99 protein-coding genes (1 of these 99 only partly in view) are annotated in these 115,343 nt (G+C 68.1%); 40 read left to right on the top strand and 59 right to left on the bottom strand.

The window, feature by feature from the left end:
• Together OG474_RS32260 and OG474_RS32255 are read left to right on the top strand one after the other, a co-directional pair.
• Positions 1-622 carry the 3' portion of an aldo/keto reductase gene (locus OG474_RS32260; RefSeq protein WP_405057378.1) on the top strand. 368 nt of this gene lie to the left of the window's left edge, so 622 of the gene's 990 nt are visible here — the last part of the coding sequence; the start codon falls outside the window, past its left edge; its stop codon occupies positions 620-622.
• 78 nt (positions 623-700) lie between these two features.
• Positions 701-1,195 (top strand): GNAT family N-acetyltransferase, encoded by a 495-nt coding sequence (locus tag OG474_RS32255; protein ID WP_405057377.1) that lies wholly within the window; start codon positions 701-703, stop codon positions 1,193-1,195.
• On the opposite strand, the gene OG474_RS32250 is transcribed toward OG474_RS32255, so the two are convergent.
• On the bottom strand, positions 1,192-2,286 hold the full coding sequence (locus OG474_RS32250) for an S-(hydroxymethyl)mycothiol dehydrogenase (protein ID WP_405057376.1): 1,095 nt from the start codon (positions 2,284-2,286) through the stop codon (positions 1,192-1,194). The two genes, OG474_RS32255 and OG474_RS32250, sit on opposite strands and share 4 nt — an antisense overlap.
• A gap of 184 nt (positions 2,287-2,470) precedes the next feature.
• Here OG474_RS32250 and OG474_RS32245 point away from each other — a divergent pair, with 184 nt between their 5' ends.
• Genes OG474_RS32245 through OG474_RS32230 form a run of 4 tightly spaced genes read left to right on the top strand, consistent with a single transcriptional unit; the run spans position 2,471 to position 6,118 of the window.
• Positions 2,471-3,352, top strand: a complete 882-nt coding sequence (locus tag OG474_RS32245) for an ABC transporter ATP-binding protein (RefSeq protein WP_405057375.1) — start codon at positions 2,471-2,473, stop codon at positions 3,350-3,352.
• Positions 3,349-4,164 carry an ABC transporter permease gene (locus OG474_RS32240; protein ID WP_405057374.1) on the top strand — a complete coding sequence of 272 codons (816 nt, stop codon included), beginning with the start codon at positions 3,349-3,351 and terminating at the stop codon, positions 4,162-4,164. Before OG474_RS32245 ends, OG474_RS32240 begins: the two co-directional genes overlap by 4 nt.
• The gene (locus tag OG474_RS32235; RefSeq protein ID WP_405057373.1) at positions 4,164-5,477 is read left to right on the top strand and encodes a sensor histidine kinase; all 1,314 of its coding nucleotides are present in this window, start codon (positions 4,164-4,166) and stop codon (positions 5,475-5,477) included. The genes OG474_RS32240 and OG474_RS32235 overlap by 1 nt, the downstream gene beginning before the upstream one ends.
• On the top strand, positions 5,474-6,118 hold the full coding sequence (locus OG474_RS32230) for a response regulator (RefSeq protein WP_405057372.1): 645 nt from the start codon (positions 5,474-5,476) through the stop codon (positions 6,116-6,118). Before OG474_RS32235 ends, OG474_RS32230 begins: the two co-directional genes overlap by 4 nt.
• Here OG474_RS32230 and OG474_RS32225 read toward each other — a convergent pair whose 3' ends face one another.
• Positions 6,119-6,949: an isoprenyl transferase gene (locus OG474_RS32225; RefSeq protein WP_405057371.1), complete on the bottom strand. Its 831-nt coding sequence runs from the start codon at positions 6,947-6,949 to the stop codon at positions 6,119-6,121. It abuts the gene before it with no gap.
• Positions 6,950-7,033: 84 nt separating this feature from the next.
• On the opposite strand from OG474_RS32225, the gene OG474_RS32220 reads away from it, so the two are divergent.
• The gene (locus OG474_RS32220; RefSeq protein WP_405057370.1) at positions 7,034-7,576 is read left to right on the top strand and encodes a hypothetical protein; all 543 of its coding nucleotides are present in this window, start codon (positions 7,034-7,036) and stop codon (positions 7,574-7,576) included.
• 18 nt (positions 7,577-7,594) lie between these two features.
• Here the strand turns inward: OG474_RS32220 and recO are convergent, their stop codons facing one another.
• Genes recO through OG474_RS32205 form a run of 3 tightly spaced genes read right to left on the bottom strand, consistent with a single transcriptional unit; the run spans position 7,595 to position 10,158 of the window.
• Positions 7,595-8,332 (bottom strand): DNA repair protein RecO, encoded by a 738-nt coding sequence (recO, locus tag OG474_RS32215; RefSeq protein WP_405057369.1) that lies wholly within the window; start codon positions 8,330-8,332, stop codon positions 7,595-7,597.
• Between the two features lie 12 nt (positions 8,333-8,344).
• Positions 8,345-9,172: an NAD(P)H-binding protein gene (locus tag OG474_RS32210; protein WP_405057368.1), complete on the bottom strand. Its 828-nt coding sequence runs from the start codon at positions 9,170-9,172 to the stop codon at positions 8,345-8,347.
• Positions 9,169-10,158 carry an aldo/keto reductase gene (locus OG474_RS32205; RefSeq protein ID WP_405057367.1) on the bottom strand — a complete coding sequence of 330 codons (990 nt, stop codon included), beginning with the start codon at positions 10,156-10,158 and terminating at the stop codon, positions 9,169-9,171. Before OG474_RS32205 ends, OG474_RS32210 begins: the two co-directional genes overlap by 4 nt.
• A 144-nt stretch (positions 10,159-10,302) precedes the next feature.
• Between OG474_RS32205 and OG474_RS32200 the strand changes: the two genes are divergently transcribed.
• Genes OG474_RS32200 through OG474_RS32190 form a run of 3 tightly spaced genes read left to right on the top strand, consistent with a single transcriptional unit; the run spans position 10,303 to position 14,875 of the window.
• On the top strand, positions 10,303-13,398 hold the full coding sequence (locus OG474_RS32200) for an FtsX-like permease family protein (RefSeq protein ID WP_405057366.1): 3,096 nt from the start codon (positions 10,303-10,305) through the stop codon (positions 13,396-13,398).
• Positions 13,395-14,231 carry an ABC transporter ATP-binding protein gene (locus OG474_RS32195; RefSeq protein WP_405057365.1) on the top strand — a complete coding sequence of 279 codons (837 nt, stop codon included), beginning with the start codon at positions 13,395-13,397 and terminating at the stop codon, positions 14,229-14,231. Before OG474_RS32200 ends, OG474_RS32195 begins: the two co-directional genes overlap by 4 nt.
• Positions 14,228-14,875 (top strand): ABC transporter ATP-binding protein, encoded by a 648-nt coding sequence (locus tag OG474_RS32190; protein WP_405057364.1) that lies wholly within the window; start codon positions 14,228-14,230, stop codon positions 14,873-14,875. The genes OG474_RS32195 and OG474_RS32190 overlap by 4 nt, the downstream gene beginning before the upstream one ends.
• Before the next feature lie 119 nt (positions 14,876-14,994).
• On the opposite strand, the gene OG474_RS32185 is transcribed toward OG474_RS32190, so the two are convergent.
• The 11 genes from OG474_RS32185 to OG474_RS32135 all read right to left on the bottom strand — a co-directional run bounded on the left by OG474_RS32185 (position 14,995) and on the right by OG474_RS32135 (position 27,107).
• Positions 14,995-15,270: an SAV_915 family protein gene (locus tag OG474_RS32185; protein ID WP_405057363.1), complete on the bottom strand. Its 276-nt coding sequence runs from the start codon at positions 15,268-15,270 to the stop codon at positions 14,995-14,997.
• A gap of 64 nt (positions 15,271-15,334) precedes the next feature.
• A complete protein-coding gene (locus OG474_RS32180) occupies positions 15,335-16,792 on the bottom strand; it encodes a GNAT family N-acetyltransferase (RefSeq protein WP_405057362.1) in 1,458 nt (485 codons plus the stop codon).
• Between the two features lie 40 nt (positions 16,793-16,832).
• Complete coding sequence (locus tag OG474_RS32175) at positions 16,833-18,671, bottom strand: ABC transporter substrate-binding protein (RefSeq protein ID WP_405057361.1); 1,839 nt, start codon at positions 18,669-18,671, stop codon at positions 16,833-16,835.
• Between the two features lie 31 nt (positions 18,672-18,702).
• A complete protein-coding gene (locus OG474_RS32170; RefSeq protein WP_396377254.1) occupies positions 18,703-18,909 on the bottom strand; it encodes a hypothetical protein in 207 nt (68 codons plus the stop codon).
• A complete protein-coding gene (locus OG474_RS32165) occupies positions 18,909-19,949 on the bottom strand; it encodes an ABC transporter ATP-binding protein (RefSeq protein WP_405057360.1) in 1,041 nt (346 codons plus the stop codon). The genes OG474_RS32170 and OG474_RS32165 overlap by 1 nt, the downstream gene beginning before the upstream one ends.
• Entirely contained in the window at positions 19,946-21,010 is a 1,065-nt protein-coding gene (locus tag OG474_RS32160; RefSeq protein WP_405057359.1) for an ABC transporter ATP-binding protein, read from the bottom strand. The genes OG474_RS32165 and OG474_RS32160 overlap by 4 nt, the downstream gene beginning before the upstream one ends.
• A gap of 5 nt (positions 21,011-21,015) precedes the next feature.
• A complete protein-coding gene (locus tag OG474_RS32155; protein WP_405057358.1) occupies positions 21,016-21,921 on the bottom strand; it encodes an ABC transporter permease in 906 nt (301 codons plus the stop codon).
• A 4-nt stretch (positions 21,922-21,925) separates the two neighbouring features.
• On the bottom strand, positions 21,926-23,026 hold the full coding sequence (locus tag OG474_RS32150) for an ABC transporter permease (RefSeq protein ID WP_405057357.1): 1,101 nt from the start codon (positions 23,024-23,026) through the stop codon (positions 21,926-21,928).
• A 297-nt stretch (positions 23,027-23,323) separates the two neighbouring features.
• Positions 23,324-23,899, bottom strand: coding sequence for a hypothetical protein (locus OG474_RS32145; RefSeq protein ID WP_405057356.1), 576 nt, complete (start codon positions 23,897-23,899; stop codon positions 23,324-23,326).
• A gap of 30 nt (positions 23,900-23,929) precedes the next feature.
• Entirely contained in the window at positions 23,930-25,603 is a 1,674-nt protein-coding gene (gene leuA, locus OG474_RS32140; protein ID WP_405057355.1) for a 2-isopropylmalate synthase, read from the bottom strand.
• Positions 25,604-25,847: 244 nt separating this feature from the next.
• Positions 25,848-27,107, bottom strand: a complete 1,260-nt coding sequence (locus OG474_RS32135; RefSeq protein WP_405057354.1) for a hypothetical protein — start codon at positions 27,105-27,107, stop codon at positions 25,848-25,850.
• A gap of 128 nt (positions 27,108-27,235) precedes the next feature.
• On the opposite strand from OG474_RS32135, the gene OG474_RS32130 reads away from it, so the two are divergent.
• Positions 27,236-27,652: a PPOX class F420-dependent oxidoreductase gene (locus OG474_RS32130; RefSeq protein ID WP_405057353.1), complete on the top strand. Its 417-nt coding sequence runs from the start codon at positions 27,236-27,238 to the stop codon at positions 27,650-27,652.
• On the opposite strand, the gene OG474_RS32125 is transcribed toward OG474_RS32130, so the two are convergent.
• Positions 27,641-28,597, bottom strand: a complete 957-nt coding sequence (locus OG474_RS32125) for a cupin domain-containing protein (RefSeq protein WP_405057352.1) — start codon at positions 28,595-28,597, stop codon at positions 27,641-27,643. The two genes, OG474_RS32130 and OG474_RS32125, sit on opposite strands and share 12 nt — an antisense overlap.
• A gap of 40 nt (positions 28,598-28,637) precedes the next feature.
• Here OG474_RS32125 and OG474_RS32120 point away from each other — a divergent pair, with 40 nt between their 5' ends.
• Positions 28,638-29,624 (top strand): SDR family NAD(P)-dependent oxidoreductase, encoded by a 987-nt coding sequence (locus OG474_RS32120; RefSeq protein WP_405057351.1) that lies wholly within the window; start codon positions 28,638-28,640, stop codon positions 29,622-29,624.
• 73 nt (positions 29,625-29,697) lie between these two features.
• Positions 29,698-30,687 (top strand): GNAT family N-acetyltransferase, encoded by a 990-nt coding sequence (locus OG474_RS32115; RefSeq protein ID WP_405057350.1) that lies wholly within the window; start codon positions 29,698-29,700, stop codon positions 30,685-30,687.
• On the opposite strand, the gene OG474_RS32110 is transcribed toward OG474_RS32115, so the two are convergent.
• The 6 genes from OG474_RS32110 to OG474_RS32085 all read right to left on the bottom strand — a co-directional run bounded on the left by OG474_RS32110 (position 30,684) and on the right by OG474_RS32085 (position 35,549).
• Entirely contained in the window at positions 30,684-31,352 is a 669-nt protein-coding gene (locus tag OG474_RS32110) for a GNAT family N-acetyltransferase (protein ID WP_405057349.1), read from the bottom strand. The two genes, OG474_RS32115 and OG474_RS32110, sit on opposite strands and share 4 nt — an antisense overlap.
• Positions 31,352-32,338, bottom strand: coding sequence for a GTPase Era (gene era / locus OG474_RS32105; RefSeq protein WP_405057348.1), 987 nt, complete (start codon positions 32,336-32,338; stop codon positions 31,352-31,354). The genes OG474_RS32110 and era overlap by 1 nt, the downstream gene beginning before the upstream one ends.
• Positions 32,322-32,654, bottom strand: coding sequence for a cytidine deaminase (locus OG474_RS32100; protein WP_405057347.1), 333 nt, complete (start codon positions 32,652-32,654; stop codon positions 32,322-32,324). The genes era and OG474_RS32100 overlap by 17 nt, the downstream gene beginning before the upstream one ends.
• A gap of 174 nt (positions 32,655-32,828) precedes the next feature.
• On the bottom strand, positions 32,829-34,133 hold the full coding sequence (locus OG474_RS32095; protein ID WP_405057346.1) for a hemolysin family protein: 1,305 nt from the start codon (positions 34,131-34,133) through the stop codon (positions 32,829-32,831).
• Positions 34,134-34,140: 7 nt separating this feature from the next.
• Positions 34,141-34,620, bottom strand: coding sequence for an rRNA maturation RNase YbeY (gene ybeY / locus OG474_RS32090; protein ID WP_132169733.1), 480 nt, complete (start codon positions 34,618-34,620; stop codon positions 34,141-34,143).
• Positions 34,617-35,549, bottom strand: a complete 933-nt coding sequence (locus tag OG474_RS32085) for a PhoH family protein (RefSeq protein ID WP_405064636.1) — start codon at positions 35,547-35,549, stop codon at positions 34,617-34,619. Before OG474_RS32085 ends, ybeY begins: the two co-directional genes overlap by 4 nt.
• Before the next feature lie 347 nt (positions 35,550-35,896).
• On the opposite strand from OG474_RS32085, the gene OG474_RS32080 reads away from it, so the two are divergent.
• Together OG474_RS32080 and OG474_RS32075 are read left to right on the top strand one after the other, a co-directional pair.
• Positions 35,897-36,406: a SigE family RNA polymerase sigma factor gene (locus tag OG474_RS32080; protein WP_405057345.1), complete on the top strand. Its 510-nt coding sequence runs from the start codon at positions 35,897-35,899 to the stop codon at positions 36,404-36,406.
• Complete coding sequence (locus OG474_RS32075; protein WP_405057344.1) at positions 36,403-37,554, top strand: Gmad2 immunoglobulin-like domain-containing protein; 1,152 nt, start codon at positions 36,403-36,405, stop codon at positions 37,552-37,554. Before OG474_RS32080 ends, OG474_RS32075 begins: the two co-directional genes overlap by 4 nt.
• Positions 37,555-38,087: 533 nt before the next feature.
• On the opposite strand, the gene OG474_RS32070 is transcribed toward OG474_RS32075, so the two are convergent.
• Genes OG474_RS32070 through OG474_RS32050 form a run of 5 tightly spaced genes read right to left on the bottom strand, consistent with a single transcriptional unit; the run spans position 38,088 to position 42,797 of the window.
• Positions 38,088-38,804 (bottom strand): 16S rRNA (uracil(1498)-N(3))-methyltransferase, encoded by a 717-nt coding sequence (locus OG474_RS32070; RefSeq protein WP_405057343.1) that lies wholly within the window; start codon positions 38,802-38,804, stop codon positions 38,088-38,090.
• Between the two features lie 2 nt (positions 38,805-38,806).
• Positions 38,807-39,952 carry a molecular chaperone DnaJ gene (gene dnaJ / locus OG474_RS32065; protein WP_405057342.1) on the bottom strand — a complete coding sequence of 382 codons (1,146 nt, stop codon included), beginning with the start codon at positions 39,950-39,952 and terminating at the stop codon, positions 38,807-38,809.
• A 37-nt stretch (positions 39,953-39,989) separates the two neighbouring features.
• Positions 39,990-41,012, bottom strand: coding sequence for a heat-inducible transcriptional repressor HrcA (hrcA, locus tag OG474_RS32060; protein ID WP_405057341.1), 1,023 nt, complete (start codon positions 41,010-41,012; stop codon positions 39,990-39,992).
• A gap of 49 nt (positions 41,013-41,061) precedes the next feature.
• A complete protein-coding gene (locus OG474_RS32055) occupies positions 41,062-42,147 on the bottom strand; it encodes a Gfo/Idh/MocA family protein (RefSeq protein WP_405057340.1) in 1,086 nt (361 codons plus the stop codon).
• An 8-nt stretch (positions 42,148-42,155) separates the two neighbouring features.
• Positions 42,156-42,797 (bottom strand): ThuA domain-containing protein, encoded by a 642-nt coding sequence (locus OG474_RS32050; RefSeq protein WP_405057339.1) that lies wholly within the window; start codon positions 42,795-42,797, stop codon positions 42,156-42,158.
• A 90-nt stretch (positions 42,798-42,887) separates the two neighbouring features.
• Here OG474_RS32050 and OG474_RS32045 point away from each other — a divergent pair, with 90 nt between their 5' ends.
• The 5 genes from OG474_RS32045 to OG474_RS32025 all read left to right on the top strand — a co-directional run bounded on the left by OG474_RS32045 (position 42,888) and on the right by OG474_RS32025 (position 47,224).
• Positions 42,888-43,208 (top strand): hypothetical protein, encoded by a 321-nt coding sequence (locus OG474_RS32045; RefSeq protein WP_405057338.1) that lies wholly within the window; start codon positions 42,888-42,890, stop codon positions 43,206-43,208.
• Between the two features lie 10 nt (positions 43,209-43,218).
• Positions 43,219-43,989: an MBL fold metallo-hydrolase gene (locus OG474_RS32040; RefSeq protein ID WP_405057337.1), complete on the top strand. Its 771-nt coding sequence runs from the start codon at positions 43,219-43,221 to the stop codon at positions 43,987-43,989.
• Between the two features lie 78 nt (positions 43,990-44,067).
• The gene (locus tag OG474_RS32035) at positions 44,068-44,514 is read left to right on the top strand and encodes a DUF4870 domain-containing protein (RefSeq protein ID WP_405057336.1); all 447 of its coding nucleotides are present in this window, start codon (positions 44,068-44,070) and stop codon (positions 44,512-44,514) included.
• Positions 44,515-44,577: 63 nt separating this feature from the next.
• On the top strand, positions 44,578-46,101 hold the full coding sequence (locus OG474_RS32030; protein ID WP_405057335.1) for an NCS1 family nucleobase:cation symporter-1: 1,524 nt from the start codon (positions 44,578-44,580) through the stop codon (positions 46,099-46,101).
• 298 nt (positions 46,102-46,399) lie between these two features.
• Positions 46,400-47,224, top strand: a complete 825-nt coding sequence (locus OG474_RS32025; RefSeq protein WP_405057334.1) for a DUF3097 domain-containing protein — start codon at positions 46,400-46,402, stop codon at positions 47,222-47,224.
• Here the strand turns inward: OG474_RS32025 and OG474_RS32020 are convergent.
• Positions 47,199-49,775, bottom strand: a complete 2,577-nt coding sequence (locus OG474_RS32020) for a DUF3376 domain-containing protein (protein WP_405057333.1) — start codon at positions 49,773-49,775, stop codon at positions 47,199-47,201. The genes OG474_RS32025 and OG474_RS32020 overlap by 26 nt on opposite strands.
• Before the next feature lie 167 nt (positions 49,776-49,942).
• Here OG474_RS32020 and OG474_RS32015 point away from each other — a divergent pair, with 167 nt between their 5' ends.
• Positions 49,943-50,614, top strand: a complete 672-nt coding sequence (locus tag OG474_RS32015; protein WP_405057332.1) for a hypothetical protein — start codon at positions 49,943-49,945, stop codon at positions 50,612-50,614.
• Between the two features lie 2 nt (positions 50,615-50,616).
• The gene (locus OG474_RS32010; RefSeq protein ID WP_405057331.1) at positions 50,617-51,453 is read left to right on the top strand and encodes a hypothetical protein; all 837 of its coding nucleotides are present in this window, start codon (positions 50,617-50,619) and stop codon (positions 51,451-51,453) included.
• Positions 51,454-51,466: 13 nt separating this feature from the next.
• Here the strand turns inward: OG474_RS32010 and OG474_RS32005 are convergent, their stop codons facing one another.
• From OG474_RS32005 to hemW, 4 genes are all read right to left on the bottom strand, one after another.
• Complete coding sequence (locus tag OG474_RS32005; RefSeq protein WP_405057330.1) at positions 51,467-52,474, bottom strand: LacI family DNA-binding transcriptional regulator; 1,008 nt, start codon at positions 52,472-52,474, stop codon at positions 51,467-51,469.
• A gap of 65 nt (positions 52,475-52,539) precedes the next feature.
• Positions 52,540-53,844: an extracellular solute-binding protein gene (locus OG474_RS32000; protein WP_405057329.1), complete on the bottom strand. Its 1,305-nt coding sequence runs from the start codon at positions 53,842-53,844 to the stop codon at positions 52,540-52,542.
• A 210-nt stretch (positions 53,845-54,054) separates the two neighbouring features.
• A complete protein-coding gene (locus tag OG474_RS31995; protein WP_405057328.1) occupies positions 54,055-56,223 on the bottom strand; it encodes a polysaccharide lyase 8 family protein in 2,169 nt (722 codons plus the stop codon).
• Between the two features lie 1,626 nt (positions 56,224-57,849).
• Positions 57,850-59,061, bottom strand: a complete 1,212-nt coding sequence (gene hemW, locus OG474_RS31990; RefSeq protein ID WP_405057327.1) for a radical SAM family heme chaperone HemW — start codon at positions 59,059-59,061, stop codon at positions 57,850-57,852.
• A gap of 202 nt (positions 59,062-59,263) precedes the next feature.
• Here hemW and OG474_RS31985 point away from each other — a divergent pair, with 202 nt between their 5' ends.
• Entirely contained in the window at positions 59,264-61,276 is a 2,013-nt protein-coding gene (locus tag OG474_RS31985; RefSeq protein ID WP_405057326.1) for a DHA2 family efflux MFS transporter permease subunit, read from the top strand.
• Positions 61,277-61,288: 12 nt separating this feature from the next.
• On the opposite strand, the gene OG474_RS31980 is transcribed toward OG474_RS31985, so the two are convergent.
• The 4 genes from OG474_RS31980 to OG474_RS31965 are packed head-to-tail and all read right to left on the bottom strand — an operon-like array spanning position 61,289 to position 64,672.
• Complete coding sequence (locus tag OG474_RS31980) at positions 61,289-61,858, bottom strand: hypothetical protein (protein ID WP_405057325.1); 570 nt, start codon at positions 61,856-61,858, stop codon at positions 61,289-61,291.
• A 58-nt stretch (positions 61,859-61,916) separates the two neighbouring features.
• A complete protein-coding gene (locus OG474_RS31975) occupies positions 61,917-62,384 on the bottom strand; it encodes a hypothetical protein (protein WP_405057324.1) in 468 nt (155 codons plus the stop codon).
• Positions 62,385-62,420: 36 nt separating this feature from the next.
• Positions 62,421-63,395 carry a hypothetical protein gene (locus OG474_RS31970; protein ID WP_405057323.1) on the bottom strand — a complete coding sequence of 325 codons (975 nt, stop codon included), beginning with the start codon at positions 63,393-63,395 and terminating at the stop codon, positions 62,421-62,423.
• A 44-nt stretch (positions 63,396-63,439) separates the two neighbouring features.
• Entirely contained in the window at positions 63,440-64,672 is a 1,233-nt protein-coding gene (locus OG474_RS31965) for an MFS transporter (protein ID WP_405057322.1), read from the bottom strand.
• Positions 64,673-64,869: 197 nt separating this feature from the next.
• Here OG474_RS31965 and OG474_RS31960 point away from each other — a divergent pair, with 197 nt between their 5' ends.
• From OG474_RS31960 to OG474_RS31950, 3 genes are all read left to right on the top strand, one after another.
• Positions 64,870-65,775: a DUF929 family protein gene (locus OG474_RS31960; RefSeq protein ID WP_405057321.1), complete on the top strand. Its 906-nt coding sequence runs from the start codon at positions 64,870-64,872 to the stop codon at positions 65,773-65,775.
• Positions 65,776-66,240 carry a vitamin K epoxide reductase family protein gene (locus OG474_RS31955; protein ID WP_405057320.1) on the top strand — a complete coding sequence of 155 codons (465 nt, stop codon included), beginning with the start codon at positions 65,776-65,778 and terminating at the stop codon, positions 66,238-66,240.
• A gap of 63 nt (positions 66,241-66,303) precedes the next feature.
• Entirely contained in the window at positions 66,304-67,314 is a 1,011-nt protein-coding gene (locus OG474_RS31950) for a hypothetical protein (protein ID WP_405057319.1), read from the top strand.
• On the opposite strand, the gene OG474_RS31945 is transcribed toward OG474_RS31950, so the two are convergent.
• Complete coding sequence (locus OG474_RS31945; RefSeq protein WP_405057318.1) at positions 67,315-69,117, bottom strand: AMP-dependent synthetase/ligase; 1,803 nt, start codon at positions 69,115-69,117, stop codon at positions 67,315-67,317.
• A 108-nt stretch (positions 69,118-69,225) separates the two neighbouring features.
• On the opposite strand from OG474_RS31945, the gene OG474_RS31940 reads away from it, so the two are divergent.
• Positions 69,226-70,806: a peptide-N4-asparagine amidase gene (locus OG474_RS31940; RefSeq protein WP_405057317.1), complete on the top strand. Its 1,581-nt coding sequence runs from the start codon at positions 69,226-69,228 to the stop codon at positions 70,804-70,806.
• A 2,015-nt stretch (positions 70,807-72,821) separates the two neighbouring features.
• On the opposite strand, the gene OG474_RS31935 is transcribed toward OG474_RS31940, so the two are convergent.
• The 3 genes from OG474_RS31935 to OG474_RS31925 form a co-directional block, all read right to left on the bottom strand.
• Complete coding sequence (locus OG474_RS31935; protein ID WP_405057316.1) at positions 72,822-73,847, bottom strand: aspartate-semialdehyde dehydrogenase; 1,026 nt, start codon at positions 73,845-73,847, stop codon at positions 72,822-72,824.
• A gap of 181 nt (positions 73,848-74,028) precedes the next feature.
• Positions 74,029-74,214, bottom strand: coding sequence for a tautomerase family protein (locus OG474_RS31930; RefSeq protein ID WP_145808799.1), 186 nt, complete (start codon positions 74,212-74,214; stop codon positions 74,029-74,031).
• 24 nt (positions 74,215-74,238) lie between these two features.
• Entirely contained in the window at positions 74,239-75,750 is a 1,512-nt protein-coding gene (locus tag OG474_RS31925) for a sodium:solute symporter family protein (protein ID WP_405057315.1), read from the bottom strand.
• A gap of 160 nt (positions 75,751-75,910) precedes the next feature.
• Here OG474_RS31925 and kduI point away from each other — a divergent pair, with 160 nt between their 5' ends.
• The 5 genes from kduI (at position 75,911) to OG474_RS31900 (ending at position 83,773) form a co-directional block, all read left to right on the top strand.
• Entirely contained in the window at positions 75,911-76,747 is an 837-nt protein-coding gene (gene kduI, locus OG474_RS31920; protein WP_405057314.1) for a 5-dehydro-4-deoxy-D-glucuronate isomerase, read from the top strand.
• Positions 76,744-77,505, top strand: coding sequence for an SDR family oxidoreductase (locus OG474_RS31915; protein WP_405057313.1), 762 nt, complete (start codon positions 76,744-76,746; stop codon positions 77,503-77,505). Before kduI ends, OG474_RS31915 begins: the two co-directional genes overlap by 4 nt.
• A gap of 20 nt (positions 77,506-77,525) precedes the next feature.
• On the top strand, positions 77,526-78,275 hold the full coding sequence (locus OG474_RS31910) for an IclR family transcriptional regulator (RefSeq protein WP_396377203.1): 750 nt from the start codon (positions 77,526-77,528) through the stop codon (positions 78,273-78,275).
• 53 nt (positions 78,276-78,328) lie between these two features.
• Positions 78,329-81,343: a glycosyl hydrolase 2 galactose-binding domain-containing protein gene (locus OG474_RS31905; RefSeq protein ID WP_405057312.1), complete on the top strand. Its 3,015-nt coding sequence runs from the start codon at positions 78,329-78,331 to the stop codon at positions 81,341-81,343.
• Positions 81,344-81,409: 66 nt separating this feature from the next.
• A complete protein-coding gene (locus OG474_RS31900) occupies positions 81,410-83,773 on the top strand; it encodes a BTAD domain-containing putative transcriptional regulator (protein WP_405057311.1) in 2,364 nt (787 codons plus the stop codon).
• 4 nt (positions 83,774-83,777) lie between these two features.
• Here OG474_RS31900 and OG474_RS31895 read toward each other — a convergent pair whose 3' ends face one another.
• The 5 genes from OG474_RS31895 to lepA form a co-directional block, all read right to left on the bottom strand.
• Entirely contained in the window at positions 83,778-84,404 is a 627-nt protein-coding gene (locus OG474_RS31895) for an MOSC domain-containing protein (RefSeq protein ID WP_405057310.1), read from the bottom strand.
• 40 nt (positions 84,405-84,444) lie between these two features.
• The gene (locus OG474_RS31890; RefSeq protein ID WP_405057309.1) at positions 84,445-85,821 is read right to left on the bottom strand and encodes an MFS transporter; all 1,377 of its coding nucleotides are present in this window, start codon (positions 85,819-85,821) and stop codon (positions 84,445-84,447) included.
• The gene (locus OG474_RS31885; RefSeq protein ID WP_405057308.1) at positions 85,818-86,399 is read right to left on the bottom strand and encodes a TetR/AcrR family transcriptional regulator; all 582 of its coding nucleotides are present in this window, start codon (positions 86,397-86,399) and stop codon (positions 85,818-85,820) included. The genes OG474_RS31890 and OG474_RS31885 overlap by 4 nt, the downstream gene beginning before the upstream one ends.
• A 61-nt stretch (positions 86,400-86,460) precedes the next feature.
• Complete coding sequence (locus tag OG474_RS31880; protein WP_405057307.1) at positions 86,461-87,369, bottom strand: aminoglycoside phosphotransferase family protein; 909 nt, start codon at positions 87,367-87,369, stop codon at positions 86,461-86,463.
• Positions 87,369-89,255 (bottom strand): translation elongation factor 4, encoded by a 1,887-nt coding sequence (gene lepA / locus OG474_RS31875; RefSeq protein WP_405057306.1) that lies wholly within the window; start codon positions 89,253-89,255, stop codon positions 87,369-87,371. The genes OG474_RS31880 and lepA overlap by 1 nt, the downstream gene beginning before the upstream one ends.
• 159 nt (positions 89,256-89,414) lie before the next feature.
• Between lepA and OG474_RS31870 the strand changes: the two genes are divergently transcribed.
• The 3 genes from OG474_RS31870 to OG474_RS31860 are packed head-to-tail and all read left to right on the top strand — an operon-like array spanning position 89,415 to position 92,002.
• Positions 89,415-90,278 (top strand): hypothetical protein, encoded by an 864-nt coding sequence (locus OG474_RS31870; protein ID WP_405057305.1) that lies wholly within the window; start codon positions 89,415-89,417, stop codon positions 90,276-90,278.
• A 45-nt stretch (positions 90,279-90,323) separates the two neighbouring features.
• Positions 90,324-90,851: an RNA polymerase sigma factor gene (locus OG474_RS31865; protein WP_405057304.1), complete on the top strand. Its 528-nt coding sequence runs from the start codon at positions 90,324-90,326 to the stop codon at positions 90,849-90,851.
• On the top strand, positions 90,848-92,002 hold the full coding sequence (locus tag OG474_RS31860; protein ID WP_405057303.1) for a hypothetical protein: 1,155 nt from the start codon (positions 90,848-90,850) through the stop codon (positions 92,000-92,002). Before OG474_RS31865 ends, OG474_RS31860 begins: the two co-directional genes overlap by 4 nt.
• A 55-nt stretch (positions 92,003-92,057) precedes the next feature.
• Here OG474_RS31860 and OG474_RS31855 read toward each other — a convergent pair whose 3' ends face one another.
• Positions 92,058-95,042 (bottom strand): S8 family peptidase, encoded by a 2,985-nt coding sequence (locus tag OG474_RS31855; RefSeq protein WP_405057302.1) that lies wholly within the window; start codon positions 95,040-95,042, stop codon positions 92,058-92,060.
• A 148-nt stretch (positions 95,043-95,190) separates the two neighbouring features.
• On the opposite strand from OG474_RS31855, the gene OG474_RS31850 reads away from it, so the two are divergent.
• A complete protein-coding gene (locus OG474_RS31850; RefSeq protein ID WP_405057301.1) occupies positions 95,191-95,640 on the top strand; it encodes an SRPBCC family protein in 450 nt (149 codons plus the stop codon).
• 149 nt (positions 95,641-95,789) lie between these two features.
• On the top strand, positions 95,790-96,050 hold the full coding sequence (gene rpsT / locus OG474_RS31845; protein WP_405057300.1) for a 30S ribosomal protein S20: 261 nt from the start codon (positions 95,790-95,792) through the stop codon (positions 96,048-96,050).
• A 102-nt stretch (positions 96,051-96,152) separates the two neighbouring features.
• Here the strand turns inward: rpsT and holA are convergent, their stop codons facing one another.
• Positions 96,153-97,136: a DNA polymerase III subunit delta gene (holA, locus tag OG474_RS31840; protein ID WP_405057299.1), complete on the bottom strand. Its 984-nt coding sequence runs from the start codon at positions 97,134-97,136 to the stop codon at positions 96,153-96,155.
• 44 nt (positions 97,137-97,180) lie between these two features.
• Here holA and OG474_RS31835 point away from each other — a divergent pair, with 44 nt between their 5' ends.
• Entirely contained in the window at positions 97,181-97,738 is a 558-nt protein-coding gene (locus tag OG474_RS31835; protein WP_405057298.1) for an isochorismatase family protein, read from the top strand.
• Here the strand turns inward: OG474_RS31835 and OG474_RS31830 are convergent.
• The 5 genes from OG474_RS31830 to OG474_RS31810 all read right to left on the bottom strand — a co-directional run bounded on the left by OG474_RS31830 (position 97,735) and on the right by OG474_RS31810 (position 105,804).
• On the bottom strand, positions 97,735-100,695 hold the full coding sequence (locus OG474_RS31830; protein WP_405057297.1) for an AfsR/SARP family transcriptional regulator: 2,961 nt from the start codon (positions 100,693-100,695) through the stop codon (positions 97,735-97,737). The two genes, OG474_RS31835 and OG474_RS31830, sit on opposite strands and share 4 nt — an antisense overlap.
• Positions 100,696-100,837: 142 nt before the next feature.
• The gene (locus OG474_RS31825) at positions 100,838-101,026 is read right to left on the bottom strand and encodes a hypothetical protein (RefSeq protein WP_405057296.1); all 189 of its coding nucleotides are present in this window, start codon (positions 101,024-101,026) and stop codon (positions 100,838-100,840) included.
• A 291-nt stretch (positions 101,027-101,317) separates the two neighbouring features.
• Positions 101,318-103,708, bottom strand: coding sequence for a ComEC/Rec2 family competence protein (locus OG474_RS31820; protein WP_405057295.1), 2,391 nt, complete (start codon positions 103,706-103,708; stop codon positions 101,318-101,320).
• Entirely contained in the window at positions 103,695-104,360 is a 666-nt protein-coding gene (locus OG474_RS31815) for a helix-hairpin-helix domain-containing protein (protein WP_405057294.1), read from the bottom strand. Before OG474_RS31815 ends, OG474_RS31820 begins: the two co-directional genes overlap by 14 nt.
• Before the next feature lie 601 nt (positions 104,361-104,961).
• Entirely contained in the window at positions 104,962-105,804 is an 843-nt protein-coding gene (locus OG474_RS31810) for a DegV family protein (protein WP_405057293.1), read from the bottom strand.
• A gap of 53 nt (positions 105,805-105,857) precedes the next feature.
• On the opposite strand from OG474_RS31810, the gene OG474_RS31805 reads away from it, so the two are divergent.
• On the top strand, positions 105,858-106,373 hold the full coding sequence (locus OG474_RS31805) for a pyridoxamine 5'-phosphate oxidase family protein (RefSeq protein ID WP_405057292.1): 516 nt from the start codon (positions 105,858-105,860) through the stop codon (positions 106,371-106,373).
• A 581-nt stretch (positions 106,374-106,954) separates the two neighbouring features.
• Here the strand turns inward: OG474_RS31805 and OG474_RS31800 are convergent.
• From OG474_RS31800 to leuS, 4 genes are all read right to left on the bottom strand, one after another.
• Entirely contained in the window at positions 106,955-109,510 is a 2,556-nt protein-coding gene (locus tag OG474_RS31800; RefSeq protein ID WP_405057291.1) for an ATP-binding protein, read from the bottom strand.
• Positions 109,511-109,649: 139 nt separating this feature from the next.
• Positions 109,650-109,838: a hypothetical protein gene (locus tag OG474_RS31795; RefSeq protein WP_405057290.1), complete on the bottom strand. Its 189-nt coding sequence runs from the start codon at positions 109,836-109,838 to the stop codon at positions 109,650-109,652.
• 72 nt (positions 109,839-109,910) lie between these two features.
• Complete coding sequence (locus OG474_RS31790; RefSeq protein ID WP_405057289.1) at positions 109,911-110,315, bottom strand: secondary thiamine-phosphate synthase enzyme YjbQ; 405 nt, start codon at positions 110,313-110,315, stop codon at positions 109,911-109,913.
• Positions 110,315-112,783, bottom strand: a complete 2,469-nt coding sequence (gene leuS / locus OG474_RS31785) for a leucine--tRNA ligase (RefSeq protein ID WP_405064635.1) — start codon at positions 112,781-112,783, stop codon at positions 110,315-110,317. The genes OG474_RS31790 and leuS overlap by 1 nt, the downstream gene beginning before the upstream one ends.
• A 296-nt stretch (positions 112,784-113,079) precedes the next feature.
• Here leuS and OG474_RS31780 point away from each other — a divergent pair, with 296 nt between their 5' ends.
• A complete protein-coding gene (locus tag OG474_RS31780; RefSeq protein WP_405057288.1) occupies positions 113,080-113,523 on the top strand; it encodes a DUF3574 domain-containing protein in 444 nt (147 codons plus the stop codon).
• Positions 113,524-113,580: 57 nt separating this feature from the next.
• On the opposite strand, the gene OG474_RS31775 is transcribed toward OG474_RS31780, so the two are convergent.
• Positions 113,581-114,471: a helix-turn-helix domain-containing protein gene (locus OG474_RS31775; protein ID WP_405057287.1), complete on the bottom strand. Its 891-nt coding sequence runs from the start codon at positions 114,469-114,471 to the stop codon at positions 113,581-113,583.
• Complete coding sequence (locus tag OG474_RS31770) at positions 114,468-115,235, bottom strand: phytanoyl-CoA dioxygenase family protein (protein ID WP_405057286.1); 768 nt, start codon at positions 115,233-115,235, stop codon at positions 114,468-114,470. The genes OG474_RS31775 and OG474_RS31770 overlap by 4 nt, the downstream gene beginning before the upstream one ends.
• Positions 115,236-115,343 lie beyond the last annotated feature (108 nt).

The following is a 115,343-nucleotide window of genomic DNA, read 5'->3' as shown; positions in this document are numbered from 1 at the left end:
GTACTACCAGCACCGCGCCGATCCCGCCGTGCCGATCGAGGAGACCGTCGGGGTGATGGCCGAGCTGGTCGAGGCCGGGAAGGTGCGGTATCTCGGGCTGTCGGAGGCGTCGGCGGACACCATTCGGCGGGCCCATGCGGTGCACCCGATCACCGCCGTCCAGAGCGAATGGTCGTTGTTCAGCCGGGACATCGAGGAGTCGGTGCTGCCGACCTGCCGGGAGCTCGGGATCGGGATCGTGCCGTACTCGCCGCTTGGGCGCGGCATGCTGACCGGGGCACTCCCGGAGCAGCTGGCCGCGGACGACTTCCGGCGGACGCTCCCCCGCTTCACCGGCACGAACCTCGACACGAACCTGACGCTGGTCGACCGGGTCCGCGCGATCGCCGCCGGCATCGGCGCGACACCCGGGCAGGTCGCGCTCGCCTGGGTCCTTGCGCAGGGCAACGATGTGGCGCCGATCCCGGGGACCAAGCGCCGGAAGTATCTTGAGGAGAACGCCGGAGCCCTGCAGCTGGAGCTGAGCCCGGAGACACTCGCCGCGCTCTCCGAGCTCACCCCGGCCGGGGCCCGCTACCCGCAGATGAGCTGGGTCGATCGGAGTACTGCACCGCTGGGTTGATAGGCTGAAGGCAGTAAGCCTTCCGTACCGGACGATTCCGGCGGGAGGCTTTCTGCGTTCCGAGCGGAGGAGACGGTGATGAGCGACCTGGCGGTACGGCGGTTCGACGAGGGCGATCGGGTGGTGATGGAGCGGCTGTACCTGATGTTTCGGCATGACCTGTCCGAGTTCCAGGGGCAGTTGCCGAAGGCAGACGGGAGTTATCGGAGCGACTGGCTGGAGTCGGCGCTGACCGGGGATCCGGAGTGGGCGGGGTACCTCTTCCACATCGGCGAGCACCCGGTGGGGTACTGCCTGATGCGGGCACTGCAGCAGCCGGTGCATGTGTTGAACAGCTTCTTCATCGTGCGGCCGATCCGCCGCGGCGGGCACGGGCTGCGCGCGGTCCAGGAGGTGCTTTCGCACCACCCTGGGCCGTGTGAGGTCGCGTTTCAGGACAACAACGAGACCGCGGTGCGCTTCTGGCGACGGGTCGGGGAGGCGATGTCGGGCGACGCGTGGACCGAAGAGCACCGACCCGTCAAGGGCCGGCCCGACGCGCCGCCGGACACCTGGATCTCTTTCACTGTCTAGAAAAGGACAACCGACCTCAGCACGTCGCCGCCGTGCATCTTGGTGAACGCTGACTCCACGTCCTCCAGGGCAATCGTCTCGGAGACGAAGCGGTCGAGCGGCAGCCGGCCCTGCAGGTGGAGGTCGATCAGCAGCGGGAAATCACGGCTCGGCAGACAGTCGCCGTACCAGCTGGACTTGAGGGAACCGCCGCGGCCGAAGAAGTCCAGCAGCGGCATGTCGAGGCGCATCTCCGGCGTCGGTACGCCGACCAGCACGACGGTGCCGGCCAGGTCGCGACCGTAGAAGGCCTGCTTCCAGGTCTCGGGGCGGCCGACCGCATCGATCACCACATCGGCGCCGAACCCGCCGGTCAGCTCCTGGATCGCCTCGACCACACCGTCGTGGTCGAGGTCCTTCGAGTTGATCGTGTGGGTCGCGCCGAGCTCCTGGGCGGTGCTCAGTTTGCGGTCGTCGAGGTCGATCGCGATCACCTTCGCGGCCCCGGCCAACCGCGCGCCGACGACTGCCGCCGTACCGACTCCGCCGGAACCGATCACGGCGACGGTGTCACCGCGGCCGACGTTCCCGGTGTTGATGGCGGCGCCGAGGCCGGCCATCACGCCGCAGCCGAGCAACCCGGCGACCTCGGCCTTGGCGGCCGGGTCGACCTTGGTGCACTGGCCGGCCGCGACCAGCGTCTTCTCGGCGAAGGCACCGATACCGAGCGCCGGGCTGAGCTCGGTGCCGTCCTTGAGCGTCATCTTCTGCTTGGCGTTGTGCGTGTTGAAGCAGTACCAGGGGCGGCCACGCTGGCAGGCGCGGCAGGTGCCGCAGACCGCACGCCAGTTCAGTACGACGAAGTCGCCCGGCTGCACGTCGGTGACGCCGTCGCCGACGCTCTCCACGATCCCTGCCGCCTCGTGGCCGAGCAGGAACGGGAAGTCGTCGTTGATGCCGCCCTCGCGATAGTGCAGGTCGGTATGGCAGACCCCGCACGCCTGGATCTGCACCACCGCCTCCCCCGGACCGGGATCCGGGATGTTGATCTCTTCGATCGTCACCGGCGCACCCTTGGCCGCCGCCACCACACCACGCACCGTCTGTCCCATGCCCCGACGCTAACCGCCGCACCCCGCATCCGTCAGCACCTGTGGCGTGGCGAGTTTCCTCCGCCGTTCCGCCGGATGTGGCACTACTGCATGTCCTTGCCGACCGGCTGTCCACCGGTCGGGGGACAGGGAGTCCGCCGGGTGACGCTCCCTGGGGAAGGGCTCCGGACGGGAAGGTTGAGGCATGGAGACAGAGAAGGCTGTGAGGGTTCGGGGGCTGGTGAAGCGGTACCCGGACAAGCTGGCGGTAGCGGGTGTGGATCTGGACATCCATCGCGGTGAGGTGTTCGCGCTGTTGGGGCCCAACGGGGCCGGCAAGACGACGACCGTGGAGATCCTGGAGGGGTATCGCCACGCCGACGAGGGCGAGGTCGACGTACTGGGCAGTGACCCGGCCAAGGCGGACCGGCACTGGCGGGCGCGGATCGGGATCGTGGCGCAGTCGTCGCGCGACGAGGCCGAGCTGACCGTGGCCGAGCTGATCCACCACTTCGCCGGGTACTACCCGGCGCCGCGCGATCCCGAAGAGGTGATCGCCGCGGTCGGGCTGGAGGAGAAGCGCAAGACGCGGACCCGGAAGCTGTCCGGCGGGCAGCGCCGCCGGCTCGACGTCGCGCTCGGCGTGATCGGGAACCCGGAGCTGCTGTTCCTGGACGAGCCGACCACCGGCTTCGACCCCGAGGCGCGCCGGCAGTTCTGGACGCTGATCAAGAACCTGCGCACCGGGGGCACCACGATCGTCCTCACCACGCACTACCTGGACGAGGCCGAGGAGCTGGCCGACCGGGTCGGTGTCATCGCTGACGGCAAGATGATCGAGATCGCGACGCCGGAGACCCTCGGCGGCCGCGGCGCCCGGACCGCCCGCGTCTCCTGGCTGGCACCGGACGGTCTGCGCGAGGTCCGCACCGACACCCCGACCGCCGAGGTGACCCGGCTGCTGGCCGAGTTCGGCGGCGAAGTACCGGAGCTGCAGGTCCGGCGGCCCAGCCTGGAAGACGTCTACCTCGAACTGATCGGCAAGGCCGGAGCGGCCACCGCCGAGCTGGAAGGAGCGGTCCGATGAGCACGTCCACCGTCCTGCCGTCGACCCTCAAGGTCGGGCTGTCCCGGACCAAGCTCGAGGTCAAGGAGTTCTTCCGCGAGCGCGAGGCGCTGATCTTCACCTTCTTCTTCCCGATCATCTTCCTCGGCATCTTCTCCGCCGTCTTCGGCGGCTCGAGCTTCGGCGGCGGCGTCACCGCGGCCACCTACTTCACCCCCGGAATGATTGCCTCCGGCATCTTCTTGAGCAGCTTCCAGTCGCTCTCGATCTCGATCGCGATCGAGCGCGACCAGGACCTGCTGAAGCGGCTCCGCGGGACGCCGATGTCCCCGCAGTCGTACTTCGCCGGCAAGATCGGGCTGGTCCTGACCACCTCGATCCTGCAGTTCGCGCTGCTGCTGCTGATCGCCGGTCTGCTGCTCGACGTCGCCATCCCGACCGAGCCGGAGAAGTGGCTGCGGTTCATCTGGATCTTCGTCCTCGGTACGGCGTCCGGTTCGGTGCTCGGGATCGCCTTCTCCGTCGTGCCGAAGTCCGGCAAGGCCGCATCCGCCGTCGTCACGCCGGTCGTCCTGCTGCTGCAGTTCATGTCCGGGGTCTACTTCGTCTACAGCGACCTGCCGGGCTGGATGCGTTCGATCGCCTCGGTCTTCCCGCTGAAGTGGCTGGCCCAGGGCATGCGCTCGGTCTTCCTGCCGGACAACTTCGTGACCACCGAGCCGGGCGGCTCCTGGCAGCTCGGCACCGGGGCGATCGTGCTCAGCGTCTGGCTGGTCGTGGGCCTCGTGATCGCCCAGCGCGTGTTCCGCTGGACCCGCCGGGACGCGGGCTGATGGACATGCACTCCGGTACGGCGCCGGCCACCGCGGCCGAGCGCCGTACCGGCTCGGGGGAACCCGCCACGCGGGCCTGGGTCCTGGTGTGGAGGAAGATGGTCGTCATGGAGGCGACAGGTACGCGCGCGGACCGAGTGGTCGGGGACCGGACCCTGCTCGGATGGAACATCGTCTTCTGGGTCATCCTGGCGATGTCACTGGCGGTGTCGTTCACCGCGCCGCTGAGCACCCTGCAGCGCGGGATCGCGATCGGTGCGGCGGTGGCGCTCGGGGCGAGCTACCAGTTCATCGGACGGCCGGCGATCCAGTCCCGGAGCCAGGTTCAGTCGTTCGTGTTCCGGGTGATCCTGATCGGATGCCTGATGGTGCTCGTCGGGCTGAGCCCGGCATCGGTGTTCATGATGTTCATCGCCTCGGCCCAGGTCTGGCTGCTGTCGGCGAGTGTGCGGGACGGGATCGCGTTCAGCCTGGCGCTGGTGATCGGGTGTGGGACCGCGCAGCTGTGGGGCGCCGGCTGGGGCTGGCAGCCGTTCTGGATGATCCTCCCGTGGATGCTGGTCAGCCTGATCGTCAGCCTGCTGTTCGGGATCTGGATCGAGCGCGTGATCGCGCAGAGTCAGCAACGCGCCGAACTGATCGAGGAGCTGCACGCGGCTCGCGACGAGCTGGCCGAGGCGCATCACAGCGCCGGTGTGATGGCTGAGCGGGAGCGGATGGCGCGCGAGATCCACGACACGCTTGCGCAGGGGATGACGAGCATCGTGATGCTGTCGCAGACCGGCGCGGCGGAGTTGGCTCACGGCAGTGACACCGTGGGGGCTCGGCTCGCGCAGATCGAGGCGACGGCGCGGGAGAATCTCGCCGAGGCGCGCGCGTTGGTCGCCGCGTTCACCCCGGTTGCGTTGTCAGAGGCGACCCTGACCGAGGTGCTGCGGCGGCAGGGTGAGCGGTTCGCGGCCGAGACCGGCGTTGACGTCCAGGTGTTGCTGGACCTGGACGAGTCGGAGGTCGTCGAGCTTCCTCAGTCGCAGCAGGTAGTTCTGCTCCGGGCGGCGCAGGAGGCGTTGGCGAATGTGCGTAAGCATGCCCGCGCCACGTCCGTGCTGATCACGCTCGGCCTGCGCGCCGGCCGCGTCTGTATCGAGATCCGCGACGACGGATCCGGATTTCTGCCGGCCGAGCCATCGACCGGTTTCGGGCTCGCGGCCATGCGCGGCCGGGTCGAAGAATCCGGCGGAACCGTGCAGGTCAACAGCTCCCCGGGCCAGGGCACCGTAGTCCAGGTCCTCATTCCTGTGGAGGACGCGTGATTCGCGTACTGGTCGTCGACGACCATCCCGTGGTGCGCTCCGGGCTGATCGGCATGCTGTCCGTCACCGACGACATCACCGTGGTCGGCGAGGCCGGCGACGGATCCGAGGCCTTGGCGCTGGTCGAGTCGACGCGGCCCGACGTCGTACTGATGGATCTGCGGATGCCGCGGACCGATGGGGTGACCGCGACGGGTGCGATCGCGTCCGGATACCCAGCCACCAAGGTGCTGGTGCTCACGACGTACGACACGGACACCGACATCCTGCACGCCGTCGAAGCGGGCGCGACCGGGTATCTGCTCAAGGACACTCCACATGCCGAGCTGCTGGACGGCATCCGCGCTGCGGCTCGGGGCGAGACCGTCCTCGCGCCGCCGGTCGCCGCTCGGTTGATGTCTCGGCTGCGTACGCCGGCGGTGTCGCCGGCCGGACAACCTTCGCCGCGCGAACTCCAGGTGCTCGCGGCTGTTGCGCGGGGCTTGAGTAACGCCGAGATCGGTCGCGAGCTGTACATCGGCGAGGCCACGGTGAAGACGCATCTCCAGCGCCTGTTCACCAAACTCGACGTCGACGACCGCACCCGCGCGGTGACGGTCGCCATGGAGCTCGGCCTCCTCCCGCACCCGCGATCGGGCTAGCTACGGTTTGACCTCGTTCGGTACGGCGCCGCCGTACCGACGGTCGCGCTGGGCGTAGATCTCGATCGCGCGCCACAGGTCGCGGCGGTCGAAGTCCGGCCAGAGGGTGTCGAGGAAGACCATCTCGGCGTACGCGAGCTGCCAGACCAGGAAGTTCGACGTGCGCTGCTCCCCCGACGACCGCACGAACAGGTCCACCGGCGGCACCTCCGGGTGGTACAGGTGCCGCGCGATCGTCTTCTCGCTGATCCGCTCCGGGCTGAGCTTGCCCGCGGCAACCTCCCGGGCGATCGACTTCATCGCGTCCGCGATCTCCGCCTGCCCGCCGTAGTTCACACAGAACTGCAGGGTGATCGTGTCGTTGTCCTTCGTCCGCTCCTGCGCGTACTCCAGCTCGTCGATCACGCTCTTCCACAACCGCGGCCGGCGCCCCGACCACACCACCCGCACCCCCATCGCGTCCAGCTCGTCGCGGCGCCGATGGATCACGTCCCGGTTGAACCCCATCAGGAACCGCACCTCCTCCGGCGACCGCGCCCAGTTCTCCGTCGAGAACGCGTATGCCGAGATGTGCTTCACCCCGATCTCGATCCCGCCCTTGATCACATCCAGCAAGCTCGCCTCGCCCGCCTTGTGCCCCTCGGTCCGCGCCAGCCCCCGCTGCTTGGCCCACCGCCCGTTCCCGTCCATCACGATCGCCACGTGCTCAGGCACCAGCTCCCGCGGCAACACCGGCGGCCGAGCCCCACTCGGATGCCGATCCGGCGCCACCACCACCTTCTCCCCCACCCGCTCCGACCCACGACCCCGGCGACGACCCAATGGCGACATACCCAAATCCTCTCCCATCCCCCATCCCCACCCATCACTCCCCTACTCTCGCAGCGCTACAGACCACGACCTCCCGGAGTCCCGATGCCCGTCCGACGCCTACTGCCCGTCGCCCTCTTGGCTCTCACCGTCACCGCCTGCACCTCCGCTCCCACCCAGAGCCGGCCAACACCAACCCCCACAGGCCGCACCTGGACCCCTGCGGAACAATCCGCCACGGCCGAGGCCACCGCGCAGTACAAAGAGTCCCGCGCCGCCTACGACGCCGCCCTCAATAACCCCATCAAGGCGACCCGAGCCACCCTCGAGTCCGCCGGTATGTCCGGCGTGTGGCTCGACGACGCCGTCGCCAAGGCAAACGACTTCCGAGCCCGGAACACGCGCCGCGTCGGTGCCGTCAAGATCCTTTCCACCGAACCTATTTGGGTAGATCTCACCGCCCCGACTCCCGCAGTCGTCCTCAAAACCTGTCTCGACTACTCCTCAGTCGCCGACCATGACCCCGGCACCGTGCGCCGTCTCGTCGACGCCCGCCTCCTCCGCCTCCCCACAGGCTGGTCCCTGACCGCTGAATCCGAGAGCCCCGACACCGCGCAGGCCCCCACTCCCGGCAAACCCCTCTGCTAAGGCGCCTGGGCGGGGCGGCTAGCTCTGAGTGAAGTCGAGGTGGGGTAGGGAGCGGAGTTGCTGGTCTTGGTGGTAGGTGAAGAAGGCTGCTATCAGGCCGGTGGCTTCGCGGCGGGTTCTGGGGTCGGCGCGGAGGGCGGTGGGCCAGTCGCCGGTGAGGAGGGCGGCCAGGTGGGCGACTGTGGTGGGGGCGGGCATGGCTGAGGCTGGGGGGCGGCAGGAGGCGCAGACTACGCCGCCGGCGGCTGGGTTGAAGGCTCGGTGGGGACCTTCTTCGCCGCAGCGGGCGCAGTCGCCGAAGGAGGGGGCGTAGCCGGAGATGGCCAGGGCTCTGAGGAGGAAGGAGTCCAGGACCAGGGCTGGTTCGCGTTCGCCGGTGGAGAGGACTCGGAGGGCGCCGGCCAGGAGGAGGTGGTGCTGGGTGGCGGGCTCTTTTTCCTCCACCACCAGGCGGTCGGTGGTCTCCAGGAGCACGGTGCCGGTGGTGTAGCGGGCGTAGTCGTTGACGATGCCTTCGCCGTACGCCGAGATGGAGACGGCCTGGGTGACGACGTCGAGGGTGCGGCCGGTGGCGAGCTGGAGGTCCACGTGGCTGAAGGGCTCCAGGCGGGCGCCGAAGCGGGACGACGTCCGGCGGACGCCCTTGACGACTGCGCGGACCTTGCCGTTGGCTCGGGTCAGGAGCGTGGCGATGCGGTCTGCTTCACCCAGTTTGTGGGTGCGCAGAACGATCGCCTCATCCCGGTAGAGCGGCACCCGAACAGTCTCTCACCCGGCGCCGACAACCTGCTCAAGGCTCACAGCCGGCCGCCCGGTGAGGTCAGCGACGGCGGACGACACGGAGCTGAGCTCACCGGACGCGATGGCGGCGTACGAGGTGACCCAGCCGGCTACCTCCCAGGCAGGAGCGCCATAGGACTCCCGCGAGCGGTAGGCCTCGTCGAGCGTCTCCGGCTCGTAGCGGACCGGACGATCCCAAGCAGCCGACAGTACGGCGGCCGCCTCGGCCAGCGTGAAGGCGGCGGGGCCGGTGAGGTCGTACGTCGCCCCCGAATGCCCGTCACCAACCAGAACCGCAGCGGCCGCCGCGGCAACGTCATCGCGGGCCACCGCAGCTACCCGGCCGTCGCCCGCCGGACCGCGGATGGCGCCGTCCTCGCCGACGAAGCCGGGGATGAAGTCGAGGTACAGGTTGTCGCGGAGGAAGGTGAAGTCGACGCCCGTACCGCGGATGTGCTGCTCGGTGTGCCAGTGGTCCCGGGCGAAGGTGAAGGTCGCGTCGGGGGCAGCGCCGGCGAAGGAGGTATACACGATCCGCTGTACGCCGGCCGCGACCGCCGCATCGACCGTTGCCTTGTGCAAGGAAACCCGGTCGGCCGATTCAGTTGCACTCAGCAACATCAAGGTCTCGACCCCGTCCAGCGCGTCGAGCAGGGCGGAGTGTTCGCCGTACGCGGCGACCGCGACCGTGGCCCCCGGCAACGAGGGCGCCCGGGAGGCGTCGCGGACCAGCAGCCGCTGCGGTACGCCGGCGTCCGCCAGCAACTGTCCGATCCGCGAACCGAGCTGCCCGGTCGAGCCCGTGAGAGCGATCACTTGCCCACCAGGTCCATGCCACCGGGCGTGTAGCGCTCCCCGGCCACGTCCAGGTCGGCGGGGAACGCCCCGTCCAGCGCCTCGAGCTCGGCGGCGGTCAGCGTGATGTCGAGCGCGCCCAGGTTCTCCGCCAGGTACTTGCGGCGTTTGGTGCCGGGGATCGGGACGATGTCGTTGCCCTGGGCCAACAACCAGGCGAGCGCCAACTGCCCCGCGGTGACGCCGCGTTCGGCTGCCAGCTGCTCGACCTTGGCGACCAGGTCGAGATTGCGCTGGAAGTTCTCGCCGGTGAAGCGGGGCAGCCCGCGCCGCGCGTCGTCCGGCTCGAAGTCGTCCGGCGACTTCAGCTGACCGGTGAGGAAGCCGCGTCCCAGCGGGCTGAACGGCACGAAGCCGATCCCGAGCTCGCGCAGGGTCGGCAGCACGACGGTCTCCGGGTCGCGCGTCCACAACGACCACTCACTCTGTACGGCGGTGATCGGGTGCACCGCGTGCGCCGCCCGCACCGTCTCCCCGTTCACCTCGGACAGCCCGAGGTACCGGACCTTGCCGGCCTCGACCTGGGAAGCCATCGCCCCGACGGTCTCCTCGATCGGCACCTTCGGATCGCGCCGGTGCAGGTACCACAGGTCGACGTGGTCGACCCCGAGCCGCCGCAACGACGCGTCCAGCGCCTCCACGGCGTACGCCGGGCTCCCGTCGACCAGATTCGGCATCGCGGAGCCGGTCTGCGGCCGGAAGCCGAACTTCGTCGCCAGCACCACCTCGTCGCGGCGGCCGGCCAGCGCGCGGCCGAGCAGCGACTCGTTGGCACCGTTGCCGTAGATGTCGGCGGTGTCGAGGAAGGTACAGCCCGCGTCGATCGCCGCGTGCACGGTCGCGATCGACTCGGTCTCGTCCGAGGTCACGCCGTACGACTGGGACATCCCCATGCAGCCGAGGCCGAGGCGGGAGACGGTCAGGTCACCAAGCTGGGATTCAGACATGCCCCGAACCTACCGCTGTCACTCTCCGTATCCCACAACGCCCGAAAATGTCACCAGGCAACGACTCCGTGACATTTTTCCCTGTTCCACCACCGCGGCCGTGACTTTCCGTATGTTCACCCTCAAGACGCTGGGGGGTGGCTGATGTTCCTGCGCAGAGCGCTGCGCTATCGCTGGGCCCAGGCCTTGGTTCTGGCCGGGATCAGCTTGCTGATCGGGACGTGTGCGGTGTTCGCACCGTGGTTCTCACGTGCCGTCGAACAAACGGTGGTGACCGAAACACTGACCAACCAGTGGCTGCCGGCCGCCTGGAAGCTGCAGACGCGGGTCGGGATCGACAACATCGGCGCCGATCGGGACAGCGACCCGAAGACGCTCGACGACCTGGTCCCCGCCGATCTCAGGCCGCTGTTCACGCCGCCGGTGCACGGGATGCACAGCCCCATCGGCTGGCGGACGCCTGGGATGCTCGAGGACGACCCGGCCACCGTCGGCGAACTCGTCTGGCGCGACGGCTACTGCGCGCAACTCGTCGTCGTCGAAGGCCGCTGTCCGCAACGGGCCGGCGAGGTGATCGCATCAGTCGTGGACAAGACAGCCTGGGATTTCAAGGTCGGAATGTCGATGCAGGCCCGGTCGGGGATCAGCGCCGGCGGCAAGCTGACAGTGGTCGGCTTCTACCGGCCGCAACAGACCCGCGGCGAGTTCTGGTTCGGGCAGTACCCGACCGGGCACTCCCACCCGCCGGTCGACCCGGACCCCGGCGCGTCGGACTTCTTCTACACCGACCGGTCGACGTTCACCGGTAACGCCTGGGCTCCCAAGATCACCTCGGACACCCGCGTGCTCCCGGGCGTCGCGCGGATCAAGGACCTGGCCCGGCTCCAGGAAGCGACGAACACGGTGAACGGGAACGCCGTCGGGGCGGGGATCAACGCCGAGAACACGTCGTCGCTGGCCACGGTCATCGATCAGATCCAGAACCAGCGCTCGCAGGGCCGCACGATCATCCCGCTGGTGATGGTCCAGGTCGCCCTGTTCGGCATCGTGGTCCTGGCGCTCGCACTCGGTGCGGTGGTCGATCAGCGTCGCCCGGAGATCGCTCTCTCACGACTCCGCGGTTCATCGGCCCGCCGTACGGCGCGCAGCCTGATCCTCGAGCTGGGACTCCCGGTGCTGATCGGGACACTGACCGGTCTGGTGACTGGATTCGGGCTGCTGCTGATCGCACGCGCGACCTGGCTACGGCACGGCGCTCCGCTCGAACTGACGTGGACCGTACCGGCGGCGCTGGCCCTGGCGGTCGTGGTCGCCCTGCTGGTCGTGGTGTTCCAGGTCCGCGGCGGTGTGAAACAAACGATCTCCAGCCTGCTACGCCGGGTCCCCGCACGCGGTCGCGGCTGGACTGTCGGCATCGTCGACCTCTGCATCATCGTCTTCGCGGTCGCGGGGCTCGCCGCCGCGGTGACCGGTGACGGACGCGGACCACTCCCGGTGCTCACCCCGGCGCTGCTCTCCCTCGCCGTCGGCCTGTCCTTCGCACACCTGCTCCTTCCGACCGCCGGGCTGATCAGCCGCCGGGCCGCCCGCAGCGGCCGCTTGGGACTGGCACTCGGGGCACTGCAGATCTCCCGCCGGCCCGCCGTCACCCGGGTCGTCGCCGCGGTCGCGGTGGCGGGCGGTCTGCTCGCGTTCGCCGGTCAGGCCGCATCGGTCGGCGGCCACAACCGCGACACCCGCGCCGGCTACGAGGTCGGTGCGCAGGCGGTGCTGAAGATGAACTCGCTCTCGCTCGGAGACTTCACCCAGGCGATCGACAAGATCGACCCGCAGCGGCAGTGGTTCACCCCGGTGGTGATGTCGCGGCCGCCGGCCCCGGACTCGCTCAAGACAATGATGATCGAGCCGGAGAGCTTCCGGCGGAACGCCTACCGCGGCGACCAGTTGACCGATGCGGCCGGCTGGCAGGCGCTCACCGCGTCGAAGGTCAAGCCGATCGAGTTCCGCAGCTCGAAGTTGACCATGATCGCGACCCTCGGCAGCGCCGCGCACCTGGAGAATCCGATCCCGGGTGGTGAGGAGTACCCGCCCGGCCGGTCGCTCGTCCTGCGGGCGTCCGTGGTCAGCCTCCGCAACGGCGGCCGCTACCTGGTCTCGTTCCCACCGTTGCCTCTGACAACGAAGACGCCGGTGGCGCTGACCGCTCCGGTCGACTGCCTCGGCGGCTGCCGGCTGCTGCAGCTCGGCTTCGGCCGCCAGGTGCTCGACCAGGGTGGCGTCGACGCGGACGTTGCCATCAGCAAGGTGTCCACCGATGACCAGCCGTCGATCACCCTCGGTACGGCGGACGAGTGGAAGGGCGTCGAGCACCTCGGCGGCGATCCGGGCACGATCACGGCCGAGCCCGGCGGTCTGCTGACCTTGGCGGTGAAGAGCTACAGCGACGACCAGTACCTGCAGTACGCGACGGTGCCGACGACGGTACCGGCGGTCGTGACATCCGAGTTCCGCTTCGCCGACGGAACGACGACCAGCCCGGCGAGCGACGGCACGCCGATGTTCATCGGCAAGATCGGCGGCGCGACCGGCCCGGTCAACCGCTACCCCGATCGGACGGCGGTCGTCGATGTGGAGACGGTACGGCGATTGGGCGGCGGACTGGACGAGTTCGGCACGGACTTCGAGTTGTGGCTGAACGACGCCGGGGTGGCCCATCTCGACGAAATCACGGCTGCTCTCACGAAGGCCGGGTACAACGCGGATCTGGCCGATGTGCGGTCCGAGCGGATCGCGTCGTACGGGCGGTCCGCGAGCGCGCTCACGCTGCAGCTGACTCCGGTGGTCGGGATCGCGTCCTGGGCGCTGGCGATCGTCGTACTGCTGCTGACCGTGGTGACGTCGTGGCAGTCCCGGGCGCAGGATTACGCGAGCCTGCGGATCACCGGCGTACCAGCTCCGGTGACCGGGCGGGCCGCGCGATGGGAGCAAACCGGTCCGGTCGCTTTGGCCGTACTGCTCGGGTCGGCGTGTGGGGTGATCGGCGCACAGATCGCGTTGCCGCTGATCCCGCTGTTCGCCGACACCGGCGGACCGTATCCGTTGGAGCTCTCGACCAACTGGCCGGTGGCACTCGGACTGTGGGTCGGCGGGACGATCGTGCTCGCGGTCGTCACGCTGCTACTCGGCAGCGGCGTGAACCGGCGAGCGTCGTACAGCCGGATCCGGGAGGAGCTGACATGACTGGATTGGCGATCAGCACGACCGGGCTGGTGCATATCTACCGGGCGCACGGTCACGACGTGGCCGCGCTCTCCGGGATCGGGATCACGGTCCGGCCGGGTGAGCTGGTTGGACTGCTCGGCCCTTCTGGGGCTGGGAAATCGACGTTGCTACAGCTGTGTGGTGGGTTGCTGACACCGAGCGCCGGGCGGTTGCAGATCGGTGAGCACAACCTGGCCACGATGACCGAGGCCGAGCTGGATCGGATGCGGTCCGGGGATGTCGGGATCGTGCTGCAAGGGGCCGGGCGGAACCTGATCCCCTATCTGTCACCGGTCGACAATGTGCGGTACGCGCAGCAGGCGGCGCCACGGGATCGCGAGCTGCCGGCGGCAATCGACGTACTGGAGTTGGTGGGGCTGCGGGAGCTGGCCGAGAGCCCGCTGACTGCGCTCACGCCGGGCCAGGTTCAGTTGTGCGCGGTCGCGGTGGGGGTCGCGACGATGCCTGGGCTGCTGCTCGCGGATGAGCCGACCAGCCAGCTGGATCACCATGCGCGCGATGAGGTGCTGGCGGCGATCCGGACGATCAATCATCAGACCGGTATGACGGTTCTGCTGATCACGCACGACCCTGAGGTTGCGGCGGCGCTCCCCCGGACCATCACTATTCGGGACGGGCGGATCGCGGCCGAGGGACGGTCGGGTGAGGAGTACGCCGTCGTGGCAACGGATGGGTCGATGCCGCTGCCACCGCATGTGGCGGAGTTGTTGCCGGCCGGGACATTGGTGCAGGTGACGATCGAGGACGGTCAGGTCCGGCTCACCCCGGTGGATCAGGAGGGGGCTCGATGATCCAGGTCAAGAACATCACGGTCGCGTACGGCGACCTGGTCGCGGTCGACGACGTGTCGTTCACGGTGCCGCCGGGGTTCGTGCTCGCGGTCAGCGGACCGTCCGGCGCCGGGAAGAGTTCGTTGCTCTGGGCAATCGCCGGCGCGGTGGAGGTGCTGACGGGGAAGGTCGAGGTCGACGGGCTGGTGATCTCCGACCGGCCTGCCGCGGCCGCGCACGGCGTCGTACTGATCCCGCAGGGCAACGGACTGGCGCGGGTGCTGACCGCGCGGGAGAACCTGACGATTCCGCTGCTCGCCCGCCGGCAGGACCTGGACGAGACCGATCGGATCGTGGAGAGCGCGCTGGAGTCGGTCGGCCTGGCCGAGAGTGGCGATCACCTCGTCGAGGAGCTGTCCGGCGGTGAACAGCAACGCGTCGCGGTCGCCCGCGGCATCGCCCAGCGCGGCCGCGTCATCCTCGCCGACGAGTCCACCAGCGAACTCGACAGCACCAACCGCGAACGCGTCCTGAACCTCCTCCGGGCCCAGGCCGACCAGGGCACCGCCGTCGTCATCGCCACCCACGACCCCACCGTCGCCGACTCCGCCGACGGCCACGCGGTCATGGACGAAGGCCGCCTAACCTGGCTCCGCCACCTCTAACGTCCGAAGATCCGGAGACCGAGCCTGCGATTCCTTCGGACGTTACTGCAGAACCATCGCTAACGTCCGAAGATCCGGAGACCCAGCCTGCGACTCCTTCGGACGTTACTGCAGAGCGGTCAGCTGGCGGCGGCGGTGGGTACGGCGGTGGCTACGCGGAGCGGGTCTAGCTGGATTTGGGTGATCTTCAGCTGGCTGAGGGCTTCGCGGAGGGCTGGTTCGGTCATGCGGAGGTATTCGTGGTGGGGGCCGCAGGCGGTGCGCAGGTGAGTGAGGGTGGTGAAGGCGATGCCGACCCGGCGACCGTCGGGGAGGTGGCCGGTCTGGAGGGTGCAGCCGACGCCGCCGGCGGGGTGGACGGGGACGTACCAGTCATCACAATGTCGAGGCTTCACACCAACGACGGTAGGACGCCGACCACCGCCGCGGACAGTTTCTCACAGGCTTCGTACGGCGTTCTCACAGCCCCAAGGTGAGCGGGACGGCGGGCGGGCCGCTGCGCAGCAGGTCCGCAACGAGGTCCGGGAGGTTGCTCGGGGCGAAGCGGCCTTCGTGGGCGCGGAGTTCGTCGAGGGTCCACCAACGGTGGCCGTGAACGTTCTCTGCCACCAGCTCGGCCGCGGACATCGTTCCGCCGGCCTCGAAGGCATCGGCGCGGATCAGGAAGTAGTCGTTGATGACACCCTCGAAACCATCAGCGTGGCCGTCGGCAACGATCTCCTGGTGCCAGACGTGCGGCGGGTCCTCGGTCAGGGCAAGGCCGACCTCTTCGGTCAGCTCGCGACGTAGGCCCTCGAGCAGCGACTCGGACGCCTCCAGTCCGCCGCCCGGCGTTGCCCACAGCGGGCCGGAGCTGAACTCGAAGCGGACCAGCAGCAGCCGGTCCTCGCCATCGAGGATGACGCCGCGCGCAGCCGGCCGAAGCTTCGGGCGGGTCAGCTCCAGCTCCTGGTTCTGCTCGACGGTGTAGAAGCCGAAGCGGGCGTTCACCTTCTGCATGGCCGTGTTGGAGAGCGCGGTCCACGTGTGCAGGTAGCGCTGCGAAACCCGGTGCTTGGCCAGCTGGTCGAGATTCGCGAGCTTCAGGTGGGTGCCGAGATTGTGGCCACGGTGCTCGCGCAGGACGAGGGTGTCGTCCTGCTGGACGTCGTTCGGGTTGGTCCGCGGGAGGTACATCAGCGTGTAACCGGCCGGTTCGCCGGCTTCGGTGTGCACCATCGTGACCAGGGCGAGGTAGCTGCGATCGGTCCGCTGCTCGCTCGCTTCCAGCTTCTCGACCGTCCACGGCACCGTCTCGCGGGTCATCCCGCCGGTCGGTACGTCGTTGTCCATCGCCGTGTGCAGATCGGCGTACGCCTGCAGGTGCTCAGGCGGACAGACCCCCGCCCAGGAAGTCAGCGTGTATCCCTCGAGCACGCCAGCAGACTCACGCAGGCCGGCCAGCCGCTCCTCGTCGTACGGCAGCGGTACGACGAGGTGGTCCTCGACGTGCTCGACCACGAAACCGAGCCGGGCGGCGAACTCGGCACCGGAGTACGGCTCGGACGGTACGCCGAGCTCGGTCTGGAAGACCGTCCGCCCGAGCTGTGCCGCGCGAGTGACCGCCCACTGCCACAACGCCGTACCGACTCCGCGGCGCCGTTCCTGCGGTGGCACGTCGATCTCGACCGAGACGCTGTCGAGGTTGTCGGTCAGCCGGTACTCGAACAGCAGCGCGCCGACGACCCGATCGCCGTCAAAGGCAGCGACCGGGACCCGTGCCTTCACGGGCGAGCCTCTGCGCAGCGAACCGCCGAGCGCGTCGCGCCCCTCGATCACCGCAGCCTCGCGGCCCTCGACAGCACCCGCGTGCAGGGCGTCGTACCAAGCGTCGAACAGAGCAGGGTCGGCCGGGTCGATCTCGCGAACGGTGATCACCCGGCCGACCCAACCAAACCCCAGGGCCAAAAGCTACTGATTAAACCGGCGCGACCTTGCCCGAGTACATCCCCATGATGACGAAGTTGTCGGCGTACGGGGCGTTCTTCAGGATCGGGTCGTCGTCGGCCGGGAACTTGGCCACCCGCTTGCCCTCCAGCGCCGGGTTGTTCCCGTACCGCTCCCACAGCGGGATGATCGGCAGCAGCTCGTTGAACGCGAGCGCGGCCGCGGTCACGTTCTGCTTCTGCGCGTCGACGTCGAGGCCCTGCGCGGACTTGTCCACGACCGCCTTCAGGTCGATGTCGCCCGTGGAGACCTTCTGCTTGAGCGGGAAGTTCATCCCCTTGCCGCCGGAGTTCGCGGCGATCACGTAGTTGAACGCGTAGAGGTCCTGGACGAACGAGAAGTACGGGTGCGGGTGCGACGACGCGCCCCAGCTCTGGATCGCCAGGTCGAACTTGCCGGCCAGTACGTCGGGGCTCAGCTGGGTGAAGGTGATCCCGCGCTTGGTGATGTTGAAGCCGAACTTCGTCAGCTGGTCGGCCGCGTTGGTGGCGGCCGGGTTCCAGTCGGCGAACTCGGTCGGGAACTTGATGTCGTACGCCGCGGGCTTGCCGGCCGGCGTCTGCCACTTGTCGCCGGACTTCTTCCAGCCGGCGGCGGTGAGCAGCTGGGTGGCCTTGTCGAAGTCCTTCTCGTAGGCGTTCAGCTTCTTCTGGTCGGCGTCGGAGACCCAGTCCGGGACGGCCTGGTCGGAGAAGCCGGCCATGAACTTGCAGGCCTTGCCGGAGTCGCCGAGCGCGATCGTGCCGTTCTCGTTGCGATCCAGGATGTAGGCGATCGCCTGCCGCACGCGGACGTCGGCGAACTCGGGGTGCGTGGTGTAGTTGAAGACCAGCGCGGGACCGGAGTACACCGGCGGCCGGAGGATCCGGAAACCGTTCTGCTGGAAGCTCTTCTCGCTGGCCACCGCGAAGCCGTGGGTGGCGTAGTCGACGTCCTTGTTCATCACGGTCGGGGTGATGTCGGAGGTCTCACCGTTGTAGAGCACGACCTTGGTGAAGCCGACCTTGTCGGCGAACAGGCCCTTGGGGTTCTTGACCAGCGACATCTGGGCGTTCGTCATGGTCTTCGCGTCGTAGTTGAACGGGCCCGACACGATCGGGTTCTCCGGCCGGAACTTCTGGAAGTCGCCGTTCAGCGCCTTGCCCTCGGCGTCGTCCAGACTGGCCTTGGCCTTGCGGAGCGTCTCGGCCTTGGTCGCCCACTCGCCGTACACGGCCGACGGCAGGATCGGGGCGCGCATGATGTACCGCTCGAGCACGGTGGACGCCGTCCCGATCGTGAAGACGATCGTGGTGTCGTCGGTCGACTTGACGTCGGCCAGGAACGTCCAGTCCTGCTGACGCATCAGCCAGCGCAGGTTGAACGTCGAGACGACGTCCTTGCTGGTCACCGGGGTGCCGTCGCTCCAGGTCAGGCCGGACCGGAGCTTGAGCGTGTAGGTGCTGGCCTTCTCGTCCAGGGTCCCGGACTCGGCCATCATGTATTCCCACTTCTTGTCGGCCCAGTAGTACAGGCCGGAGCTGGGATAGATCAGGTCGAGGTACGGGCTGGACTGCTGGACGCCGTCGAGAACACCGGCGCCCAGGTTGAAGTGGCCCTTCGGGGGCAGCTGGTACGGGTACGCGCCGTGGAACTCCTTGACGGCACCGTCACCGCTCTGCGCGTTGGGCTTGCTGGGCGAGCACGCCACGGCCGAGCCGAGACCGGCGGCGCCGAGACCGGCGATGCCGAACAGCTGGAGCACGTTACGGCGGGAGACCTCGTTCGTCCGGGCCCGTGCCCCGGACTCGTTGTTGCCGGTGGGACTCATCCTCGGTCCTTTCCTTCTGCAGATATGGGTCTTACTGACCGTCTTCTCGCTTCGTACGGCGCCGGGTCCAGACGACTGCGGCGACGACGATCAGGCCCAGGAACAGGCCCAAGAACAAGGTGAACAACGTGACGACGAACTCCGGCGTACCGGGGGTGAGCGTGAGCAGCAGGACACCGGCGGCCAGGACCAGGAACGCGGCCCAGCCGAGCGCCATCCGCCCCAGCTCCGGCGGCATCAGGCCGCCGGCTCATCGGCGCCGTCTCGGGCGACCACGTGGCAGGCGGCCGACTGTCCCGGCCGGACCTCGATCAACTGCGGTACGTCGCCGTCGCACAGCCCGTCCTCGAACCGGCCGCAGCGCGGGTGGAACGCGCAGCCCGACGGCAGGTGCGCCAGGCTCGGAATCTCCAGGCTGCGCAGGGATTCCGCGTTCTTGGTCCGGGTCAGGTCGGGATCCGGCTCCGGGATCGCGTCGATCAGCGCCCGGGTGTACGGATGCGTCGGCGCGTTGATGATCCGCGGGGTCGGGCCGAACTCGACGATCCGGCCGAGGTACATCACCGCGGTCCGGCCGCGCCAGCCGAAGTACTTGGCGATCGCGAGGTCGTGGGTGATGAACAGGAACCCGACGCCGAGGTCGTCGCGCAGCCGGCCGAGCATCGCCAGCACGCTGATCCGGATCGACACGTCGAGCATCGAGGTCGACTCGTCGGCGATGATGATCTTCGGGTCCAGGGTCAGTGCCCGGGCCACCGCGACTCGTTGCCTCTGGCCACCAGATAGCTGATGCGGGTACTTCGACAGGTAGTTCTCCGGCGGCGTCAGGTCGACCTTGGTGAGCAGCTCGATCGCGCGCTCGACGGCGGCCTGCTTGCCTTTCACAACACCATGTTTGAGGAGCGGCGCGGTGAGCGTCTGCTGGATCGTGCGCGTCGGATTCAGCGAGGCGTACGGGTCCTGGTGGACGTACTGCACACTGCGCCGGAAGGTCCGGAAGTCGTTCTTCTTCAGCGACCAGATATCGGTGCCGTCGAACATCACCTGACCGCTACTGGGCCGCGTGAGTCCGGCCGCCATCCGGGCCGCCGTCGTCTTCCCCGAACCGCTCTCCCCCACCAGGCACAGCACCTCGCCGGGATTGATCGACAGATTGGCCTGGTCGACCGCCCGGATCGGCCCCGCCTTGGTGTCGAACACCTGGCTGACCCCGTCAAGCGTCATCAACGGCTTGCCACTAGCAGCCTGTACGTCGGGAGTCGTCTCCACCGCGGTCATGAGGCGGTCCTCCGCTCCAGGTGGACGTCGGCCGAGTGGATGCAGGCGACTTCGTGGGCGTCACCCGGCTCGTCGGTGATCGGGATCAACGGCGGATCCACCTCCTGGCATTCGTCGGTGGCGAACTTGCAACGCGGGTGGAACGCACAGCCCTTCGGCAACGCGGCCAGGCTCGGCGGTCCGCCCGGGATCGACTCCAGGTCCGGCAGGTCGCCGACGATCGGTGGCACGGCCTTGATCAGACCGAGCGTGTACGGGTGCCGCGGCTTGTAGAACATGTCCCGGACACCACCCGTCTCGATGATGCGCCCGGCATACATGGTGGCGACCCGGTCGGCGAGCTCGGCGGCCAGCGAGAGGTCGTGCGAGATGAAGATCATCGAGAAGCCCAGCCGCTCCCGGACCTCGTGCAGTACGTCGACCACCGAGCGCTGAGTGAGGATGTCGAGAGCCGTGGTCGGCTCGTCGAGGATGAGCACCTCGGGCTCCAGCAGCAGGCTCATCGCGATCAGCACACGCTGCCGCATACCGCCGGACAGCTCATGCGGATACGAGTCCATCACCCGCTCGGGCTCCAGCCGGACCAGCCGCAGCAGCTCGGCCGCGCGCTCCTCGATCTCCTGCTTGGTGGCCTTGGTGTGCGCGCGCATCGTGTCGTGCATGTGCCCGCGGATCTTCAGCACCGGGTTGAACGCGTTCATCGCGCCCTGGAACACCATCGCGGCGTCCCGCCAGCGGAACTTGCGCAGGTCGCGACCATCGAGGCTGAGGACGTCGATCTCGGTCCCGTCACCGCGGTTGAAGGTGACCTGGCCGGACGCGTGCCCGAGTCGCGGCAGCAACCGCAGCAGACCGAGCCCGAACGTCGTCTTGCCGCAACCGCTCTCGCCCACCAGCGCCAGACTCTCGCCCGGGTAGAGGTCCAGATCGACACCACGGACCGCCTGCACCGTCGTACCGGAGCCTGTTCGGTACTCGACCTTGAAGTCGCGGATCGAGAGCAGCGGTTTGCCGCTGCCGCCGCGGATCGCGCGCGAGGTTCCAGGGGACGTTGTCGTCATGGCGGTCACCGGTCCCGGAGACGGGGGTTGAGGATCTCCTCGAGCGACCTGGTCATCATCACCAGGCCGAGCAGGAGCAGCGTGATGGCGACGACCGGACTGAGGATGAACCCCAGACTGGCGTCGTTGAAGATCGCGCCGGCGATCCAGGCGCGGTTGAGCATGATGCCCCAGTTCGATCCGGTCAGCGGCGCGAGGCCGAGCAGGTACAGGCCGACCAGCGAGTAGATCGCGTTCGTCACGCCGATCATGAAGTTCATCAGGATGAAGCTGGCCATGTTCGGCAGGATCTCGACGAACACCACCCGCGGCGTACCGAGGTCGAGCAGCCGGGCCGCCTCGACGAACTCGCGTTCCTTCAGCGACAGCACCTGGGAACGCACCGCCCGGGTCAGCACCGGCCAGGACAGACCACCGACCAGTAACGCGAGCAGCAGCGGCGAGTCCAGCTTGAACAGCGCCCCGAGGACAGCGAGTAGAACGATTTGAGGCACGGTCAGTACGACGTCGGCCGCGGTGACGACCGCGGAGTCGACCCAGCCGCCGAGGTAGGCGGCCAGCGATCCGAGCGCGATCGCCAGCGCTGTCGAGATCGCGGCCGCGACGAACCCGATGAAGATGACGGAGCGACCGCCGTCGATCATCTGGATCAGCACGTCCTTGCCCTCGTTGTCGGTGCCGAGCAGATGCCCGGGCGACCCGAAGGGCAGCAGGATCTCCTTGATGTTCGGCTCGAGCGTCGGGGTGAAGATCGGCCCGATCGCGGTGATCAGCACCAGCAGCGCCACGATGATGAAGCCGATGAACCCGGCCGGGCTCCGGCGCAACGATCGCAGGATCCCGGCGAACCGGGAGACTCCCGTCGTACCGATCGCGGCGACGGCGCCGCTGGTCACAGTCTCGGTGGCCACGCGCTTACCCCTTGGCCTTCCCGCCGACCCGGATCCGCGGATCCAGCCGGCTGTAGAGGACATCGGCGAGCAGGTTGGCCACCACCACGGAGATCGTGACGACCAGGAAGATGCCTTGCAGAACGGGGTAGTCGCGGCCGGAGACGGCGTTGTACAGGCTGAAGCCGATGCCTTGGTAGCCGAAGATCTTCTCCACGAAGATCGAGCCGCCGACGACGAAGCCGAGCGACACCGCGAGCTGGCTGAACAGCGGCAGGACCGCGTTGCGGCCGACGTACCCGGCACGGATCCGGCCGTCGGTCAGACCGCGGGCCCGGGCGACGGTGACGTAGTCCTCGCCGAGCGTCTCCACCGTCGACGACTTCATCACCAGTGCCCACGAACCGACAGTTGTCAGCAGATAGGCCAGGATCGGCAGGGTCGCGTGGTACAGGATGTCGTTCAGGAAGCTGAAACTGAACGATGGTGTGACGCCTGGCGTATAGGACCCGCGCGCTTCGGTCAGGTTGAAGACCTGCAGCTTCACGCCGAGGAAGACCACGATCAGGATCGCGACGATGTAGTTCGGGATCGCGTGCAGCAGCGAGCCGATCGACGTGAGCAGGTGGTCGATCCAGCTCTCCCGGCGGTAGGCCATGATCATTCCGGCGATGATTCCGAGCACGAAGCTGAGGATCTGCGCGATACCGACCGAGAACAGCGTCCACGGCAGGTAGGTCTTGATCACGTCGGAGACCGTGGTGCCGGGCGAGAGCAGCGACGTACCGAAGTCACCCTGCAGCAGGTTGCCCATGTAGGTGACGTACTGCAGGATCAGCGGCTCGTCCGGGTCCAGCGAGAACAGGTTCTTCGCCTGCGCGGCCGCGTCGGCGTACGAGATGCCGGTCTGCGCGATCTGCGTCTGGATGTAGGTGTCGACCGGGTTGCCCGGCAGCAGCCGGACCAGGAAGAACGTCAGGGTGGCGACCAGGAAGATCGTCAGGATCGCCTTCGCCAGTCTGCGGACCAGCCAGGCACTGAAGAAGCGCCGCGCCGCCGAGGGCTTCGGTTCGTCCACCGGCCCTTCGATCAGCTTGGGGGCAGGTGTCTCGACCGCACCGCTCACTGCTCACCTCCATCGAGGACCACCGACGAGCTGGCAACAACCAACCACCTAATGCATGATCTCTTGCATTGATCTGCGCACAGTGGCGCTAGTTTGCGCAGCCGCAGGCATCAAGTCAACGGTTTCGTCCAACCAGAAGCGAGGGAAACCGAATCGTGAGCAGACAACTGCGCTGAGCAAGGATCCTGCCACGGTGTGTGCTGGATCACGGCCGACCGCAACGCAAACGACGCCCGCCGTCACTGTTGGCGCGGAGCGTCGTTTGATAGAGGCCGGGGGCGGGCGCGGTTCGATAGGTCAGCGCGTCGCGCGGTCACCGGCGCGGCGGGACAGCTCGATCAGCAGATTCGCGTAGCCGAGTGTGTCGTCGATGGCCTTGTGCGTGTGCTCGACCCCGCCGAACCATTCCTCCGGCAAGGTGTCGGGATCCACCTCGCCGACCGGCATCCCGGTCACAGCTGCGGCGTAGCTGGTGATGCACAGGCCGCCGCCGGCGAATACCCTGGATTCCTCTCGAGGCCCCTGCCGGACGCCGTAGCGGGTGAAGCGGCGCAGGTAGTAGTCGATCCAGGGACCGTCCAGCGACATCGGACTGGCCGCGAAGGTCCGCGGCCAGGGCAACGCCTTGAGCCAGTCGACGTAGCGGGCCATGACGTCCGGGACGGGCTCCGGGTCACTGGTCGCGGCCTCCCACGCGCCTGGCTGGGTGTCGAACCACGCCAGCGTCCCCGCGTCCGGGGCTGTCCCCGGCAGGGGCTCCAGCACCGCCTCGAAGCGGCCGTGCTCGGTCCCGTCGAGTGAGACCGCGACCGAGGCGAAGGAGCGCATGGAATTGATGCCGGGCCACGGGCCGTCGAGCTCGACGTCCGTCACCACATAGACCCACTCGTCGACTGGCCCCATTCAGCGCGTGGCGCGGTTGATGGCGGAGACGACTGCCTTGAGGGAGGCGGTGAGTATGTTGGCGTCTCGGCCGACGCCCCAGAAGACGTCCTCGCCTACCTCGCACTCGACGTAGGCCGCGGCCAGGGCGTCGCCGCCGGCGGAGAGCGCGTGCTCGTGGTAGTCCAGCACCCGTACGTCGTACTTCAGCGGCTTGATGGCGTCCACGAACGCGGAGACCGGGCCGTTGCCCTCGCCGTGCAGCTCGTGCGGTACGCCGTTCGAGTAGACCTGCACGCGGAGGTGGTCGCTCTGGCCCTCGCCGGACGACGAGTTGACCGTCAGGAGCGACAGCTTGCCCGGTGCCAGGTACTCGGCCGCGAAGATGTCCCACAGCTGCTGCGGGCCGACCTCGCCGCCCTCGGCGTCGGTGTGCTGCTGGACCACGCGGCTGAACTCGATCTGCAGCCGGCGCGGCAGGTCGAGCCGGTGCTCCGACTTCATCATGTAGGCGATGCCGCCCTTGCCGGACTGCGAGTTCACCCGGATGACGGCCTCGTACGACCGGCCGACGTCCTTCGGGTCGATCGGCAGGTACGGCGCCTCCCAGTGGATCTCGCCGACCGGGCGGCCCTCGGCGGCGGCCTGCTTCTCCAGCGCCTCCAGGCCCTTCTTGATCGCGTCCTGGTGCGAGCCCGAGAAGGCGGTGTAGACCAGGTCACCGGAGTACGGCTGGCGCTCCGGGACGCGCATCTGGGTGCAGTACTCGACCGTGCGGCGGATCTCGTCGATGTCGGCGAAGTCGATCTGCGGGTCGATGCCCTGGCTGAACAGGTTCATCCCCAGCGTCACCAGGTCGACGTTGCCGGTCCGCTCGCCGTGGCCGAACAGGCAGCCCTCGACCCGGTCCCCGCCGGCCATCAGCGCCAGTTCGGTGGCGGCGACCGCCGTACCGCGGTCGTTGTGCGGGTGCAGGCTGATCGTGCTGAACTCGCGCCGGGTCAGGTTGCGGCCGAACCACTCGATCTGGTCGGCGTAGACGTTCGGGGTGCACATCTCGACGGTGGCCGGCAGGTTCAGGATGATCTCGCGGCCCGCGGCCGGCTGCCACTGGTCGCTGACCGCCTCGCAGACCTCGAGCGCGAACTCCAGCTCGGTCCCGGTGAAGATCTCCGGGCTGTACTGGTAGCCGAACTGGCAGTCGCCGAGCATGTCGTCGGCATACTTCATCACTGTCTCGGTGCCGCGGACGGCGATGTTCAGGCACTCGGCCTTGTCCACGTTGAACACGACCCGGCGGAACAGCGGCGCGGTCGCGTTGTAGAGGTGGATGGTCGCCTTCGGCGAGCCCTGCAGCGACTGTACGGTCCGCTCGATCAGCTCGTCGCGCGCCTGGGTCAGCACCGAGATCGTCACGTCGTCCGGGATCGCGTCGCCCTCGATGAGGCTCCGGACGAAGTCGAAGTCGTACTGGCTCGCGCTCGGGAAACCGACCTCGATCTCCTTGTAGCCCATCTTCACCAGCAGGTCGAACATCCGCCGCTTGCGGGCCGGCGACATCGGCTCGACCAGCGCCTGGTTGCCGTCCCGGAGGTCGGTGGACAGCCAGCGCGGGGTCTTCGCGACCGACTTGGCCGGCCAGGTGCGGTCCGGCAGGTCGATCGGCGGGAACGCGCTGTAGCGGTGGGTCGGCATGCCGGAAGGCTGCTGTACAGGCTGAGGCTGGTTCTGCGGTGCCACGGAAGTTCTCCTCGGAGGATATGCGAAGTACGCGGACAGACCGGCGTACGACAGAACCCCGCGGCGAGGGAACCGGCCTGTGTCAGGCCTCGCCGCGGCAGCGAAGGAGGAGAAGCTGGTGCCGCATAGTGGGTCTGAGTCTATGCACAACCCCGCCGGACCGTCGAACCAGGGGTCTCAGCCGGCGAGATACGCAGCGTCACTGCGGCAGCACCGAACGGCCGCCGCCGGTCCGGCCCTCCTCGACGCCCGGCCGGCCGAAGCCCTGCCCCTCCATCAGCATCAGGAACCGGGTGTCGATCTCGGCCCACGGCACGTGCCGCTGCCAGCTGTGGATCTCCCAGTAGCGCTCGACCAGCGCCTCGTGCATCATCTGGTTCGCGGTCTTCTGCGCACTCGCCCGGATCAGCGGCTCGATCTCGGCGGCCTTCTCGTTCAGTACGACGGCCGAGACCGGAATGCCCTGGCTGTTCTGCCCGGACATCATGTCGCGGCGCCACTGCTCGCCCCGGTTGTAGCCCTCCCCGGTGAAGTCGTCGCCGATCGCCAGTTTGTGCCCGAGCGCGCCCGCGGTGAAGCCGGCCACGATCTGGTCGCGGCCCTTCCCCGCGTTGTCGATCGCCTTCGCCTCGTCCTCGCCGTCGCCGAGCGTCGCCAGGGTGCCGACAACCGCCGCCAGGCCGCCCACGATCAGGCCGCCGGCGATCAACGCCTCACCGGTCAGCAACGCCGCCGCCTTCTCGGCCAGCGTGGTCGCGATCTTGCGGTAGTTCGGTTCGATCGCCACCTTGACGCTCGTCTTCGGCGTCACCTTCAGCTGCGTGCCGTCGGCGGCGGTGAAGGTGTGCTCCTCGAACTTGAGGTCGAGCCCGGTCTCGAAGGTGGCGAACTTGATCTGGTCCTCCGGCTTGGCCGTGCCGTCCACCTCGAGGAACGTGAACCCGAACTTCAGCTCGTACGCCTTGCCGTCGAGGGACACCTCCAGGCCGAGCTTGCCCTTGTCCGCGTTCGTCTCGCCGCCGAGCTTCCCCTTCCAGGCGCTGCCTTCGAGTACGCCGCTGGTGTACTTGTGCAGCTCCTTCGACACCTCGCCCTGATAGGCGACCCCGCCCTTGGCGTCGGCGGTCAGACCACCGGCCCCCGCGAACGCGCTCTCACTCTCGCCGCCGCTGCGGCTGATCTCGTACTCGGCCGACCCTCCCACCGTCAGCACGGCCTTGCCGAGCCCGAACTCCTTCTCCACCGACTCCTCGGGCATGTTGATGGTGATCTTGCCCGTCGGTCCGACGCTCGCGCCCTGCTCTGCATTTTCTTGAGCGACCTTCTGCGCGACCGCGGCGTTCCCGGCCTGCTGCTGCAGCTGGAGCATCGAGGCCTGGGAACTGTTCACCTCGGGCTCGGGCCGGCTGACCGGAGCACTCCGGGCGCGTTCGTCCTCGCGCAGGTCGGTCCGCTCCATGCCGTCAACTCTGACGTCCGCGCCGATCACGCACCAGAGGCGTCAGGCCGGTCTGCGATCCCGCGCGAAGTGCCCGAACGCGCCGTACCCGTTGCCTTCAAGTGCACTTGAATACCTAGGCTTCTCGCATGACCTCCCTCCTCGAACGGATCGGCACGACCGGTCTCGGCGTTCTGGTCACGCTCAAGCGTGACGGCCGGCCGCAACTGTCGAACATCACCTATGTGTACGACGGCGAACGCATCCGCGTCTCGCTGACCGACGACCGGGCCAAGACGAAGAACCTGCGCCGCGACCCCCGCGCGAGCCTCTACATCAACGAGAACGGCGGCCGCGGCTACCTCGTGCTGGAAGGCAAGGCCGAGCTGACCCCGGTCGCCGCCGACCCCCACGACGGAGTAGTCGACGAGCTCGTCGACTACTACCGCAAGGGTTCGGGCGAGCACCCGGACTGGGACGAGTACCGGGCCGTCATGGTCCAGGACAAGCGGCTGCTCTTCTCGATGGCCGTCGACCACGCGTACGGCATGCCGTCACCTGCGTGATGCTTCCCGGTAGCGCCTCGGCGCCAGACCGTTGACGCGTTTGAACGCCGTACTGAAGGCACTGTCCGACGTGTAGCCGAGCGAGTGCGCGAGCGCGGACAACGACATGTCCTCGTCGCGCAGCGCTCGCTCGGCCAACCGCATCCGCCAGTTGAGCAAGTAGGTCAACGGCGGTACGCCGGCCGCTTCGCGGAACCGCTGAGCGAACGTCGTCCGCGACATCGCCGCGACCTGGGCCAACTCCTCGAGCTGCCAACCGTGCCCCGGCCGCTCATGCATCACCCGCAGCGCCGGCGCGATCCGGTCGTCGGCGATCGCCCGCAACCAGCCGACCGGAAGCGCGTCCGCCTCGGCCAAGCAGGCGCGCAGAGTCTCGACGAACAGCAGATGCGCCACGTTGGCAGCTGCCAGGCCGGCTCCGGGATCGGTGGTTGTTGCCTCATGCAACAACCTGTCGAGCAACCAGCGGAAGGTCTGCGCCCGCTCGTCGGTCGCCCGCAGCACGATCGCCGGCGGCAGCGCCCGGAGCAGCAACTCTGCTCCGGTCCGGTTCACGCTGACGTGCCCACCGATCCCGACGGCCTTCGGCCCGGACCGATCGGCGGCACCACTGCCGAACCGCGCGATCGGCCCGTCGGTCGCCCCGAACGCCGCGACCGCATCTCCGGCCGGTACGTCGGCATTGCCCTTCACGAATTCGCGCCGACCGTCGAACAGCACCACGTCACCGGGCCGCAACTCGATCCGGGGCTTGCCGTCCTCGAAATCGATCCAGCACGTGCCCTCGACCATCGCGCTGAACTTCAGCCGGCCGGCCGCCGGATAGCGCAGCGCCCAGTCGCCGTACGCCTCGAAGCCGCGCGAGACGTGGCACCGCGCCTCGGTCAGCGCGAGCGTCTCGGTCAGTGGATCGCTCGTACTCTCGCGCAAGTTTTCAGGACTCACAAGTATTCAACGTACGGAACGCCCGGCCTAGGTTCAAGATATGAGCGCACAGCAACCCCTCGGATCCGGCTTTACCGCCTACTCGACAACGGCCGACGTGATCGACGGCATCGACCTGACCGGCAGGACCGCGATCGTCACCGGCGGCTACTCCGGGCTCGGCCTGGAGACGGTTCGGGCCTTCCGCGCGGCCGGCGCCGACGTGATCGTCCCGGCGCGCGACACCGCCCGGGCGACCAGGCAGCTCGCCGGGATCGACGGCGTCGTGGTCGACGATCTGAACCTGCTGGACCCCGGCAGTATCGACGCCTTCGCCGATCGCTTCCTCGCGACCGGACGGCCGCTGCACCTGCTGGTGAACAGCGCCGGGATCATGGCCACTCCCCTGGCCCGCGACGCGCGCGGCTTCGAGTCGCAGTTCGCCACCAACCATCTCGGCCATTTCCAGCTCACCACCCGACTGCTGCCCGCGCTGCGGGCGGCACAGGGCGCGCGGGTCGTCGCGGTGTCGTCGCGCGGACACCGCTACAGCCCGGTCGTCTTCGAGGACCCGAACTTCGAGCACCGCGAGTACGCGCCGTACCCGGCCTACGGCCAGTCGAAGACGGCGAACGTCCTGTTCGCGGTCGAGCTCGACGCGCGGGAGCGGGAGAACGGCATCCGGGCGTTCGCCGTCCACCCCGGCAGCATCATGACCAACCTGGCCCAGAACGCCGATCGCGACGTACTGCGGCAAGGAGGGTTCCTGGATGACGACTTCCAGCCGATCATCGATCCCAGCCGCGGTCTGAAGACGCCCGAGCAAGGCGCCGCGACTCAGGTCTGGTGCGCGACCAGCCCGCGGCTCGACGGACTCGGCGGCCTGTACTGCGAGGACGTCGAGATCGCCACGGTCCACACCGGCGAACTGCCGGACACCGCCGTACTGGCACTGACCCCTGGATCGTTCGGCGTCCTGCCCTACGCGATCGACCCGGACAGCGCGCGCCATCTATGGACGATCTCCGAAGAAATGCTGCTGAGCTGAAAACTGCGCCCACCCCACCGCCCCGATCAATAAATGGGTCGCGGAAGTGGTCTACCGGCGTCAGTCTGTGGGTGTGGAGATCACGAGACTGTCGCCTGACGACGAAACCGGTTGCATCGATGCCGTTGCGCTGCTGACCGCGGCCGCGAAGGTCGACTCGCCCGAGGAGATCCTGCCGACCCCGAAGGGCCTGGCGAACGGGCTGCGGTACGGCTGGGACATGAACCCCGGCCATGCCTACCTCGCCCGGGAGGCCGACGGCACCGTGGTCGGCAAGCTCGACGTGTACTGGCCGAAGTGGGAGAACCTGAACCAGAGCTGGTTCGGTGTCGTGGTCCATCCCGACCACCGGCGCCGCGGCATCGGCTCGGAGCTGGTCAAGTATTTCGAGCAGTTGGCCGTCGACGCGGGCAAGGACACCGTCGGTGGTGGGTCGCACGCGCTGGCCGCGGCCGAGGCGTTCGCTGCGAAGCACGGGTACGAGCGCAAGGCCATCGAGGTGCAGCGTCGCCAGGACCTCACCGGGCTGGACTGGGACGTCGTCCAGGCGTTGTACGACAAGGCAGTGGAGGCGTCGGCGGGCTACGAGCTGATCCGGCTCAACGGCCCGCTGCCGGAGGACATGCTCGAAGACATGGTCGCGGTGACCGAGTCGATCAACGATGCGCCGACCGACGACCTCGACATCGAGGACGACGTCTACAGCACGCAGCGGCTGCGCGACTACGAAGAGGCCCAGCGGCGGAGCGACATGACGACGTACCGGGTGATCGCCCGCGAGAAGGCCACCGGCCGGCTCGCCGGTCACACCCTGATCGCGGTCGACGGCGAGCGTCCGCAGATCGCCTGGCAGCACGACACCGCGGTCTCCCGTGACCACCGTGGCCACCGGCTCGGTGCCCTGGTGAAGGCCGATCTGCTGCTCTGGCTGCGGGAGGCCGCTCCTGAGGTCGCCACGATCGACACCTGGAACGCCGAGTCCAACAACCACATGATCGGTATCAACGAGCAGCTGAACTACCGGATCATCGCGCGGGACTACGACTACCAGAAGAAGCTCTAGACGACGTCGACGACGGTGACCTTCATCCGGTTGCTGATCGTGAAGCCCATCGAGGTGTAGAGGCGCTGGGCGGTCACGTTCGTACCGCCGGTGTGCAGGAACGGAGTCCGGCCGGTCGCGGTGATGTCTGCCGCGACCGCACTGATCAGGCGCCGCGCGAGGCCCTGACCACGGTGGTCGGGATGCGTGCAGACCGCACTGATCTCGGCGTACGCCGGGAGGGTCTGCCGGACGCCGGCCATCGCGATCAGCTCGCCGTCCCGGCGGAGGCCGAGGTACGGGCCGAGCTCGATCGTGCGGGTCCGGAACGGGCCCGGGTCGGTCAGCTCGACCAGGGCCATCATGTCCGGTACGTCGTCCGCCGTCAGCGCGACTGCCTCGTCGTCAACGGCGCCCAGCCCGTCGGGCGCCACGAACTGGACGAGGTCGAACTGGACCTCCAGCTTGAACGACTCCGGCATCGGCTGGTCCGGGCCCATCATCGCGCCGCCCGAACCCGGACCGACCAGGGCGGCGAGATCCGCCCAGTCCTGTTCGGTCGGGTTGTCCGGGAGCGCGAGGAAGGGTGCGACCTCCGGCTGGTACCGGTAGGCGTTGCCGCGGGATTCCGCGAAAGACGCGTGCGGGCCGGTGAGGGCGTCGTACGTCGGATTCCGCAGTCCCATCAGAAGCCCAGTTTGCGCAGGTGCTTGGCGTCGGTCTGCCAGTTCTTGGCGATCTTGACGTGCAGGTCGAGGTAGACCGGTGTCCCGAGCAGTGCCTCGATCTGACGGCGGGCCTCGGCGCCGACCTCGCGCAGGCGGACCCCCTTGTGGCCGATCACGATGCCCTTCTGGCTGTCGCGCTCGAGGAAGATGTTCGCGTAGATGTCGAGCAGCGGCTTGTCCTCGGGACGGTCCTCGCGCAGGCCCATCTCGTCGATGGTGACGGCGATCGAGTGCGGCAGCTCGTCGCGGACGCCCTCCAGCGCGGCCTCGCGGATCAGCTCCGCGACGAGAGTCTCTTCGGGCTCGTCGGTGATGTCACCGTCGGGGTAGAGCGGGAAACCGTCGGGCAGCAGCTGGATCAGCTCGTTGGTGACCAGGTCGACCTGGAAACCGGAGGTCGCCGACACCGGGATGATCGCGGCCCACTCGATCCCAGCCGCCTCGCCCAGCTCCTGGATCTCGGTCAGGTGCTCGAGCATCCGCTCCGGCTCGACCAGGTCCGCCTTGGTGGCGAGCGCGACCTTCGGCGTCTTCGCGACCTTCGCGGCCTCGGCGACCAGGAAGCGGTCACCAGGACCGATCTTGTCGCTGGCCGGCAGGCAGATCCCGATCACGTCGACCTCGGCCCAGGTGCTCTTCACCAGGTCGTTGAGCCGCTGGCCGAGCAGCGTGCGCGGCTTGTGCAGACCGGGGGTGTCGACCAGGATCAGCTGCGCGTCCGGCCGGTGCACGATCCCTCGTACGGCGTGCCGCGTGGTCTGCGGCTTCGACGAGGTGATCACGATCTTCTGGCCGACGAGCGCGTTGGTCAGCGTGGACTTCCCGGCGTTGGGACGCCCCACGAAGCACGCGAACCCCGACTTGAACCCGGTCGGCGCCGGGGTGGGAGCGGGCGCCGGAGCCGGACGGCCCTTGCCCTTCGGGCGCTCAGGTGTTGATGACATTGCGGACCTCTCCGGTCGCGTCGGCCAGAACGACCGGAATGGCGGCGCCGGCGAAGTGACGGACGACGTTGATGTCAGCAGTATCCGCCTCGGTCACGACGGCCGCGGCCTCGAGGCCCTTCACGCCGGAGGCGAGGGCCATCGCGACGGCGAGCTGCAACGCGGTCAGCTCGACGGTGTCGAGCGCGACCGTGCACGCCGAGTACGTGCGGCCGTCGGAGTCACGCACCGCGGCGCCCTCCGCCGCGCGGGTCCGGGCTCGGGCCGCGCGGGCGAGCGTGACGAGTTTGGCGTCCTCCGCCGAAAGGTCTGACAAGTTGACGCTCCTAGTGTCCTGTGGGCGTTGTAGCTTGAGTGATAGCGGTGTCCAGGTGCGTGCATCGGGGTGCTTGGTCAGTGGCCTCGATGCGGAGCATCGTGGGCGCTGGGCAAGTGCCGCGAGGTGCGTGCCTGGGCGCCGATAGCACCAAGTTACAGCGCCCACAGGACACTAAGCGTGCTGGTGGTTCTGGTCTGTGCGGCCGGCGACGGGTTCCTCGCGGCGCACGAGCACAGTACCGATCTGGTTGCGGCGGCCTGACGGCCGCTCCGCGGTGAGAGACAGACCGGCGATCTCGACCTCGGCCCCGGGGATCGGCACCTTGCCGAGCAGCTTGGCCATCAGGCCACCGACGGTGTCGACGTCGTCGTCGTCCAGCGGTACGCCGAACAGCTCGCCGAGCTCGTCGATCGGATACCGGCTGGACACCCGGAAGGTGCCGTCGGACAGCTCCTGCACCGAGTCCGGGTCCTCGTCGTACTCGTCGGTGATCTCCCCGACGATCTCCTCGAGGATGTCCTCGATCGCGACCAGGCCGGCGGTGCCGCCGTACTCGTCGACGACGATCGCCAGGTGCATCCGGGCCGCCTGCATCTCGCGCAGCAGTTCGTCGACCGGCTTGGAGTCCGGCACGTACATACACGGACGCATCACGGACTCGACCCGCTCGGTCGACTCGGCCGAGGCGTTGTCGTAGACGCGACGCATCACGTCCTTGAGGTAGACGACCCCGAGGATGTCGTCCAGTGACTCACCGATCACCGGGATCCGCGAGTAGCCCGAGCGCAGCGCCAGCGACGTGAGCTGGCGGAGCTTCTTGTGCTTCTCGATGTAGACCATGTCGGTCCGCGGCACCATCACCTCGCGGACGATGGTGTCGCCGAGCTCGAAGACGGAGTGGATCATCTGCCGCTCGCCGGACTCGATCACCGCGGACTTCTCCGCGTAGTCGACCAGCGCGCGCAGCTCGGCCTCGGTCGCGAACGGGCCCTCGGCGAATCCCTTGCCGGGGGTGAGCGCGTTGCCGATCATGATCAGCACCTTCGGCAGCGGCCCGAGGATCCGGGTCAGCGCCATCACCGGGCCGGCCGACACGATCGCGAACCGGTCGGAGTGCTGCCGGCCGAGGGTCCGCGGTGCGACGCCGATGATCACGTAGGAGATCAGCACCATCACCACCGCGGTGATCAGGATGTGCTCCCAGGTGACGCTCAGCACGACCGACAGCGCCTGGGTGACCAGAACGATCGCGGTGATCTCGCAGCTGAGCCGGAGCAGCAGCAGCGAGTTCAGGTAGCGGGGAGCATCGGAGAGCAGGGCGCTCAGCCGGACAGCCCGCAGGTTGCCCAGCTCGACCTGCTCGTTGGCACGAACCTTCGAGTACGACGACAGTGCCGCTTCCGCACCGGCGAACAGGCCGGCCAGCAAGACGAGCACCGCAGCAACGACCAGGAGGACTAGGTCGTGGGAGCTCACGGCAACGTCACTGTCCCTCGAGCCGGTTCCCGGGCGCGCGCCAGGCTTCCAGCAACCGGCCCTGGATGTCCCACATCTCCGCCTTCTCGGCGGGCTCGGCGTGGTCGTAGCCGAGCAGGTGCAGGATGCCGTGCACGGTCAGCAGCTCCAGCTCGGCCCAAGTGCCGTGGCCGGCCTTGGCGCCCTGGGCGGCGGCCACGGTCGGGCAGAGCGCGATGTCGCCGAGATGCCCGAGGGGCAGGTCGGCGTCGTCACCGCCGTCCCCACCGGGTCGCAGCTCGTCCATCGGCCAGGACATCACGTCGGTCGGTCCCGGAAGATCCAGGAACTCCACGTGATACCTGGCCATCGTGTCCTCGTCGACCAGCTTGATCGACAGCTCGCATTCGGGGTGCAGCCGCAGGGACGACATCACGAACCGGCTCAGCCGCATCAGTCCGCCACCGTCGATCTCGACGCCGGACTCGTTGTTCACTTCAACGTTCATCTTTGGTGCTCAGCGCCCCGTTGTCCTTCGTAGTTCTCGTACGCCGACACGATCCGGCCGACCAGCTTGTGCCGGACCACGTCATGCGAGGTGAGCCGGCAGAATGCCAGATCCTCGACGCCGTCCAGGATCTCCTCGACGACCCGCAGCCCGGAGTTCGTCCCGGTCGGCAGGTCGACCTGGGTGACGTCGCCGGTGACGACCATCTTGGAGCCGAAGCCGAGCCGGGTGAGGAACATCTTCATCTGCTCCGGCGAGGTGTTCTGCGCCTCGTCCAGGATGATGTAGGCGTCGTTCAGCGACCGGCCCCGCATGTAGGCCAGCGGCGCGATCTCGATCGTGCCGGCGGTCAGCAGCCGCGGGATCGACTCCGGGTCGAGCATGTCGTGCAGGGCGTCGTACAGCGGGCGCAGGTAGGGGTCGATCTTCTCCGACAGCGTGCCGGGCAGGAAGCCGAGCCGCTCGCCGGCCTCGACGGCCGGCCGGGTCAGGATGATCCGGCTGACCTCCTTGGCCTGCAGCGCCTGGACCGCCTTGGCGACCGCCAGATAGGTCTTACCCGTACCGGCCGGGCCGATCCCGAACACGATCGTGTTCTTGTCGATGGCGTCGACGTAGCGCTTCTGGTTCAGCGTCTTGGGCCGGATGGTGCGGCCGCGGCTGGACAGGATGTTCTGGGTCAGGACGTCGGCCGGGCTCTCGCCGGTCGCCTGCTTGATCATCGCGATGCTCCGCTCGACCGAGTCGGCGGTCAGGCCGTGCCCGGTCCGGATCACGACGACGAGCTCGTCGAAGAGCCGCTCGGCGAGCGCCAGCTCGGCGGCCTCACCCTTCAGCGTGATCTCGTTGCCGCGGACCAGGATGTCGGCGGCGAACTCCTTCTCGATGATGCGGAGGAACTCGTCCCGGGCTCCGAGCAGGGCCACCATGTCGATGCTGTTCGGCACGACGATCTTGTGCGACGTCTGCGGAGTGGCCGTGGCGCCTTCTGCGCGCGCCTCCGGTTCGATACTGCGTGGCCTGGACAGGCTCTTCCTCCTGAACTGTGCAACTCAAGAAAATGATGGTGATCCGTCCATGCTAGCCGTCCGGCCCGACAGCCTCACTGTCAATTTCCCGGGACACGCCCCGGGACCGCCGGACGAGGCCGCTCTGCGTACCGGTTCAGGCACGGAGAGTGCGGTCTCCGCGATTCGCCGGATCCTGTTGTCAACCTGGGACGAGGCCTTCGCGTCTCTGTTGTGTGGCACAACCTGCGGTGGTGTACGAAGAGTGCGTGACACATGAGTCCTCGTGGAATGCCGACGAGGCGCTGACGGCTGTCTACACGGCGCACTACACGTCGCTGGTCCGCCTCGCCGCCTTGCTGCTGCGTGACACCGGAACGGCGGAGGAGATCGTGCAGGACGCGTTCGTCGCGATGCACGGCCGCTGGCACCGGCTGCGCGACCCCCACAAGGCACTCGCCTACCTGCGCACGGCGGTGGTGAACCGCACCCGCTCCCGCCAGCGCCACCTGGTGGTCGTCGACAAGCACATGCCACGCAGCCTGCCGGACGAGCCCAGCGCCGAGCAGGCCGCGCTGCGGACGGCCGAGACCGACCGGGTCATCGAGGCGATGCGCACCCTGCCGGAGAAACAGCGCACAGTGATGGTGCTGCGGTACTACGGTGACCTGTCGGAGGCGGAGATCGCCGACACGATGGGGATCAGCCGGGGATCGGTGAAGAGCCACGCCGCGCGAGCGAGCAAGTCGCTGCGCCAGCTCCTGGAGCGGACAGCATGAACGACAACCCGAACGACTCGTTCGACGAGCTGATGCGGCGATCTCTGGCGAATGAGGCCAACCGGATCGAGCCGACCGATGCCCTGCCGGAGATCCTGACCCGCGCCCACGCCGTACGGCGTCCTGTCGTTCGCCGCCCGTGGGTGATGACCGCCGGGCTGGCCGCGGTCGGAACGGCGGCCGCGATCGGCGCCTTCACCGTCATCAACAGCAACCTGAACCAAGCGAACGAGGGTGACACCGTCGCCGGCCAGGGCAACGTGGCGTCGGCGAGCGGTGCACCGACCACTGCGCCGATAGCACCGCGGAGTGACCCGACCAAGTCGTCGACGCTCCCGCCCTCCGAGCGACCGAGCGCCATGCCCGAGCAAGGCGTGCGCGAGAAGGCCGTGTCGGGCCAGGTCGTGCCGGTCTATTGGCTCGGGAACGCGGCCGCCTCGACCGGGGCGACCGACAAGCCCACGACGAAGCCGAGCATGACGGCGAGGTCGGAGACCCGGCTGTACCGGACCTGGTCGAAGATCACCGGCCGCCCCGCGTTCGAGGCGGTCCGGGTCATGACGCGAGAGCAGCCGAAAGACGCGGACTACTACTCGGTCTGGAAGGGTGCCCAGGTGTCGTCGGTAACCCTGAACGACCGCGCCATCACGGTCGACTTCAAGGCGTTCCCGCAGGCCAGGGTCGACGACACCACCGCGTCGATGGCCGCCCAGCAGCTGATCTACACCGTGCAGGGCGCCTTGGGCGACGACAGCCGGCCGGTTCAGGTCACCTTGCAAGGCAAGACCGGCGGCATGCTCTTCGGCCAGGTCGACACCAGTACGCCGCTCGGCCGCGCCCAGGCGGCCGACGTCCAGGCGCTGGTCTCGATCGAGTCCCCGACCGAGGGCATGCTGGCCACCAGCCCGGTCACTGTGCAGGGTGTGGCAGCGGCGTGGGAGGGCACGGTGAACTACCGCGCGATCAATGTGAAGACCAAGAAGGAGTACACCAGCGTCGTGAACACCAAGGAAGGCCAGAAGTTCTCGCCGTTCAGCTTCGAGCTCAAGCTCACGCCCGGTATCTGGCAGATCGAGGCCTACCTGGATGCTGGCCCAGACGGCAAAGCCACCGACCTGGACACCAAGACCATCGAGGTCTCCCGCTAGACCCAGCGGACCCCGGCCAACGGGCTATGGCTGCTGTGGTCCCTCCCCGAACTGGTTTGGGGAGGGATAGCCGTCATGGTCCAGAAGGGCTGGGGAGTCCGACCCCCCGATTCAGGGGGGTAACACTCCCCAACGCCGCCACTGCACTTGGCACCACCTCGAACCGCCTGACGCACGCGGCCAGCGTGTTCGGACGGTAGCCGTCGTTGGCCGAAGTGGATGGCGAGGTCGGCGCCCCAGGTGCCCGTCGCCTGAACCTCCGGGCGTCGGTGCTGTGCAGAAACCGAGGGGACATCCCCGCAAATTGCCCGTTCTCCCCTCAAAATATGAGCAGAGAACGGTCAACCTGAACGGATAACCAGCGAAATTCCGCAGGCAGCAGACAACCCGTCAGCCCCAAGCGACGGGGAATCTCGGTCGCCTTCGGGGAGGAGGGGCTCCTGACCAAGCGAAGTGCCCAGCCACCGCCACGGAACACCTGCTGCGATCCCGCTCCCCACACCGGTTCGAGGAAGAGCAGCCGCCAAGCCCTATTAGCTCCAGCGCGAGCGGGCGAGCAATGCGGAGGCTGCTGCCACCCCGGCGGTCGACGTCCGCAGAACGGTGTCGCCGAGCCGGACCGGCTCGACCGCGAAAGCGGCCAGCTCGGCGGGCGCGATACCGCCCTCGGGGCCGATGACGATCACCACGTCTCCGTCGGCCGGTACGTCGAGACCGGCGAGCGGGACCGTCGCCTCCTCGTGCAGGACCACTGGAAGGGCTGCGTCCTGCACGAGCTTCGCGATCTCCGCGGTGGTGGCGATCGGGGTCACCTCGGCGAACCACGAGCGCCTGGACTGCTTGCTCGCCTCGAACGCCCACGCCTGCCACTTGGCGAGCGTCTTCGCGGACCGCTCCGGGTTGCTCCGGAACTGACTCCGCTCCGCGTTCCACGGCACGATTACGTCGGCGCCGACCTCGGTCAGCATCTCCACGGCCAGTTCGGCCCGCTCACCCTTCGGCAACGCCTGTACGACGACGAGCCGCGGCGTACTGGCCGGGTCACTCCCCCGCTGGTCGATGGCGACTGTCAGCCCGGTCTTCGAGGCGGTTGCCACCGACCCTTCGGCCCACGCACCACGCCCGTCGGTCAGCCGGACGCGCTCGCCCGGCCCGATCCGCCGTACAACGGCCGCGTGCCGGCCCTCGGCACCGTCCAGCGTCAGCTCTTCGCCGTCGAGCTCGGCGGCGAAGAAGACCGCGACCCCCACTGCTAGTGCGGGCCGAACGCGTCGCGGAGGCGGCCGAAGACGCCCTTGTGAGCAGCCTGGATCTGACCGTGCGGCCGCTCTTCGCCGCGGGCCGTGGCGAGCTGCTGGAGCAACTCCATCTGGCTGTCGTCGAGCTTGGTGGGGGTCTCGACGATGATCTGCACGATCAGGTCGCCACGCCCCGCATGCCGCAGTCGCGGCACACCGCGAGCGGTCAGGGTCATCGCCGTACCGGACTGGGTGCCCGGGCGGATCTCCAGTGGCGTGGTCTCGCCCTCCAGGGTCGGCAGGTCGATCGTCGTCCCGAGCGCGGCCGCCGTCATCGGCAGGTTGACCGTGCAGTGCAGGTCGTCGCCGTTGCGGGTGAAGACCTCGTGCTGCTCGACCTCGATCTCGACATACAGGTCACCGGCCGGACCGCCGCCGGGGCCGACCTCGCCCTGTCCGGTCAGCTGCACCCGGACGCCCGTGTCGACGCCGTCCGGGATCTTCACGGTCACCGTCCGGCGGCTGCGGACGCGGCCGTCGCCGGCGCACTCGCGGCAGGGGCTGGGGATCGTCGTACCGAAGCCGCGGCAGTTCGCACACGGGCGCATGGTCCGAACCTCACCGAGGAACGAGCGCTGCGTGTGCGTGACCTCGCCACGGCCGTGGCAGATCTCGCAGGTGACCGGCTCGGATCCAGCCTCGGCGCCGGAGCCCGAACAGGTCGGGCACAGCACCGCGGTGTCGACCTTGAGCTCACGCGTCGTCCCGAAGGCCGCCTCGGCCAGGTCGAGGTGCAGCGGGATCAGTGCGTCCTGACCGCGTCGCGTCCGCGGCCGCGGCCCGCGGGTGGCCCCGCCGGTCTGGCCGAAGAACGCGTCCATGATGTCGGTGAACGTGAACGCCTGGCCGCCGCCGAACCCACCGGCCCCGCCCGCACCCGCGGACGCGAACGGATCGCCGCCGAGGTCGTGCATCTGCCGCTTCTGCGGGTCGCTGAGCACCTGGAACGCGCGGCCGATCTCCTGGAACTTGTGGTGCGCGTCCTCGGAGTCGTTCACGTCCGGGTGGTACTGGCGTGCCAGTTTGCGGTACGCCTTCTTGATCTCGTCCGCTGAAGCGTCACGGCTGACGCCCAGGACGGCGTAGTAATCGGTGCTCATACTCCAGACCAGGGGTTGGTTGAGTTCGTCGAATTCATCAGGATTCAGCCAGGATCTGGCTGACGTAGCGCGCGACGGCCCGTACGGCGCCCATCGTGCTCGGGTAGTCCATGTGGGTCGGGCCGACGATGCCGAGTGTGGCCAGCGCCTCCGACTTCGACCCGTAGCCGGTCGCGACCACCGACGTGGTGGCCAGCTCCTCGTACGGGTTCTCGTGACCGATGCGGACGGTCAGGGTCTGCGGGTGGGTCGCCTCACCGAGCAGCTTGAGCAGGATGACGTGCTCCTCGAGCGCCTCGAGCACCGGCTTCACGTTCCGCTCGAAGTCGTCGCCGTACCGGGTCAGGTTGGCGGCGCCGCCGACGGCGATCCGCCGCTCACCCATCTCGTCGGTGAAGGCCTCGAGCAGCGTGCTCACGATCGCGGCGACCAGCGGCCGGTCGGCCGGCGCGAACTCGTCCGCGACGGCGGCCAGCGTGGTGGTCGCGTCGGTCAGCCGCTGGCCGACCATCGCGGTGTTGAGCCGCGATCGGAGGTCGGCGACGAGCTGGTCGTCGATGTCCCTCGGCAGCTCGACGATCCGCTGCTCGACCCGGCCGTTGCTCGTGATCAGCACCAGCAACAGGCGGCGCGGTGTCATCGTGACCACCTCGATGTGCCGCACGCTCGACCGGTTGAGCGACGGATACTGCACGATCGCGACCTGGCGGGTGATCTGCGCCAGCAGCCGAACGGTCCGCCGGACGACGTCGTCCAGGTCGACCGCTCCGCCGAGGAAGGACGTGATGGCCTTCTTCTCGGCCGCCGACAGTGTCTTGACCGTGCTCAGCTTGTCGACGAACAGCCGGTAGCCGGCGTCGGTCGGGATCCGGCCGGCGCTGGTGTGGGGCTGGGTGATGTACCCCTCCTCCTCCAGCGCGGCCATGTCGTTGCGCACAGTCGCCGGAGAGACACCGAGGTTGTGCCGGTCGACCAGAGTCTTCGAGCCGACCGGCTCATGGGTGGCCACGTAGTCCTCGACGATGGCGCGGAGCACATCCAGCTTGCGCTCGTCCAGCACGCGCACCACCCTCTCCCAGTCTTGGCACTCACAAGTTCAGAGTGCCAGTCTAGGCCGTGTCAGGCGTGGCTCCCAACGGAACGGCTGCGGGGCGCGTCACTGTACTGGCCACATCCAGGGGCTGATCCTGCACGGCAGAGTCGATAAAAGACTCCAGTACGTCGAGCACGTGGTAGGCCAACTCGCCGTTCGCCCGGTGCGGTTCGCCGTTGCGCAAAGCCCGGGCCATGTCCGCCACACCGACCCCACGGCCGGCTCCGGCATACCCACCGGCTGTTGCCACCTCCGTCCATTCGCGCTGCGCCGCCGTGACGATCTCAACCGTCCCATCGAAGCCATTGGGGTCCGGAACCGACAGACTGCCGTCGGTGCCGTGCACCTCGATCCGCGGCAACCGTCCGGCCCACACGTCGAACGACATCAGCACGGTGGTCAGCGCACCGGACTCATGCTCCAGTACGCCGGTCACGTGCGTCGGCACCTCGACCGGGAAGACAGTCCCTGCCCTGGGACCGGTGTGGATCGTCCGCTCCTGCTTCGACTGTCCGGCCCGCGCGGTCACCCGTCGTACCGGACCGAGCAGTGTGACCAGGCTGGTCACGTAGTAGGGGCCCATGTCGAGCACTGGGCCGCCACCGGGCTGGTAGTAGAACTCGGGCGCCGGGTGCCACAGCTCGTGGCCGGGCGTCACCATGAAGGCTGTGGCGGCATGCGGTACGCCGATGTCGCCACGGTCGATGACTGCGCGTGCGGTCTGGGTGCCGGTGCCGAGCACTGTGTCCGGAGCGCATCCGATCCGGAGGTTGTTCGCGGCGGCGTACTTGAGCAGCGGTTCGGCCTCCACGCGATCCATGGCCAGCGGCTTCTCGCCGTACACGTGCTTGCCGGCTGCCAGCGCAGCCTGGTGCACGGCAGCATGTGCAGCGGGGATGGTGAGATTGACGACGAGGTCCACGTCATCGGCGGCGTACAGCTCATCTGGTGTGAGCGCGCGGACGCTGTCCGTGGCGACGGCCTGGGCGCGGCTGAGGTCCAGGTCGGCCACTGCGACCACGTCGACACCGGGGAGCTTGGCCAGGTGCTCCAGGTAGGTGCCGGAGATGACTCCGGTGCCGACAATGCCGACCCGTGACACAGCGCCGCTCACTTGCTCGCCCACAGCAGCCCCCGCTCGATGATCGTGCGCACCTCGGGTACGTCGAAGTCGTCCAGCTTGTGACCGACCGTGCAGACGAACACCCGGCCCTCGCCCCACGTGCGCGTCCAGACCGCCGGCATCACCGCACCCTCGATCCACGGGAAGTCCGGGTGCGAGGCCAACGTGGTGGTGGCCAGCACGTTGTTGGTCGGGTCCACGTGCAGGTAGTACTGCTCGGTGTGCACGTCGAAGTGCGTGATGCCCTCGACGATCGGGTGCTCCGCGACCACCTCGACGCGGTAGTCGGTGAAGTTGTGCGGGTGCGAGATGAACTGCCCGCCGGTGATGAAGCTGTAGTCGGTGTGCTCCCGGAACGAGTCCACGATCCCGCCGTGCCAGCCGGCGAACCCGGTCCCGCCCCGGATCGCGTCGGCCAGGCTCTTGATGTGCTCGGGCTTCGTCTCGCCCATCGACACGCACTGCAGCACCAGATCGACGTCGTCCAGCTCCAGATAGCTCTCGGTGCTGTCCGACGTGGTGACGTCGTACCCGTTCTCCTTCAGGTACGGGATGAACAGCTCGGTCGCCTCGACCGGCACATGCCCGTCCCAGCCACCCCGCACCACCAGCGCACGCCGTGTCGTCACATCAACCACCCTCGAAAGTTTCGCCTGAACCACCGGAAGATTCGCCCCCGACCTTAAGCGCCTGCCCCAGCCCCGGTCTAGGGTCAGCCCATGAGCTGGAAGTTCTGGAAGACCGGCGGTGCGCTGCCGACCGATCCGCCGACGGGCACGTTCGGGATGACGGTCGAGGACCGCTTCACGATCCGTGGCCGCGGGCTGGTCGTGACCGGCCAGGTGGGATCCGGCAGAGTGGCCATCGGAGATCAGGTCCGGATCACCCGCGACGGGCAACTCCTTCTGGTGAGCCGGGTCAGCGGGATCAAGAAGTTCCGCGACAAGCCTCGGGTGGCGAACGTCGGCGACGACATCGGCCTGGTCCTGCCCCGGGTCAAGTTCGACCAGGTGAACATCGGCGACGAGGTCGGCAAGTAGTGTCGTGGGCATGAGTGGGTGGGACGAGATCGGCGACAGGTGCTGGGTACGCCGGTACGACGAGTGGGACCTGAACGTCGGGCTGGTGGTAGGAACCGGTGGCGCGCTGGTGATCGATACCCGGGCCACGACCGAAGAGGCCGAGGAGCTGCTCGGGCATATTCGTGAGGTGACCGACCTACCGGTGCGGTGGGTGGTCAACACGCACTCGCACTTCGACCATGTGAACGGCAACAGCGTGTTCACGGAGGCGACCGTCTACGCGCACGAGAACACGGTGGCGGCCGCCGAGCTGAAGGCCGAGTCGTTCGCGGTCGCGAAGGTGATCGACCTCGGTGATCGCCGGGTCGAGCTGCTGTACCTGGGGAACGGGCACACCGCCGGCGACGCGGTGGCCGTCGTACCGGATGTGAACGTCTTCTTCCTGGGCGATCTGGTCGAGGAGTCGCAGCCCCCGCAGTACGGCGACGACTCCTTCCCGCTCGAATGGCCGGACACGTTGGAGCGGATCATCGGCACGATGCCGAAGGGCGCACTCGTCGTACCGGGTCATGGTGCGGTCGTCGATGCTGCCTTCGCTACCGCGCAACGGGACGAGATGGGTCAGGTCGCCAACACGATCTCCGACCTGCACCACGGCGGGACGTCACTCGAGAAGGCGCTTGCGCACACCGAGGGTTGGCCGTGGGATCCGGCCGAGCTGCAGGACGCGATCAAGCGTGCCTACGAGGTCCTCGGGCCCCCGCGGCGACCGACGATCCCGCTGCTCGGGCCGAGCTGACTGCCCCAACGCGCACAAGTGCGCGTTCCGGGCCGGAACTTGGCAATCGCTGCACCTGAGCGCCCTACCGTTCTCGGCATGACCGAACCGCAGAGCAACATCCCGCCGCAGGACAACACCGTCCCGTCCGGCCCGCAGTTCCAGCAGCCGGGCTTCCAGCAGCAGCCCGGCTTTCAGCAGCCTGGGTTTCAGCAGCAGCCGCTGAGCGCGCAGGACGAGCGCACCTGGTCGCTGCTGGCCCACATCGGCACCATCGTGCTGGGCTTCATCGCCCCGCTGATCGTGCTGCTCGTCCAGGGCGAGAAGTCGCCGATGGTGCGTGCGCACGCCGTCGAGTCGCTCAACTTCCAGATCACCGTCACGATCGGGTACGTCGCGTCCTCGATCCTGATGGTCGTCATCATCGGCTTCGTCACGCTGCCGCTGATCTGGGCCGCCGCCCTGGTCTTCGCGGTGCTCGGCACCATGGCCGCCAGCAAGGGCCTGCCGTACAAGTACCCGTTCGCTCTCCGCCTGGTGAAGTGACATTCAAAAGCGGAGCAGCAGTTACTCGTTGACACGGGTTCGGTGAAAGGCGCAACTTGTTCCATGGCAACGACTGAGCAGACGACGCATCCGGACGGCCGGGTCGAACTGACCGACCCGGACGCGATCGCGAGCAGCCGGTACGGGAACGCCGAGCTCGCCCCGACCAGGCTGTCGGACCGGAACTGGACGACGTACAACTACGCCGCCCTGTGGATGGGGATGGCGCACAACATCCCGAGCTACCTGCTGGCCGCGGGGCTGGTGGCGCTCGGGATGAACTGGTTGCAGGCGTTCCTCACGATCACGCTGGGAAACCTGATCGTGCTCGTGCCGCTGCTGCTGAACAGCCATGCGGGCACCAAGTACGGCATCCCGTTCCCGGTCTTCGCGCGCGCCTTCTACGGCGTCCGCGGGGCGAACTTCCCGGCACTGCTGCGGGCGTTCGTCGCCTGCGGCTGGTTCGGGATCCAGACCTGGATCGGCGGCCAGGCGATCTACGTGATCGCCGGCGAGCTGTTCGGCAAGGGCTGGACCGACGCGTCCGCGGTCGGCGGTCACCCGTGGACGATGTGGCTCAGCTTCGGCCTCTTCTGGCTGCTGCAGATGGCCCTGATCTGGCGCGGGATCGAAGGCCTGCGGCGGTTCGAGAACTGGGCGGCACCGCTGGTCACGGTGGCGTTCCTGGCGTTGATGATCGCGATCCTGGTCAGGGCCGGTGGGTTCGGGCCGATCCTGTCGCAGCCGTCGAAGCTCGGCTGGGACGCCGACTTCTGGAAGATCTTCGCGCCGTCGCTGATGGGCATGATCGCGTTCTGGGCGACGCTCAGCCTGAACATGCCGGACTTCACCCGGTTCGGCAAAGGCCAGCGCCAGCAGGTGCTCGGGCAGATCATCGGCCTGCCGACGACGATGTCGTTCATCGCACTGGTCTCGATCATCACCACCTCGGGCACGGTGATCGTCTACGGTTCGGCGATCTGGGACCCGGTCGAGCTGACCCGCCGCTTCGAGAACCCGGTGGTCGTCACGATCGGTCTCGTCATGGCGATCCTCGCGACCATGTCGTGCAACGTCGCGGCCAACGTGGTCAGTCCGTCGTACGACTTCGCGAACGCGCTTCCACGCTGGCTGAACTTCCGCACCGCCGGTCTGCTCACCGGTGTCATCGGTGTCGTGATCCAGCCGTGGCGGCTGATCTCCGACCCGTCGATCTACATCTTCGTCTGGCTGTCCTTCTACGGCGGCCTGCTCGCCTCGGTCGCCGGCGTACTGATCGCCGGCTACTGGTTCATCGACCGTACGGCGCTCGTCCTGCCCGACCTCTACAAGGCCTCCGGCCGGTACTGGTTCGCCTCCGGCTGGAACTGGCGCGCAGTCGTCGCCACGGTCTTCGGCTCGGTCCTCGCGGTAGGCGGTGCGTACTCGAATCCGGGCGCCGGCCCGTTCCCCGCGGACGGCCTGATCCCGTTCCTCAAGCCGCTCTACGACTACTCGTGGATCGTCGGCCTGATCGCCGGCTTCATCGCCTTCTACCTCCTCACCCACCTAACCCCCTCCCACAAACCCGCATCCACCACCGCCTGATCGGTGGTTCGGGGAGCGCAACGCACCGAAACCGGTCGACTCCCCTCCCCAAAACAGTTCGGGGAGCATTCAGGGTGGCCAGCAAACCTCCCCAAAGCGGTTCGGGGAGCGCAACGCACCGAAACCGGTCGACTCCCCTCCCCAAAACAGTTCGGGGAGCATTCAAGGTGGCCAGCAAACCTCCCCAAAGCGGTTTGGGGAGTCCCCGCCCCCGGAATCGGCCGGGTTTGCTCCCCAGGGCTGGTGGAAGGCGTGGGCTCGGAGCCGTCGGAACTCGGCAAACCGGTACGGTTGGGGCGTGGCTGATCGGTATGGGAACGACGTACTGAGTGGGGACTGGCGCAAACCCAAGAACGGGCGGACCGTCGAGGTCGAGATCGAGAAGGGCATGGTCGTCGAGGAACCCACGTCCGGGTTCGTCGGGGCGATCGTGCGCTGGGAGCACGGCGTGGTCGATCTCGAGGACCGGCACGGCCAGATCCGCACGTACCCGATGGGACCTGGCTTCTGGCTGGACGGCAAGCCGGTCAGCCTGAAGCCGCCGAAGAAGGCCGGTCCGGTCAAGAAGACCCGTACGGCGTCCGGTTCGGTCGCGGTCGACAACGTCCGGGCGAAGGTGGCGCGGGCGAGCCGGATCTACGTCGAGGGCCGGCACGACGCCGAGCTGGTCGAGAAGGTCTGGGGTGACGATCTGCGGATCGAAGGGGTCGTCGTCGAGTACCTCGGCGGCATCGACGACCTGCCCGGGATCGTGAACCGCTTCCAGCCCGGCCCCGGCCGACGCCTCGGCGTACTGGTCGACCACCTGGTCGAAGGCTCCAAGGAGTCCAAGATCGCCGCGCAGATCGACAACCGGTACGTGCGGATCGTCGGGCACCCGTTCATCGACGTCTGGGAGGCGATCAAGCCCTCCTCGGTCGGGATCAAGGCCTGGCCGAAGATCCCGCACGGCCAGGACTGGAAGAAGGGCGTGCTGCAGACCTTCGGCTGGCCGGCCACCGACCAGGCCGACGTCGCCGCGGCCTGGAAGCACATCCTGTCCAAGGTGAAGAACTTCTCCGACCTCGACCCGAGCCTGCTCGGCCGGGTCGAGGAGCTCATCGACTTCGCGACTCTGGACTGATCTCCGGCATCCGCTTCTCGATCCAGGCCCGGATCAGCCGGCGCGCTCGCCGTACGTACCAGGTCAGCGCGCCGAGCAGCACGCCCGCCGCCAGCACCATCCCAGCCAGTACGGCGGCCACGATCCGCACGCCGGCGACATTCACCACGCCGGCAACAACCAGCAGCAGGACGCCGAGCCCGAGGGCGGCCGGTGGCAGCCAGGGCTCGAAGAGCAACGGGCGCTTGGCTTCGGTCAGCTTGGCTCCGCGCACAACGCGACCCCACAAGGTCTGCCGGGCCGGCTCGGTGAACCAGCGCGCGGTCCGCAGCAGCCACGAACCCGGCTGGTGCTTGCGGCCGGCCATCGCCTTCACCGCGTTGCCCACCTGAGGTCCGAGGCCGCTGGAGACGTCGACCATCCGATCAGCCAGGCCCTTGGTTGTCGCGCGTCCCTCGGACGACTGGTTCAGCTCGTCGCGCATCGTCGTCAGGGCACCGAGCCCGGCGTCGGCCGGGAAGTCCTCGGCCAGCCGCTGGATGCGTTCCGCGACCGCCTGCGGCTTCCAGTCCTCAGCCTTCAGCACCTGACGCTGGGTCTCGCGGATCCAGTCCGCATCCGCGCCGAGCATCGCGCCGAGGTGCGCCACACAATGCAGGCGACCCATCAGCCAGTCCCAGCGTCGCCAGTCCGCGGCACCGAACGCCCCGAAGTGCCCGACCTGGCTGCCGTAGAGGATGCGGTCCTTCAGGTCGTCGGCGATCGATCCGGCCGGCAGATCATCCAGCAGGGTCAAGGGAATGTCCGGCCCGAGCCGCAGGAACTGGAACGGCGCACTGCGCTGCTGCGGCGTCCGCGCCGACGTACAGCGCGAGACGATCTCCACCTCGAGCGCGGTCTCGACAAGGTTCCAACCGATCACCGCAACCAGTTCTGCGAACGCCGAACCCAACGCAGGCTGGATCTGCAGGTCCTCGAAGATGTCGGTCAGGCCGACCGCGACCGCCTCGGCGCCACCGGCCGGACGCAGGTCGAGATCCGCCGTGGTGAGCTGGTCGGTCAACGCGTCCCGCACGGCCTGCACCTTCAGCAGACAGTCGCTGGTCGCCATCAGTCGCCGCTCGAGCTCCGTCCGATCCTCCGCCGGAGCGATGCTGATCCGATTGCGTAGCGAGCGCAGGATCAGTCGCACCACTCGCTCGGCCGCACCGGTCCCCCACAACCACAGCGGGTCGCCGTCCTTCTGCAGAGGCTCAACCGAGCCGTCCGGGTCCGGCACCCACGGATGCGCGGTGGTCAGGATCTCGTCGATCTCCGGCTCGGACAATGCGGTCGCGGCGTCCAGCACGGTGGACTGGTCGTGGTTGGCGATCGTGACGGCCTCCCAGACTCCGCCGGCCGCGCGGCCTCGTGAGTACGTCGGCTGCAACGCCTGCGCGGCGGACCGCAGTCGTGCCCGCTCTGTTGGTTGCTCCATGCAACGATCGAACAGCCGCTGGGTGTCCGACCAGGACGCGTCCGCCTCCAGCAGCAACCGCTCGAGCTGCTCGACATCGGAGCGGAAGTCCACCTCACGCGGGAACTGCACGGCCGACAGCGCCGCCACCCGCCAGCTCGGTTCCTTCGCCTCGGGCAACGCAGTCGACGCGCTCCCGATCCCGGCCGACGGTACGACGTACAGGACGTATCTGCTCGCTCGGCCGGCGACCGGCCGCCGCGCGACCACGTCGAGCACCGGCCCGAACGGCGCGTTGTCGAGCACGCCGCCATCGACCAGCCAGGCACCGGATTCGGCCGTCGTCGGCTGCATCCGCGGCGGCGACGAGGCCAGCCGCGGCGTCTCCAGCACCGGCCCGAACGCGGCCGGGAACGACGCCGACGCCCGCGCCGCCCGCGCGAGCAGCTTGGTGTCCTTCAACCCGTTCGTGTCCTTGACCTCGAACGTCTTCGTGCTGCCGTCGTACTTCGCCGCGTTCTCACTCGTGAACGCGAACAGATACCGATGATCCGGTACGACGAAGCGCTGGCCGGCGGCATCCCGCGCCTCGAACTGCTGAACGCCGAGCCCGGACGCCGTGACGAACAGCGTGACCGGCTCCTCGGCCGCGGTCTCACCGGCATCGGCGACGCCCTTGATGAGATTCTCCAGCTCCTGCAGGAAGTAGTTGCCGTCCAGCACCGAGGTCGACTTCTCGCCGGCCGACGGAACCAGCTTGCCGACCTCGAGCGAGCCGAGGCCCACCCACTTCTGCCGCAACCACGGCCCGTCCGAACCACCCGGGTCGAGCGTCGACCCGTTCGAGATCGCGGTCGCCAGCAGTGAACCGTTCAACCCACCGGCACTCGTCCCGGCGATCACGTCGACCACCACCCGGCGCTGCTCGTCGCCGCGCCGGCACAATTCGCGCCAACGCTCCGCCAGCACCGCGTCGTACGGCTGCGGACCCGGCACACCCGCCGGACCGGACGCCCGCCGGATCAGATCCAGTTCATGCGTCACGCCGCCCATCCAGACGGCCAGACTGACACCACCGTTGAGAACCAGCGCGATCCGGATCTCGTGCTCACTCATGCGTACGTCCCCCTAGCCTCACAGATACCACCATGGTCACAGATTGGCACGAAGGCAACAGCGGAGAGTGAACAAAAGGTTGCCCGGACGCGCAGCCACTGAGAGCTTGTCCACCATTACGCACAGGCGCATCCTGGGTTTCGGGGGTAACCGTTATGCGTACAGCGGTGGCAACACTAGTGGCAGTGATCGCGATGCTGGCCGTGGGGTGCAGCGACACATCGACGGGCGGCAGCGCGCCCGAAACCCCCGGTACGACGGCGCCCAGCACCACTGCGACACCCGAGCCGACGACGGCTGAACCGACCTCCGAACCTCCGCCCGAGCCGACGGTTCCGGAGAGCACCCAACCAAGACAGGTCAAGCCATCCATCAACCTGGCCACCGCCCCGGTCGGCGGCGGCTCGGACCAGGCCGCGGTCAGGCAGTGCGCTCAAGCCAACTGGCTCGCCGGCGCCATCCCGCCAGGCACGACAGTCACCCTCGGCTCGGTCCACCTGGAGCCGGGCAACATCTTCAAGCTCAGTCAGAGCTCGTGCCCGAACGGCCACCGGAAGTGCTCGGGCTTTGTCTGGAAGGCCAGCAACAGAACCCAGCCCTGCTATGTCGGCGTCGTGCAGGTGGCCAACAGCGACGAGGACAAAACCGTGAGCGTCGTCATCAAGGCCCGGATCACCTGCGCCACCAAGCAGGACTGTCGTTCCGTCCAGGCCGCCGCCAAGAAGCAAGGCAGCCAGGTGGGGGTCAGCCCGGTCGAGCTTCCGAGCAAGACACCGACGCCGACGCCGACGCTCTCACCTGAGCCGACCAAGACGGTCGAAACGCCGACTGGTGGGTGAGGATGGCTGACGAGCGGTCGCAGGCTGAGCGGTGGGTGAGCTTCGCCACCGGCATCGTCGCACCGGTGACGGTGGTCAGCACTCTGCTGTTCTACTTCGGCTACGTCTCCTCGCGATCGCAGTACGAGTACTTCGGCATCGACGTCGACACGATCGGCCTGAGCACGCAGGACTACGTGATGCGCAGTCCGCAGCCACTGCTCGTCCCGCTGCTCGTGATCACCCTTCTCGCGGTGGCTGCGCTGTTGCTGCACAACGCGATCCACCTCTCGGCTGCAGGTGTACGCCGATCCACCCGGGTGATCGTCGTCGTACTGCTGATCGGGGTGCTCGGGCTGCTGGCCTATCCATTGCTCGGGCGACTGCCGTACTACGCGCTCGTCGTACCGGCTGTTATCGGGCTGTCCGCGACCGCGCTCGCCTACGTCACCTACCTCAGGAGCAAGCTGGCCGCGGCCCCTCGCCCGCCGCGAGTCCTGATCGCATTGCTCGCTGTCGTCACGGTGACCAGCGCGTTCTGGGCGACCGCCACCACAGCCCAGTACTCCGGTCGCGGCCTGGCCAAGTCAGACGCGCGGCACCTGGATCGCTTCCCGGTGGTCATTCTGGACACGAAGGAGAAGCTGGCGCTGCGATCCCCCGGTCTGGAGGAGACCGCGCTCCGGGCCGGCGCCGGGCAGACGTTCAACTACCGCTATCGCGGACTGCGGTTGCTCGTGGTCGGCGAGAACCGGCTCTTCCTGGTCCCGCAGAACTGGACCGCCTCGAACACCACCCTCGTCGTACCGCTGAACGACTCGGTCCGGGTGCAGTTCCAGTTCCAGAACGATCCGCCCTGAAGCACAATCGAGGCTAGGCGGAGTCCCGGATGATCAGCTCGGTGCCGTAGACCTCGGGGCTGGTCAGGTCGGCGCCACCGATCTTGGCCAGCAGGATCTCCGCGAGCCGCGAGCCGAGCAACTCGACCGGCTGGCGGACCGTGGTGAGCTTCGGCGTGGTCGTGGTCGCCATCACCGAGTCGTCGAATCCGACCACCGCGACATCCGTGGGCACGCGGCGGCCGCGTTCCGACAACACCCGCAGTACGGCGGTCGCCATCAGATCGTTCGCCACGAAGATGCCGTCGAGATCGGGGTGCTTGTCGAGCAGCTGGATCGCGGCCGCTTCACCACCGTCGGCCGTGAAGTCGCCGAAGGCAACGGCCTCCGGGAGACCGGCCTCGGCCATCACACTCTGATACCCGGTCAGCCGGTCCAGGCCCGCGGTCATGTCGAGCGGTCCGGCGACCGTGCCGAGGTTGCGCCGGCCGAGGCCCAGCAGATGCTCGACCGCCGTCCGCGCACCGGCCACGTTGTCCACGTCCACACTCGACACCGGTACGTCGACGCCCAGCGGGCGGGCGCTGAACACGATCGGCAGCGGCAACTGCGCGAGCTCCTGCAGCACGTTGTCGCGGCCGTGGTGGCTGATGATGATCGCACCGTCGACGTGACCGCCACGCAGGTAACGCAGCAGCCGCTGGTCGTCGCCTTCCGCAGGCTCGAGCAGCAGCACGAGCTGCGAGGAGGTCGGGGCCAGCGTCCGGCTCACGCCGCGCAACATCCCGGCGAAGAAGGGATCGGAGAACACCCGGCTGTCCGGCTCCGGAACCACGATCGCGATCGAGTCCGTCCGCCGGGTCACCAGCGCGCGGGCGGCCCGGTTCGGCACGTAGCCGAGCTGGCCGATCGCGCGCTCCACCAGAGCCACCGTCTGCGGCAGCACCTTGGGCGATCCGTTCACCACTCGCGACACAGTCGCCCGCGAAACCCCGGCCAGCGCAGCGACCTGCTCAAGCGTCGGAGAACCCGAGTCGTCCATCGGTCCTCCCCGTCTCAGTTGGTGTGTGTTCACACCGTATTACTTTCCGGGGTTATTTTCTGGCGTTACCCGCTGGATCGGGTGTTGGCTGCCTTTTCGGCGTCGTCGAGGGCCTTTCGCCAGGCGTCGGCGGAGGACTGTTTGCGGTCGTCGACCTTGGCCAGCGCGGCACTGAACACCTGGTTGATCTCACCCTCGCGCGGGCCCTTGTGCTGCTTGAGAATCACGGCCCGGGCACGGTTGACGAAGATCTGCCCGACCGGCGCGTTGTTGAAGTACGCGTTGACCTGCGACTTCACCTGCGGGTCGTCGTACGCGTCGAGTGTCGACGGGAACGAGCCGACCTTCTTGAAGACCTTGACCTGCTGCTCCGGCGCGGTGAGCCACGCGGCCAGCCGGGCCGCTTCGGCCGCCTGCGGCGACTGCTTCGGCACGGTCAGGTACGACCCGCCCCAATTGCCACCGCCGTCGGGGAACACGTCGGCGACGTCCCACTTGCCCTTGCCGTAGTTACCCGCGTTGGACTGGATGACGCCGAGCAGCCAGCCCGGGCACGCCATCGTCGCGAACGCATCGGTCCGGAACGCCTTGTTCCAGGCTTCACTCCAGGCCGGCAACCGCGCGGACAACCCGTCCGCACTGCCTTGCACCACCTGGTCCCAGACGTTCTTCAGTTGCTTGTTCTCGCTGCCGAGGAAGCGGTCCTGGTTGGAGTAGTACGCCTGGATCAGCTGGTTGCGCATCGCCTCCCAGGTCAGCACCGCGGAGTCGTAGAACGCCGAGCCCGGCACCTTCGCCTTGAACTTGCGCCCGGTCGCGAAGTACGACGGCCAGTCCGCGAACAGCTTGGCCACCTCGACCCGATCGGTCGGCAGCCCCGCCTTCGCGAACAGGTCGCGGCGGTAGCAGATCGCCTCCGGCCCGATATCCGTGCCGTAGCCGATGATCCGGCCGTCCTGCGTGGTGGCGCCGGCCACCTTCCAGTCCAGCCAGCGGTCCTTCAGGTCGTTCGCGCCGTAGTCGCGCAGATCGACGAACTGGTCGCCGCGGGCCAGGTACTTGTAGATCCAGCCGATCTCCATCGCCTCGATGTCGGCCATCCCGGACCCGCTGGCCAGGTTGGCGTCGAGGTTCTTGATGTGTGCGTCGACCGTCTCGGCGTGCCGCTCCACGATCCGGATGTTCGGGTGCTCGGCCATGTACTCGTCGTACAGGTCCTCGTAGCCGAACTCGTTGAAGGTCGCGACGGTCAGTTCGATCTTGGCGTCGTCGCCGGAGCCGGCCGAGCCTCCACAGGAGGCAGCCAGCAGCGTCAGCGCACAGCCGAGGACTATTGCAAGGGGACGGCCGGCACGGAATCTGCGCCGCATGGAATGGCTCCCTGGAACTGGACGGAGTTGAGAGCGCTCTCGGATCGCGAAAGTGAGCTGAGTTTCGAGCGTTTTCACCGGGTATGTCAAGCCTTTGATGATTACTCTCCGGTACCGGCACACCCAGGTCAGTACATACTAGGCATCGTTGTCACGCTGCGAACCACGCCGACTACCGTCCGGTGATTTCTTTACGCCGTTCACAGCGAGTTACCAGGTTCGCTCGAACGTCTGGGTCGCGCCGCGGGTCCCGCCGACCGCCACGTCGAGGACCTGCGGCGGGCCGGTACGACGATCGATCATCAGCCGGACCGTGCTCGACGTACGGCTGGGGTCGGAGACCGCGATGCTCGTCGCACCGACGACCACCGATGCCGGCCCGTCCGCGGTGATGCCGCCCGCCGAGCCGGCCGTCCAGAAGTTCACCATCGTCACCTGATCGCGGTCCGAGCGGATCGCCTGCACGGTGGCGGTGTTCGCGAGGACGGTGATCCCCGGGTGGACCGAACGGAGGGCCGTCTGCCAGGCATTCGCTCCGGGTAACAGCATGTAGGCGTAGGCGCCGGTCTCCAGGCCGTGCTCGACGACCAGCGACTGATAGTGCCGGGTGAACGGCGTGGTCGACCCCGCCGTGTCGTTGCCGACGTTGATCTCGGACCACGAGGCGGTCCGGTCCTCGCAATGCGCTCTGACCTGGTTCTTGGCGAGGAAGAGATAACCTCCGACGCCCTGCAGGTGCGCCCACCGCGGGTCGTCGTACCGGCGGTTGGTCGCGGTTCGGCCGTTGACCAGGAGTTGGGCGGTGCTCTTCCGGTTCTCGATGACCGTCTCGACCGGACAGCCGTCGGTGCCGACGATTCCGGCGCCCAGGGCAACGACCGCATCCGACAGGCAGAACCAGGATTTCCTTGCCTGCAAGGACTTGTCGTGGTTGATCAGATGCATGCCGACGGCACCTAGCGTGTTCCGGTACGACGCTCCGCCGACCCAATCGGCGTACGCGGCGACCGTTCCGGTGCCCGGTCCGCTTCCGAGCGGCTCACGCGGTTTGGTGCTGACCGTCGTACCGGGCAGGCGTTGGGCGTCGACGGTCGGCCAGAAGGCGTCGAAGAACTGCGATTGGTCGTCGGTGTAGAGGTAGGACATGCCGTCGCCGACGTACCAGCCGCGGAGGTTCTCGCCGTTGCCGGACTCGTAGCGCGCCATCCGCTTCGACGACAGCGCGAGCGCGAAAGTCCAGCCAGGGCGGCGATGTACGACGCGATCCTGATGGGGGAACTGGAAGTGCCGCGGCTTGGCGGGCGCGGGCTTGACCGCGGCATCCGCCAGCACGGCCTTGGCCCGGGAGATCTCCGGAATCGATGCCGCCGGCAAGTAATCGTTCAGCCGGTCCCTCGTCAGCCACCCCTTGGCGAGAGCCTTGTACGCCGACGCGTAGGGCTCGGCGATCCCGTTCGCGAGGAGCAGGACGGTCGACGTGGTCGCGTGCCCGTTGCGATGATCGCCGGCCTTCTCCCGGGAGATCGCGCGGCCGGAGACGGCGTCCATCATCAGGCCGTTCACCATGAACGGCGCGAAGCTCGCCTCGACCGCGTCGAGGATCACCGTGCGCTTCGGGTCCGTGATGTCCCAGGTCGAACCGCCGAGAAGCGAGAACAGGTTGGCCACGCCGCCGAGCGCGACGTTGCCGTAGGTACCGACGTACGCGAGGTTGCCGTGCTGAACGAACGAGCCGTCGCGGTAGAAGCCGTCGCCGCTGGTGACGTAGGTGAACACGCTGTTCTTACCGGCCTCGGCGACATCGCTCAACGCATCCCGGGCCGCTTCTATTTTGGCGGGGTTGTCGCCGGCGATACCGCGCAGCGCGACGATCAGCGCCTTGTCGACCCGGTTCGCACCGGTCTCCCGGACGGACGGCGAGTTGGTCCGGCGATTCGGGTCCGGAACGAACCGATCGACAGCCTTCAGGTACGCCGCTCGCTGCTCGGCGGACAGGACGTCGTACGCGAGAATGCACGTGTCGAGCAACGCCCGCGGCGCGCCGATCTCCCAGAACCACCAGTTCCCGGTCTCGGGCAGCGTCTCGTTGTAGGCGCGCTGATTGAGAAAGTCGAGCGCACTCCCGAGCGCCTCGGCCGGATCGCTCTTGAGCGTGGTCCCCCGCGTCGCCCGAGCCAGCGCGATCGTCTTCAACCGCGTGTAGCTGATCGAGAAGTTCCCCGACGCCGAACTCAACGGCAGATCCGCCCACAACGCCGTCCGCCCCGGCGCCTGGTCGAGGCTGTCGAGAAACCCCTGAGCCTGACGACTCAAATTCGCCAACGCCTCGCCGTACGCCGGGTCCCCCGGATCGATCTCCCCACCCGTAGCCAACCCCACCCACCGCCCCCGCAACCCCCCGAACTCATCAACCGCGGAAGCGGTGGTCGCGGCACTCGCCAACACTCCCGCGGCAAGGCTCGTCTGCAACAACAGGCGTCGACTGATGGGCGGCATCAACAAACTCCTCGAGGTCCGGAAAACGCTTCCCCACACCTCACCAGATGCTCACAACAGTCGTCAACACCTCAAATCCAATCACTCCCGCTCACCCCTCCCCTAACGTCCGAAGGACCCGCAGGCCCAGCCCTCCAGTCCTTCGGACGTCCCGGCTCCCCCGGCCCGCGGATCGCCTTAGTCGGAAACTTTCGTCAAAACCGACTCACGACCAGCCTGGCAAAGAGGGATAGCGCCCATTTGTTACCGGCTAGCGCCCCCGCCGGCCCCATCCGCAGCGCCCGATCAGACCGGCGCGGGTGGTCCGCGCGTTATCCGGTGGATTTTCGTCGCCGAGCACCCCCAATCCACCGGATAGCGCAAGATCCCGCCCCTCAGCCGTAGCCGCCAGCCCCAGGCGACGGGATCGCGGTCGCCGGGCTCGGCATCCGGCCCAGCCATGCGCTCTGCTCGCTGTGCGGTTCGGTCGGCTGGCCTTGGCGGTCGGGCGGGGTACAGACCGAAATGGCCTCGGCCGGGGACGTCGGTTTGTGGTTGCTCGCCGCGACCGGCCGATCTGAAAGACAGCATGGCGGGCCGCCGCGGTGGTTGAGCCAGATGGCGAGGCCGGCTCCCGCGTATCCGTCGCCTGAGCTTCTGGGCTTCGGCTGCCGTCCAGACAAGAGGCCGGCTCCCGCGCATCCGTCGCCTGAGCATCCGGGCTTCGGCTGCCGTCCAGACAAGAGGCCGGCTCCCGCGCATCCGTCGCCTGAGCATCCGGGCTTCGGTTGCCGTCCAGACAAGAGGCCGGCTCCCGCGCATCCGCCGTCTGAGCATCCGGGCTTCGGTTGCCGTCCAGAAAAGAGGCCGGCTCCCGAGCTTCCGTTGCCTGGGGCTGACGGGCTCTGGTTGCGGCTCGGAGGAGAGGACCGTGACCACCTTTCCGCTGCCTTCGGAGTGCTGTCTTGTGCGGGCAATTTCGAGGGTTATCCGTTCAAATTTCGCTCGGCGGGTGGCCGGCCGGCCGCCGCGGTGGTTGAGGTGGACGGCAAGGGCGGTCGCCACGTCCCCGTCGGCTGCAGCTGACCGGCTTTGGTTGCGATCCTGGGAGAGGCTGCCTTGCAACTGGCCCACTCGCCTGCCGGGGGTACCTAAGAACAGGTAGTACTAGGGGTGCTGTGGAATCGCTCAGCGTGGCGGTGGTCTCGGGAGACGCTTCAGGGGGACTACTACCTGTCCGTCGGTACGCCGAGAGACGGGCGAACGCAGCTGACCTTGCTCGGGGTGCCGTTCGGGGAGGCCGCCTGGCGGGTGGCGCTGCCGGGGACCGCGCACTGTCGGCCAATCCCCATTTGGTGGGCTGACCCATGCCGTTGTGGGATGGCCAACCGCATGCGGCTGGCCCACCCACAACCACGTGGGCTCACCCATCAAACGGGGCCGGCGGCGATGGTGCGGCGCGTCTCGATCACGTGGATCAGCCGGAATGTCCGATGAATCGGAGGGCTGGGTGTGCGGGTTCTTCGGACGTTAGGGGAGGAGGTCTCGGACTACGGCGTCGGCTAGGAGGCGGCCGCGGTTGGTGAGGGTCAGGCGGTTGTCGGTGACGGTGATCAGGCCGTTGGTGATGATGGTGTCTACGGCTGCTCGGCCGGGGGCGTCGAGGACGTCCAGGGGGAGGCCGGCGGCTAGGCGGACTTCCAGGAGGACTCGTTCGATTCGGCGGGTTTCGTCGTCGAGGAGTTCGCGGGCGTGGGCTGGGCTGTGGCAGGCGGTGAGGCGTTCGGCGTAGGCGGTGGGGTGCTTAACGTTCCACCAGCGGACGCCGCCTACGTGGCTGTGGGCGCCGGGGCCGATGCCCCACCAGGTGTCGCCGCGCCAGTAGAGCTCGTTGTGGCGGCAGTGGGCGTCTTCGGTGCGGGCCCAGTTGGAGACCTCGTACCAGTTCAGGCCGGCTTGGCTGAGGAGGTTGTCGGCGAGCACGTACTTGTCGGCCAGGTCGTCGTCGTCCGGCATCGGCAGTTCGCCGCGACGGACCCGGCGCGCCAGTTGGGTGCCGTCCTCGACGATCAGCGCGTAGGCACTGACGTGATCCGGATCCGCGGACAGGGCCGACTCCAGCGACGTACGCCAGTCCTCGAGTGACTCCCCCGGTGTGCCGTAGATCAGGTCGAGGTTCACGTGCTCGAATCCGGCCGCCGTCGCCTCCTTCACGGCCTGCAGCGCGCGACCAGGCGTGTGGTGCCGGTCAAGAATCTTCAGTACGTGCGACGAAGCGCTCTGCATGCCGAAGCTCACCCGGGTGAACCCCGCCGCCAGCAACGCCTCCAGGTACGCCGGATCGACGGACTCGGGATTGGCCTCGGTACTGACCTCCGCGTCCGGCGCCAGCCCGAACTCGTCGCGCACCGCCTTGAGCATCGCACCCAGATCAGCAGCCGGCAGCAGCGTCGGCGTACCGCCGCCGAAGAACACAGTCTCGACCGGCCGGTCGAGGTCCCCCAGCACCCGCCGCGCGAGGCGGACCTCGCCGATCGCAGTCTGGGCGTACGAAGCCTGCGAGCCACCGCCGCCCAGCTCCTTGGCGGTGTAGGTGTTGAAGTCGCAGTACCCACAGCGCGACGCGCAGAACGGCACATGCAGGTAGAAGCCGAACGGGCGGCCGGCCGCCTCGCGTACGGCGGCATCCGGCAACGCCCCGTCCTGGGGCGCAACCTCCCCCTCGGGCAACGTTGACGGCACCCCACCATCCTACGGACCGCCGCAGACCCGGACCGCTCCCACTCACCAACCTCCGCGCGGCCCACCCCGCCACGCTCAGCCGGCCCCGCGAACCCGCCGTCCAGGGCGTTTGATGAGTGGCGCAGGTCCGCCCACGTAGTTCTTCATCTGATCGCCGCGATTCTGTGGTTGCGGAGAGTGCGGGAGCCGTTACATTCGGCTCATGGAGACCGAGGCTCAGCCGGTAGGACGTGGCACCCGGAACGCGGTAGTGGTCGCGATCATGCTCGGAATGTTGCTCGCGGCCCTCGATCAGACGATCGTGGCGACCGCGCTGCCGACCATCGTGAGCGACCTGGGCGGTGCCAACCACCTGTCCTGGGTGGTGACGTCGTACCTGCTCGCCGAGACGATCATGACCGCGCTGATCGGCAAGTTCGGCGACCTGTACGGCCGCAAGCCGATGTTCCTGATCAGCGTTGTGCTGTTCCTCGCCGGCTCGGCCCTGTGCGGAATGGCCGACTCGATGCTGTGGCTGGTCGGTTCGCGCGCGATCCAGGGCCTCGGCGCGGGTGGTCTGATGGTGACCGCGATGGCGGTGATCGCGGACGTCGTGCCGCTGGCCGAACGCGGCAAGTACCAGGGCGTGATGGGCTCGGTCTTCGGTGTCTCCACCGTGGCCGGACCGCTGCTCGGCGGGCTGTTCGTCGACCACCTGAGCTGGCGGTGGGCGTTCTACGTGAACATCCCGCTCGGCATCGTCGTACTGATCGTCGCCTCGATCACCTTGCCGTCCGTGAAGGCACCGACGAGTCCGAAGATCGACTATCTGGGCATCCTGTTCATAGGCGCGGCCGCGACCGGGCTGACGCTGGTGACCACCTGGGGCGGCAACGAGTACGCCTGGGGTTCGACCGTCATCATCGCGATGATCGTCGGTTCCGTGGTCGCGCTCGGATTGTTCATCCTGGCCGAACGCCGAGCCGCCGAACCATTGCTGCCGTTGCGATTGTTCAGATCCGGCGTCTTCACCGTCTGCTCGATCTTGAGCTTCATCATCGGGTTCGCCATGCTCGGCGGCGTCACGTATCTCCCGACGTACCTGCAGTTCGTGCACGGCGCCTCGGCGACCGACTCCGGGCTGCAGATGCTGCCGCTGGTCGGCGGCTTGCTGGTCTCCTCGATCGTGGTCGGCCAGGTGATCAGCAAGACCGGCCGCTACCGGATCTTCCCGATCATCGGCAGCGTGCTGATCGGCGTCGGTCTCTTCCTGCTCTCACTGCTCACCAACACCACCTCGTACGTCGAAGTCGCCGGCTTCATGGTGGTGCTCGGGGTCGGCGTCGGCCTGTGCATGCCCGTCCCGACAGTCGTGGTCCAGAGCACGGTGGACTACTCCGACCTCGGTGTCGCCACCTCCGGCGTCAGTTTCCTCCGCACGATGGGCAGTTCCTTCGGCGTCGCGGTCTTCGGTTCGATCTACGCCCACCAGCTTCCGCAGAACCTCGCTCCCGCCGTACAGAGTGCGCAGGTCGATCCGCGGCTGGCCTCGACTGTTGCGGGTGTTCGTGAGCTGCCCGCGGCCGCGCGATCGCTTGTCACTGCGGCGTACGCCGACTCTCTGCACACCGTCTTCCTCTGGGCGGTCCCGGTTGCCGGCCTCGGCTTCCTCACTGCGCTCCTGCTGAAGCAGGTCCCGCTCCGCGACACCGCCCGGATGGCCGCGAGCGACGTCGGCGACAGCTTCGCCGCGCCCTCCTCCTTCGACTCCGAGCACGAGCTCTCCAAGCTCGCCGCCCTGGTCGTCCAGCACCACAAGCGGAACCCGGCTCCGGAGGTACTGGCCGAGTCCGGCTTGCCGCTCAACATGGCCCAGGCCTGGCTGATCATGCGCGTCTTCCGCGGCGGTCGCGAGACCGGCTCCGCGACGCTCGCCGCGATCACCGCCGATCTCAAGATGCCGCCGGGGGTCGTCGAACCACTGGCCACCCAATTGGTTGCCGCAGGCTACCTTTCCGAGACTCTCGGCGAGTATCGCTTCACCCCGGCGGGTCTGGAGATGTTCCAGCGCTTCGTCGGCGCCTTCCGGACCTGGATGCTGACCCGCCTGTCCGACTGGGACCCCGACAACTCCGAGGCCTTCTCAGCCGCCATCGACCGGATCGCCACCCAGATGATCGACCAGGGCCAGTCCCTGACCACCGGCAAACACGCCGCAGCGCTGACTCCCTCCTGAGCCATAGCCGGCCTAGCGCGAGGGAAACTGCCGGTACGCCGCGTCCTGGATGGCCTCATTGGTGACGTGACCGATCACCGAGCCGATCACGGTGCCAACCACCAGGCCGGCTGCGATCATCCCTGGATGCGGGTCGATCGCCCTGGCCAGCGCGGCCCCGAGACCCCCACCGGCCACGCCGGCCATGAGCAGTCCGATGATCATGCCCTCGCCGTCCCCTCGGGTCGCCACAGTCAGCCCGACAGCCGCACCAACGACCACCACCCCGACGAACAGCCCGATCTCCGGCGACAGCCGCCTGATCCCCAGTCCTCCGGCCCAGTAGCCGAGCGCGGCCCCGGGCAACGCGCCTAACGCGAACCCCAGCAGCTCGTGCGCCTCGGCCCGGTCCTGCTTACTCGTCATCCGGACCAAGGTCCCGGCCAGTCCGCCTCCGAGAGTCATACCGATCAGAAGCCCCAGGTACCCGCCGACCAGCCCGCCGCTCCAGCCGTTCACCTGAGCGCCGAGCACCGCACCACCCGACCCGAGCACCAAGGCCCCAACCGACAGCCCGATCGCCGCTACGCGCTCATCGTCCATCGTTCCACCCTAGGTCTCGACGCCCGCCCGCCGCAGCTCCGTCCGCTTGTTGCCGCGGCTAGCCCCAGATCAGCAGCGCGATACCGATCACCGCGAAGACTCCCGTGCCGACGAGCACCACCGTCTCCGTGAAGGGCTTGGGGCCGTCGTCCTGGTCGTAGACCTTGTTCGGCGCCCATTCGAACGACACCCCTGACCGCGTGGCGAGCGACACCCCCAGGGCGATGCCGGCCCCGACCATCAGCCCGACCGGCACCGCGGTGTCCGCCGGTACGCCGGTTGTCGAGATCACCATCGCCGCCAACCACCCGATCCCCGAGGTCAGCAACAACCGCGGCCGAACCCGCCGCGCCACCGCCAACAGCCCCAACACCCACAACAGCTCACCGACGTACCCGCCCCGAACCCCCACCGGCCCGTCCGCCAGCACCGCAAACACGATCCCAACCACGCCGAGCATCGCGAACAGGACACCGTACGGGACGCTCCCACCGTCAGAACCCAGATACCGCCAGAACCGCTTCACGCCGGTACGACGCTTGATGCGGGCCGGGCGTTCCGATCAGCAGGGCAAGGTTCCCCGGCGGAGGGCGTGGTTGCTGGTGTTGTCGTCGTCGGACCAGAGGACGGTCTTGGTGCCGGAGGTGCAAGTGGGCGAGATGGCGAAGCCTTCGTTGTTGAGATTGCCCATGCCGGAGGGACGGTTGTACGTCGCAGTGGGGGCGAACTTGCCGTCGGTGTTGACCTCGAGGGTCGTGGTGCGGCCCTGGCAACCGTCATCGCAGGCGGCCCAGAGACGGCCGGTCGCTGCGTCGAACTCGAGGTCCATCACCTCGGCGAACCCGCTCGTGATGGTCGCGACCCGGGTGAAGCTGCTGGACGACTGGTTCAGCGCGTAGGCGTAGATCGTGCCGTTGTCCTCGAGACCGACGAAGTACAGCCCGGTGCCGTGACCCGCATACGCGGCCGGGTCGTACGCCGTACCGGTGTGTTCGTCACGGAAGCCGTGGCCGGTGAGGAAGCTGTCCGGGATCCACGAGACGCCCTCGAGCCCGCTGTTGGGGTCGACGTCGGGCAGGTCGCTGGTCAGGTTCCACTCGCGGGTCGCGTTGAGCGTCGACGCCGACGAAGTCCCGTCGTACCGCAGAACCTTCAGCAGGCTCGTGTCGTCGTTGCTGTTGTCCCGCTCGGTCGCCACCACGATCCCGTCCGGCGTGGCGACGACGCCTTCGGCATCCGGGTCACCCTTGCCGTTGGCATACCGCAACGTCTTCCCCGCAGTGGACTCCGGCTTCCACCCCGCCCCATCCGGAACGAGTCGATAGAGCTTCCCGGGCCCGTTCTTCGCCGCCCACACCACACCCGAACCCTGGAACGACAATCCACTGAGATTCTTCCCGAAAACGTTGCTGCCATCGGCGGTCGCGACGCTCGACCCACCGGGCCACGCCACCGGCGCACCCCATCCGGGCGACGCGCTCCCCAGCCCCATCGCTACGACGGTCAAAGCCACAACAGCAACACGTGTCCGACTCATCTCAGTCCTCCCTAGGCGGCAACCCTCCGAGTCTTCTCCTCACGTTAGGCCACTGTCTGAACACGCGACGAACTCTCGCCGCGGTTTGCCCGGTGCCAGATGAAAGCGAGCAGTACGGCGGCCGCGGTGCCGGCCAGGCCGAACCAGCCGATGGCGGTGGCGGCGTTGGTCTTGTCGGAGAGGACGCCGGCGAAGAGGGGGCTGACACCTGTGGCGGTGGTGAGTCCGGAGTTGGACATGCCGATGGCTCGGCCACGGCGGGCGTCCGGGAGGCGGAGCGTCATCGAGGTGGTGGTCTGCATGACGACGATCGTTCCGAAGGCTCCGGCAATGACGAAGAGCACGATCGAGATGACGAGGTTGGGGCGAAAGAGGCAGATCGCGACCGGGGCCGCGGCGGCGATCGAGAGTGGACCGAGCAGGCCGGGGCGACGGTCTTCGGGGACGAACTTGCTGAACAGGAACGCGCCGATCACGCTGCCCAGAGGGTCCGCTGCGAGGATCAGGCCGACCGCCACCGACCCTCCGCCGAACAGAGCGGCGTACGGGGCGGCCATTCCTTCGTAGACGGCAACGAGGGCCATCAGCCAGAGCATCAGAGTCAGAGCACGCATGCCCGGGTCGGCGAACAACAGGGCCCAGGCGCTTCCTTCGGTACGACGTTCGCCGGGTTCGACCGGAGCACGGTCAGCCGCCGGGCGGTGCCGCAGGCGCAGCCGGATCAGGAGCGCGGAGCCGAAGAAGGTGAGCGCGTCGAGCAGCAGGACGATGTGCGGGCTGGAAACCGCGATCAGCAGACCGCCACCGGCGAAGCCGGCCATCTGGGCGGACTGGATGGTGATGCTGCGGATCGCCATACCGGTGCTGAAGCGTTCCTCGCCGAGTACGTCGGGGAGCAGCGCGACCTGGGCCGATTTGAAGACCGGTTGGAGCAGGGAAACGATGCCGACCAGGACGCACAGCGACCAGAACGGCATCGCCGGGATCGCGACCAGCAGGATCAGGCAGCCGCGCAGACCGTCGATCCACAGGATCAGATCGCGACGCGGGAAGCGGTCGGCGAGACCGGTCAGGAAGAGGCCGCCGAGCAGCGACGGGACGAACGTCAGCGCATAGGTGAGGCCGGTCAGCGCGGCCGATCCGGTGTCGGCGAAGACCAGCACCGACAGGGCGACGCGCGCCAGCTGATCGCCCGCGACCGACTGCAGCTCGGCCAGCCACATCGCGCGGAACTCCCGCACCTGGAACACGTCTCGATAGCTCACAACACCTGCCATGCGCCCGACCGTAGGTTGCCGATAGGGGCTCCATCGCAGTATTCGAGCCTGGTGGAAACCTGCCTTCGGTCCAGGGCGAAGGGCTGACTGACTGTTCAGGGACCGGATTTCTGGGGCCGGAGTGGAACTTCGGGGGATCACTGGCAGTTGTGCACATGGGGGACTCTGTAATTGGGTGACCAGGCAGGAGATACGGGATGAGCAGGCGGGTCGAGCAGAAAGCTCAGGCGCGTGAACGAGTGGCCGCGTTGCGGGCGCAGCAGCAGCGGGCAGAGCGGCGCAAGCGGCTACTGATCGCGGTGGGCGCCGTCGTGGCCGTCGTGGTGGTGGTCGGCGGGCTCGTGATCATCAAGGTCGCGGGTGGTGGCGGCGACAAGACCGCGACCGGGCCGTCCGGGGCCGCCGACGCGCAGATCGTTGCCGCGCTCACCTCGATTCCGGCCGAGACGTTCGCGAAGGTCGGCAGCGACGACGTACAGGCCGCGCCGGCCGCGATCACCGCTCCCGCGCTGACCGCCGGCGGCAAGCCGAAGGTGCTCTACATCGGCGCCGAGTTCTGCCCGTACTGCGCGGCCGAGCGCTGGCCGGTGTCGGTCGCGCTGTCCCGGTTCGGCACCTTCAGCAACCTCGGTACGACGCACTCCGCGGCCGACGACGTCTACCCGAACACGCCGACGCTCTCGTTCCACGGAGCGACGTACACGAGTCAGTACCTGTCCTTCACCGGGTTGGAGACCACCACCAACGAGAAGGAGAACGGGCAGTACAAGCCGCTGGACACTCCGAGCGCGGAGGACCAGAAGACGTTCGACACCTACAACGCTCCGCCGTACGTGAAGAGCGGTGGGTCGATCCCGTTCGTCGACCTCGGCGGCAAGTTCGTCACCTCGGGCGCGACCTACAGCCCGGAGATCCTGGCCGGCAAGACGCAGGCCCAGATCGCGGAGGCGCTGAAGGACCCGTCGAGCCCGATCGCGAAGGCGATCGACGGCTCCGCGAACGTCTACACCGCCGCGTTCTGCCAGCTCAGCAACAACCAGCCCGCCAACGTCTGCAGCACCGACGCCGTCAAGGCCGCCGCCGGCAAGCTCGGGAAGAGCTGAATGAGCACGACGACCGCCCGGGGATCGTCCCTGGGCGTGATCCCCTGGCTGACCCTCGGCATCTCGGCGCTGGGCGTGCTCGTCTCGGCCTACCTGACCTACGAGCACTTCACCGCCGGTACGACGCTCGCCTGCCCCGAGACCGGCGTCGTCAACTGCATGAAGGTGACCTCGTCGCAGTACTCGAAGCTCTTCGGGGTGCCGGTCGCACTCCTCGGTCTGCTCTTCTTCATCGGCATGGTCGCCCTGTCCGTCCCAGCCCTCTGGCGTACGGCGTCCCCCTGGCCGGCGCGCGCCCGGTTGGCCGGTGTCGTGGTCGGCGTGGTCTTCGTCCTCTACCTGGTGTGGGCGGAGCTGTTCCGCATCAACGCCATCTGCCTGTGGTGCACGGTCGTCCACGCCTTGACGCTGGTTCTCTTCGCACTGATCGTCATCCGCGTCGCCCTCCCACCGCTGGAAGACTGACGCCGCTGCCCCCTGCGGATGAGATTCTTTGGCACCGTTTCTCATCTCGTCTGGGGGCTTTCCATGATTCGACAGTTGGCAGCCGTCTCTGCCACTGCCCTGCTCGCCACCGCCTTCTATGCCGTCCAGCCCGCGGTCGCGGCACCGGCCGCATGCACGAAGACCGTGCTCCCGCTACCGACCGGCACTCTCCCCGGCCCGGCCCTTGTGCGGTCCGCGGACTCAACCGGGCGCTACCTGATCGGCCACGCCTCACGGGAGGAGGGCTCGCAGGCCGTGCTGTGGGTCGACGGCGTACCGCGCTGGCTCGCCTCCAAGCCGAACAGCGTGTCGCGTGCCTACTCGGTCACCGACAAGGGGTTCGTCCTCGGCAACACCTCTGACGCGACCAGCACCGACTACTGGATCTACTCGGTCGCGACCGGCACCTACCAGGTCCTGGACCTGCCGGAAGGCTTCCAGGTCTACGACCTCACCGGTATGAACGAACGCCACGACATCGCCGGTGTCGCCGGGGACCCGTTCGGCACCGAGCGGTTCCCCTTCGTCATTCCGGCCGGCGGGCAGCCCAAGCTGCTCCCCACTCCCCAGGGAGTGGACGCCTTCACCGTCGACGCGATCGGTGACGACGGCAGCCTGGTCGGCCGGTTCACCAACCCCGACAACTCGGTGATCCGCAGCTACCGCTGGACCTCCTGGAACCGCCGCCCCGTTCTCCTCACCGGCCAGAACCGCGACCACACCTGGGCGAGCGTCATCGACGGCACCCGAATCGGCGGCGGCAGCCAAGGCGGCGGCGAGACCCGCGGCCGGATCTGGAACACCCGCACCGGCCGCTACACCGAGCTCGAAGACGCCATCACCGACCTCAACTCCTCCGGCGACGCGGTCACCCAGGGCGGCGACGACTTCATCGACACGTTCCCCTCGGTCCTGATCACCAGCACCGGCGCCCGCACCACCTTCCCCGAGAGCACCCACCTCACCCAGGTCTTCGACCGCGGCAACCAGTTGAGCACCGCCGGCTACGAACTGACCGACGGCGAATACCGCGCCATCACCTACCAGTGCTGACTACTGGTACATGCCGTCGAGGACTTCGGCGTACTGGGTTTCGACGTACTTGCGCTTGAGCTTCAGGCTGGGGGTCATCTCACCGGACTCGACCGTGAGGTCGCGGTCGAGGATGGTGAACTTCTTGATGGTCTCCCAGCGGTTCAGGCCGGCGTTGAGTTCGTCGACGTAGCCCTGGACCATGGCCTGGGCGGCCGGGGAGGTGACGATCTCGGCGTACGGTTTGCCGGCCAGGCCGTTCGCGGCGGCCCAGCCGACGATCGCGTCGGGGTCGAGGGTGATCAGGGCCGAGACGAAGTTGCGCTTGTTGCCGTGGACAACGAACTGGCTGGCGTACGGGCAGAGCGTCTTGAAGCGGCCCTCGATCACCTGGGGGGCGACGTACTTGCCGCCGGAGGTCTTGAAGAGGTCCTTCTTGCGGTCGGTGATGTAGAGGAAACCGTCCTCGAAGTGACCGATGTCGCCGGAGTGGAACCAGCCGTCGGCGGTCATCACCTCGGCGGTCTGCTCGGGCAGGTTGTGGTAGCCGCTCATCACGCCGTCGCCCTTGATCAGGATCTCGCCGTCCTCGGCGATCTTGATCTCGGTCCCGGTGAAGGCCGGGCCGACGCTGCCGAGGCGGTAGCCGGTGGGACGGTTCAAGGACGAGCCCGCCGCGGTCTCGGACAGGCCGTAGCCCTCCAGGATCAGCAGCCCGGCCGCGTGGAACCACTCGGCGAGCTGCTTGTCGAGAGCGGCCGAGCCGGAGACGAAGAAGCGGATCCGGCCGCCGAAGCGAGCACGGATCTTGGAGAGGACGAGCTTGTCGGCGACGGCCAGCTGCGCAGCCAGTACGCCGCTCGGCTCGGATCCGTTCTGCCGAAGCTTGGAGGCGCGGGCGCCGACCCCGAAGGCCCAGTCGAAGAGCTTGGCCTTCACGCCGCCCTCGTCGGCGATCATCGTCTTGATCCGGGCGTGTGCCTTCTCGAAGATGCGCGGTGCGGCGGCCATGAACGTCGGCTGCACGATCGCGGCGTTCTCGACGATCTTGTCGATCCGCCCGTCGATCGCGGTCGCGAACCCGATCTGGAGCTGCACCGCCACCAGCACCTGCCCGAAGACGTGCGACAGCGGCAACCACAGGAACTGCAGGTCGTCCTGGCTGAGTACGCCGGTCTCCTCGACCGCGGCCCCCTCATACGTCCACACGGAGTGCGGCAGCCGCACGCCCTTCGGACGGCCGGTCGTGCCGGACGTGTAGATCAGCGTGCAGAGGTGCTCCGGCTTGACCTGCGCGATCCGCTCGTCGACCTCTGCGAGGTGCTCGGCGCCAAGGGCGTCGAAGTCGGCCAGCGAGATCACCCAGTCGCCGTCCGCGGCGTCCGGCGTACCGTCCATCAGCACGATCTTGCGCAGCGCCGGAACCTCGGCCTTGTGCGCGCGCAGCTTGTCGACCTGGCCCGCGTCCTCGGCGAAGACGACCTGTACGTCGGCGTCCGCGACGATGTACGCGACATCGGCGGCCATCGTGGTCGGGTAGATCGTGGTCGTCGCGGCCGCGGCCAGGACCGCTGCCAGGAAGCAGTCGACCCACTCGATCCGGGTGCTGGCGGCGATCGCCACCCGCTGCTCGGGCTCGACGCCGAGCGCGATCAGACCGGCCGCCCGGCGGCGTGCCAAGGCGTCGGTCTCGGCCCAGGTGACCGACGTCCAGCCGTCCCCGGACGGGAACCGGAAGGCCTCGCGTTGCGGCGTCGCCGCGACCCGGTCCAGGAACATCTGGGCCATCGTCGTCTTGCGGTTGCTGAGCACGGCAGGCGTCATGATTGGCCTCCATCGGGGGTCAAGTGAACTGGACAGTAATGCAAGCTCCGGCCGCTGGCCATGGCACTCGCTTGCCCACCCGCACCTTCTCGATTACGTTTCCGCAACATGCGCATACGGCCTGTGGCCCTTCTCTCACTCTCCGCCCTGCTGCTCGCTCAGCTCACTCCCGCGTTCGCCGCGCCGCCGCCGGAGTTCGGCTCCGACTACGACGACCCGCGGACGCCGGCCCCGAAGGTCGCCGTACCGGACACCAGGCACTGCCAGGTGGAGATCGTCCGGCACGGGTTCCGCGACTTCGACCCGTACCAGTCGGCCTACACTCCCCCGGCCGCCTGCCAGGGTCCGTGGTCGAAGGTCGTGCTGCGGATGCACGGCGCGGTGAAGGGCGTCCAGTACGACCGCCTCGGCCACATCACGATCGGCGGGGTCGGTGTCTTCCGTACCTCGACCCCGGAGCCGAGTGCGGACGGCATCGCCTGGGACGTCGAGAAGGACCTCACCTCGTACGCCGCGCTGCTCGCCAAGCCGCAGCCGGTCGTGATGGAGCTCGGCAACGTGGTCAACGAGACCTACACCGGCGTCCTCGACATCGCCGTGACGCTCGACTTCTACACGACGAGCCGCCGCTTCCCCGCGGCCAAGGCGGCGAACGTCGTACTGCCGCTGCAGGATCAGCGGCGTGAAGAGTCCGACCTGATCGGTACGGCGACGCTCCCGCGGAACACGACCCGCCTGCTCGGCGAGGTGTACGTGACCGGATCCGGTGGCGGGTGCGAGGAATTCTGGGACACGTCCGCCCCGGCCGAGACCGGCTACTCCTGCCCGGACGGATCGCCGTACCGGGAGGTGGACGTGTCGATCGACGGCAAGCCGGCCGGGATCGCGCTGCCCTATCCATACATCTATACCGGTGGCTGGTCGAATCCGTACTCGTGGCGGCCGTCCCCTGCGCCGCGCGCGTTCGACATCAAGCCCTTGACGTACGACCTGACGCCGTTCGCCGGTCTGCTGACTGACGGGAAGCCGCACGAGTTCCGCGTCCACGTCAACGGCGTACCGGCCGGGCAAAGCGGTTGGTTCACCGTCCCGAACCTGCACGTCTGGACCGACCCGCACCGCGCGCAGACCCACGGCGCCCTCACCTCGTACGCCGTTGCTCCGCTCACGAAGTCGGACCAGGTGAGCACCGGCTCCGTCACGACCAAAGCGTCACGTACGTTGAAGATCAGTGGCTATGTCGACACATCGGCAGGCCGGATCCGCACCACCGTCCAGCGCACGCTACGCAACAACAGCAAGCACACCTGGACCGAGGGCGAGACCAACGACAGCCTCGACGCGAACTGGCGCGACACCTCGCTCGTCACCAGCGGCGGCAAGGTCGAACTCACCGACCTCGACTACGGCAAGACCGGCGTACTCACCTTCTTGCCCAACGCAACAATCCCCGGCGGCTACGACGTAGTCACCGACCTCAAGATCCACGACACCATCCGAACCACCCACGGCTACACCAACGAGACCTACAACGGCCGCGCCTCCTGGATCTACAACGTCCCCCGAGACCAACGCCACGCCACCGGCACCCAAACCGTCCGCTACCAAGCCCTCGGACCCACCGGCTGCTACGACCACACCCTGCAAGCCGTCAACGGCATCTACACCAAAGACCTCCACCGCTGCTAGCGCTCCCTCGGATGCGGCCGTTGAGGTACGGCGGGGCTGCTCGCCGCTGCGGCCGATTGGCTGAGGACGGGTAGCGGGCGCGGTCTGTGGCTGGGCCAGATGGTGCGGTCGGCTACGGTGCACCTTGCCTGGGGCTGACGGGCTACGGCTGAGGCCAGCGAGTTGAGGTCGTCTGCAGGTGCGGTTTGCGAGATCCACGGATGCCTACTGCCGCTCCATGACAGTAGAACTCCGTGAACCTGCTGACGCGCGCCTTTGTGGGGATCTACTGCCGGTGAGCGGCAGTAGATCCCCACAAACATGGCCCCGACCGCTCCGTTCGGGCCGGGACGGTAGGTGCCGGTCCCCGCCGCTGCGGCCCGTCTTTACAGACAGGGTGACTGGCCATGCCTACGGCTGAGGGAGATGGCGAGGCCGGCGACCGCGTACCCGTCGACCGAGCCTCCGGGCTTCGCTTGCCGTGCAGAAAACGAGGGGACCTCCCCGCAAGTTGCCCCTTCTCCCCTCAAAAATTGAGCAGAGAACGGTCAATCTCAACGGACATCCCCCGAAATTCCGCAGGCCCCCGGATGATCGCGGATCGCCTCTTCCAGCTCGCTAGGCACCCAACCCGAACCCAGTGCTCGACCACCGCGACGGATCACCCACCCGACCTCCTCATCGCCGAGAGCAACCACAACCCGTCAACCACAGACGACCGGGGAACGTCGGTCACCAGCCTCGCCATCCCCCTCAGCCGTAGGCGACGCCCGCCACACCGCTTCAATAAAACCGGCCGCAGCGGCGAGCAACCACCGCGCACACCGCCGGCCGACTCCCAGCGGCCGGAAGCGACGAGCACCTTCGGGACGGAGGGGCTACTGGGTTACACAGCGGATCAGCCACCGCGATCTCGCTCCCCCAACCGCAACAGGCACCATGTAGCGGTAGATCCCCGGGTGAATGTGCCCCGATCCCCGCCGCACCGGACAGGCCGGACACGAACACACTGGCTCGCCGCCGCGGCGGCCGATCTACTGAAGCGCTAGGCGGGCCTCGCCTACAGCTGAGGGGGATGGCGAAGTCGGCGACCGCGTGCCCGCCGCCCGAGCTTCCGGGCTTCGGTTGCCGCCGACAAGTTCGGTCGCCTGAAAGGTGCGCGTTGCGAGATCCACGGATACCTACCGCCGCTCCATGACAGTAGACATCCGTAAACCTGCGATCGCGCCCACTCATCACGCCTTTGCGGGGATCTACTGCCGCTCAGAGGCAGCAGATCCCCGTGAACCTGCGATCGCGCCGACTCATCGCACCTTTGCGGGGATCTACTGCCGCTCAGAGGCAGCAGATCCCCGTGAACCTGCGATCGCACCCACTCATCACACCTCTGCGGGGACCTACTGCCGCTCAGAGGCAGCAGATCCCCGTGAACCTGCGATCGCACCCACTCATCACACCTTCGCGGGGACCTACTGCCGCTCCATGACAGTAGAACCCCGTGAACCTGGAGGCGTGCCCGCTCATCACGCCTCTGCGGGGACCTACTGCCGCTTAGGGCTTGTCGCGGTATCGCTCCCCAAATCGATTCGGGGAGTTTTTTTCGTCCTCCCGGAGGGCGGACCGGGGAGCGTTCACCCCCCGAATCGGTCTCAAATCCTCCCCGAACCGGTTTGGGGAGGACGCCGCCTGCCAATTCACAACAGGCTCTCAAAGGCAGCAGATCCCCGCAAACCGCCTAAAACCACCGCGAACGGGCCACTCAACAGGCGTCCTCACCGCCGGCGACACCCGAAGCCCGGAAGCTCAGGCAACGGGCACTCGATCACCGACTGCACCATCCGGCCCAGCCAGAGACCACCCCAGCCACCCATCCTTCAGCCGACCGGCCGCAACGGCGACCAGCCACCGCATACGCCACCGGCCGAATCCGAGCGGCCGGATGGGACGAGCACCTTCGGAGTAGCGGGGTTCCTGGGTCGACCGGCGGATCAGACACCCGCGACAGATCCGGCCCACCCCGCGGACCAAAGAAACTCTCAGCGGGTGGCGAGGAGTTCGGCGATCTGGACTGCGTTGAGCGCCGCGCCCTTGCGGAGGTTGTCGTTGGAGACGAAGAGTACGAGCCCGCGTCCGTCCGGAACCGATTGGTCCTGGCGGATCCGGCCGACGTACGACGGGTCCTGGCCTGCTGCGAGGAGCGGAGTCGGGAGATCGGCGAGTACGACGCCTGGGGCGGAACCGAGGAGGTCGGTCGCCTCGACGGGGGTGATCGGGCGGTCGAATTCGGCGTGGATGCTCAGGGAGTGGCCGGTGAAGACGGGGACCCGGACGCAGGTGCCGGCGACAGGGAGGTTCGGCAGGTGCAGGATCTTGCGGCTCTCGTTGCGGAGCTTCTGCTCCTCATCGGTCTCACCGGTGCCGTCGGCAACGATCGACCCGGCCAGCGGAAGCACGTTGAACGCGATCGGACCGGCGTACACCTTCGGCTCGGGCAGCGTGATGCCCTCGGTGCCGAGCGCGAGCCGGCCACCGACCTCGGCGAGCGCCCGGGTCTGATCCTCGAGCTCACTCACGCCGACCCCACCGGAACCAGAGACGGCCTGGTAGGTCGAGACGATGAGCCGACTCAGTCCAGCGGCCGCGTGCAGCGGCTTGAGCACCGGCATCGCGGCCATCGTCGTACAGTTCGGGTTGGCGACGATCCCCTTCGGCAGGTGATCGAGGTCCTCCGGGTTCACCTCGGAGACGACCAGCGGGACCTCGGGATCCATCCGCCACGCGGACGAGTTGTCGATGACAACCGCCCCGGCCGCGGCAACCCGCGGGGCGAACTCCAGCGACGCCGTCTTCCCGTTCGAGAACAGCGCAAGCTCCAGCCCACCGAAGTCAGCGGTCGCCGAGTCCTCGACCGTGATCTCCGTGTCGCCGAACGGCAGCTTCGACCCGGCAGACCGCGCCGACGCGAAATACCGCACCTCGTCCACCGGGAACGAGCGCTTGACCAGCAGCTCCCGCATAACCCGACCGACCTGACCCGTAGCTCCGAACACCCCAACTCGCATACCGCGAACCCTAACCCCGCTCCCCTCCCCGCCACCCCCACATTTCGCCGTACGGACAGCCGTAACGTCCGAAGGATCCGAGGGCAGGGTCTCCGGATCTTCGGACGTTACGAGGGGTTCAGCTGTAACGTCCGAAGGATCCGAGGGCAGGGTCTCCGGATCTTCGGACGTTACGAGGGGTTCAGCTGTCGGAGACCAGGACTCCGCCGTTGGCTACGTCGGATTTCTCGATCTCGGTGAAGACGATGCGGACGGCTTCGCGCTTGGCGCCGAGGATGGCGATGGCGGAGTCCGTGACGGCGGCGACGAACTCGCGGCGCTGGTCGAGGGTCCGGCCGGACAGGAGCTCGACGGTGATGTTGGGCATAGGAAGGTTCCTCCAGGTGGGTGTTCAGCCAAGTGCGGCGGCGCGCCGGGAGGCGACCTCCGCGGTCTCGTCGGGGTCGGTGTTCAGTGAGTCGAGCAGGGTGTCGACATCGTCCTTGCGCTCCGGCAGCAGCAGGCCGAGGCCCACGAAGATCACCAGAGAGGTTGCCAACGGCAACGCGACGACCAGGGTGGTGTCGGTGGAGCCGATACCGTACTTGACGATCGCCCAGGTGATCAGCCCGATCGCCCAGGAGACGAGCGCGGCCCGTGGACCGCTGCGCCGGAACCAGGGCAGCAGCCCGAGCATCAGCGGGATCGCGATCGGGCCCATCGTCGCGGCCACCAGGTCGACCACGATCTTCAGTACGACGCCCTCGCCGTTGGTGGCGATCGCGATCAGCATGCTCACCGTGACGAAGGTGAACGTGGTGATGCGGGCCATCTTCAGCGCGGCCACGTCGCTCATCTCGCGGACCTTCTTCACCAGTACCGGCGCGAGGTCGCGGGTGATGACCGAGGAGATCGCGTTGGCGTCGGAGGCGACCATCGCCATCGTGTGCGAGAAGAAGCCGGCCAGCACCAGCCCGATCAGTCCGCTCGGCAGGAGCAACTGCGACAGAGCGACGTACGACTGCTCGGCCTTGCCCGGGTGCACCAACAGCGGCGCGGCGCACATCGGGATGAAGAGGACCAGCGGCCAGACCAGCCAGAGGGCCGACGACAGCAGCGCCGACTTCTTGGCCGCGGATCCGGACGGCGCGGCCATGTAGCGCTGCGCCAGGTTCCACATGCCGCCGTTGTACTCGAAGGTCTTGATGAACAAGAACGCGATCAGGAAGATCGGCGTGTACGGCCCGTTCAGCGCGTCACCGTGACCCTCGGGGAGCTTGTCCCACATGGTCCACAGCGTCGAGACGCCACCGAGGTGCGAGAGCACACCGATGAACATCGCGATCCCGGCCGCGGCCTGGATGATGAACTGGCCGAAGTCGGTGAGCACGTCGGCCCACAGCCCACCCAGCGTCGCGTAGGCCATCGTCACCACGCCGGTGAGCAGGATGCCCCACCGCATCGGTACGCCGGTGAAGCCGTTCAGCAGGATGGCGATCGCGACCCACTTGGATGCGATGTCGACGACCTTCAGCGCCGCACCGGAGTAGGCCAGCGCCTGCTGCGTCGGCAGGTTGTACCGCCGCGCCAGGTACTCCAGCGGCGAGACAACCCCGTGCTTGGCGCGCAGCCGGTTCCAGCGGGCGGCGAACAGGAACGCACCGATGCCGACACCGACACCGATCGAGACCGCCCACCAGACGTAGACGGTGATGCCGTAGTTGTAGGCGACGGCGGCGAACGCGACGAACATGACGGCGCTGTAGCCGGACATGTGGTGCGAGATGCCGGACAGCCACCAGGGAATCCGGCCGCCGGTCGTGAAGTAGTCGACGACGGTCTTGATCTTGGTGCGGGACCAGAGTCCGATCACCACCATCAGCACGAAATAGCCGACCAGGACTGACCAGTCCAGAGCGGTCATGGATCCTCCCAGGGACAAACGGGCGAGTGACTGGAAGGTTCCATTGAACAGAACTTGGTGTCAAGAGACGGAACCTGGAACAAATTCCCCCTCGGTTCCACGTCCGCGACAGCCCAACGAGACGTTTGACAGACGGTTCCACGAGATAGAACCTTGTTCTGTGAATGCACAGTCGCCACTCCAGATCCGCCACGCCACCCACCCCGCCCAGGTGCCCGGTCTCGACACCGCCGGACTGCGCGCGCAGTACCTGGTCGACGACCTCTTCACGCCGGACGCGGTCACCGCGGTGCTCACCCACCACGACCGGATCGTGCTCGCCGGAGCCGTCCCCGCGACCGCCCCGCTCACCCTCGGCACCTGGCCGGAGCTGCGCAGCGAGTACTTCCTCGAGCGCCGCGAGGCCGGCATCGTCAACGTCGGCGGCCCGGGCACGGTCACCGCCGACGGCACCAAGTACGAGCTGACCACCGGCGCCTGCCTGTACGTCGGCCGCGGCACCCGCGAGGTGGTCTTCGAGGGCGCGGAGTCGGCGTTCTACATCTTCTCGGCCAACGCGCACACCGAGTTCCCGACCGCGCTGGTCAACCCCGGCGAGGGCAACCGCCTCGAGCTCGGCGACCAGCAGACCGCGAACCGCCGGACCATCGACCAGTACATCCATGCCGACGGCGTCCGCAGCTGCCAGGTCGTGCTCGGCGTGACCACGCTGCACGCCGGCAGCACCTGGAACACGATGCCCGCGCACACGCACGACCGGCGTACCGAGTGCTATTTGTACTTCGGCCTCCCGGAGACGGACCGGATCGTGCACCTGCTCGGTGAGCCCGACGAGACCCGGCACCTGCTCGTGGCCGACCGGCAGGCGATCATCTCCCCGAGCTGGTCGATCCACTCCGGCGTCGGCACCTCGTCGTACAGCTTCGTCTGGGCGATGGCGGGCGAGAACCAGGCCTTCGGCGACATGGACGGCGTCGACGTCCGGGACCTGCGGTGACAGCTGGGCAATTCAGCCTCCAGGGCCGTACGGCGCTCGTCACGGGCGCGCGGCGGGGTATCGGCGCGGCCATCGCCGCCGGGTACGCCGCGGCCGGCGCCGAGCTGATCCTGTTCGCCCGCGACGCCGCGCTCGAGGACACGCTGGAGGCGATCAAGCAGAACGGCGGTGGCGAGGCCACCGTCGTGACCGCCGACTTCGCCGACCCGGACGCCGTCGAGGCGGTCGCGATCGAGCTGGCGCGGACCCGGCAGGTCGACATCCTGGTCAACAACGCCGGCACCATCCGCCGCGCCCCGGCCGCCGGGACCAGTACGGCGGACTGGCGGCACGTGCTCGACGTGAACCTGAACTCCACCTGGGCGGTGACCCGGCCGATCGGGGCCGCGATGGCCGAACGGGGGGCCGGGAAGATCGTCACGATCGCGTCCCTGCTCAGCTTCCAGGGCGGGATCACGGTTCCGGCCTACACTGCCAGCAAGCACGCGGTCGCGGGACTGACCAAGGCGCTGGCCAACGAATGGGGTGCGGCCGGCGTCCAGGTCAACGCGATCGCCCCGGGCTACATCAGTACCGACAACACCACCGACCTGCGGGCCGATCCGGAGCGCGAGACCGCCATCCGGTCCCGCATCCCGGCCGGTCGCTGGGGGCGGCCGGAAGAGCTCGTCGGCGCGGCGGTCTTCCTGGCCTCCGCGGCGGCGGACTATGTCAACGGCCATATCCTCGCGGTCGACGGTGGCTGGCTGGCCAGATAAGGAGTGGCAGGATGTCCGACATGAGTTCGCCCTCGGCCATCGACAAGACGTTGATGGTGTTGGATGCCGTCCTGGAGCACTCGCGGTTCACCGACGTGGTGAACGCGACCGGTCTGGCCAAGTCGACCGTGCACCGGATCATGGCCTCACTGGTCGAGCACGAGTTCGTAGCGCAGGCCGACGACGGCTCGTATCATCCCGGCCCGAAGGCGCTCCGGCTCGCCGGTCACGCCCTCACCAACGTCGACCTGGCCACGGTCGCGCGCCCGGTGCTGGCCGATCTGGTCGCCCAGACGCGCTGCACGGTGCACGTCGGGCTGCTGAACGGCGACGAGGCGATCTACGTCGCCCGCCTGGACGGCCCCAAGCCGTACCGGATGCCGTCGCGGGTCGGGAAGGCGTTCTGGCTGCATTGCACCGGGATCGGCAAGGCCCTGCTGGCCGAGAAGGACGATGCGGCGCTCGACGCGCACATCACCCGGACGGGCCTGCCCGCGCGGACGCCGCTGACCCACACCACCGCGGCCGGTCTGAAGGCCGATCTGGCGCAGGTCCGCGCTCGCGGTTATGCGCTGGACGACGAGGAGAACGAGCCGGGCATCCGCTGCGTGGCCGCGGTCATCCACGACCACACCGCGCTGGCGATCGCCGCGGTCAGCATCTCCACGCTGTCGCTCGAGCAGTCGATCGCGCAGGTGGCCCTGATGGCGCCGGCCGCGACCGAGGCGGCCCGCAAGATCTCCGCCGCGCTGGGCTATCGGGAGCCCTGATCCTGGGCCTATAGTTAGGAAACCTTCCTAACCATTGAGGTAGAGGATCGCCCATGAAATCTCCTCTCCGCTGGTTGCTCGCAGGTGCTCTGGTCGTCGGGTCCCTTGTTCCGCCGACGACCAGTGTTGCCGCGGCTGCTGCCTCGGTCAGTCCCGTCCCAGGCTTCCTGTTACAGACCTCCGCGCAGGTCTCCGACGACTCGGCCGTCACCAAGCCGGGTTTCCCGACCGCCGGCTGGTTGCCGGTCTCGTCCCGGTCGACCGTCTACGCCGGGCTCCTGCAGAACAACAAGTACCCCGACCCGTTCTTCTCGACGAACATGAAGAACGTCGACAAGGCGCAGTTCGGCGTCCCGTGGTGGTACCGCTCGGAGCTGCAACTCGCCGACACCGGCCAGCGCACGTACCTGGACTTCAGCGGCGTGCTGTCCCGCGCCGACGTCTGGGTGAACGGCGTCCGGGTCGCCGACAAGAACCAGGTCGTCGGCGCCTACACGCGGCACGACCTCGACATCACCGCGCAGGTCCACGCCGGTAGCAACACGATCGCGCTCAAGGTCTACCCGAACGACCCGAACCGCGACCTGACGATGGGCTGGATCGACTGGGCGCAGACCCCGCCGGACCAGAACATGGGCATCGTCCGCGACGTCCTGGTACGGCGTAGTGGTGCCGTCGCCCTCCGCGGCGCGCACGTGGTCACCAAGCTGACGGTCCCGTCCCTCAACCACGCGGACCTGACCCCGAAGGTCGACGTCCGCAACGACTCCGCCACCGCCGTGACAACCACGGTCAGTGGCACGGTGGCCGGCGTACCGGTCAGTCAGTCGGTTTCGCTGGCGGCCAAGGAGAAGAAGACCGTCACGTTCGCCACCATCGGGTTGGACAACCCGAACGTCTGGTGGCCGGCCGGGATGGGCGGTCAGCCGCTCTACGCGATCGACCTGACCGCATCGGTCGGCGGTACGGCGTCCGACAGTACGTCGGCGAAGTTCGGCGTACGGGATGTGAAGGCGCCACTGAACAGCAGCGGCGGCCGCGCGTACTCGATCAACGGCCGGCCGTTCCTCGTGAAGGGGGGTGGCTACTCGCCGGATCTGTTCCTGCGCTGGGATGCCACGGCCGCGCGCGACAAACTCAAGTATGTCAAGGATCTGGGCCTGAACACGGTCCGGCTGGAAGGGCACATCGAGCCCGACGAGTTCTTCGACCTGGCCGACGAGCTCGGCGTCCTGACCATGCCCGGTTGGGAATGCTGCGACAAGTGGGAGAACAGCTCGTGGTCCGCGGAGGACAAGGAAGTCGCCAAGCGGTCGATGACCGGTGAGGCGGAGCGCCTGCGCAACCACCCGAGTGTCTTCACCTTCCTGATCGGCAGTGACTTCGCGCCGACCGCGGACAAGGAGAAGGGCTACCTCGACGCGCTGGCCGCGGCCGACTGGCAGACCCCGATCATCTCGGCGGCCTCGGCCAAGTCGTCCCCGCAGCTCGGCATCTCCGGCATGAAGATGAACGGGCCGTACGACTACATCCCGCCGAACTACTGGTACGACAAGACACACAAGGACGCCGGCGGCGCGTGGGGCTTCAACTCCGAGACCTCGGCGGGCCCGGACATCCCGACCTTGGACACGCTGAACCGGATGATGACTCCGGCCGAGCTCGAGGTGCTCTGGAAGAACCCGTCGGCCACGCAGTACCACCGCTCCTCCTCGGGCACCTTCGGCAACCTGAAGCTGTTCGGCAACGCGTTGACCGGCCGGTACGGCGCTCCCGCGAACCTGAACGACTACGTGAAGAAGGCGCAGCTCGCGGCGTACGAGAACGTGCGGGCCGAGTTCGAGTCGCACAACCGCAACTTCACCGACTCGTCGAATCCGTCGACCGGCTTGATCTACTGGATGCTGAACAGTGGCTGGACGTCTCTGCACTGGCAGCTCTTCGACGCCTACCTGGATCAGAACGGTGCGTACTACGGCGCCAAGAAGGCGAACGAGCCGCTGCACATCCAGTACTCGTACGACACCAAGTCCGTTGCCGTCGTCAACCAGAACCACGCGACGGCATCCGGGCTGACGGCATCGGTCAAGCTCTACAACGTCGACGGCACGGAGAAGTTCTCGCAGTCGGCGGCGGTCACCGTTCCGGGTGACGGCGGCAAGGCGACCGCGTTGACGATTCCGGCCGTGAGTGGCCTGTCGGCGACGTACCTGGCGAAGCTGGTACTGACGAACTCGTCAGGTGCCGAGGTGAGCCGGAACGTCTACTGGCTGTCCACCAAGGCGGACACGCTCGACTGGAACAACACCGATTGGTACTACACGCCGACCACCAGCTACGCAGACCTGACCGGTCTGTCGAATCTGGCCCAGGCGCCGGTCTCCGCCAGCGCCTCGACGACGACCTCCGGTGAGAACACCATCACCACGGTGACGCTGAAGAACACGTCTTCCGCGAAGACACCGGCGTTCTACTTGGACGCGCACGTGGTGGCTGGCGGCAAACCGGTGCTGCCGGTTCAGTGGAACGACAACGCTGTGTCGTTGTGGCCGGGCGAGACGACGGTACTGCGGGCGACGTACCGGACCGCTGATCTGAAGGGCGGCTCGCCGTCGGTGCGGATCACCGGGTGGAACACGGCCACGCAGACGATCCCCGGTAACGGCGGCGGGCCGACCGATCCCGATCCGGTGGTCTACGAGGCCGAGGACGCGACCATCACCACCGGTGTGGTCGAGTCGAACCACGCTGGCTTCACCGGTCGTGGTTTCGTGAACTACGACAACGCGGTCGGCAGTGCGGTCGAGTGGACGGTCAACGCGACCAAGGCCGGCCCGGCGACGGTCGAGCTCCGCTACGCCAACGGTACGACGGTGAACCGGCCGATGAACGTGTCGGTGAACGGCACGGTCGTCTCCCCCGGGCTCGCGTTTGCCGGGACCGGGGCCTGGACGACCTGGCAGACCAAGTCGGTCACCGTCAATCTGGTTGCAGGAAGCAACAAGATCAAGGCCGTCGCGACCACCGCGAACGGAGGCCCCAACGTGGACAAGATCACCACCTCCTGAGTTACAGTCGGGGCCGTCACAGTCAGAGCTGTTGCGAGTCAGGGCCCCAGGACCACGGGAGGTCGGATGCGGTTCGCGGTGCTCGGAAGGATCGAGGCCCGGACCGATGACGGCCTACCGGTCGACCTGGGGCATCTCCGGCAGCAGTCCGTGCTGGCCGTCCTGCTCATCGAGCACGGACGGCCGGTGTCTGCCGATGTATTGGTCGATCGCGTCTGGGGTGACGCGGCTCCGCAGCGGGCCCGGGAGACCTTGTACTCCTACCTTTCCCGGTTGCGGCGGGTGCTCGGCGACCTCGTGATCCGGCAGCCCGGTGGGTACCTGATCGACGTCGATGCGGAGCAGATCGACCTGCACCGGTTCCGCGCTCTGGTTAGTGCAGGGTCTGCCGCAGAGGCGCTAGAGCTGTGGCGTGGTGAGCCTTTCGCTGGACTGGACACCCCCTGGTTCGTTGAACAGCGTCAGTCGCTCGTGGCGGCTCAGTTCGCCGCCGAGCTCGACCTGGTCGACCTGCGGTTGGAGCAAGGCGAACACGGCCAACTGCTACCGGGTCTGAAGAGCCGGGCCGAGGCGCACCCGCTGGACGAACGGGTCGCCCGGCAGCTGATCGACGCTCTGCATAGAGCGGGCCGGACGGCCGAGGCACTCGACCAGTACGACGTCATCCGGCGGGCGCTGTCCGCCGAGCTGGGCATCGATCCGTCGGCCGTGCTCCAGCAGTTCCACCAACGCCTGCTGCAGAAGCCGGCGGTGACCAGTGTGGTCCCCCGCCAACTGCCGGCGGCACCCGGAACGTTCAGCGGCCGGCTGCAAGCACTCGACCAGCTGTCCAGTGTGCAGTCCATCGCTGCGGTTAGTGGGACCGGCGGAGTCGGGAAGACGTCGCTGGTGCTGCACTGGGCGCACCACAACCTCGAACGGTTCCCAGACGGCCAGCTGTTCATCGACCTGCGCGGTTTCGACCCGACCGATGCGCCCTTGCCTGTCTCGACTGCGCTCACTGCCTTCCTGCATGCGTTGGGTGCACCGGACGCGACGATTGCGGCCGATGAGCAGGCCAGGGTCGGCGCGTACCGCACTCTGCTGGCCGGCAAGCAGATGCTGATCGCTCTGGACAACGCGATCGACAGCTCCCAGGTCGTTCCGCTGCTACCCGGTCGGCCGGGGTGCACGGTCGTGGTGACGAGCAGGAGCCGGCTGGGTGGCCTGCTGACGCACCACTCCGCCGTACTGATTGATCTGAATGAGTTGCCACCTAGCGACGCTGACGAGATGCTGAGCCGGCAGGTCGGTGCGGCTCGCCGTGCGGCCGAGCCGGAGGCGTTCGCGGAGCTACTGGAGCACTGCGCCGGTCTGCCGCTCGCATTGGCGATTGTGGCGGCGCGAGCTGGTTCACGACCTGATCTGCCGCTCAGTGTGCTGGCTGACGAGCTGCGTGAGTCTCGGCTCGACGCATTGACCACGGACGAGCTGACGGACAGCCTGCGGAGTGTCTTCGCGTCGTCGTACCGGGCGCTGTCGCCGGAAGAGGCTGAGCTGTTCGTTCTGATGGCGCTTGCGCCCGGACCGGACCTCGGGACCACCGCGGCGGCCAGTCTGATCGACCAGCCGGTCGCCCACGTCCGTGCGTTGCTGCGGCGGCTCGAGAGCGCCAACCTGATCAACCAGAACGCACCGGGCCGCTACCGCATCCACGACCTGCTCAGGCTGTACGCCGTTGAGCAGCACGACCCGGAGTCCCGCCGACTGGCTCTGCGTCGGCTGGTCGACCACTACCTGTTCAGCACCTTCTACGCGGACAGACTGCTCGCACCACGTCGTCCCCAACAGCAGCTCGCTGATCCGGAGCCCGGCTCTCGACCGGTCGAGCACTCCGACCGGGCCGCTGCTCAGCAATGGCTGGACACCGAGCACGCCTGCGTGGTCAGGGTCCAACGCCTCGCAGCATCCGAGGGTCTGCACACCCGGGTGTGGCAACTCGCCTGGGCGCTCAACACCTTCCACAACCGGACCGGCCAGCAAACAGCCCAGCTGATCGTCTGGGAACGCGCATTGGCCGCCGTCCCGGAGCTGACTGACCCAGCCGTCCAAGCGCTTGTCCTGCGCTTCCTCGGCCAGACGTACGCAAAGGTCGAACGACATGATGAAGCCTTGCGGGTGCTTGCCGAGGCCTTGCGGTACGCCGAACGTGACGGCTCCGCGCTGGTCCTGGGTCATGCTCACCAGGCGCTGGCGGCAGGCCATGAGCGGCAGGGCGACTACGAGCGAGCATTGCCGCACGCATTGGAGCAGCTGTCCCACCGACGCCGGCAGGATCCTGCCTGGGCCGCGGACGCGCTCAACTTCGTCGGCTGGCTCTACGCCTTGTCCGGCCGCTGCCACCCGCCTCACCAAAGCCCTCGCCACACTCCCCTGACCCGCTCCATCTGATGGGTCAGGCGCGGGCGGCGATGCGGTGGGCGATGCCGCGGATCTCGTCGACCAGGTCGACGTCGGTGTCGAGCATGCGTTGCATCTTGGCCGAGTCCTGGCCGGCGAACATGTCCGCGACCGTCACCTCGTGGTTGGGGCGGCTGAGGATCTCGATCCGGTCGTCGGCGCCGATGGTGCCGGTCTTCAGGACCTTGAGGTACGCACCCGGACGGTTGGCCTGGTGGAAGCGCTTCACCCAGCGCGGCAGGTCCATCCGGTGCTGGAAGGTGATGCACGGGACGCGGGGCGCGCGGACCATCACCTCGACCTCGTCGCCGATCCGCCACACCTCGCCGAGGAGGGCGCCGTTGACGTCCAGCCCCTCGGTGCGCAGGTTCTCCCCGAACAGACCGGTGGGGATGTCCCGGGTGAGCTCTCCGGCCCACCACTGCGCGTCCTCTTCGGCATACGCGTAGAGCGCCTGGTCGGGACCGCCGTGGTTCTTGGTGTCGCAGACCTGATCACCGGCGAGCCCGAGCGTGCCCACCAGCACTCGCCCGCCCTGCGGGCGCTTGTCGATCGCGGTCAGCCCCGTCTCCTTGGGACCTGCAATCAGTTCCTCGACCACGTTCACCGTCAGCACGCGCATACGAGCATCTTCGCTCTTCCAGCCGTGCCGGTCTACGGGGTTATCCACGCTTCGGATAGAGGACCGCGACGATGAACAGGGTCACGGTCATGGTGACCACGCCGGTCCACGCGGCGACGCCGTACCCGCTGGTGCTTGGGAAAACGTCCTCAGTATGAGCGGCGAGGATCAGACCGCCGAGCGCGCTGCCGATCGAGAAACCAACGCTGCGGACGACCTGATTGACGCCCATCGCACTCGCGGTCTCCGCCGCTGGGGTCGCGGCCAGGATGACGGCCGGCATCGCCGCGGAGAACGCCCCGACCCCGAAACCGAGGATGCTCATCGCGAGCACCGGCTCGAACAGCTGGTCGCGCGCGAGGGCGAACAGAACGAAAGCCGCCAGTACGACGGCGGTGCTGGCCGCGAGGACTGTCCGGGCACCGAGCTTGGCCCGGAGCCCGGGCACCAGCCGACCGGCGGCGAACCCGAGCACCGAGAACGGGACCAGCACGAGACCGGCCTGGAAGGTATTCAGCCCGAATCCGTAGCCGGCCGCCGCCGGAGTCTGGACGTACCGCGTGATCAGGCTGAGCAGCAGGTACATGCCGATGCCGCCGGTGAGCATCACCAGGTTCGCCACCGCGACCGCGGGGTGGCGCAGCAGGCGGACGTCGACCAGCGGCTTGGCGGTGCGAGCCTCGACGATCGTCCAGATCGCGAAAACCAGCAACGAGAACACCAGGATGCCGACGGCGACAGGTGTGTGCTGCCGCCAGAGTGCGGTCTGACTGATCACCAGCAGCAACGCGACCAGGGCGACGGTGAGCAGGATCCCGCCCAGTACGTCGACCCTGTTCGCGGGTCGCGCCGGTGCCGGCGGGAGAACGAGCACGGCCGCGAGGAGAGCAGCGGCGCTGATCACGAAGCCGAGGCCATACGCAGCGCGGATGCCGGCCAGGTCGGTGAGCAGGCCGGCCAGCGGGTAGCCGATACCGACGCCGACTGTCGAGGCAACCGACAACAACGCGATGGTTCGCGCGGCGTGCTGCTCGTCGAGGTGATCACGAGCGGTCGCCATCATCAGCGCGTTCAGCCCGAGCCCGGCCCCTTGGGCGGCCCGACCGGCCAACAGGAACCCGAACGGCAACGGGAGCACGGTGACCACACTGCCGGCCAAAACGATGCCAAGGGCAACCAAGATGACGGTACGCCGCCGCGGCCCGGATCCGAGCCGGCCGAGCACCGGAGTAGCCACCGCCCCGGCCAGCAACGCGATCGTCAACGTCCATTGGGCTGCCGCGAACGAGACGCCGTACTCGGACGCCACGGCCGTGATCAGCGGGGATCCCAGGCTCCCGCCGACCGCGACCACCAGGCTGATCGACACCACCACGCCGGCCAGCAGCCGCGGGGATCGCACCTCGGTCGCCATCATCGGTTGGTCTCGCTGGTGATGTGGCTGAAGAGGCCAGGCTGGATCCGGGTTCGGGCCTGACCGGCCCAGGGCTCTTCAACACCCGCCAGGTCCAACGCCGCGCTGGTGTTGAGCAGCATGCCGAAGGCCAGGAACGCTTTCACGGTGACCGGGTCCAGTCGAGCGGCGTCGGCGACCGCCTGCCAGAGCCGGCCGAAGCTGGCCCGGACCGCGTCGCGCACCTCGCCGTCCCCGGCGGCTGCCGCGGCGGTGCCCTGCAACTGCAGCAGCAACGTGGTCCGGTCGGACAGCATGTCGTTGTACTCCTGCCCCATCGCGGTCAGCGCCTCGATCCCGCTCGTCCCGCCGGCGGCCGCGAGCATCGCCACCGCCATCCGCTCGAACGCCGCGTCCACACACTCCAGGAACAGCAGCTTCTTGGTCCCGAACATCCGGAACACATAGGCCTGCGTGATCCCGGCCCGCCGTGCGATGGTCTCGGTCGACGCACCCGCCAACCCACCGGCCGCGAACTCCTCCTCGGCGATCCCGAGGACCTGTTCCCGGCGTTCCTGCCCACTCATCCGCGTTGGCGACATACCGCCAAGTTAGTAGGTAGTAACTACTAACTTAAAGCCCCAGTGGGGCACCTCACAGGGCTCAGTCCTGGATGGCTTTGACGATCGCGATGTTCCGGGTCACCCAGTCCTGCGGCAGGGTCGCGTCGGACGCGGCGCTCTCCAGCGCCCAGAGGACGTTGAGCATCTGCCGGACGATCACCCAGTTGCGGGCGCGGTCCTCGTCGAGACCGGCCACGTCGATCGCGGTGTAGAACCGCTGCTGGACGGCGAACCGCAGGTCGCCGGTGATCTCTTCCCAACGGTTCCAGACCAGCGGTGCGACCTCGAAGTGCGGGTCACCGGACAGCGGCTTCGGGTCGATCACCAGCCAAGGCTCCCGCGTGGCGGCCAGCATGTTCTCGTAGTGCAGGTCGGTGTGGATCAACCGGCCGTCGGTGGCCGGATCCGTGACGAAGTCCTCGGACAGCGAGATCGCCTGCTCGACGTACCGGTGCGGCACCGGGGCCGACGCCGGCAGCTGCCGGAACCGCTCCAGCCACCGCTTCAGCTCCCCCGACAACGTCCGGTACTGCGGTCCGGCAACCACGTGCAGCCGCTGGTACGCCGTACCGACGATCTCGCAGGCTTCCAGCACGTCGACCGAGGTGAGGTCGCGCGGCTCCAATCGCTCCAGCAGCAAGGCGAACCGCCGCGGATCCGCTCGCAGCAGCTGGACCGCACCGTCGCCGGCCCAGTCCCGCAGCGCGAGATGCTCGGTCTCAGCCTCCCAGTGCGGAAACTGAACCTTCAGTACGGCGCTCTGCCCGTCGCCGGTGCGCACCGGAACGACCAGCGCGCACTCGCCGTGCGCCGACGCACCGTCGACCCGCAGTTCCCACTCGTCGAGCAGGTCGCGGGTCAACCGCGGCAGCCGATCCAGCCAGTCCGCCCAGTCCTGCCCGCGCGAGGCAACGACGGCCAGACCGGCCGGGATGTCGACAGCCTGCACTACTTCTTGGCCTTCTCCGCCGGCTCGTTCGTCTTCAGGGCAGCGATGAAGGCTTCCTGCGGGACCTCGACCCGGCCCACCATCTTCATCCGCTTCTTGCCCTCCTTCTGCTTCTCGAGCAGCTTGCGCTTCCGGGTGATGTCACCGCCGTAGCACTTGGCGAGGACGTCCTTGCGGATCGCGCGGATCGACTCACGGGCGATGATCCGGGACCCGATCGCGGCCTGGATCGGCACCTCGAACTGCTGCCGCGGGATCAGCTCCTTGAGCTTTCCGGCCAGCGAGACGCCGTACGCGTAGGCGTTGTCGCGGTGCACGATCGCGGAGAACGCGTCCACGGTCTCGCCCTGGAGCAGGATGTCGACCTTGACCAGGTTGGCCGCCTGCTCGCCGGTCGGCTCGTAGTCCAGCGACGCGTAGCCCTTGGTCTTCGACTTCAGCTGGTCGAAGAAGTCGAAGATGATCTCGGCCAGCGGCAGCGTGTAGCGCAGCTCGACGCGGTCCTCGGACAGGTACTCCATCCCGAGCAGGCTGCCCCGCTTGGTCTGGCACAGGTCCATGATCGTGCCGATGAAGTCCTTCGGGCTCAGGATCGTCGCCCGCACCATCGGCTCGAAGATGTCGCCGATCTTGCCCTCGGGGAACTCGCTCGGGTTGGTGACGATGTGCTCTTTGCCGTCCTCCATGTCGACCCGGTAGACGACGTTCGGCGCGGTCGAGATCAGGTCCAGGTCGAACTCGCGCTCGAGCCGTTCGCGGACGATCTCCATGTGCAGCAGGCCGAGGAAGCCGCAGCGGAACCCGAAGCCCAGCGCACCCGAACTCTCCGGCTCGTAGCTCAGCGCCGCGTCGTTGAGCTGCAGACGCTCGAGGGCGTCCCGCAGCGTCGGGTAGTCGTCGCCGTCGATCGGGAACAGCCCGGAGTAGACCATCGGCTGCGGGTGCTTGTAACCACCGAGCGCCTCGGTCGCACCGCGGACGGCCGCCGTGACGGTGTCACCGACGCGGGACTGCCGGACGTCCTTCACACCGGTGATCAGGTAGCCGACCTCGCCGACGCTGATGCTGCCCGACTTCACCGGCTCGGGCGAGATCACGCCGACCTCGAGCATCTCGTGCACCGCGCCGGACGACATCATCTTGATCTTGTCGCGGTGGGTCAGCTCGCCGTCGACCACCCGGACGTAGGTGACCACACCGCGGTAGGTGTCGTAGACCGAGTCGAAGATCAGCGCCCGCGGCGGAGCGTCCTTGACGCCCTTCGGCGGCTCGACCTGCGCGACGATCTCGCTCAGCAGGTCCTCGACGCCGACACCGGTCTTGGCCGAGACCCGCAGCACCTCGTCGGGGCGGCAGCCGATGATGTGCGCCAGCTCGGCGGCGTACTTCTCCGGCATCGCGCCGGGCAGGTCGATCTTGTTCAGCACCGGGATGATGTTCAGGTCCGCGTTCAGCGCCAGATACAGGTTGGCGAGCGTCTGCGCCTCGATCCCCTGCGCGGCGTCGACGAGCAGCACCGCGCCCTCACACGCCTCCAGCGACCGCGACACCTCGTAGGTGAAGTCGACGTGGCCGGGGGTGTCGATCATGTTCAGGATGTACGTCGTACCGTCCGGGGCCAGCAGGCCGCCCGGGGTGTCCGGCTTCGGTGTGAACGGCAGCCGGACCGCCTGCGACTTGATCGTGATGCCGCGCTCACGCTCGATGTCCATCCGGTCCAGGTACTGCGCCCGCATGGCGCGGCCGTCGACCACGCCGGTGATCTGCAGCATCCGGTCGGCCAGCGTCGACTTGCCGTGGTCGATGTGGGCGATGATGCAGAAGTTCCGGATCAGCGTCGGGTCGGTACGACCCGGCTGCGGCACATTCGGGGGGCCAACGGGCACGGAGGGGATCCAGTTCGTCTCGGTGGTACAACCAGCACAACTGGTCAATCATCCCATGCGGAGCCAGCGGATTTGAAAAATCGGAGCGGACCGCCCCAGCGGGCCCTACCGTGGTGACGCATGGCACACGCTGCGGGAGTCCGCTTACCCTTCGAAAAGGTGCCCGCCGCCGTGCGGGCGTGGGTCGAGCGCGCGCTCGGTTCGGCCGTGGTCTCCGCCGCGACACAGCAGGGTGGGTTCTCCCCCGGCGTCGCCGCCCGCCTCGTCACCGCCTCCGGCCGCCACGCCTTCGTCAAGACCGTCGGTACGTCGCTCAACGAGAAGACGCCCTCGCTGTTCCGGCAGGAGATCGTGGCCGTCGAGGCGATCGGACCGCTGCCGTCCGTCCCCGGACTGCTCGACGTGTACGACGACGGCGACTGGGTCGGGCTGTTGTTCGAGGACATCGAGGGCCGGCTACCAGCGCATCCGTGGGAGCAGTACGACGCCGATCGCGTGCTGGACGCGTTGGCGGAGCTCACCGAGACCCTGGACCCGTCTCCCTGGCCGGATGCGCCGGTGGCCGCCGTACGGAGCCGGGACTTCCTGAGCCGCTGGCCCATGGTCCTCGCCGACGGTCTCGACGTACCGGACTGGCTTGTCGGGCGGGTGGAGGAGCTGGCTGACCTGTCGCAGGCCGCTCTGGCGGTCATGGCCGAGGGGAAGGCGCTGGCGCACTGGGACCTGCGTGCCGACAACCTCATCCTCACCGACGACCGGGTGGTGTTCATCGACTGGGCACACCCCGCGCTGGCCCCACGCTGGGCCGACACTGTGATCCTGCAGGCGGATATGCGCGACAGTCCGGTGCGGCTACCGGTCTTGCCGGACGACCCGGCGATCACCGGCTTCATGGCGGCCATCGCGGGTGGCCAGTGGTGGGGCGCCGCGCAGGAGGCCCCGCCAGGCCTGCCGACGATCCGGGCCTGGCAGCGGGAGCAGGCGCTCGTTCACCTCGACTGGGTGCGGGAGCGGCTCGGTTAGCAGCGTTTTGGGCGGACGGGCGTCTCTGGGGGTGTGACGAATCAAATGGTGAGCATCAGCGGCCCCCATCGGGCGCTGGCGCGTGACGACACGCAAGACGCCGTGTCGGTGCTCTATCAGCAGCACTGGGCAGGGCTCGTCCGCCTGGCCGTGCTGGTGATGGACGACCGGCAGGCGGCCGAGGACGTCGTACAGGAGGCTTTCACCAACCTGTACCGGCACTGGCCGCTCAAGGAACCGGAAGCGGCGCTCGGATACCTGCGGACCGCGGTACTCAACCGCAGTCGCTCGGTCCTGCGCCGCCGCCGGGTCGCGCGGCTCTACATCCCACCCCACCAGGCCCCCAACGCCTCCGCCGAGAGCGACGTAGTCCTCGGCGAGGAGCGGCTCCAGGTGCAACGGGCACTGCAGGCCCTGCCCACCCGGACCCGCGAGGTTCTGGTCCTCCGCTTCTACCTCGATCTCCCGTTCGCCGAGATCGCCCAGCTCCTGGGCATCGGCGAGTCCAGCGCCCGCTCGAGCGCCACCCGTGGCCTCGCGACGCTGACCGACCGTCTGAAGGAACTCCGATGAACAACACCGAAGAACGCCTCCGCGACTACCTGAACACGAAGGCCGGCACCGTCCCCGGCAATGAGCAAGGCCCCGGCCTCCTCGCCGAGTCCACCCACCGACGCCCGGTCTGGCCGGCCCTCGCGGCCGCCGCCGCGGTGGTCGCCGTCCTCGCCGTCACGGCGACCGTCCTCACCGGCTCCGACGACAAGCCCGCACCCGCGGCGAGCCCGGCGACGAACAACCTGCCGAAGCTTCCGTACATCGTCACCGAGGTGAAGCCGGCCAAGAACATGATCAGCGCCGATCGGACCTCGACGCTGTACGACGGCACCCAGAAGGTCCGGATCCCGAAGGACGTCTCGATCTCCGATCGGGTGGACGGCGGCTGGATCGGCGACACCTTCAGCGACAAGACGACCCGCGTCGTGATCCTGCGGCCGGACGGAACAACGCGCACCCTCGGACCGGAGCTGGCCCACTCGCCGATCGTGTCCCCGGACGGCCGGCAGGTGGCGATGATCGTCGACAAGTTCCGGGGGGACGAGCAGGGGCGGGTCGCGGTCGTCGATCTCGCCTCGGGATCCGAGGTCGGTAGCACGCCGCTGCCGCGGAAGGTCGCCGTCGCCACCGCCTGGGGCAGCCGCGGGATCTTCGCCTACTCGGACATCTCGGGCAAGTACGAGTTCTTCGCGGCCCAGCCCGGGGACAAGCAGTTCGAGTTGCTGTCCCTGCCCGGCTTCGGCGGCGGAACCGTCTCCACCCACCCAGGCACCGACGTGGTCGCGGCCGGGGCCGGCGGCGACAGCTGCCTCGAGGCGGGCGTGTTCCGCGGCAACAACTTCGACGTCCTGCGGAAGTACTGCGAGCCCGGCAAGATGGGCGGCCAGCCGGTGCTCTCGACCGATGGCCGCACGATGATCTACGCCGACGGCAATCTGGCCGTCGACATCGCCAGCGGCAAGATCACCAAGCTCGATCTGCCGGACCCGAACGTCCTCTTCCCGACGGGAGCGTTCGAGGACGCGGTGCACGCGCTGGTCATCACCCAGCCGCGGAAGGGCCGCGATCTCGGACCCATGCGGCTGTATCGGTGCGACGTGACCACCGGCAAGTGCACGCTGCTCCGGACCGAGAAAGCACCGAACCAGATATCCATCGTGCACCGCTGAGCACGCGAAAGGGCGGTCCCACCAGGTGGTGGGACCGCCCTTTCGTTTGTTCGTCTTAGCTGTCTACGCGCAGGACGGTGGTGCCGGTGCCGGCTCCGCCGTCGGTGAAGCTGAGCAGGCCCAGGTAGCGGGTGCCCGCGGTGAGTCCGGTCCAGCTCGCCGTGACCGTGGTCTGGGCGGCGGTTTGGACCGCCTGGGACGCCGGGGTGACCGTGAGGTTGCCCTCAGCGGTCGTGAGCGCCCAGTGGTTGAGCTTCATGTTCTGGTTGTCGGCTCCGGCGAAGAAGTCGAGGTACACGTCGTACGAGCCGGCCGCCGGAGCAACCAGGTTCGCCTCCTCCTCGGCCGAACCGCCTCCGCTGTTCGCGAGGACTGCCGTCGTACCGGACTTGTAGACGTACACGTCGACGTCCGTGGCCGCCGGGTAGTCCGCGTCGAACGTCGAGAACCGGGCGTACTTCGTCCCGGCCGGAATGTTCACCGTGATCTTCGCGACGTGGTCGTTGGCCTGCGGGTTGGTCGTCGGGAACGACACCCCGCCGGCCTTCTTGATGACAGCCTCGGTCACCGTGGCCGCGGTCAGGCCGACCGCCGTCGTGTTCAGCGTCCCGGTGTAGCCGGCTGTGACCGCGACCGGCGCCGAGCCGCTGACGCCAGTGCCCTTGACCTGTACGGGCGCCTTCACGGTCAGCGGCTTGACCGCCAACGTGCTGGACACCGAATGGAAGGCAGATTTCCAGGTCAGCGTGCCGAACGAGTACTGCTCCAGCGGCGCACCGGCGTTCTCGATGGTGACCTTGTACGTCGCGGACTTGCCGGGAAGCATGATCAGCAGCTTCGGCGACACCGTCACCTTGAGCCCGGTCGCGCCCTCGACCGTCGGGAAGTAGACCTCGGGCAGCTTGCTGACGCTCTTCACCGTCCGCGTGATGGTCTGCTTACCGGCCAGGTCGCCGATGGCCATGGTCGGGTAGTTCAGGTCGCTCGGGTCGATCTTGCCGCCGGCGCACAGCTCGTGCGTCGCCGCCACCTCACCGGAGCCACAGACGAACTTGGCCCAGTCGGTGTACGTCGAGTCGTAGACCAGGCCCGGGTCCATCGCCTTCTTCGGCTGGACCATGCCCGCGCCGTACCCGAACGGGGTGGCCGGCGTACCGGAGTCGTTCTGGATCGGCTTACCGACGGTGTCCTTGGCGGTCGCCGTGGTCGCGAGCGCCGACTTGATCGCCATCGGCGACCAGTCCGGGTGCTTGCTCTTCAGGACGGCCGCGATACCGGAGACGTGCGGGGTCGACATCGACGTACCGCTCATGAACGCGTACTCGCCACCGGCCGCGCTGAAGGCGGTCGTCGCGGCCAGCACGTTGGTGCCGGGAGCCATCATGTCAGGCTTCAGCAGGTCGCCGTTGCCGGCCGGGGACGGGCCACGGCTGGAGGACGCAGCCACCTTCGGCGCGTTGACCTTGACTGGCGTACCGGCGCTGATCGTCGCGGTCGGGGCCGCCGCACCGCTCACGTAGGCCTTGACCGCCGGGGCGGCCTTGTCGTCCAGGTGGACCGACGGGACGGTGTGCAGGTCGGAGTCCAGGGTGCCCGGGGTGATGTTCAGCAGGACCATGCCGACACCGCCGGCCGCCTTCACCTGGACGCTCTTGTCGGTACGAGCGTTCACGCCGCGGTCACAGACCACGATCTTGCCGGTCACCTTGGCCGGGTCGAGCGTGCCGGCCTGGCAGAGCACGAGGTTGGCCGGGTTCGCACCGGTGAGGCCGGCGTCCTTGGCCAGGACCACCGGGGCGCTCGGCACGCCCGAGCCGATCCCGGCGCCGGTGTACTTGCTGCCGTCGCCGAACGTGACGGTGGTCTGGATGTCGCGGTCATGGGTGCCGTTGGCAACAGTCGTCACCCACGGGTAGGTCTTGCCGACCGTCGCCGCGCCCGGGCCGGTGTTACCGGCGCTGACGGAGACGAACACGCCCGCCTTGGCGGCGCGCAGGAAGGCCAGACCGGTCGCGTTCACGTACGTCGAGCCGGAGCCGGAGATCGAGTAGTTGATCACGTCCACGCCGTCGGCCACCGCGGTGTCGATCGCGGCGATGATGTCCGCGTCGGTGCCGGAACCGCCACCGGTCGCGTCGACCGCCCACAGCGCCTTGTAGATCGCGAGCCGGGCGTGCGGCGCCATCCCGGAGCCCTTGCCGTAGTCGCGGCCCATCACGGTCATGTCGACGCCGTAGTTACCGCCGGCGGTGCTGGCCGTGTGCGTGCCGTGGCCGCCGAAGTCGCGCGGCGACGTGAACTCCTCCGGGATCGGGCGGCTGCCGATGCCCTTGTTGAAGTAGCGGGCGCCGATCACCTTGTTGTTGCAGGTGACGAGCGGGGCCTCCTCGCCGGCCTGGCAGGTGCCCTTCCACTTCTTCGCGATCAGCGCGTCCGACGCCTTGGTCGTCTTGATCGGCGCGAAGCTCGGCCGCTCCGGGACGAACCCGCCGTCGATGACGCCGATGATCACGCCGTCGCCGGCCTTGTCGACGCCACCGGCCTGCTGCCAGGCGCCACCCTTGCCGGACAGACCGAGGTAGCGCGGCGTGTCGACGGTGTCCTGGTGCTGCAGCTCGCTCGGCTCGACGCTCTTCACACCGGAGGACTTCGCCAGCTTCACGGCGTCGTCGTACGACATCTCGGCGGAGAAGCCGGAGTACGTGTAGTTGTAGTCGTAGAGCTTCTTGGCGTCCGGCGTGGCCTTGAGGACCTGGTCACGCTCACGCGTCAGGTGCTGGACGTAGCTCGTGACCGGCGCGGCGGTCTTGACCAGCTTGCCGCCCGCGGCGACGCGGGTGGCGGGCAGACCGGCGATGTCACCGTCGTACTCGGCCACGGGAGCGTCGTCGAGCTGGACGACGTACGAGCCGGTGACCGACTCCTTGACCAGCGGGTCCGGCAGCGCCGGCGTCTCGGCTGCCTGGGCGTGAACCAGAGGCAGCCCGGCCAGCGACGCGGCGAGCGCACTGACCAGAATGATGGGGGTACGGCGGGACACGGAGTCCTCCAGGACGGTGGGGAGCCAGGGCTCGCAGACGACCGGACGCTGGTGGTGAGCAGCGTCACGGGGCCCTGAGTATGCCGTCGGACCCTGAGCAGTGTCACGCTCGCCACGTCCATGTCATCCCACCGCAAGGGAAAACCCGATGCCGGACTTGACCGAGACAATCACTGTGTCAGCACCTGCTGCGGCCTTGTATGCATTGGTCAGTGATCTACCCCGGATGGGCGAGTGGAGCCCGGAATGTACCGGCGTGACGTGGAATTCCGGTACGCCGGGACCGGCCGTCGGAGCGCGGTTCGTGGGCCGCAACCGGGTCGGATCGGCCCGCTGGCTCACCCAGGGGCAGGTGGTCGAGGCCGATCCGGGCCGTCGCTTCACCTTCAAGATCTATTTCGGCCCGCTCCAGGTGGCGCTGTGGTCCTACGAGTTCACGCCGACCGCGGAGGGCTGCGAGGTGGCCGAATCCTGGACCGACCGCCGCCCGGCCGTCTTCGCGATCCCGATGAAGTCCGTCTTCGGCGACCGGGTGAAGATCAACCGGAGGAACATGCGAGTCACCCTCGACCGCCTCAAGACGGCCGCCGAGAGCTAGTGCCCGTCAAGGCCGGTTTGGTGAGCGGGTGCGCTTGTTGGTAATCTGTTCCTTCGTGCATTCACGGGTGCCCAGGCAAGTGTGGAGCCAGCCGTGCGCGCGACACCTTCCTGTATTGACCGCATACTCCTGATCGAGGCTCTGCTCACGTGGCGAACATCAAGTCCCAGATCAAGCGCAACCGTCAGAACGAGGCTGCGCGACTTCGCAACAAGTCGGTGAAGTCGACCCTCAAGACGGCCGTGCGCCGCTTCCGGGAGGCCGCTGAGGCCGGCGACACCGCCAAGGCGTCCGAGACCGCTCAGGCGGCCGGCCGGCTGCTCGACAAGGCTGCCAGCAAGGGCGTTATCCACGCCAACCAGGCGGCCAACCGCAAGTCGGCCATCTTCAAGAAGGCCGCGTCGCTCTGATTCGCGCCTGACGATCGGCCAGTCCCCAGGACCGGCCGATCGTTTTTGCGTGCCCGAAACCGGGCAGCTGTGGCTTTTGGCCCAGCCCTCGGGTGGCTCAGCTCAGCGGCGGCCGTGGGCGCGGCTGACCGTGATGACCATTCGCTCGAGGGCATAGCCGGCATCGCCGGAGGCGCCCTTCACGTCGGCGTCGGCCTGGGCGACCGCCTTGATCGCAGTCGCGAGTCCACCGGGTGTCCAGCCCCGGGACTGCTGCCGCAGCGACTTCAGCTTCCACGGCGGTACGCCGACCTCGCGGGCCAGGTCCGCCTCGCGCATCCCGCCCGGAGCGCTCGAGAACTTCGCGAGACCGCGCAACCCGCCGGCCATCGCGCTCGTGACCAGCACCGGCGCGACTCCACAGTCCAGCGCCCACCGAAGCTGCTCCAGCGCCGGCTCCGTCCGCCCTTGGATCGCCGCATCCGCGACCGCGAAACTCGTGACCTCCGCCCGACCACCGAAGTACTGCCCGATCAATTCGGTCGTCACGGCGTGCCCGTCGGAGTCCGACACCAGCTGCGCACAGGCCCCGGCCAGCGCCCGGAGATCGTGCCCGACCGCGTCCACCAACGCCGTCGCGGCCCGCTCGTCGATGCTCCCGCCGTGCAACCGGATCTCCCCGGACACGAACTGGGGCAGCTCCCACGCCTTCGGTGCCGTCGCGACCACCTCGGTGACCGAGGCCTTCCGCAGCTTGTCGAGAACGCCTTTGCCCTTCTGCCCGCCCGAATGCACGAGCACGACAAGGACGTCCTCAGCCGGGGCTCCGGCGTACTCGATGACGCGTGGTGCCATGTCGGCCGACAGGTTCTCCAGGGCGCGCAACACCAGCACCCGCTCGGTCGCGAACAACGAGGGCCCGGTCAGCTCGGCGAACTCCCCGACGTCCAGCAACGACGAATCCAGCTCGGTCGTCTCGACCTCGGCGCTGTCCTTCTTCACCGCCGCGATCGCCGACCGCACGGCCCGATCCGCCAGAAAGCCTTCGGACCCGGTCACGAGCAGAACATCGCCCAGCTTCGGCGCAGAACCCCTACGAGCAGCCACACCCCCAGCATCCCATGCCCCACCCCCAAGACAGGATGGCCTGTATGTCCGACTCCCCCGTTGACGCCCTGATCCTGGTGGATCTGCAGACCGCGTTCGTGTCCGGCGCCGACGCCGTACCGGATGCCGAGCAGTTGCTCGCCCGCGCGACCGACCTCCTGGATCGGGCCCGCGCGGCCGGTGCCGTCGTCGTACACCTGCAGAACGACGGCGCACCCGGAGCCGACGACGAGGTCGGCTCGCCCGGTTGGGAGCTCTACCTCCCGATCAAGCCAGGCCCTCGCGAACACGTGATCCGCAAACCCCGCGACGACGGCTTCGACGCCACCGAACTCGGCGAGATCCTGGTCGCCGCCGGGGTGCGCTCGCTCGCAATCTCCGGTGTCATGTCCGAGATGTGCGTCCACGCCACGTCCCGTACGGCGTTGGCTCGCGGCTACCGGGTGGTCCTCCCCCACGACGCCCACGGCACGTACGACGTCCCCGCCGTACCGGGTGTTAGTGAGGCCATCCCCGCCCACACCGTTTCCCGCGTCGCGGCCTGGTCGCTCGGTGATCAGCCCGACATCACCCACCCAGCGTCCGCCGTGTCTTTCGGCTAGACCGACTTGGAGTTGAGCAACTCGTCGACGAGGGCGGTGATCGGCTCGTCCTGGGCGGCGGCGGCCACTGCTTCGGCCTCGGCTCCCAGGGCCGTGCGGGCCGCCTGTTCGACGGTGTCTCTGGCCTCGATCTCGTCGGGGAGCAGCAGCGGAGTCGCGGCCCTGATGCGCTGAGCTTCGGCAACCGTCACCAGCCGCAACGCCTGCCGGTGCTGGCCCGCTGCCAGCTCGCCGGCGGCGAGGTTGTCGAGGCAGTCCACCAAGGCGTCGACCAGGTCGAGTTCGTGGTAGATCCGCAGGGCTTCCAGGGAACGCTCGCGCGAGCCTTCCAGGTTTCCCATCTGCAGGTACAGCTGGCCGAGGTTGCTGAGCGTGCCGGCCAGGCCGCGGTGATCGTCAACGCTGCGCCACAGGTCGCACGCGGCGAGGTGTGCCTGCTCCGCCTCGACGGTCCGGCCGAGCCGGTGGAGCACTCCGCCAGTGATATTCAGCGAAGTGGCGTGCAGCCTGGTGTTTCCAGTCGGCTCGGCGAGCGTGACGGCTTCCTGCGCCTGCAGTACGGCGACGTCCAGGTCGCCCAGGGCGAGGTTCGTGAAAGAGAGCCCGATCAGCGCGGAGATGAGGCCTAGGGGCTCATCGAGGAGTCGGTAGATGCGGAGCGCCTCGTCGCCGAGCAGTCGCGCGCCGGCCGGGTCACCGTTGGTGCGGGCGAGCGAGGCCGCCGCCCGAAGTGCTGCGGCTCGGGTCTCGGTCGGCGCCTCGTCTTCGGCATCGAGGGCCCGGCGCAGCCAGTCGCGGCTTTCGGCGATCAGGCCGTGGCCCATCCAGTACCAGCCGGTGGGCGCCGCGATCTCCAGAACGCGACCCGCCTCACCCGGCGTACGCAGAGCCCACTCGACAGCCGCGCGCAGATTGCCTGCTTCGCTGTTCAGCTCATGGACCACGACCTCGTGATCGGGACCGCCGTCCCGGAAGGTCCGCGCGGCAAGCGCGGCACACCACGTCGCATGCCGGCCGCGGACCGCCGACTCGTTGCCGGTGGCATGCAGCTGCTCGAGGGCGTAGTCGCGGATGCTCTGCAGCAGCACGAAGCGGTCGCCGTGTTCGCCGGACTCGAGCGTGACCAGACTCCGCTCGCAGAGGTCGGCCAGAATCGCCTTCAGGTCCGCGGGCTCCGCGATCGGCGCCAGGTCCTCGCCGCAGACGACTTGTTCGGCGGCGTCGAGGGTGAATCCACCGACGAAGACGGCAGTTCGGTGCAGGACCTCACGGCCGACCGGATCGAGGAGCGAACTGCTCCAGTCGATGGCGCTCCGGAGGCTGGTATGCCGTCGCCCGGCCGAGCGCATACCGCCGACGAGCAGCCGCAACCGATCCTCGATCCGCAACGCCAACTGCTCGATGGTCAGGGTCCGAGTCAGACCGGCCGCGAGCTCGATCGCCAGCGGCAGCCGGTCGACGGCCGTGCAGATCTCGTCGATCAGGAGTGTCTGGCCGTCCGACGGAACCCGACTGCGCTCCCGGAACAAACGAACGGCAGCCTCACGACCGAGGGGTCCGATGGGGTGCACGTGCTCGCCGACGACGCGAACCGGCTGCTGGGACGTCACCAGGACGGAGACTTGGTCGCCCTGGTCGACGATTCCGGATAGCAGGGCTCCGACTGACTCGACCAGGTGCTCTGCGTTGTCGAGGATCAGCAGGCCGCCGGCGAGCTTCTCGACGCAGCGCGAGAGCAACCCGTCGGGCTCGGCTTCGACCGCCGCCACCGAGGCGAGGCCGGGCAATACCGCCTCTGCTGTGGTGATTGCGGTGAGGTCGAGCCAGTACACCGCTCGGCCCGACTGATTGACGGCCGCGGAGACCTCTTTCGCGAGCCGCGTCTTTCCCACTCCGGGCCCACCGGTCAGCGTGACGACTGCCGGCCGAGCCAGCCGCTCCAGCAAGGCCGCAAGATCGCCGTCCCGCCCAACCATCAACGCCCCCGCCACCGGCACCGCGCCGATCGAGCCTGCCGCCCTCGGCGCCGCGCCCATCGCACCCGCGGCCGTCGGTGCTGCCGTCGAGGCCGCCGCTGTCGGAGCTGCGGCTGTCGAGATCCGGGCTGCTGGCGTTTGGGCGGTCGGTGATTGGGGTTGGCGTGGGTTTGGGGCGCCGGGCAGCGCCGGTCCGCCGATGGGTGGTGGCGGGGTGGCCGGGAGCAGCGAGGGATCCTGGCGCAGCAGTTTCAGCTCGAGGTCGACGGTGTCGCGGGACGGATCGATGCCAAGCTGGTCGGCGAGTGCCGCTCTCAGCGTCGCGATCCGGGCCAGCGCCTCGGCTTGCCGGCCGGCCCGGTACAGCGCGATCACCGCCAGCCCGAGCAGGCGCTCGTTCAGCGGATTCTTCCGCGCGAGTTCGTCCGCCTCGGTGACCACGACGGTACCCAGCGCCAGCCGAGCCTCAAGCCGGTCCGTCTGCAGGTCGATGAACAGGCGATCCAACCGCGCTGCTTCGACAGCACCGAAGGGCGTCCGGCGCAGATCCGCCAGCGCCGGACCACGCCACTGCGCGAGCGCATCGGCCACCGCGGCGCTCACCTTGCTGTAGTCGCGGTCCCGCCGAGCAGCCTCCACCACCGGCAGCATCTGCTCGACCATCGCCAAATCAGCCGGACCACTGGTGCTGAGGGCGTACCCGTTGTCAGACCGGTGCACGAGCCCCGCCTGATCGCCCAGCGTGCGTCGCAACCGATGCGCCAGCACCCGAAGCCGCGCCCCCGGCTTCTCGACCTGCCCGTCACCCCACACCGCCGCGGCCAGCACGCCGTCCGGCACCCCGTGACCTCGAGCCAGCGCGAGCCGAACCAGCAACGCCCGCTCAAGCGGCCGATCAACCCGGTACTGCGTGCCGCCCGCCCTCAGCAGCGTCGGCCCAAGGATCAGCACATCGAGCGAGCCATCCATAGCTGAACCCATGCGCGTCCCCCTCCCCCAGAGTCCCGGTGCGCTCCTCAAATCTACCCAACGCCCGCCGTCCCCGCCGCCGCGGCTCCCACCCCCAGCTCCACCCCACGAAAGCCCTTGCCGACAGCAATCAACGCACCCGCGCCCGGCGCGGTCAGCGTTTCTGAGCTCGGTACTGGTTCTGAAGGCTGGTGAGGGCAGCCGGATCCTTCGCCGCATTCAGCTCAGCGAGCAGCGCATCCGGGCAGAAGTCGTACTGGTTCCCCCACCAACGCTTCTGCTTGTTGTCCCAGATTCGATAACCGCCCGGCACCCCGCGAGCGACGTACCGTCGTTTACCCATCCCCCAATTCTGTCACCCGACGCCCGGACAAGCAGCTGATTTAGCGCCCGCTCGTGCTGCACGTGTGCGTTAACCCGGGGGCGTGAACAAGAACCGGTGGCCGTGAACAAGGTACGACCTGTTCACGGCCCCCACCCGGTGTGCACACCCCCAGCTTCCGGCCAGCGCGACCAAACCCACCGGCAGCGCGGCCGGTCCTGGGGATGGCGCGAACTCGCGCTGGACACGCCAGACGCGACGGGCTCGGGTCGCGTTCAGGCACTCAGGGATCGAGGAGACGGGTCATCACTGTCAGCGGGGTTGGTGGGTGGTGAGTGACAGGTGGTTGTCGGGGTTGGTGAGGGTCAGGGGGCCGGCCGTGCTGGTGGTGGCTGTTCGGGTGGCTTGGTGGGAGAGGAGGTCGAGGGTTCGCGGGGCTGGGTGGCCGTAGTCGTTGTCCTGTCCTGCGGAGATGAGGGCCAGGCGGGCTTGGGCGGCGGCGATGAAGGCTGGGTCTTGCTGGGCTGAACCGTGGTGCGGGACTTTCAGGACGTCGGCTCGCAGGTCGGCCCCAGAAGCGAGGATGGCTCGTTGGGACTCGGGTTCGAGGTCCCCGGTGAGCAGGATGCGGAGGCCGGCGGTCTCGACCATCATCGTGATGCTGGCGTTGTTCTCGGGAGAGCCTTCGTCGGTAGGGGTTGCCGAAGACGTACCTGACGACGGCAGGGCTGGGACACGAGCGGGCCAGAGGGTGGTCCAGCTGAGTTGACCGACCACCTGTCTTTCCCGGTAGCTGACGGTACGGATCGCGACTCGGTGCTGGGCGGCCAGATCGGTCACTCGGCGGTACTCCGCAGGCGGCGAGAAATACGGCGTCACCTCCAGTTCATCGACCCGACGACCGTTCAGCACGCCCGCCAGCCCGCCGACATGATCGGCGTGGAAATGGGTGAGCACCACGACAGGGATGTAGTCGATCTTGAGGTCGCGAAGGCAGCGGTTCATCGCGCCAGGGTCGGGGCCCGTGTCGACGACCACCGCACTCCGCTCACCGGCTCGCAACACCAGACCGTCCCCTTGGCCTACGTCACACATCACCAGGATCCAGTCCCGTGGTGGCCAACCGAAGGAACCCACCGGGCGCAGCACGGCGAGGGCTAACACGAGCGCGGCGAGCAGCATCGCGATCGGTCGCGCCAGGATCCGTCGCAGGCCGAAGACGAGCAGGATGCAGAGCACGGTCAGTACGGCGACGCCGACTGCGGTAGCCGGCCAGGGGTTGGCGGCGCCGGGAAGGTCGGCACCGTTGCGGGCGATCAAGAGGATCCATCGCGCCGGCCATCCGGCTGCCCAGCCGATGAGTTGGGCGACGTCGGTACTGATCAGAGCAACGCCGGCTGCGGCGAAGCCGAGGATTGTCGCCGGGCCGACGGCAGGGCCGGCAAGGAGATTGGCGCCTACGGCAACAAGTGATACCTCACCCGAGAGCCAGGCGACGATCGGCGTACAGGCAAGTTGGGCGGCTAGTGGACAGGCGATTGCTTCGGCGAGCCAAGGTGGCAGCCAGTTGGCGAGGGCGTCCCGCCAGCCGGGGCCGAGCAGAACGATGCCGGCGGTGGCGAGGACGGAGAGTGCGAAGCCGGCAGATCGGGCTAGCGAGGTGTCGAGGAGGAGCAGGACGATGACTGCGACCGAGAGGCTGCGCACTGCGCGGCGGCGGCCGTCACCGCTCGTCATGGCGGCAAGGGCGATCAGACCCATCGCGGCTGCTCGGAGAACGCTGGGTTGTGGGCGGGCGAGGATCACGAAAACGACGACAGTCATGACGCCGACCGTGGTCAGGCCGCGAGCGCGGACACCGATCAGACGGGCGCACGGCAGGACGAAGGCGAGCAGGAGCGTGAGATTCGTACCGGACACGGCCGAGAGGTGTGTCAGGCCGGTAGTTTTGAAGTCTTCGGTGAGTTCGTCGGAGAGGGCTGATTCATCACCCATCACCAGAGCGGGCACCAAGCCACGGACATCGGGTGGTTCGTCGGCGACCGCGGCGCGGAGACCGGCACGGACCTGCTCGGCGGCGCGCAGCCACCAGGCTGGATCGCCCAGCGGGCGGGGTGGGGTGCGGACGGAGAGCGTGGCGGCTACGTCGTCGCCGTCCGGCACCGCGTCGAGTCGACCCGTCGCCGCGATTCGCTCGCCGTAGCGGACGTTCCGCCAGCTCTCTCCGGCGATCAGCAGGACCGGCGTACGGACCCGAGTCCCGGGTGAGCCACTGCGCGGGCGGACCTCCTCGACGGTTGCTTGCAGGACGACGTACGGAGGTCGACGGGTGCCTGGAGCGCGGCGGACGACGGGATCGCTGTCGAGCTTCAGGTGGACTTCGACGGTGCTGGATTCGGCGGCGAGTGCGCGGATCGGCCCGGCGCGGAGGCTGTGGGTTTGGAGCGCTGCCGCGAGAGCCATGCCGAGCGCGACCACGAGCACTCCGAGGAGTGCCCAAGCTCTTTGCCCAGCACGGCGGGCGAGGAGGACAGTGACAGTGCCGAGCGTGAGAACTGCAGCGGCAGCCAGAAGGGCGAGTAGGGGGCGATGGGCAACCAGGACGACTGCGGTCAGCCAGCCAGCGGCTGCCGGAGCGAGCAGCCGAACATCTAGCCGGGTATCTGGTTCGTCGGGGCCGGGCGGCGGGTCAGATGCGGACATGGGGCTTCAGGGAGTCGAACTTCTTCGGGCCGACACCGGGGACTTCCTGGAGTTGGTCGACGGTGCTGAAGAGACCGTTCTCGGTCCGGTAGTCGAGGATGCGCTGGGCCAGGACTGGCCCTACTCCGGGGAGGGCATCGAGTTGGGGAACGGTGGCGGTGTTGAGGTTGAGCGGGGTCGATGCGCCGGGGCTCGTCGGGGCTTGAGGTGATGTTGCAGGTTGGGCGGGGAGACCGACGAGGATCTGCTCGCCGTCGGTGAGTTGGCGAGCGAGGTTGAGCGAACTGAGGTCGACGCCACGGAGCGGACCGCCTGCGAGGGTTAGCGCATCAGCCACTCGGGAGCCGGTCGGAGCTCGGACCAGGCCAGGTCGATGGACTTTGCCGGCGACGTGGATGACGACTGTCGCGGTCGGTGGTTTGCCGGAGGGCACTGACGCACCCTGGCCTGGGGTTGGTCCTTGGGCGACCGGTGCCCCGGAGCTGAGGGCCGTTGGTGGGCGGGCATCGGCGACAGGAATCGGGCGAGCCTGGAGAACGGAGCAGGCGGCCCAGCCGAGTCCGGCGAGGAGCACAGCGGCGAGAACGAGGACATGACGGGCGGAGAGTCTCCACCGGGTGCTGCGGACGGCTTCGGGGATCCAGCCAGGCATGGGTCGTCACTCTCCTCCGGTCGCGAACGCCGCGGGCGGCGTGTTTGTCGACAGAGAAAGTACGAGTTTCCGCAGCCGCCCGAACGCCCAATCCGAAGTCTGTGGATAACTGTTTCTTGAGTCGCCGAACTCAAGCGCTGTGGGACCGGCGGGCGTCGACCAATCGCAAGAGTTCCGGCCACTGCCGTGAGTTGCGCCGAGGTGGCGATTCACGGAGTTGTGCTGTCACGGAGCGGCAGTAGGTACCCGTGGATCTCCGCTCGGGGAGGTCAACCGCTGCCGGCCGCATCGCGACGCGCGGAAACGTGGTTTGCGGGGATCTGCTGCCACCCAGCGGCAGCAGATCCCCGCAAAGACGTCCGTGGATCCGTGATCCGTCGCGGTGGCCGAGCACCTCGCCCGCCGCCCCGAAGGTGCTCGTCCCATCCGGCCGCTCGGATCCGGACGGCGGCGTACGCGGTGCCTGGTCGCCGCTGCGGCCGGTTTGCTGAAGGCGCGGTGGCGGGTCGCCAAGGTGGCGGTTGTTTGGGCTTCCGGGCTGTGGTTGGTCCCGACGATCAGGAGGCTCGGTGGGTGACCCGTCGTGGGAAGGCAGGCCGGGCTAGGTCGGGGAGACGACTACGGCGAGCATGCCTGGGCCTACGTGGGCGCCGATGACGGCGCCTACTTCGCGGAGGACGATGTCGCCGGTCAGGGGTAGGCGGTCGGTCAGGCCGTCGGCGAGGGTTTGTGCTTTTTCGAGGCTGGCCAGGTGGTGGACGGCGATGTCGGCCTTCGCGTCGCCGGCTCGCTGGACGGCGATGTCGGCCAGGCGGGCGATGGCTCGGCTCGAGGTGCGGACCTTCTCGAGGGGGACGATGCGGCCGCCCTTGATGGTCAGCAGCGGTTTCACGGCGAGCGCCGTACCGAGGAGGGCTTGGGCGGCGCCGATGCGTCCGCCGCGGCGGAGGTATTCGAGGGTGTCGACGTAGAAGTAGGAGGAGATCGTGGCCATCCGGGCTCGGGCGGCGGCTTCGACGGCGTCCTGGTCCTCCGCCGCGGCTGCGGCGGCCGCGGCGGCCAGGACGGGGAAGCCTAGGCCCATGCCGAGTGAGCGGGAGTCGACGACGCGAACCGGGATCGGGGACTCCTTGGCGCCGATCATCGCCGCCTCGAAGGTGCCGGACATGTCGCCGGAGAGATGGATCGAGACGACCGACTCGGCGCCGGCCGCGGCGCAGGCGGCGTACGTGTCGGCGAAGGTCTGCGGCGCCGGGCGGCTGGTCGAGACCGGGGTGAAGGTCTTCAGCGCCTCCGCGACCGCGTCGGCCGAGGTAGCGCCGTCGTCGTACGACGTTCCGCCGATCACGACCTGGAGCGGTACGACGGTCAGCCCGTGCCGGAGCACCTCGTGCGTGGACAGCCCGGCCGTGGAGTCGGTGACGACGTGCACGCGGGCTGACATGCAGCGAGGTTACCGGAGAGTTTTTGTCGGCGCGCGGTGTCAGGATCAGGAAGATGAGGGAAACGGCGGAAGACGTCAGTGGGTTGCAGGAGCTTCTGGATGCCTCGATCGGGCGGTCGACGGAGCATCTGCGAGCCATCATCACGGATGAGCGCAGACTGGATGCCGCGGACCTCACCCGGATTCTGACCGGCATGCGGGTGCTGAGCCTGGCGACGGTCACCAAGAGCGGCGAGCCGCGGATCAGCGCGGTCGACGGACACTTCCTGCACGCACGCTGGGTGTTCTCGACCGCTGGTTCAGCGGCCAAGGCCAGACATCTGAAGGTCAGACCCGCCGCCAGCGTCTCGTACGTCGACGGGGAGCGGATGGGCGTGTTCAGCCACGGTCAGGTGGAGTTCCTGACGCCCGAGCACCCGGATTTCGCGGAGATCGAGGAGCATCTGGTCGCCCACTACGGCAGTTCGCCGTCGACCTGGGCCGAAGACATCGCGTATTGCCGGTTCCAGCCGAGCTGGATGGTCGGGTACGCGTTCGACAAAGCAGCTGTCACAGACCAAGCGGGGTGAAGGCCGACCCCTCCGGAAGCCTTCACCCCACTCTGTGCTGACTCCCCCTGGATGTCAGCCAAGTCCGTGCCTCGCCGAGCTACTCCCCGTGCCGGATCAGAGTCGATCCGGTCCGACCGCGAGCCCGTCGAGGTCCCGGGAGGCCCCAGCGGCCAACCCAGCCGGCAGGTGACCAGACCCACCAGCTTCCCCGTGTCAGCCGGACCGGCACTCGTCCCCTGTGTCGTGTGCCGTCCGTTTGCTGGGACCTCGCCCCGGGTGCGGTGCCCTGACGGTGCACGGCAACCGGTTCGAGCAGGACAGATCCGTACTCGGCAGCACTCCGGAGCTCACGACAGCCGGTCGGCGCCCCCACCAACCGGCCACCGGATGCCCTCCGCGTCGCCTTCTCCGAACTCGACGGCAATCCAGCCGGCTTCCGTGGCCTCACACGGATCACCCGCCCTTTCGTTGCCCTGTGCCGCTCGGTGTCGGACTCTGCTTCGTGGAACCTGTCCTACGGCTGTAATCCTCGTCGGCACAGCTATGTCAGGACGAGGCAGAACAACCGGCAGTTACCCGGCAGCTTTAGCGGTTCAGCATCATGAGAGGGCAGCGAGCACGTCAGCAGCCAACACCTGTACGGCGGCCGCCGGATCTGCCTGTGGCCAGCCGGGAGCCTGCGAGGCGCGCTCACAGGACTCCTGCAGGACCGCCCAGGCGGTCGGCAGCATCGGAGGGTCCATCGTGCGCTGCCAGGCCAGCAGCTGCCCGCACAGGGCGTCACCGGCCTCGTTCTTCCCGAGAGCGTGCAAGACCGCCACGGCCTCCGGCAGGACCTGCAGGAGGTAGACGACCCGGCCTTCGGCCAGCAGCCGGCTGACCGCGTCCCGAATACAGAGCTGCGCCTGCTCGACGTCTCCCGCCGCGCGGGCCAGCCGGCTGCGGTAGAGCATCACCAGATAGTCGAAGTACCCGCGGTGACCGCGGATGTCGGACTCGGCCTGATCAAGCAGCAGCCGCGCCTCGACGTACTGGCCGTCGTGGAACTCGACCATGGCCAGGCTGCCGGCCACCTTGGTCCGCTCCGGGTCGTCGGAGGCCTGGCTGTCCCGGGCGAGCTCCGCCCAGCGCCGGGCCTCGGCCACGTTCCCCAGCTCGAGCTCGACCCGGCTGAGCGCCATGTAGGCGATCTCGTCCGGATAGACGCCCGGGTTGACCAGCGCGGCCTCCCAGGCGAGCAGAAGCTCTTTGGCCTCCGGCAGCCGTCCCCAGCGCAGCAGCGCGAGCCCACAGATGGCCTGCACGGTCGCTGACCGCTGCACGTCGCCGTGCTTGCGCGCGTCCTCCACCAGGGCTGGGATCTCCGCCAGGCTCTGGGTGTCCAGCAGATGCGAACCGGACGACACCCAACCGCCGCGCGCGACCAACCCCATCTCAGTCTCACCGGGGATCAGCTGCCGCGCCTCGCCGTAGTGCCGCCGGGCTCCGTGCACGTCGCCGGTCAGGTTGGACAGCCGACCGGCGATCGCCCGGAGCATGCCGCCGACCTCCTTGTCGGAGACGTTGTCCGCGCACACCGTCGCCCAGCGGATCCCGCTCTCGGCCACGCTCGCCTGGTACTGCCACGCGATCCGGAATCCGAGCACGATCCGCGCAGCCACATCCCACTGCCCGAGCACGGTCGCCCGCTCCAGCGCCACCTCGAACAGTGCCGAATTCGCATTGGCGGCCCGGTAGCGTCGATCGCGGTCCGGCGAGGACCAGGCGCCCTCGAGCCCCACGACGTACGTCGTACACCACTCGACGGCCCGGTCCTTGAACTCGGTCAGGTCGGCACCCTGCGAGGACAGCCCCGCGTACGCGTGCTCCCGGATCGTCTCGAGCATCTTGTACCGCGCGCCGTACAGCTGCTCGAACTCGTGCACCGGCTGCAGCAGCGACTTGTCCACCAACTCAGCAAGAAGCATCGGTACGTCGGCCGCGTCGATCGGAGCGCCGGTGCACACCCCGACGACCGCGTCGAGGGTGAACGGCGAACCCAGCAGCGAAGCGCGATACAGCAACTGCCGAGCCGCGTCCGACAACGCGTCGACGCTCCACGCGATCGTGTCGGCCAGCGTCCGCTGATGTGGTGCCCCGAACCGCCGCGGCCCGGACAGCAGCCGGAACCGGTCGTCCAGCGCCGCCAGGATCGTCTCCACCGACAGCGACCCGGCCCGAGCGGCCGCCAGCTCCAGAGCGAGCGGCAAGCCGTCCAACCGCCGGCACAAGCGAGCCACAGTACGAGCGTTGTCCGCAGTCAGCTTGAAGTCCGGCCGCACCCGCGTCACCCGCCGGCTGAACATCTCCACCGCCGGACTGGCCGCGATCTCGGCGAAGTCCTCGTCATTCGACGGCACGCCGAGCACCTGCACCCGCCGGACCACCTCGTCGGGCAGTCCGAGCGGGATCCGCGACGTCACCAGCACGCCGACTCCGGGGAAGCTCCGGACCATCCGGTTCGCGACCGTGGCGACCCCGTCGAGCACGTGCTCCGCGTTGTCCTCGACGATCACCAGATCACCCGGCTTCCGGCCGGACAGTACGTCGTCCAGATCCGACGTACCGGGTGCTGTTCCGAAGGCGTCAAGGATCGCGGACGTGACGGCCGCGTCGCGCTGGACGGTGGTCAGGTCGACGACCACCACGGTCGTGTCGACTCCGGAGAACCGGTCAGCCGCCGCGAGCGCCAACTCGGTCTTGCCGACGCCACCAGGGCCGACCAGCGTGACCAGCCGGTTCTGCCGTAGCAACGTTTCCAGCTCCAGCAGCTCCTCCTCGCGGCCGACCAGGCCGTCCGGGATCGGCCGGGTGCCGCGCCAGCGCAGACCGGTCGGAGCAGGATCGGCGACCGAGACGACCGCCCGCGGTGCTGAACCACGACCGGCAGCGGCCAGGAAGCGCTCCGCGTCCTCCGCGCCCAGGCCGAGACCCGTGCTGAGCAGCCGGACCGAATCCTTCCGGGGACGAGCTACCCGGCCGGCCTCCAGCTCGCGGATCGTCCGCACGCTCAGGCCCGCACGCTCGGCGAGCTCCTCCTGGGACAGCCCCGCCTGCACCCTCAAGTCGAGCAAGAGGTCGGCAAAGCTCCGCCCCTGACTGTCCGTCTCCGACAAAGCCCGTCACCCCCAAACGTTCCCGACACAACATAGCGTGAGCGGGACGTTCGCGTCGGGCTGATCGGCGTGCGGGACGGCGACCTCGATCACACCAGGTAGTTGCGCGCGGCAACCACCCTGAAGCGAAAAGGGATCTTCAGGCGCTCGCGCGCACCGGTACGTCGTCGGCCGCGTAGAGGGCGAACACGCTGTCCCAGTCGTCGCGCCGGGCCAGCGCCTCGGCGTGACCGAGCTCGGCGTTCACCCGGCTGCCCGCGCAGATGCCCTGCGTCGCGCGGATCAGAAGTTCGGCGCAGTGGTCACGCACGGTGTCGAGGGCTGCCATGTCCACCAGTGAACAGGGAGCGTGTTTCGCCTACGTAACGGTGCGGGCAACGCCACGATAAGTCACTAAGTATTAACCTGCGAGGAAAGACAACCGGACCTGTCGTTCCGGGTTGTCGACGTTGGTGTCGACCAGACAGATCGACTGCCAGGTGCCCAACGTCAGCCGCCCGTCGAGCACTGGAACAGTCGCGTACGGCGGGATGAGCGCCGGCAGCACGTGGTCGCGGCCGTGGCCTGGCGTACCGTGCCGATGCCGCCAGGCGAACTCGCGGGGCAGCAACTCCTCGAGCACCCGGAGCAGGTCGGTGTCACTGCCCGCACCGGTCTCCAGGATTGCCACTCCGGCCGTCGCATGCGGCACGAAGACGTGCAGCAGGCCGTCGCCCCGGCCGGAGACGAACTCCTCGCACCGGCTCGTGAGGTCGAGAACGACCTCACGAGTCCCGGTCCGAAGATCAATCAGCTCGGAGTCCATCAGGCAGGGACGATGTTGACCAGCTTCGGCGCCCGCACGATCACCTTGCGGGTCCCGCGGCCGTCCAGCGCCTTCAGCACGGCCGCCGAGGACAGGGCCAACTGCTCCAGCTCGGCGTCGGTGATGTCCGGTGCGACCTCCAGCCGGTCCTTCACCTTGCCGGCGATCTGGACCACGCAGGTCACGGTGTCCTCGACCAGCAGCGCCGGGTCGACCTTCGGCCAGCCAGCCTTGGCGACCGTCGGCTCGTGACCCAGCTCCTCCCACATCTCCTCGGCCGTGTACGGCGCGATCAGGCTCAGCATGATCGCGGTCGCCTCGACCGCCTCCCGCACCGCCGGGTCGGCCGCACCGGCACCGGAGTCGATCGTCTTGCGGGTCGCGTTGACCAGCTCCATGATCCGGGCGACCACGACGTTGAAACGCATCGAGTCGATCAGCTCGGACGCGTCGGCCACCGTCTTGTGGGTGATCCGGCGCAGCGCGACGTCACCGCCGGCCGGGTCGGTCCCGGCCGGGGACTCGACCGCACCGGCCAGCCGCCAGGCCCGCTGCAGGAACTTCAGCGCACCACCCGGCGACATGTCCGCCCAGTCGATGTCGTCGGCCGGCGGACCGGCGAACACCATCGTCAGCCGGACCGCGTCCACACCGAACTCGTCCAGCTGGTCGCCCAGGTTCACACCGTTGCCCAGGGACTTGCTCATCGACTTGCCCTCGTTGATGACCTGGCCCTGGTTCAGCAGCCGGGTGAACGGCTCGACCACCGTCAGCAGGCCCATGTCGTGCAGCGCCTTGACGAAGAACCGCGCGTACAGCAGGTGCAGTACGGCGTGCTCCTTGCCACCGACGTACTGGTAGACCGACATCCAGCGCTCGGCCATGCCCGGGTCGAACGGACCCTCGGTGTACTCGGGCGACAGGTAGCGCAGGAAGTACCACGAGGAGTCGACGAAGGTGTCCATCGTGTCGGTGTCGCGCTCAGCAGGCCCACCGCACTTCGGGCAGGGCACCTCCACCCACTCCCGGGCAGCGGCCAGCGGGGAGACGCCCTTGGGCGACAGGTCCGACCCGCGCAGGTCGGGCAGCTCCACCGGCAACTGGTCGTCCGGAACCGGCACCTCACCACAGGCGGGGCAATGGATGATCGGGATCGGCGCACCCCAGAAGCGCTGCCGGCTCAGCAGCCAGTCGCGCAGCCGGAAGTTGATCGTCCGCTCGCCCAGGCCCTTCTCCTCCAGCCAGTCGATGGTCCGCGACTTGGCCTCGGCGACCTCCAGCCCGTCCAGGCTCAGCTCGGCGTTCGAGCTGTTGATGGCCGGTCCGTCGCCGGTGAAGGCCTTGCCGTCGAAGTCCGCGGTCGGCTGCACGGTGCGCACGATCGGCAGGCCGAACTTCTCCGCGAACTCCCAGTCCCGGCTGTCCTGTCCGGGCACGGCCATGATCGCGCCGGTGCCGTAGTCGGCCAGCACGTAGTCGGCCGCCCAGATCGGGATCCGCTGGCCGGTGACCGGGTTGACGGCGTACGAGCCCAGGAAGACACCGGTCTTGTCCCGGTCGGTGCTCAGGCGCTCGATCTCGGTGGTCGCCTTGACGGCCCGCAGGTACTCGTCGAAGGCGTCCTGCTGATCCGGAGTCACCAGGTCGGCGGCCAGGTGCGCGTCCGGGGCGACCACCAGGAAGGTGGCGCCGAACAGCGTGTCCGGACGCGTCGTGAAGACGCGAATGGGCTCGGAGCGACCCTCGACCTGGAACTCGGCGAACGCACCCTCGGAGCGGCCGATCCAGTTGCGCTGCTGCAGCAGGATCTCTTCCGGCCACTGCAGCAGATCCATGTCGTCCAGCAGCCGCTGCGCGTACTCGGTGGTCTTGAAGTACCACTGCGTCAGCTCACGCTTGGTGACCTCGAAGCCACAGCGCTCACACCGCCCCTGCACGACCTGCTCGTTGGCCAGCACGGTCTGGTCGTTCGGGCACCAGTTCACGTACGACGCCTTGCGGTACGCCAGGCCGCGCTCGTAGAACCGCGTGAACAGCCACTGCGTCCACCGGTAGTACTCCGGGTCGGACGTGTGCAGCCGCTTGGACCAGTCGAAGCTCATCGCGTAGCGACGGATCGACTCGGCCTGCGTCTCGATGTTGGCGTACGTGTACGTCGCCGGGTGCTCGTTGCGCTTGATGGCCGCGTTCTCGGCCGGCAGCCCGAACGAGTCCCAGCCGATCGGGTTCAGTACGTCGTACCCCTGCTGGAACCAGTAGCGCGACAGCACGTCGTGCAGCGCGAACACCTCGGCGTGCCCCATGTGCAGGTCGCCGGAGGGGTAGGAGAACATCGTGAGCGCGTAGCGCCGCTCGGCCGAGCCGTCGTCCTTCGCCTTGAACGGGTCCAGCTTCTCCCACACCGGACGCCACTTGGCCTGCATCGCATTGAAGTCGTAGCCACCCCGGTCGATGGGGGTGTCCTCCACGTGCTCGCTCACGGTCCTACTCCCGCTCGTGTTTGTGTTCGAGTTGAGCCTTGAAATAAAAAAGCCCCTCACTCAGGAGGGGACGCCGTACGGGCCGGCGCTGGAAGCGCCTGAATGCCGGTACGGCTAACTAAGGAGCAGGCTCACTCGCATGGGACCACGATAGCACCACCGGCTGTACCTATCGGGCACTCCGTACTGGGCCCCCGGGCAGAAGGCGCAGGAGAACCACTGAGACCGCCGGACCCGTAGTTAGCGTCGTAGGCAATCGCAACGACGTAGGGGGAACGCACCACATGAAGCACCTGGGCAAGACTGCCGCGACCGCCGCACTCGTGCTGACCGCGCTGGCCACTCCGGCCGCCGTGGCACTGCAGGCCGACGACAAGCCCGCACAGAGCACGGTGAAGCTGACCGGGGACGAGTGGGTCCGCACCGAGCTGTTCTTCGGTACCGACAAGCCCGGACCGGATGTCTCGGACTACCAGTTCCAGAAGTTCGTGGACTCCACCATCACGCCGCGCTTCCCGGACGGCCTCACCGTGCTGTCCGGCCAGGGCCAGTGGAAGGAGACCAAGGGCATCGTCAAGGAGCGCTCGAAGGTCCTCATCATCGTCTACCCGATCGACGGCGCCGATGAGAGCAGCAAGAAGATCGAAGAGATCCGCGGCCTCTACGAGAAGAAGTTCCAGCAGGAGTCCGTCCTCCGGGCCGACAGCACCGAGTACGTCTCCTTCTGACCCCACAGGCGGCCGGCGCAGCGCGGTGTCGACCCCGCGCTGCGCCGGTCCTTCCAGTTAGACGAACTCCGTACCACCAGAGCGCCGGTGCTCCCCCGGTGTGCGCCCGTAGTGCCGCTTGAACGCAGTAGAGAACGGCCGCACGTCTGAATACCCACAGGCCCGAGCCACCGCAGTGACCGTGAGCGCCGGGTCAAGCAACAGCTGAGCGGCCAACTCCAGCCGGAGCCGCCAGAGCGTCGCCATGATCGACGCACCGGTCTGCTGCGTGAACAGCCGCTCCGCATGGCGCTCAGACAGGTGTACGACGGCCGCCACGTCCCGGACCGTGATCGGCCGGGACAGGTTGTCCCGCAGATGCCGCTGCATCGCCTCGACCACCAGCAGCCCGCGATCACGCCGTACCGGCTCGACAGCCAAGTCATCGTCCAGCGCAAACGCACGCGCGGTCTCAAGAACCAGAGTCCCGCCAAGAGCACCCAGTACGGCGTTGTAGCCGGAGACGGGTGCAGCGGCCTCAGCTGCGAGCGCGGTGATCAGGGCGGGCAGAGTGCCGACCCGGTCCGACAGGACTGGTCCGTCAGCTCGGGTAAGCCCGGACCACCAGCCAGGCTCGTCAGAACCCGGGCGGAAGGTGAAGCCCCAGAAGGCGATCCCCAACGGCTCCGCGTGGCTCGACTCGATCTCGTGGACATCCCCTGGTCGCGCCAGGAACACCGACCCCGGAGCGACGTCGTACTGGACAGTGCCGTTGTTGAAGCGGCCGGAGCCCGAGTAGGCAAGGCAGACCTCGTGGAACGAGTGGCTGTGCCAGTAGTTGCGCCAGTACTCCGGGCGGTAGTGCCCCCAGCTCAGGAAGTCCGCGCGGAACCCGTCGACCTCGCAGGACTCGAGCAGTCCGGCGAGGTCGACGAAACGGTCCGCGTCAGCGACATCCGAGAGGGTCAAACATTGCTCCGCCCAGTTGGGTCGACTCCACGCAGCATCATGCCCTGCCCGAGTGACCACTCGTGGGTCTTGACCGTCGGCGGGTCCGCCGGGTCGCGGTACTGAACCAGCCAGGTCGTGCGGGGCTGGTCGCTCACGTTCACGCCGGAGCCGTGCACAGTCAGGTAGGTGAAGAACAGCACGTCCCCCGCCTCGGCCGGCTGCGGCGTCGCGTCGTCGAACGGCACATCCGTCAGGTGGAAGGAGCCTTCGGGGTCGTGCTCGCGCGGTCCGGACTTGTGACTGCCCGGAATGATCCGCACGCAGCCCTTCTCGACCGGTGCGTCGTCGAAGTGGAAGATCGCCGCCCCGACCCGGTGGTACTGGTGCGGGAAGAACGGGTAGTCCTGGTGCAGCGGGAACGGCGACCCGTTCTCCGGCGGCTTCACGAACAGCTTGGTGTGATGCAGCTGAACGTTGTCCACGCCCATCACCGCAGCGGCCACATCCGTGAACCGCGGGTCGACCAGCAGCTTCGCGAACTCCGCATCGTAGAACTGCGCGTCATGCAGATGCTGCAATCGAGTCGCCCCGTCGGCCAGCCCCATCGCGGACTGCCACGTCGGATCGTCCTTACGGTTCAGCTGCCCCAGCAACTCATGACTGCGGCCACGAAAATAAGCCGCCTCCTCCTTGCTGAGCAGGCCTTTCACCAACACGAAACCCTCGTCGGCATACTGCTGTGCCAGGCTCGACAACTCCGGCCGGGCCGAGGTGATCGTCATCTCGAAGCTCCTCCTGTTCGGGTACTTCGAGCCTAAGAACATCGGCGCCCGCACGGGAGGACCCCGCCGGACGCCAATGTTCGTCAAACGGACATCCCCAAAAGCCAT

The sequence above is a fragment of the Kribbella sp. NBC_01505 genome (assembly GCF_045040285.1).
GTDB lineage: Bacteria > Actinomycetota > Actinomycetes > Propionibacteriales > Kribbellaceae > Kribbella.
The sequence above is the reverse complement of the archived record's forward strand: the minus strand, read 5'-3'. Positions and strand labels throughout refer to the sequence as shown.

What these genes read in the sequence shown, in the direction of transcription:
- OG474_RS32235 (WP_405057373.1), top strand. Translation starts at nt 4,164, where the DNA reads ATGGACATGCACTCCGGTACGGCGCCGGCCACCGCGGCCGAGCGCCGT.
- OG474_RS32245 (WP_405057375.1), top strand. Translation starts at nt 2,471, where the DNA reads ATGGAGACAGAGAAGGCTGTGAGGGTTCGGGGGCTGGTGAAGCGGTAC.
- OG474_RS31965 (WP_405057322.1), bottom strand. Translation starts at nt 64,672, where the DNA reads ATGGCAGGTGTTGTGAGCTATCGAGACGTGTTCCAGGTGCGGGAGTTC.
- OG474_RS31865 (WP_405057304.1), top strand. Translation starts at nt 90,324, where the DNA reads ATGGTGAGCATCAGCGGCCCCCATCGGGCGCTGGCGCGTGACGACACG.
- OG474_RS32190 (WP_405057364.1), top strand. Translation starts at nt 14,228, where the DNA reads ATGATCCAGGTCAAGAACATCACGGTCGCGTACGGCGACCTGGTCGCG.
- OG474_RS32110 (WP_405057349.1), bottom strand. Translation starts at nt 31,352, where the DNA reads ATGGGACTGCGGAATCCGACGTACGACGCCCTCACCGGCCCGCACGCG.
- OG474_RS32220 (WP_405057370.1), top strand. Translation starts at nt 7,034, where the DNA reads ATGCCCGTCCGACGCCTACTGCCCGTCGCCCTCTTGGCTCTCACCGTC.
- OG474_RS32035 (WP_405057336.1), top strand. Translation starts at nt 44,068, where the DNA reads ATGACCGAACCGCAGAGCAACATCCCGCCGCAGGACAACACCGTCCCG.
- OG474_RS32205 (WP_405057367.1), bottom strand. Translation starts at nt 10,158, where the DNA reads ATGTCTGAATCCCAGCTTGGTGACCTGACCGTCTCCCGCCTCGGCCTC.
- OG474_RS31790 (WP_405057289.1), bottom strand. Translation starts at nt 110,315, where the DNA reads ATGGACTCCGAGCTGATTGATCTTCGGACCGGGACTCGTGAGGTCGTT.
- OG474_RS31945 (WP_405057318.1), bottom strand. Translation starts at nt 69,117, where the DNA reads ATGACGCCTGCCGTGCTCAGCAACCGCAAGACGACGATGGCCCAGATG.
- OG474_RS32240 (WP_405057374.1), top strand. Translation starts at nt 3,349, where the DNA reads ATGAGCACGTCCACCGTCCTGCCGTCGACCCTCAAGGTCGGGCTGTCC.
- OG474_RS31815 (WP_405057294.1), bottom strand. Translation starts at nt 104,360, where the DNA reads ATGCCTGGCTGGATCCCCGAAGCCGTCCGCAGCACCCGGTGGAGACTC.
- OG474_RS32085 (WP_405064636.1), bottom strand. Translation starts at nt 35,549, where the DNA reads ATGGTGGCCCTGCTCGGAGCCCGGGACGAGTTCCTCCGCATCATCGAG.
- era (WP_405057348.1), bottom strand. Translation starts at nt 32,338, where the DNA reads ATGTCATCAACACCTGAGCGCCCGAAGGGCAAGGGCCGTCCGGCTCCG.
- OG474_RS32120 (WP_405057351.1), top strand. Translation starts at nt 28,638, where the DNA reads ATGAGCGCACAGCAACCCCTCGGATCCGGCTTTACCGCCTACTCGACA.
- OG474_RS32020 (WP_405057333.1), bottom strand. Translation starts at nt 49,775, where the DNA reads ATGAGTGAGCACGAGATCCGGATCGCGCTGGTTCTCAACGGTGGTGTC.
- OG474_RS31905 (WP_405057312.1), top strand. Translation starts at nt 78,329, where the DNA reads ATGAAATCTCCTCTCCGCTGGTTGCTCGCAGGTGCTCTGGTCGTCGGG.
- OG474_RS31930 (WP_145808799.1), bottom strand. Translation starts at nt 74,214, where the DNA reads ATGCCCAACATCACCGTCGAGCTCCTGTCCGGCCGGACCCTCGACCAG.
- OG474_RS31895 (WP_405057310.1), bottom strand. Translation starts at nt 84,404, where the DNA reads ATGCGCGTGCTGACGGTGAACGTGGTCGAGGAACTGATTGCAGGTCCC.
- OG474_RS31830 (WP_405057297.1), bottom strand. Translation starts at nt 100,695, where the DNA reads ATGGGTTCAGCTATGGATGGCTCGCTCGATGTGCTGATCCTTGGGCCG.
- OG474_RS31810 (WP_405057293.1), bottom strand. Translation starts at nt 105,804, where the DNA reads ATGTCAGCCCGCGTGCACGTCGTCACCGACTCCACGGCCGGGCTGTCC.
- OG474_RS31955 (WP_405057320.1), top strand. Translation starts at nt 65,776, where the DNA reads ATGAGCACGACGACCGCCCGGGGATCGTCCCTGGGCGTGATCCCCTGG.
- OG474_RS31940 (WP_405057317.1), top strand. Translation starts at nt 69,226, where the DNA reads ATGCGCATACGGCCTGTGGCCCTTCTCTCACTCTCCGCCCTGCTGCTC.
- OG474_RS31805 (WP_405057292.1), top strand. Translation starts at nt 105,858, where the DNA reads ATGAGGGAAACGGCGGAAGACGTCAGTGGGTTGCAGGAGCTTCTGGAT.
- OG474_RS32005 (WP_405057330.1), bottom strand. Translation starts at nt 52,474, where the DNA reads ATGGACGACTCGGGTTCTCCGACGCTTGAGCAGGTCGCTGCGCTGGCC.
- OG474_RS32160 (WP_405057359.1), bottom strand. Translation starts at nt 21,010, where the DNA reads ATGACGACAACGTCCCCTGGAACCTCGCGCGCGATCCGCGGCGGCAGC.
- OG474_RS31820 (WP_405057295.1), bottom strand. Translation starts at nt 103,708, where the DNA reads ATGTCCGCATCTGACCCGCCGCCCGGCCCCGACGAACCAGATACCCGG.
- OG474_RS32165 (WP_405057360.1), bottom strand. Translation starts at nt 19,949, where the DNA reads ATGACCGCGGTGGAGACGACTCCCGACGTACAGGCTGCTAGTGGCAAG.
- OG474_RS32000 (WP_405057329.1), bottom strand. Translation starts at nt 53,844, where the DNA reads ATGCGGCGCAGATTCCGTGCCGGCCGTCCCCTTGCAATAGTCCTCGGC.
- OG474_RS32195 (WP_405057365.1), top strand. Translation starts at nt 13,395, where the DNA reads ATGACTGGATTGGCGATCAGCACGACCGGGCTGGTGCATATCTACCGG.
- OG474_RS32130 (WP_405057353.1), top strand. Translation starts at nt 27,236, where the DNA reads ATGACCTCCCTCCTCGAACGGATCGGCACGACCGGTCTCGGCGTTCTG.
- OG474_RS31970 (WP_405057323.1), bottom strand. Translation starts at nt 63,395, where the DNA reads ATGAGTCGGACACGTGTTGCTGTTGTGGCTTTGACCGTCGTAGCGATG.
- OG474_RS32250 (WP_405057376.1), bottom strand. Translation starts at nt 2,286, where the DNA reads ATGGGACAGACGGTGCGTGGTGTGGTGGCGGCGGCCAAGGGTGCGCCG.
- OG474_RS32075 (WP_405057344.1), top strand. Translation starts at nt 36,403, where the DNA reads ATGAACGACAACCCGAACGACTCGTTCGACGAGCTGATGCGGCGATCT.
- OG474_RS31935 (WP_405057316.1), bottom strand. Translation starts at nt 73,847, where the DNA reads ATGCGAGTTGGGGTGTTCGGAGCTACGGGTCAGGTCGGTCGGGTTATG.
- OG474_RS31890 (WP_405057309.1), bottom strand. Translation starts at nt 85,821, where the DNA reads ATGATGGCGACCGAGGTGCGATCCCCGCGGCTGCTGGCCGGCGTGGTG.
- OG474_RS31860 (WP_405057303.1), top strand. Translation starts at nt 90,848, where the DNA reads ATGAACAACACCGAAGAACGCCTCCGCGACTACCTGAACACGAAGGCC.
- OG474_RS31850 (WP_405057301.1), top strand. Translation starts at nt 95,191, where the DNA reads ATGCCGGACTTGACCGAGACAATCACTGTGTCAGCACCTGCTGCGGCC.
- OG474_RS32045 (WP_405057338.1), top strand. Translation starts at nt 42,888, where the DNA reads ATGAGCTGGAAGTTCTGGAAGACCGGCGGTGCGCTGCCGACCGATCCG.
- OG474_RS31885 (WP_405057308.1), bottom strand. Translation starts at nt 86,399, where the DNA reads ATGTCGCCAACGCGGATGAGTGGGCAGGAACGCCGGGAACAGGTCCTC.
- OG474_RS31795 (WP_405057290.1), bottom strand. Translation starts at nt 109,838, where the DNA reads ATGGCAGCCCTCGACACCGTGCGTGACCACTGCGCCGAACTTCTGATC.
- OG474_RS31960 (WP_405057321.1), top strand. Translation starts at nt 64,870, where the DNA reads ATGAGCAGGCGGGTCGAGCAGAAAGCTCAGGCGCGTGAACGAGTGGCC.
- OG474_RS32040 (WP_405057337.1), top strand. Translation starts at nt 43,219, where the DNA reads ATGAGTGGGTGGGACGAGATCGGCGACAGGTGCTGGGTACGCCGGTAC.
- OG474_RS31985 (WP_405057326.1), top strand. Translation starts at nt 59,264, where the DNA reads ATGGAGACCGAGGCTCAGCCGGTAGGACGTGGCACCCGGAACGCGGTA.
- OG474_RS32175 (WP_405057361.1), bottom strand. Translation starts at nt 18,671, where the DNA reads ATGAGTCCCACCGGCAACAACGAGTCCGGGGCACGGGCCCGGACGAAC.
- OG474_RS31925 (WP_405057315.1), bottom strand. Translation starts at nt 75,750, where the DNA reads ATGACCGCTCTGGACTGGTCAGTCCTGGTCGGCTATTTCGTGCTGATG.
- OG474_RS32030 (WP_405057335.1), top strand. Translation starts at nt 44,578, where the DNA reads ATGGCAACGACTGAGCAGACGACGCATCCGGACGGCCGGGTCGAACTG.
- OG474_RS32170 (WP_396377254.1), bottom strand. Translation starts at nt 18,909, where the DNA reads ATGCCGCCGGAGCTGGGGCGGATGGCGCTCGGCTGGGCCGCGTTCCTG.
- OG474_RS32010 (WP_405057331.1), top strand. Translation starts at nt 50,617, where the DNA reads ATGGCTGACGAGCGGTCGCAGGCTGAGCGGTGGGTGAGCTTCGCCACC.
- OG474_RS31910 (WP_396377203.1), top strand. Translation starts at nt 77,526, where the DNA reads ATGAGTTCGCCCTCGGCCATCGACAAGACGTTGATGGTGTTGGATGCC.
- OG474_RS31780 (WP_405057288.1), top strand. Translation starts at nt 113,080, where the DNA reads ATGAAGCACCTGGGCAAGACTGCCGCGACCGCCGCACTCGTGCTGACC.
- OG474_RS31835 (WP_405057298.1), top strand. Translation starts at nt 97,181, where the DNA reads ATGTCCGACTCCCCCGTTGACGCCCTGATCCTGGTGGATCTGCAGACC.
- OG474_RS32135 (WP_405057354.1), bottom strand. Translation starts at nt 27,107, where the DNA reads ATGGAGCGGACCGACCTGCGCGAGGACGAACGCGCCCGGAGTGCTCCG.
- OG474_RS31770 (WP_405057286.1), bottom strand. Translation starts at nt 115,235, where the DNA reads ATGACGATCACCTCGGCCCGGCCGGAGTTGTCGAGCCTGGCACAGCAG.
- leuA (WP_405057355.1), bottom strand. Translation starts at nt 25,603, where the DNA reads ATGCCGACCCACCGCTACAGCGCGTTCCCGCCGATCGACCTGCCGGAC.
- OG474_RS31980 (WP_405057325.1), bottom strand. Translation starts at nt 61,858, where the DNA reads ATGGACGATGAGCGCGTAGCGGCGATCGGGCTGTCGGTTGGGGCCTTG.
- ybeY (WP_132169733.1), bottom strand. Translation starts at nt 34,620, where the DNA reads ATGAACGTTGAAGTGAACAACGAGTCCGGCGTCGAGATCGACGGTGGC.
- OG474_RS31900 (WP_405057311.1), top strand. Translation starts at nt 81,410, where the DNA reads ATGCGGTTCGCGGTGCTCGGAAGGATCGAGGCCCGGACCGATGACGGC.
- dnaJ (WP_405057342.1), bottom strand. Translation starts at nt 39,952, where the DNA reads ATGAGCACCGATTACTACGCCGTCCTGGGCGTCAGCCGTGACGCTTCA.
- OG474_RS31825 (WP_405057296.1), bottom strand. Translation starts at nt 101,026, where the DNA reads ATGGGTAAACGACGGTACGTCGCTCGCGGGGTGCCGGGCGGTTATCGA.
- OG474_RS32225 (WP_405057371.1), bottom strand. Translation starts at nt 6,949, where the DNA reads ATGTCGCCATTGGGTCGTCGCCGGGGTCGTGGGTCGGAGCGGGTGGGG.
- OG474_RS32200 (WP_405057366.1), top strand. Translation starts at nt 10,303, where the DNA reads ATGTTCCTGCGCAGAGCGCTGCGCTATCGCTGGGCCCAGGCCTTGGTT.
- OG474_RS32255 (WP_405057377.1), top strand. Translation starts at nt 701, where the DNA reads ATGAGCGACCTGGCGGTACGGCGGTTCGACGAGGGCGATCGGGTGGTG.
- OG474_RS31950 (WP_405057319.1), top strand. Translation starts at nt 66,304, where the DNA reads ATGATTCGACAGTTGGCAGCCGTCTCTGCCACTGCCCTGCTCGCCACC.